General features: G+C 53.8%; 107 protein-coding genes and 2 tRNA genes (1 of these 109 cut by a window edge). 61 read left to right on the top strand and 48 right to left on the bottom strand.

Annotation, left to right across the window (positions count from 1 at the left end; translation table 11 throughout):
* Positions 1-403 carry the beginning of an MDR family MFS transporter gene (locus GY169_RS00530; protein ID WP_167574717.1) on the bottom strand. The gene continues 1,097 nt to the left of window position 1, outside the view, so only the first 403 of its 1,500 coding nucleotides appear in the window; the start codon lies at positions 401-403; its stop codon lies off the left edge, out of view.
* 91 nt (positions 404-494) lie between these two features.
* On the opposite strand from GY169_RS00530, the gene GY169_RS00535 reads away from it, so the two are divergent.
* Positions 495-1,145 carry a TetR/AcrR family transcriptional regulator gene (locus GY169_RS00535; RefSeq protein WP_167574718.1) on the top strand — a complete coding sequence of 217 codons (651 nt, stop codon included), beginning with the start codon at positions 495-497 and terminating at the stop codon, positions 1,143-1,145.
* A gap of 95 nt (positions 1,146-1,240) precedes the next feature.
* Here GY169_RS00535 and GY169_RS00540 read toward each other — a convergent pair whose 3' ends face one another.
* From GY169_RS00540 to GY169_RS00555, 4 genes are all read right to left on the bottom strand, one after another.
* A complete protein-coding gene (locus tag GY169_RS00540; protein WP_167574719.1) occupies positions 1,241-2,638 on the bottom strand; it encodes a glycoside hydrolase family 1 protein in 1,398 nt (465 codons plus the stop codon).
* A gap of 53 nt (positions 2,639-2,691) precedes the next feature.
* Positions 2,692-4,884, bottom strand: a complete 2,193-nt coding sequence (locus tag GY169_RS00545) for a CBM35 domain-containing protein (protein WP_167574720.1) — start codon at positions 4,882-4,884, stop codon at positions 2,692-2,694.
* Positions 4,885-4,895: 11 nt separating this feature from the next.
* Positions 4,896-6,230 (bottom strand): maltoporin, encoded by a 1,335-nt coding sequence (locus tag GY169_RS00550; RefSeq protein ID WP_167574721.1) that lies wholly within the window; start codon positions 6,228-6,230, stop codon positions 4,896-4,898.
* A 246-nt stretch (positions 6,231-6,476) separates the two neighbouring features.
* Positions 6,477-7,736: a PTS sugar transporter subunit IIC gene (locus tag GY169_RS00555; RefSeq protein ID WP_167574722.1), complete on the bottom strand. Its 1,260-nt coding sequence runs from the start codon at positions 7,734-7,736 to the stop codon at positions 6,477-6,479.
* Between the two features lie 176 nt (positions 7,737-7,912).
* Here GY169_RS00555 and GY169_RS00560 point away from each other — a divergent pair, with 176 nt between their 5' ends.
* The 4 genes from GY169_RS00560 (at position 7,913) to GY169_RS00575 (ending at position 10,950) form a co-directional block, all read left to right on the top strand.
* On the top strand, positions 7,913-8,227 hold the full coding sequence (locus GY169_RS00560) for a PTS sugar transporter subunit IIB (protein WP_167574723.1): 315 nt from the start codon (positions 7,913-7,915) through the stop codon (positions 8,225-8,227).
* Between the two features lie 10 nt (positions 8,228-8,237).
* The gene (locus tag GY169_RS00565; RefSeq protein ID WP_167574724.1) at positions 8,238-9,563 is read left to right on the top strand and encodes a PTS sugar transporter subunit IIC; all 1,326 of its coding nucleotides are present in this window, start codon (positions 8,238-8,240) and stop codon (positions 9,561-9,563) included.
* Positions 9,564-9,585: 22 nt separating this feature from the next.
* A complete protein-coding gene (gene chbA, locus GY169_RS00570) occupies positions 9,586-9,891 on the top strand; it encodes a PTS N,N'-diacetylchitobiose transporter subunit IIA (RefSeq protein ID WP_064540875.1) in 306 nt (101 codons plus the stop codon).
* Between the two features lie 96 nt (positions 9,892-9,987).
* A complete protein-coding gene (locus GY169_RS00575; protein WP_167574725.1) occupies positions 9,988-10,950 on the top strand; it encodes a LacI family DNA-binding transcriptional regulator in 963 nt (320 codons plus the stop codon).
* Between the two features lie 101 nt (positions 10,951-11,051).
* Here GY169_RS00575 and GY169_RS00580 read toward each other — a convergent pair whose 3' ends face one another.
* Positions 11,052-11,309: a hypothetical protein gene (locus tag GY169_RS00580; RefSeq protein ID WP_167574726.1), complete on the bottom strand. Its 258-nt coding sequence runs from the start codon at positions 11,307-11,309 to the stop codon at positions 11,052-11,054.
* A gap of 167 nt (positions 11,310-11,476) precedes the next feature.
* On the opposite strand from GY169_RS00580, the gene GY169_RS00585 reads away from it, so the two are divergent.
* A complete protein-coding gene (locus GY169_RS00585) occupies positions 11,477-12,466 on the top strand; it encodes a lysozyme inhibitor LprI family protein (RefSeq protein ID WP_167574727.1) in 990 nt (329 codons plus the stop codon).
* 55 nt (positions 12,467-12,521) lie between these two features.
* Here the strand turns inward: GY169_RS00585 and GY169_RS00590 are convergent, their stop codons facing one another.
* From GY169_RS00590 to GY169_RS00620, 7 genes are read right to left on the bottom strand one after another with little or no spacing between them, the layout of a single operon-like run.
* A complete protein-coding gene (locus GY169_RS00590; protein ID WP_167574728.1) occupies positions 12,522-14,618 on the bottom strand; it encodes a flagellar biosynthesis protein FlhA in 2,097 nt (698 codons plus the stop codon).
* Positions 14,605-15,738, bottom strand: coding sequence for a flagellar biosynthesis protein FlhB (gene flhB, locus GY169_RS00595; protein ID WP_167574729.1), 1,134 nt, complete (start codon positions 15,736-15,738; stop codon positions 14,605-14,607). The genes GY169_RS00590 and flhB overlap by 14 nt, the downstream gene beginning before the upstream one ends.
* Entirely contained in the window at positions 15,738-16,511 is a 774-nt protein-coding gene (gene fliR / locus GY169_RS00600; protein WP_167574730.1) for a flagellar biosynthetic protein FliR, read from the bottom strand. Before fliR ends, flhB begins: the two co-directional genes overlap by 1 nt.
* A gap of 6 nt (positions 16,512-16,517) precedes the next feature.
* Positions 16,518-16,790 (bottom strand): flagellar biosynthesis protein FliQ, encoded by a 273-nt coding sequence (gene fliQ / locus GY169_RS00605; protein ID WP_167574731.1) that lies wholly within the window; start codon positions 16,788-16,790, stop codon positions 16,518-16,520.
* Between the two features lie 2 nt (positions 16,791-16,792).
* Positions 16,793-17,548: a flagellar type III secretion system pore protein FliP gene (gene fliP / locus GY169_RS00610; protein ID WP_167574732.1), complete on the bottom strand. Its 756-nt coding sequence runs from the start codon at positions 17,546-17,548 to the stop codon at positions 16,793-16,795.
* Positions 17,545-17,943, bottom strand: a complete 399-nt coding sequence (gene fliN, locus GY169_RS00615) for a flagellar motor switch protein FliN (protein ID WP_167574733.1) — start codon at positions 17,941-17,943, stop codon at positions 17,545-17,547. Before fliN ends, fliP begins: the two co-directional genes overlap by 4 nt.
* Positions 17,936-18,820: a FliM/FliN family flagellar motor switch protein gene (locus tag GY169_RS00620; RefSeq protein WP_167574734.1), complete on the bottom strand. Its 885-nt coding sequence runs from the start codon at positions 18,818-18,820 to the stop codon at positions 17,936-17,938. The genes fliN and GY169_RS00620 overlap by 8 nt, the downstream gene beginning before the upstream one ends.
* Before the next feature lie 517 nt (positions 18,821-19,337).
* Between GY169_RS00620 and GY169_RS00625 the strand changes: the two genes are divergently transcribed.
* The 12 genes from GY169_RS00625 (at position 19,338) to GY169_RS00680 (ending at position 32,456) form a co-directional block, all read left to right on the top strand.
* Positions 19,338-20,369, top strand: coding sequence for a sigma-54 interaction domain-containing protein (locus GY169_RS00625; RefSeq protein WP_167574735.1), 1,032 nt, complete (start codon positions 19,338-19,340; stop codon positions 20,367-20,369).
* Positions 20,370-20,388: 19 nt separating this feature from the next.
* Complete coding sequence (fliE, locus tag GY169_RS00630) at positions 20,389-20,757, top strand: flagellar hook-basal body complex protein FliE (RefSeq protein ID WP_167574736.1); 369 nt, start codon at positions 20,389-20,391, stop codon at positions 20,755-20,757.
* 10 nt (positions 20,758-20,767) lie between these two features.
* On the top strand, positions 20,768-22,453 hold the full coding sequence (gene fliF / locus GY169_RS00635; RefSeq protein WP_167574737.1) for a flagellar basal-body MS-ring/collar protein FliF: 1,686 nt from the start codon (positions 20,768-20,770) through the stop codon (positions 22,451-22,453).
* Entirely contained in the window at positions 22,425-23,450 is a 1,026-nt protein-coding gene (locus GY169_RS00640; RefSeq protein ID WP_167574738.1) for a flagellar motor switch protein FliG, read from the top strand. Before fliF ends, GY169_RS00640 begins: the two co-directional genes overlap by 29 nt.
* Before the next feature lie 3 nt (positions 23,451-23,453).
* Positions 23,454-24,203 (top strand): flagellar assembly protein FliH, encoded by a 750-nt coding sequence (gene fliH / locus GY169_RS00645; protein ID WP_167574739.1) that lies wholly within the window; start codon positions 23,454-23,456, stop codon positions 24,201-24,203.
* Positions 24,190-25,509 (top strand): flagellar protein export ATPase FliI, encoded by a 1,320-nt coding sequence (fliI, locus tag GY169_RS00650; protein ID WP_167574740.1) that lies wholly within the window; start codon positions 24,190-24,192, stop codon positions 25,507-25,509. The genes fliH and fliI overlap by 14 nt, the downstream gene beginning before the upstream one ends.
* Positions 25,510-25,515: 6 nt before the next feature.
* Entirely contained in the window at positions 25,516-25,962 is a 447-nt protein-coding gene (gene fliJ, locus GY169_RS00655; RefSeq protein WP_167574741.1) for a flagellar export protein FliJ, read from the top strand.
* Positions 25,963-25,967: 5 nt separating this feature from the next.
* Positions 25,968-27,407, top strand: a complete 1,440-nt coding sequence (locus tag GY169_RS00660; RefSeq protein WP_167574742.1) for a glycosyltransferase family 2 protein — start codon at positions 25,968-25,970, stop codon at positions 27,405-27,407.
* Positions 27,394-28,335, top strand: a complete 942-nt coding sequence (locus GY169_RS00665) for a hypothetical protein (protein ID WP_167574743.1) — start codon at positions 27,394-27,396, stop codon at positions 28,333-28,335. Before GY169_RS00660 ends, GY169_RS00665 begins: the two co-directional genes overlap by 14 nt.
* 88 nt (positions 28,336-28,423) lie before the next feature.
* On the top strand, positions 28,424-30,253 hold the full coding sequence (locus GY169_RS00670; RefSeq protein ID WP_167574744.1) for a glycosyltransferase family 25 protein: 1,830 nt from the start codon (positions 28,424-28,426) through the stop codon (positions 30,251-30,253).
* Positions 30,254-30,298: 45 nt separating this feature from the next.
* Complete coding sequence (locus GY169_RS00675) at positions 30,299-31,678, top strand: bifunctional cytidylyltransferase/SDR family oxidoreductase (RefSeq protein WP_167574745.1); 1,380 nt, start codon at positions 30,299-30,301, stop codon at positions 31,676-31,678.
* A gap of 4 nt (positions 31,679-31,682) precedes the next feature.
* Positions 31,683-32,456, top strand: coding sequence for a hypothetical protein (locus GY169_RS00680; RefSeq protein WP_167574746.1), 774 nt, complete (start codon positions 31,683-31,685; stop codon positions 32,454-32,456).
* A 55-nt stretch (positions 32,457-32,511) separates the two neighbouring features.
* Here the strand turns inward: GY169_RS00680 and GY169_RS00685 are convergent, their stop codons facing one another.
* From GY169_RS00685 to flgA, 3 genes are read right to left on the bottom strand one after another with little or no spacing between them, the layout of a single operon-like run.
* Entirely contained in the window at positions 32,512-32,949 is a 438-nt protein-coding gene (locus GY169_RS00685; protein WP_167574747.1) for a flagellar protein FlgN, read from the bottom strand.
* A 3-nt stretch (positions 32,950-32,952) separates the two neighbouring features.
* The gene (gene flgM, locus GY169_RS00690) at positions 32,953-33,321 is read right to left on the bottom strand and encodes a flagellar biosynthesis anti-sigma factor FlgM (RefSeq protein WP_317983360.1); all 369 of its coding nucleotides are present in this window, start codon (positions 33,319-33,321) and stop codon (positions 32,953-32,955) included.
* A gap of 35 nt (positions 33,322-33,356) precedes the next feature.
* On the bottom strand, positions 33,357-34,145 hold the full coding sequence (gene flgA / locus GY169_RS00695) for a flagellar basal body P-ring formation chaperone FlgA (RefSeq protein WP_167574749.1): 789 nt from the start codon (positions 34,143-34,145) through the stop codon (positions 33,357-33,359).
* 78 nt (positions 34,146-34,223) lie between these two features.
* Here flgA and flgB point away from each other — a divergent pair, with 78 nt between their 5' ends.
* From flgB to GY169_RS00755, 12 genes are read left to right on the top strand one after another with little or no spacing between them, the layout of a single operon-like run.
* Complete coding sequence (flgB, locus tag GY169_RS00700; protein ID WP_167574750.1) at positions 34,224-34,574, top strand: flagellar basal body rod protein FlgB; 351 nt, start codon at positions 34,224-34,226, stop codon at positions 34,572-34,574.
* Between the two features lie 23 nt (positions 34,575-34,597).
* The gene (flgC, locus tag GY169_RS00705; RefSeq protein WP_167574751.1) at positions 34,598-35,023 is read left to right on the top strand and encodes a flagellar basal body rod protein FlgC; all 426 of its coding nucleotides are present in this window, start codon (positions 34,598-34,600) and stop codon (positions 35,021-35,023) included.
* A gap of 2 nt (positions 35,024-35,025) precedes the next feature.
* Positions 35,026-35,700, top strand: a complete 675-nt coding sequence (flgD, locus tag GY169_RS00710) for a flagellar hook assembly protein FlgD (protein WP_167574752.1) — start codon at positions 35,026-35,028, stop codon at positions 35,698-35,700.
* Between the two features lie 34 nt (positions 35,701-35,734).
* The gene (gene flgE, locus GY169_RS00715; protein ID WP_167574753.1) at positions 35,735-36,937 is read left to right on the top strand and encodes a flagellar hook protein FlgE; all 1,203 of its coding nucleotides are present in this window, start codon (positions 35,735-35,737) and stop codon (positions 36,935-36,937) included.
* A gap of 3 nt (positions 36,938-36,940) precedes the next feature.
* Positions 36,941-37,672: a flagellar basal body rod protein FlgF gene (locus GY169_RS00720; RefSeq protein WP_167574754.1), complete on the top strand. Its 732-nt coding sequence runs from the start codon at positions 36,941-36,943 to the stop codon at positions 37,670-37,672.
* 21 nt (positions 37,673-37,693) lie between these two features.
* Complete coding sequence (gene flgG, locus GY169_RS00725; protein ID WP_167574755.1) at positions 37,694-38,479, top strand: flagellar basal-body rod protein FlgG; 786 nt, start codon at positions 37,694-37,696, stop codon at positions 38,477-38,479.
* Positions 38,480-38,503: 24 nt separating this feature from the next.
* Positions 38,504-39,169 carry a flagellar basal body L-ring protein FlgH gene (gene flgH / locus GY169_RS00730; RefSeq protein WP_167574756.1) on the top strand — a complete coding sequence of 222 codons (666 nt, stop codon included), beginning with the start codon at positions 38,504-38,506 and terminating at the stop codon, positions 39,167-39,169.
* Positions 39,169-40,272: a flagellar basal body P-ring protein FlgI gene (locus tag GY169_RS00735; protein ID WP_411908135.1), complete on the top strand. Its 1,104-nt coding sequence runs from the start codon at positions 39,169-39,171 to the stop codon at positions 40,270-40,272. The genes flgH and GY169_RS00735 overlap by 1 nt, the downstream gene beginning before the upstream one ends.
* Positions 40,272-40,679, top strand: a complete 408-nt coding sequence (locus GY169_RS00740) for a rod-binding protein (protein WP_167574757.1) — start codon at positions 40,272-40,274, stop codon at positions 40,677-40,679. The genes GY169_RS00735 and GY169_RS00740 overlap by 1 nt, the downstream gene beginning before the upstream one ends.
* Positions 40,666-42,033 (top strand): flagellar hook-associated protein FlgK, encoded by a 1,368-nt coding sequence (gene flgK / locus GY169_RS00745; RefSeq protein ID WP_167574758.1) that lies wholly within the window; start codon positions 40,666-40,668, stop codon positions 42,031-42,033. Before GY169_RS00740 ends, flgK begins: the two co-directional genes overlap by 14 nt.
* A gap of 22 nt (positions 42,034-42,055) precedes the next feature.
* The gene (gene flgL, locus GY169_RS00750; RefSeq protein WP_167574759.1) at positions 42,056-42,967 is read left to right on the top strand and encodes a flagellar hook-associated protein FlgL; all 912 of its coding nucleotides are present in this window, start codon (positions 42,056-42,058) and stop codon (positions 42,965-42,967) included.
* A 6-nt stretch (positions 42,968-42,973) separates the two neighbouring features.
* Positions 42,974-43,984, top strand: a complete 1,011-nt coding sequence (locus GY169_RS00755; RefSeq protein ID WP_167574760.1) for a hypothetical protein — start codon at positions 42,974-42,976, stop codon at positions 43,982-43,984.
* Positions 43,985-44,052: 68 nt separating this feature from the next.
* Here GY169_RS00755 and GY169_RS00760 read toward each other — a convergent pair whose 3' ends face one another.
* Positions 44,053-44,526 (bottom strand): hypothetical protein, encoded by a 474-nt coding sequence (locus GY169_RS00760; protein WP_167574761.1) that lies wholly within the window; start codon positions 44,524-44,526, stop codon positions 44,053-44,055.
* Positions 44,498-45,436 (bottom strand): transcriptional regulator, encoded by a 939-nt coding sequence (locus GY169_RS00765; protein WP_167574762.1) that lies wholly within the window; start codon positions 45,434-45,436, stop codon positions 44,498-44,500. The genes GY169_RS00760 and GY169_RS00765 overlap by 29 nt, the downstream gene beginning before the upstream one ends.
* Positions 45,437-46,304: 868 nt before the next feature.
* Here GY169_RS00765 and GY169_RS00770 point away from each other — a divergent pair.
* The 17 genes from GY169_RS00770 (at position 46,305) to GY169_RS00850 (ending at position 60,495) form a co-directional block, all read left to right on the top strand.
* A complete protein-coding gene (locus tag GY169_RS00770) occupies positions 46,305-47,138 on the top strand; it encodes a flagellin (RefSeq protein ID WP_167574763.1) in 834 nt (277 codons plus the stop codon).
* A gap of 203 nt (positions 47,139-47,341) precedes the next feature.
* On the top strand, positions 47,342-48,670 hold the full coding sequence (fliD, locus tag GY169_RS00775) for a flagellar filament capping protein FliD (protein ID WP_167574764.1): 1,329 nt from the start codon (positions 47,342-47,344) through the stop codon (positions 48,668-48,670).
* 23 nt (positions 48,671-48,693) lie between these two features.
* Positions 48,694-49,086 (top strand): flagellar export chaperone FliS, encoded by a 393-nt coding sequence (fliS, locus tag GY169_RS00780; RefSeq protein ID WP_167574765.1) that lies wholly within the window; start codon positions 48,694-48,696, stop codon positions 49,084-49,086.
* Positions 49,083-49,388, top strand: a complete 306-nt coding sequence (locus GY169_RS00785; RefSeq protein WP_167574766.1) for a hypothetical protein — start codon at positions 49,083-49,085, stop codon at positions 49,386-49,388. The genes fliS and GY169_RS00785 overlap by 4 nt, the downstream gene beginning before the upstream one ends.
* Entirely contained in the window at positions 49,388-50,440 is a 1,053-nt protein-coding gene (locus tag GY169_RS00790; protein WP_167574767.1) for a flagellar hook-length control protein FliK, read from the top strand. Before GY169_RS00785 ends, GY169_RS00790 begins: the two co-directional genes overlap by 1 nt.
* A gap of 13 nt (positions 50,441-50,453) precedes the next feature.
* Positions 50,454-50,924 carry a flagellar basal body-associated FliL family protein gene (locus GY169_RS00795; protein WP_167574768.1) on the top strand — a complete coding sequence of 157 codons (471 nt, stop codon included), beginning with the start codon at positions 50,454-50,456 and terminating at the stop codon, positions 50,922-50,924.
* A 13-nt stretch (positions 50,925-50,937) separates the two neighbouring features.
* Positions 50,938-51,639 carry a FliA/WhiG family RNA polymerase sigma factor gene (locus tag GY169_RS00800; RefSeq protein WP_191091017.1) on the top strand — a complete coding sequence of 234 codons (702 nt, stop codon included), beginning with the start codon at positions 50,938-50,940 and terminating at the stop codon, positions 51,637-51,639.
* 7 nt (positions 51,640-51,646) lie between these two features.
* Positions 51,647-52,510 carry a flagellar motor stator protein MotA gene (gene motA / locus GY169_RS00805; RefSeq protein ID WP_167574770.1) on the top strand — a complete coding sequence of 288 codons (864 nt, stop codon included), beginning with the start codon at positions 51,647-51,649 and terminating at the stop codon, positions 52,508-52,510.
* Positions 52,510-53,439 (top strand): putative lateral flagellar export/assembly protein LafU, encoded by a 930-nt coding sequence (gene lafU / locus GY169_RS00810; protein WP_167574771.1) that lies wholly within the window; start codon positions 52,510-52,512, stop codon positions 53,437-53,439. Before motA ends, lafU begins: the two co-directional genes overlap by 1 nt.
* 13 nt (positions 53,440-53,452) lie before the next feature.
* On the top strand, positions 53,453-54,247 hold the full coding sequence (locus GY169_RS00815; RefSeq protein ID WP_223882135.1) for a C40 family peptidase: 795 nt from the start codon (positions 53,453-53,455) through the stop codon (positions 54,245-54,247).
* A gap of 55 nt (positions 54,248-54,302) precedes the next feature.
* Entirely contained in the window at positions 54,303-55,337 is a 1,035-nt protein-coding gene (parM, locus tag GY169_RS00820) for a plasmid segregation protein ParM domain-containing protein (protein WP_223882184.1), read from the top strand.
* On the top strand, positions 55,330-55,995 hold the full coding sequence (locus GY169_RS00825) for a hypothetical protein (RefSeq protein WP_167574773.1): 666 nt from the start codon (positions 55,330-55,332) through the stop codon (positions 55,993-55,995). The genes parM and GY169_RS00825 overlap by 8 nt, the downstream gene beginning before the upstream one ends.
* A gap of 70 nt (positions 55,996-56,065) precedes the next feature.
* On the top strand, positions 56,066-56,857 hold the full coding sequence (locus tag GY169_RS00830; protein WP_167574774.1) for an EAL domain-containing protein: 792 nt from the start codon (positions 56,066-56,068) through the stop codon (positions 56,855-56,857).
* A 30-nt stretch (positions 56,858-56,887) separates the two neighbouring features.
* Complete coding sequence (locus tag GY169_RS00835; RefSeq protein ID WP_167574775.1) at positions 56,888-58,471, top strand: EAL domain-containing protein; 1,584 nt, start codon at positions 56,888-56,890, stop codon at positions 58,469-58,471.
* Between the two features lie 46 nt (positions 58,472-58,517).
* Positions 58,518-59,033 (top strand): protein disulfide oxidoreductase, encoded by a 516-nt coding sequence (locus GY169_RS00840; protein ID WP_167574776.1) that lies wholly within the window; start codon positions 58,518-58,520, stop codon positions 59,031-59,033.
* A gap of 134 nt (positions 59,034-59,167) precedes the next feature.
* Positions 59,168-59,380 carry a DUF1471 domain-containing protein gene (locus GY169_RS00845; RefSeq protein ID WP_167574777.1) on the top strand — a complete coding sequence of 71 codons (213 nt, stop codon included), beginning with the start codon at positions 59,168-59,170 and terminating at the stop codon, positions 59,378-59,380.
* A 14-nt stretch (positions 59,381-59,394) separates the two neighbouring features.
* Complete coding sequence (locus GY169_RS00850; RefSeq protein WP_167574778.1) at positions 59,395-60,495, top strand: alkene reductase; 1,101 nt, start codon at positions 59,395-59,397, stop codon at positions 60,493-60,495.
* An 18-nt stretch (positions 60,496-60,513) separates the two neighbouring features.
* On the opposite strand, the gene GY169_RS00855 is transcribed toward GY169_RS00850, so the two are convergent.
* The 5 genes from GY169_RS00855 to GY169_RS00875 form a co-directional block, all read right to left on the bottom strand.
* Complete coding sequence (locus tag GY169_RS00855; RefSeq protein WP_167574779.1) at positions 60,514-61,461, bottom strand: spore coat protein U domain-containing protein; 948 nt, start codon at positions 61,459-61,461, stop codon at positions 60,514-60,516.
* An 11-nt stretch (positions 61,462-61,472) separates the two neighbouring features.
* On the bottom strand, positions 61,473-63,746 hold the full coding sequence (locus GY169_RS00860) for a fimbria/pilus outer membrane usher protein (protein WP_223882136.1): 2,274 nt from the start codon (positions 63,744-63,746) through the stop codon (positions 61,473-61,475).
* Between the two features lie 70 nt (positions 63,747-63,816).
* Positions 63,817-64,503, bottom strand: a complete 687-nt coding sequence (locus tag GY169_RS00865; protein ID WP_167574781.1) for a molecular chaperone — start codon at positions 64,501-64,503, stop codon at positions 63,817-63,819.
* A gap of 14 nt (positions 64,504-64,517) precedes the next feature.
* A complete protein-coding gene (locus GY169_RS00870; protein ID WP_167574782.1) occupies positions 64,518-65,015 on the bottom strand; it encodes a spore coat U domain-containing protein in 498 nt (165 codons plus the stop codon).
* Positions 65,016-65,493: 478 nt separating this feature from the next.
* On the bottom strand, positions 65,494-65,784 hold the full coding sequence (locus GY169_RS00875; RefSeq protein ID WP_167574783.1) for a SymE family type I addiction module toxin: 291 nt from the start codon (positions 65,782-65,784) through the stop codon (positions 65,494-65,496).
* A 126-nt stretch (positions 65,785-65,910) separates the two neighbouring features.
* Here GY169_RS00875 and GY169_RS00880 point away from each other — a divergent pair, with 126 nt between their 5' ends.
* Positions 65,911-66,102: a toxin-antitoxin system HicB family antitoxin gene (locus GY169_RS00880; protein WP_046888943.1), complete on the top strand. Its 192-nt coding sequence runs from the start codon at positions 65,911-65,913 to the stop codon at positions 66,100-66,102.
* Between the two features lie 23 nt (positions 66,103-66,125).
* Here GY169_RS00880 and GY169_RS00885 read toward each other — a convergent pair whose 3' ends face one another.
* From GY169_RS00885 to GY169_RS00895, 3 genes are all read right to left on the bottom strand, one after another.
* Positions 66,126-66,353: a hypothetical protein gene (locus GY169_RS00885; RefSeq protein ID WP_167574784.1), complete on the bottom strand. Its 228-nt coding sequence runs from the start codon at positions 66,351-66,353 to the stop codon at positions 66,126-66,128.
* A gap of 118 nt (positions 66,354-66,471) precedes the next feature.
* A tRNA-Sec gene (locus GY169_RS00890) sits at positions 66,472-66,566 on the bottom strand.
* 385 nt (positions 66,567-66,951) lie between these two features.
* A tRNA-Sec gene (locus GY169_RS00895) sits at positions 66,952-67,045 on the bottom strand.
* 290 nt (positions 67,046-67,335) lie between these two features.
* Between GY169_RS00895 and GY169_RS00900 the strand changes: the two genes are divergently transcribed.
* Both GY169_RS00900 and yicI read left to right on the top strand, forming a co-directional pair.
* Positions 67,336-68,730 (top strand): glycoside-pentoside-hexuronide family transporter, encoded by a 1,395-nt coding sequence (locus GY169_RS00900; protein ID WP_167574785.1) that lies wholly within the window; start codon positions 67,336-67,338, stop codon positions 68,728-68,730.
* Positions 68,731-68,741: 11 nt separating this feature from the next.
* Positions 68,742-71,060 (top strand): alpha-xylosidase, encoded by a 2,319-nt coding sequence (gene yicI / locus GY169_RS00905; RefSeq protein WP_167574786.1) that lies wholly within the window; start codon positions 68,742-68,744, stop codon positions 71,058-71,060.
* 178 nt (positions 71,061-71,238) lie between these two features.
* Here yicI and GY169_RS00910 read toward each other — a convergent pair whose 3' ends face one another.
* Positions 71,239-72,915, bottom strand: coding sequence for an AsmA family protein (locus GY169_RS00910; protein ID WP_163446925.1), 1,677 nt, complete (start codon positions 72,913-72,915; stop codon positions 71,239-71,241).
* 123 nt (positions 72,916-73,038) lie between these two features.
* Positions 73,039-74,430, bottom strand: coding sequence for a nucleobase:cation symporter-2 family protein (locus GY169_RS00915; RefSeq protein ID WP_167574787.1), 1,392 nt, complete (start codon positions 74,428-74,430; stop codon positions 73,039-73,041).
* A gap of 283 nt (positions 74,431-74,713) precedes the next feature.
* On the opposite strand from GY169_RS00915, the gene gltS reads away from it, so the two are divergent.
* Positions 74,714-75,916 carry a sodium/glutamate symporter gene (gene gltS, locus GY169_RS00920; protein WP_167574788.1) on the top strand — a complete coding sequence of 401 codons (1,203 nt, stop codon included), beginning with the start codon at positions 74,714-74,716 and terminating at the stop codon, positions 75,914-75,916.
* An 87-nt stretch (positions 75,917-76,003) separates the two neighbouring features.
* On the opposite strand, the gene glpK is transcribed toward gltS, so the two are convergent.
* Together glpK and GY169_RS00930 are read right to left on the bottom strand one after the other, a co-directional pair.
* Positions 76,004-77,512 carry a glycerol kinase GlpK gene (gene glpK / locus GY169_RS00925; protein ID WP_064540909.1) on the bottom strand — a complete coding sequence of 503 codons (1,509 nt, stop codon included), beginning with the start codon at positions 77,510-77,512 and terminating at the stop codon, positions 76,004-76,006.
* Positions 77,513-77,533: 21 nt separating this feature from the next.
* Positions 77,534-78,382: an MIP/aquaporin family protein gene (locus tag GY169_RS00930; RefSeq protein WP_064540911.1), complete on the bottom strand. Its 849-nt coding sequence runs from the start codon at positions 78,380-78,382 to the stop codon at positions 77,534-77,536.
* A 420-nt stretch (positions 78,383-78,802) separates the two neighbouring features.
* On the opposite strand from GY169_RS00930, the gene zapB reads away from it, so the two are divergent.
* The 4 genes from zapB to GY169_RS00950 all read left to right on the top strand — a co-directional run bounded on the left by zapB (position 78,803) and on the right by GY169_RS00950 (position 82,470).
* Positions 78,803-79,048 (top strand): septal ring assembly protein ZapB, encoded by a 246-nt coding sequence (gene zapB / locus GY169_RS00935; protein WP_100249963.1) that lies wholly within the window; start codon positions 78,803-78,805, stop codon positions 79,046-79,048.
* Positions 79,049-79,254: 206 nt separating this feature from the next.
* Positions 79,255-80,244, top strand: coding sequence for a sulfate/thiosulfate ABC transporter substrate-binding protein Sbp (gene sbp, locus GY169_RS00940; RefSeq protein ID WP_064540914.1), 990 nt, complete (start codon positions 79,255-79,257; stop codon positions 80,242-80,244).
* A gap of 92 nt (positions 80,245-80,336) precedes the next feature.
* Positions 80,337-81,092, top strand: a complete 756-nt coding sequence (locus tag GY169_RS00945; protein WP_163446933.1) for a CDP-diacylglycerol diphosphatase — start codon at positions 80,337-80,339, stop codon at positions 81,090-81,092.
* A 73-nt stretch (positions 81,093-81,165) separates the two neighbouring features.
* Positions 81,166-82,470, top strand: coding sequence for an SLC13 family permease (locus GY169_RS00950; RefSeq protein ID WP_167574789.1), 1,305 nt, complete (start codon positions 81,166-81,168; stop codon positions 82,468-82,470).
* Between the two features lie 94 nt (positions 82,471-82,564).
* Here the strand turns inward: GY169_RS00950 and tpiA are convergent, their stop codons facing one another.
* Entirely contained in the window at positions 82,565-83,332 is a 768-nt protein-coding gene (tpiA, locus tag GY169_RS00955) for a triose-phosphate isomerase (protein WP_167574790.1), read from the bottom strand.
* A gap of 108 nt (positions 83,333-83,440) precedes the next feature.
* Positions 83,441-84,037 (bottom strand): DUF1454 family protein, encoded by a 597-nt coding sequence (locus GY169_RS00960; RefSeq protein ID WP_163446937.1) that lies wholly within the window; start codon positions 84,035-84,037, stop codon positions 83,441-83,443.
* 111 nt (positions 84,038-84,148) lie between these two features.
* Here GY169_RS00960 and GY169_RS00965 point away from each other — a divergent pair, with 111 nt between their 5' ends.
* The gene (locus GY169_RS00965) at positions 84,149-84,580 is read left to right on the top strand and encodes a DUF805 domain-containing protein (protein ID WP_064540928.1); all 432 of its coding nucleotides are present in this window, start codon (positions 84,149-84,151) and stop codon (positions 84,578-84,580) included.
* Here GY169_RS00965 and fpr read toward each other — a convergent pair.
* The 7 genes from fpr to gmk form a co-directional block, all read right to left on the bottom strand.
* A complete protein-coding gene (gene fpr, locus GY169_RS00970; RefSeq protein ID WP_065357233.1) occupies positions 84,571-85,317 on the bottom strand; it encodes a ferredoxin--NADP(+) reductase in 747 nt (248 codons plus the stop codon). The genes GY169_RS00965 and fpr overlap by 10 nt on opposite strands.
* A gap of 95 nt (positions 85,318-85,412) precedes the next feature.
* On the bottom strand, positions 85,413-86,423 hold the full coding sequence (gene glpX / locus GY169_RS00975; protein WP_167574791.1) for a class II fructose-bisphosphatase: 1,011 nt from the start codon (positions 86,421-86,423) through the stop codon (positions 85,413-85,415).
* A gap of 68 nt (positions 86,424-86,491) precedes the next feature.
* Positions 86,492-88,573 carry an ATP-dependent DNA helicase RecG gene (gene recG / locus GY169_RS00980; RefSeq protein WP_167574792.1) on the bottom strand — a complete coding sequence of 694 codons (2,082 nt, stop codon included), beginning with the start codon at positions 88,571-88,573 and terminating at the stop codon, positions 86,492-86,494.
* A gap of 5 nt (positions 88,574-88,578) precedes the next feature.
* Positions 88,579-89,268, bottom strand: a complete 690-nt coding sequence (gene trmH, locus GY169_RS00985) for a tRNA (guanosine(18)-2'-O)-methyltransferase TrmH (protein ID WP_167574793.1) — start codon at positions 89,266-89,268, stop codon at positions 88,579-88,581.
* Positions 89,269-89,397: 129 nt separating this feature from the next.
* Positions 89,398-91,512: a bifunctional GTP diphosphokinase/guanosine-3',5'-bis pyrophosphate 3'-pyrophosphohydrolase gene (gene spoT, locus GY169_RS00990; protein WP_064540943.1), complete on the bottom strand. Its 2,115-nt coding sequence runs from the start codon at positions 91,510-91,512 to the stop codon at positions 89,398-89,400.
* 18 nt (positions 91,513-91,530) lie between these two features.
* Positions 91,531-91,806, bottom strand: a complete 276-nt coding sequence (gene rpoZ, locus GY169_RS00995; protein WP_000135058.1) for a DNA-directed RNA polymerase subunit omega — start codon at positions 91,804-91,806, stop codon at positions 91,531-91,533.
* A gap of 53 nt (positions 91,807-91,859) precedes the next feature.
* Positions 91,860-92,483, bottom strand: coding sequence for a guanylate kinase (gene gmk / locus GY169_RS01000; protein WP_163446945.1), 624 nt, complete (start codon positions 92,481-92,483; stop codon positions 91,860-91,862).
* A 257-nt stretch (positions 92,484-92,740) separates the two neighbouring features.
* Here gmk and ligB point away from each other — a divergent pair, with 257 nt between their 5' ends.
* Positions 92,741-94,417 carry an NAD-dependent DNA ligase LigB gene (ligB, locus tag GY169_RS01005; RefSeq protein WP_167574794.1) on the top strand — a complete coding sequence of 559 codons (1,677 nt, stop codon included), beginning with the start codon at positions 92,741-92,743 and terminating at the stop codon, positions 94,415-94,417.
* Here the strand turns inward: ligB and GY169_RS01010 are convergent.
* The 4 genes from GY169_RS01010 to GY169_RS01025 all read right to left on the bottom strand — a co-directional run bounded on the left by GY169_RS01010 (position 94,414) and on the right by GY169_RS01025 (position 98,793).
* Positions 94,414-95,031, bottom strand: coding sequence for a trimeric intracellular cation channel family protein (locus tag GY169_RS01010; RefSeq protein ID WP_163446949.1), 618 nt, complete (start codon positions 95,029-95,031; stop codon positions 94,414-94,416). The genes ligB and GY169_RS01010 overlap by 4 nt on opposite strands.
* A gap of 235 nt (positions 95,032-95,266) precedes the next feature.
* A complete protein-coding gene (locus GY169_RS01015) occupies positions 95,267-97,000 on the bottom strand; it encodes a phosphoethanolamine transferase CptA (RefSeq protein ID WP_167574795.1) in 1,734 nt (577 codons plus the stop codon).
* A gap of 383 nt (positions 97,001-97,383) precedes the next feature.
* Positions 97,384-98,412, bottom strand: coding sequence for a hypothetical protein (locus tag GY169_RS01020; RefSeq protein ID WP_167574796.1), 1,029 nt, complete (start codon positions 98,410-98,412; stop codon positions 97,384-97,386).
* A gap of 150 nt (positions 98,413-98,562) precedes the next feature.
* Positions 98,563-98,793, bottom strand: a complete 231-nt coding sequence (locus tag GY169_RS01025; protein ID WP_071888053.1) for a helix-turn-helix transcriptional regulator — start codon at positions 98,791-98,793, stop codon at positions 98,563-98,565.
* Positions 98,794-99,014: 221 nt separating this feature from the next.
* Here GY169_RS01025 and GY169_RS01030 point away from each other — a divergent pair, with 221 nt between their 5' ends.
* Entirely contained in the window at positions 99,015-99,584 is a 570-nt protein-coding gene (locus tag GY169_RS01030; RefSeq protein WP_167574797.1) for a hypothetical protein, read from the top strand.
* A 40-nt stretch (positions 99,585-99,624) separates the two neighbouring features.
* Here the strand turns inward: GY169_RS01030 and GY169_RS01035 are convergent, their stop codons facing one another.
* Positions 99,625-100,002 (bottom strand): helix-turn-helix domain-containing protein, encoded by a 378-nt coding sequence (locus GY169_RS01035; RefSeq protein ID WP_167574798.1) that lies wholly within the window; start codon positions 100,000-100,002, stop codon positions 99,625-99,627.
* A gap of 262 nt (positions 100,003-100,264) precedes the next feature.
* On the opposite strand from GY169_RS01035, the gene GY169_RS01040 reads away from it, so the two are divergent.
* The 3 genes from GY169_RS01040 to GY169_RS01050 all read left to right on the top strand — a co-directional run bounded on the left by GY169_RS01040 (position 100,265) and on the right by GY169_RS01050 (position 101,802).
* Positions 100,265-100,828, top strand: a complete 564-nt coding sequence (locus GY169_RS01040) for a hypothetical protein (protein ID WP_167574799.1) — start codon at positions 100,265-100,267, stop codon at positions 100,826-100,828.
* Positions 100,829-100,899: 71 nt separating this feature from the next.
* Positions 100,900-101,388 (top strand): hypothetical protein, encoded by a 489-nt coding sequence (locus GY169_RS01045; RefSeq protein ID WP_167574800.1) that lies wholly within the window; start codon positions 100,900-100,902, stop codon positions 101,386-101,388.
* A 54-nt stretch (positions 101,389-101,442) separates the two neighbouring features.
* Positions 101,443-101,802 carry an acyl-CoA dehydrogenase gene (locus tag GY169_RS01050; RefSeq protein ID WP_167574801.1) on the top strand — a complete coding sequence of 120 codons (360 nt, stop codon included), beginning with the start codon at positions 101,443-101,445 and terminating at the stop codon, positions 101,800-101,802.
* Between the two features lie 50 nt (positions 101,803-101,852).
* Here GY169_RS01050 and GY169_RS01055 read toward each other — a convergent pair whose 3' ends face one another.
* The 4 genes from GY169_RS01055 to GY169_RS01070 all read right to left on the bottom strand — a co-directional run bounded on the left by GY169_RS01055 (position 101,853) and on the right by GY169_RS01070 (position 106,396).
* Positions 101,853-103,001, bottom strand: coding sequence for a hypothetical protein (locus GY169_RS01055; protein WP_167574802.1), 1,149 nt, complete (start codon positions 102,999-103,001; stop codon positions 101,853-101,855).
* The gene (locus GY169_RS01060) at positions 102,998-103,942 is read right to left on the bottom strand and encodes a hypothetical protein (RefSeq protein ID WP_167574803.1); all 945 of its coding nucleotides are present in this window, start codon (positions 103,940-103,942) and stop codon (positions 102,998-103,000) included. Before GY169_RS01060 ends, GY169_RS01055 begins: the two co-directional genes overlap by 4 nt.
* Positions 103,942-104,958, bottom strand: a complete 1,017-nt coding sequence (locus tag GY169_RS01065; RefSeq protein WP_167574804.1) for a nucleoid-associated protein — start codon at positions 104,956-104,958, stop codon at positions 103,942-103,944. Before GY169_RS01065 ends, GY169_RS01060 begins: the two co-directional genes overlap by 1 nt.
* Before the next feature lie 166 nt (positions 104,959-105,124).
* On the bottom strand, positions 105,125-106,396 hold the full coding sequence (locus tag GY169_RS01070) for a tyrosine-type recombinase/integrase (RefSeq protein ID WP_167574805.1): 1,272 nt from the start codon (positions 106,394-106,396) through the stop codon (positions 105,125-105,127).
* Positions 106,397-106,676: the final 280 nt, after the last annotated feature.

The following is a 106,676-nucleotide window of genomic DNA, read 5'->3' on the forward strand; positions in this document are numbered from 1 at the left end:
GAGGAATCACATCGGCCACCGCCGCCATGCTGATCACCATCAGCCCGCCGCCGCCAAGCCCTTGCAGCGCCCGCATCAGCACCAGTTGGGTCATATTCTGCGCCAGACCGCACAGCGCTGAGCCGGCGAGGAACAGCAGAATCGAGATTTGCAGTACCCGTTTGCGGCCAAACAGATCGCCGAATTTGCCGTACAGCGGCACCACGATGGTGGAGGTGAGGATATAGGCCGTCACGACCCACGAGAGCTTGTCGAGCCCGCCCAGCTCGCCGACAATGGTCGGTAGCGCGGTCGAGACGATGGTCTGGTCGAGTGCGGAGAGCAGCATCACCAGCAGCAGCGCGCTGAACAGCAGACGAATTGAGGTCACGCCAGCCTGCTGCGGCTGCACGTTTGTCGTCATATCGGACGCCATCATGTCCTCACTTGAAATTAATTAAATGCATAATTAATATTTATTGAAGATCGTTAAGAGGTCAAGGGATCCCGTTTCTATGCCAGCACAAAAAGATAACCTTAAACCGCGTAGACCGGGTCGTCCGCGCGGCAGCAAGCCCGATGCCGACAAGCGTGAACAGCTGATAGATATTGCTTTGCAGCTGTTTTCCCAGCAAGGCGTTGCGCGCACATCACTGAATGCGATCGCCCGCGAAGCGGGGGTCACGCCAGCGATGCTGCACTACTACTTTAATTCACGAGAGCAATTGCTGGATGTGATGATCGAAGAGCGATTTTTACCGCTGCGTGCCGAAATTGGCGGTGTGTTTGGCGATTATCCTGACGAACCGGTGCAAGCGCTGACAGAAATGGTCAAGAAACTGGCGACACTTGCTGCGCAGTACGAGTGGTTCGCCCCGCTGTGGATGCAGGAAGTGATCGGCGAGATGCCGGTGCTGCGCCAGCATCTTCACGCGCGTTTTGGCGATGAGAAGTATCAGGCGACGTTAGCGATGGTGAAACGCTGGCAGGAGGAAGGAAAGGTCAACCCGCATCTTTCGGCGGAGCTGCTGTTTACCACTCTGTTAAGCCTGGTGCTGGTGCCCTTTTCCCGGATGCGTAAAGACGAGCGGCTGGCGATGCTGACGCCGGAGATGATTGTCGGCAACGCGCTGGCGGTGCTGTTGCAGGGGATTGGCCCGGTATAAGCGTAGGCCCGATAAGCGTAGCGCCATCGGGCACGATGCGGCACATTGCCGGATGGCGACGTAAACGCCTTATCCGGCCTACCGGGTAAACGGCGTTATTCGAGGGTAAACTGGTTACTCTCCGCCAGCGCCTTAAACCATAGCCCGTTGCGCTTAATCTGCCGTTCGCCGGTTTCAAGGTCGAGGCGGTAGAACCCGTAGCGGCGTTTAAACGAGTTGAGCCACGACCAGTTGTCGATAAACGTCCACTGATGTACGCCGAAACAGTTTGCGCCGTCGGCGATGGCGCGGTGTAGCTGCACCAGATGCTCTTCCATCAGACCAATACGGAAACCATCGTCAATCACACCATCCGCCTGTACCGGGCCTTCGGATTGCAGATCCATCGCGATGCCAATTTCGGCGAGATACCACTTAATATTGCCGTAATTATCGCGAATATTGCTGGCAATGTCGTAGATAGCCTGCGGATGAATTTCGTTGTTGTCGCGGTACGGGTTAAAGCGGCCGTTCGGGTCAACGTAGTTTTCGAAGTAGTACTCCGGTGTGAAGTAGTCGAGGGTGTACGGCGTTTCGCGCGCCTGCACGCGGCGCGGCACGTAGTAGTTCACGCCGAGGAAGTCGATCCGCGAGTCGGTAATCAGCGAGACCTCTTCTTTGGTAGTTTCCGGCAGACAGTTATGCACCGCCAGCAGCTCGCACAGCTCTTTCGGGAACTGGTGCTTCACCAGCGGGTCGAGGAAGCTGCGGTTAAACAGCAGGTCGGCGTACCAAGCCGCTTTTTTATCTTCCGCTGAGTCGTTGCGGGTATAGGACGGCGTCAGGTTGAGGACAACGCCAATCTCGCCCGCCAGCGTCTGCTCGCGATAGCACTGCACCGCTTTGGCGTGCGCCAGCATGATGTTAAACGCCACCTGCGCCGCCAGCTTGCCGTCTTTTTTGCACGGATAGTGGAAGTCATACAGATAGCCGCCTTCCACCGGCACAATCGGCTCGTTGAAGGTTATCCAGTATTTGATTTTATGGCCGAACAGGCGAAACGCCGTGGCGGCAAAACGGGCGAACAGATCGGTCACGTGTTTTGACTCGAAGCCGCCGTAGCGATTTTGCAAATCTTCCGGCATATCAAAATGGTAGAGGTTAACCATCGGTTCGATGCCGTTAGCGATCATTTCGTCGAAATAGTCGTTGTAGAAGCGGACGGCCTCTGCGTTCGGCTCGCCGGTTTCCAGATCGTCGATCAGCCGCGACCACTGAATAGAGGTACGAAATGAGTTAAAGCCGATGTGCTTCATCAGGGCGACATCTTCTTTGTAACGGTGCAGCGTCTTGCAGACCGTCTCAGGGCCGATTCCCCGGTAAAAGCGCTCCGGCTGCGCGGCGTGCCAGCTGTCCCAGATGGAACGATGAGGTTTACCCTCTGCGCCTTCGGTTTGCGGGCCCGAGGCGGCGGCGCCCCAGAGGAAATGGTTTGGAAACGCGTACGTGGTCATTTAATCTCCTGAATAAAAACAAAAAACTGCGCCGTTAGCGGCGCAGCAAAGCACTACTCTGCATTCACCTGAATGGACTTGATAAAGATATAGCCCCAGTCACCGGCGTATTTCCCCACGCTGATGGTGTTTTCACCCTGCTTGAGATAGACCGGAATCGTCATCCGCTGGCCGTGCTCGTCAGTTTGCGGAAATTCAATCTGGATAGGTTTATCGCCGTTAATCTGCACCGAGTTCTTCTTTCCACCCCACCTGGCATTGAAATCGAGGTGAAGTAGGTAATTGCCGTCCCACGGTGCCGCAATCTTCCAGCTCGCTTTATCGCCATCATTGGCAAACGGTCCCAGGAAACCATCTTCGCCGGTTGCCAGTTCATTGTCCGCGCTCTTGATCACCGTTTTCTGGCTTTGCTCCAGACCCTGTAACTGACTGTCAAAGTGGCAGAAATCGGCGGGTACTTTCGCGGTGGCCTCGGTGACGTTGACGGTCAACGTTTTGCTGCTTTTCAATAGGCCATCGTCGGCAGTGAAGGTCAGCTGGTAGGTACCGGGTGTTGGGAACCAGGCGCGGGTTGAGGCCTTGTTGGCATCGCAAAAATGCGCCTGTTTTTTGCCCGTACTGGTCCACTTTTCGCGCACTTTTCGTGACGGCAGATTGTCGTCCTGCCACCGCGCATTGAGGCTAAGTCCGCTGTGTTGTGCGGCGGTGGCCGTTTCCTCAAGCGTAATGACCGGCGCCTTGTTTTTCTGCGTATGGGTGACGCTGATAACGTTAGACGGTGCCGATTGCCCGGTTTCATTTTTAGCAATGACGCGGTAGAAGTAAGTTTTGCCCAGCGTCAACGACGTGTAGTCGTCGCGGAAGAGATCCATCGTTTCCGGATTCCACTCCTGCACACCGTCGGAAATATTATGTCCTACGACTTGCCACGGGCCGTCTTTCGACTCCGCACGTTCAACGTCGTAACTGCGACCAACAGCGGCACCCATCCAGTTGATGGCGAACGGCGAAGTGGTTTCACGTAGTTTTGGCGCATCCGGTATGGGGAGCGGGGCCATTTGTTCCTGTCCCGCGATCTGCGCAGCCGCTTTGCGAACCAGGTTGACGATCTCCGTTTCCTGATTGGCATCCCCTTCCGGGAAGCCCGGCAGATGGTAGCTGTAGTGGCCGGTGTACTCTTTATGCCAATAGAAACCGCCGTCGTGACGGTGCCCACGGAAACCCCAGATGAACCCCCCTGCGGCTTTTGCGCCGTTAACGTCAGTATGAACGATCGACTGCATGATGCTGTTCAACGCGTTGCTATCAAGCAACCCGAACTCACCCACCAGGTACACTTTCTTACCGCCGATAGCCTCCAGATCCTTTTTCACCTGTTCCGGGTGATTGTTTCCGGCATTGGTGTAGTAATGGTTGCTGACGATATCCACGTTGGGATCGTTCACGGAGAAGTCGTTGATTTTTTTATAGGTACCGTCAACCACCAGTTGGTGTGGAGCCATTTTCTTAATCCACGCCGCCGTCTGCTTCAGGAATTCCGCATTTGTGTCTTCCAGTTCATTACCGGTCTCCCATGCCATAATGGCTTTTTCCTCGGAGTAGGCACGCCCGGTAAGCGTGTTCGTGCGGGTGATCACCTGGCGAATGACATCCAGATACGCTTGGTAGGTTTTACTGCGCGTGTTGTAAAAATCTTCAGGTTTTTCATGGTAAAAAGCCGCAAGTTGTTCGCGACCACCCCACCACCACCAGTGATCGATAAACGGCAGAATCAGGCGCAGGCCCTGTTTATCGGCTTCGGCAATCATGTTGTCGTAAACCACCATCGCCTTTTCGTTCAGACGCGGCATGCCGCCTGGCGTAGCGGGAGCCATGATATGCGTTTCTCGTTCACAGGCTTCGTCGTTCTCCTGTTGCACTGAAAGCACATAGACGCGCTGGGCCCTGGCTCCGGTTTGCACGATGGCTTTAATCCAGTTTTCTTGTTCTTCCGGCGTGGGCCATTTGAAATATTGACCCCATCCGCGCGGATCGGCTTTACAGACGCCGCGCGCATCGTTTTCAATCCGATGCAGTTCAGGGGCGTGGATCCCAGCGAAGCGAAATTCCTGGTTACCGTCCATCAGCTGTGCGCCCTGGCGGGTAATGAAGTTATCGAAGTGAGAAGGTTCCGCCGCGAGCGCACCAGCGCTGGTCAGTGCTGCCAGTACGGCGAGGAACAGGGATTTTTTTGCGACTCGTTTCATGGCTTCTCTCCTTAGAACCAGACTTCTGCCTGTACGCCAAAGTTGACCGTATCGGTGTCACCGCTGCGGCTGTAGCCACCGGCGTCGATGGTGTTGGTGCCCCAGTTGTAGTTGCCGTCGAGGGCATCAGAGACGCCTTTATCCCATTTGGCGTAAGTGACGAAGAAGCGCAGTTGCGGGCGGCTCCAGAAGCCAGAGTCGAAGGTCAGCGTCGGTGCTACGGTGACTTTCGTCAGCCCGCCCTTGCCTTTGCCATTAACCCCTTTGTAGTTATCGTCATCGAGGTATTCGTAGCCCAGCTCATACTGCATGGCGAAGTTTTTGGTGATCTGATGATAAGGACGGATACCCGCAACCCAGCTGGTGCGGCCCCAGCCGTTATTGTCGCTGCTCCACCAACGGTAGTTTTTGTCTTTCTGGAAGTAGGCGAAGGTCGAAATGTCGATATCGCCCATTGAGGCCATGCTGTCGAGCACGATGCGCCAGGACTGAGTATCCTCAAGGTTTGCCCAGCCCCAGCCGTTTTTACCCAGCGAATCGCCAGCCGCAAGGCCGCGGCCATACTGCATGACCAGTTTGGAATAGCCGCCCGTCAGGCCCCAAAAGCCGTCAAAATTATAAACACCGGTCACACCGTAGCCTTTCTCTGCGGAGGTGGGGTGGTTTTCGTTGCGGTTCATGCGATGGCCGATCAGTTCCAGATCCAGCCCGGTACCGGCGATCTTTTTCAACCACAGGTTAAGCGAGTAGTCATCCGGGTAGCCCTGATCGCCTTTGTCGACCGGATAGGCTTTGGTTTCATCAGTGGGGGAGAAGGCGTAAACCCCTGCGTCAAAGCGGGCGAAGCCCAGATCCATGTTATCGAAGCCACCGCCGGTGCCGTTGTACTGAATGTACTCCCAGTCAAACTGGTGGCTGGAGGTGTTGGAACTGCTGTAACGCTTACCGCCCCAGAAGGTCATCTCTGGGGCAAAGTCGAGATTGGTGAGTTCGGCGTAGGCCTCGCGGAACTGTACGTCGTGCCCGTCATCATCTTGACAGTTCCAGTCCGAGGTACATTTGCTTTGGTGGGTGATGTTGGCCTGAATTTTCGCCACAGCGCCGGAATCGGATTTCAGTGTGACGGTAGGAATAAGCTCGATTTTGGTGTCTTCTTCGTTGCCCAGGCGCCATTTACCGTCTGGCATCAACCCGACGGAATCTACGCGGTTGCCGTCCGAGTTCGCCAGGATCCCTGAGCGCATGTAGCCATGGAGCTGGAAGTCATATTTTTCGGCGTGGGCCAGGCCGCTTGTGGCAGCGCTGATAAGTATAGCCAGAGGTATCAATCGGTTAAGTTGTTTCATCTTTCACTTTTCCCTTTTATTTTTTGTACGCAATAGCGCTTTTGTTAATGCGATGGGAAATTTACGGATCAAAAATGGAAAAGTACATCCACATACGGAAAGCGCTTTCCATAATTGCCGGATCAAATCACAGATCCAGAGATTGTTCACTTGAAAGCGTGATGTAGATCGACTTTTTATTCGAAGGAGATAAAAAAACCAGCGCCGGTATGGCGCTGGCAAGAAAAAAACTGTGAAGGGAATCGATTAGCGGGCTTCAGATTCCGCTAATTGCCGCTCGTAGACTTTGAAGAATGGGCGATAGATCATCCAGGCATTGAAGAAGGCGAACAGGCACATGAACATGTTTTTCCAGCTTCCGTTTGCCGTCCATGCAGCACCCAGTGGCGCAGGCATAGACCAGGGGAGCATCGCCACGGCGCGGTCAAGCACGCCGAGGTGTGTGAGATACCATGCAATGCAGGCGTTAATCATGGGAACGGCAATAAAAGGTATTAAGAATAATGGGTTAAGTATAATTGGGAAACCAAAGAGTATCGGTTCGTTGATGTTAAAGAGTGAGGGGATCAGGCCAATTTTGCCCACACTTTTTAGCTGCCGGGACCGGCTACGCAGCGCCATAAAAACCAACGGGAGCGTAGAACCAATCCCTCCGATCAGCAGGTAGAAATCCCAGAATCCTTGCAGGTAAATATGGGGCAGCGGCGTGATGTTGTTTGCTAATGCCTGCTGATTTTCAAAGAGATAGGTCATCCAGAATGGATTCATGATGCCGGTAATAATCAGCGCGCCATGAATGCCAATAAACCAAAGCAAATTGCAGATAAGCAGGGATATCAGTAAGGCCGTTAGCGTATCGGAAGCAATGATAAGCGGCCGCAGCGCTTCGCTGATTAATTCAGGCAGGATCATCCCGGTGTGTAGCTTCAATCCGGCATTGACGACCGTTATCGAAAGCATAATCACCAGCAGCGGCGCCAGCAGCTGAAAGCCGTTACGGGTCATGATCGGTACTTCGTCGGGTAGACGAATACACCAGCCTTTTCGGTAAAAAATTCGGATGATTTCAACAGAATAAAAGCTTGAAACTAAAGCACTAAATATCCCCATCCCGCCAAGGAAAAGATTGCTTCCTCCGTTTTCTTTGAAGCCAATAAACACCAGAAAGGCCAGGCACCCCGTCAGCCCGGAAAGACGTTCGGGTAGCTGATACTGCTTACCTAAGCTGGCGCTGGCGCCGAAGGCGATGATCAGTGCGATGAGGCCGATCGTCAGCTCAAAGGTCGGTAGCAGCATAGGGCGAATTGCCTGATACCAAGCGCCGTTGATGGTAAACGGCGGAAAAATGAACGGCACCATCAGGCTGCCAACGATGACGAACGGCATGGCCAACGCAAAACTGTCGCGCATGGCGGTGATGTGCTGGCTGCGGGTCAGAAGATTAGCAAAAGGCGTAACGCGCTGCTCAATCAGCGTCACAGCAACATTCATAAACTGAATGTTCATGGCGAACCTTATATCGGACGGAGGAGCCTGGATCATCGCCTACATCCCAACAAAGTGAAAGCCTGCAACCGGTGATCGTGCTCACATTTAACGGATTCACATTCGGAAAGCGCTTTCCGTTTTGTTTCCTCCTGATTATAGTCCGCTCATCGTTACTACTCAGTCAGGAGTGTTCCATGAAGAAAATTATGCTGTGTTGTTCCGCTGGGATGTCCACCAGTCTGCTGGTGAAAAAGATGGTGGAAGAGGCGCAAAAGCGCGGTCTGGAGGTTGATATCAAAGCGTTTGGCGTCGCCGAATTTGAACAGCAGGTGGGCCACTATCAGGTGGTGCTGTTGGGGCCGCAGGTCAAATACATGCAGAAAGATTTGCAGCAGAAAGCCAGCGCTTACGGCATCAAGGTCGAGCCGATCAACATGATGGACTACGGCATGCAAAAAGGCGGCGCGGTGTTGGATTTTGCCCTGTCCTTAATTGATAACAATAACTAAGGGATAAAGCATGAGCTCTCTGTACGCTAAATTAATCAGCGTGATAGAACAGAAAATCACGCCAATGGCTGGAGCAATTGGCCAGCAAAAATACGTTACTTCTATTCGCGACGGTTTTATCCTCGCGCTGCCATTTATGATCGTCGGCTCCTTCATGCTGGTGTTTATCTTTCCACCGTTTTCGCCGGATACCAGTTGGAGCTTTGCGCGAGCATGGCTGCAGTTCTCCCTGGACCACCGCGAAAGCCTGATGCTGCCGTTTAACTTCAGTATGGGCATCATGACGTTGTTTATCTCCGTCGGGGTGGCGGCAAGCCTGGCGCGTCATCATGAACTGGACCCGCTGACGTCCGGCATGCTGTCGCTGATGGGCTTTTTGTTGGTGGCCGCGCCGCTGAAGGATGGGCAGATATCTGTCGCTTACTTCTCCGGTCAGGGTATTTTTACCGCGCTGCTAGTGGCGATTTACACCACCGAGCTGTACGCCTTCCTGCGCCGTCACAACATCACCATTCGTCTGCCACCGGAAGTACCTACCGGCGTGGCGCGTTCGTTTGAAATCCTGATCCCCGTTCTGGCGGTAGCGCTGACGCTGCATCCGCTGAATCTGCTTATTGAAGCGCAACTGGGGATGATTATTCCGGAAGCGATTATGTCGCTGGTTAAACCGCTGGTTGCAGCATCTGATACGTTGCCAGCCATTTTGCTGTCAGTCATGGTGTGCCAGATTCTGTGGTTTGCCGGGATTCACGGTGCGCTGATTGTGACCGGCATTATGAACCCGTTCTGGATGGCAAACCTGTCGGTTAACCAGGCCGCAATGGCTGCCGGCACTGCGATTCCCCACATCTACGTTCAGGGATTCTGGGACCACTATTTGTTGATTGGCGGGGTGGGTTCCACGCTTCCGCTGGCGATTTTGCTGATGCGCAGCAAGGCGGTACACCTGCGGACGATTGGTCGTATGGGCGTGGTGCCAGGGCTGTTTAATATCAACGAACCGATCCTGTTCGGTGCGCCAATCATTATGAACCCGCTGTTCTTTATTCCGTTTGTGCTGATACCGATGGTCAATGCCACGCTGGCTTACTTTGCCCTCGACTTCGGCCTCGTTTCCCGCGTGGTGTCGATGACGCCGTGGACCACGCCAGCGCCTATCGGCGCATCGTGGGCGGCAAACTGGTCATTCAGCCCGATCATTATGTGCCTGATCTGTATGGCGACTGCCGCCGTCATGTACTACCCGTTCCTGAAGGCGTACGAGAAACAGCTGCTGTCGCAGGAAACCGGCGACGCTGGGGCCGAAAGCCGCGTTGGGCAATCTGAGACCGCGTAATGTGTTGTATTGAGAGGATGTTATGGATTTAGAAGAGCAAGTGATGGGGATTATTATCAACGCCGGTCAATCGCGTAGCCTGTGCTACGAAGCGTTGAACAGCGCCAAAACCGGCGATTTCGCCGACGCCGATGAGAAGATGGAGCAGGCGCAGCATTATGCGCGTGAAGCGCATCGGGTGCAGACTCAGCTGATTGAAGCCGATGAAGGCGAAGGGAAAACCAAAATGACGCTGGTGATGGTGCACGCTCAGGATCATCTAATGACCTCAATCCTTGCGAAAGAGCTGGTGGGTGAGTTGATTGAGCTTTATCGCACTCGCCACTAAACCCCATACTCCCCGGCGCCTCTGCGGCGGGGAGTTGGCGAATACCTGTACGTATTTATGTTACTATAGGGAGAAAACCGTAATACAGACGACACCATGCCTACTATTGATGATGTTTCAAAGTTAGCCAACGTTTCCCGTGCCACCGTTTCGCGCGTGTTGACGGGGACGCGTGGCGTTCGTGAAGAGAGCCGTGAGGCCGTATTACGTGCGGTAGAAGAGCTAAACTACCGCCCAAGCTTTGCGGCGCAGAATCTGGCGAGCAACACCTCCAGCTACGTCGGTATGGTGCTGCCCGCGTATGAAGCGGAGTTTAGCGCGACGCTATTGCCGCAGCTGTCGCAGGCGGTTAAATCGTTGAATAAATCGCTAATGATTCAGTACGTCAACGACGCCGCTGAACAGCAGGCTGCGGTGGAAAGCCTGCAACATCAGTGTGTTGCCGTGGTAACGTTGGGCCGTAACAGCGGTGATGTGGCCAGCAATGTCATCGCATTTGATGAGTTCTCCGCAAAAGGCAGCGCCAGCCAGGGCTATAACTACGCCTTTGCCACCGAAAGCGCCTGTCGCTACGTGCTGGGTAAAGGGCACCGTAATATTGCGCTGTTGTTAGACAATGAAAACGACGTTGCGAGTAAGCAGATGCTCGACGGCTACCGTAGCGTGCTGCAAAATTTCTCCCTGCCGTTTAATCGGCAACTGCTGGTGATGGCCAATAATAATATTGAACAGGCACTGCTGACGCTGATCAATAGCTTCACGAAATACACGGCGATTATCGCCAAGCGTGATTGCTACGCCGCTGAAGCGATGCGCCTGTTGCGTGAATTCAATATTGCGATCCCGCAGGAAGTGTCGCTGGTTAGTCTGGAAGACTCTCCGCTGGCATCGCTGGTCTATCCGCCGCTGACCTGCATTTCCTATCCCGTCGAACAACTGTTGGATCATTGCGTGCAGCGTATTCGCGCGTTAATTGACGGCCATTCCCTGTTTATGCCCGAAGGGCGCGTATTCACCGGGCGTCTGGTGGCACGGTCCTCGGTTGCCGATATTAGTTAATATGATCGATACGCGGTGGAGGGCTTATTTTCACCGCGTAAAGAATATTGAGTTACAGAAATAAAGCTAAAATATTTAATAAGTGAAACGTTAGTTAAATATTAGTTCTCCGTCAGTTCCGTTACATCATATTCAATTAATGCCCATGCTACCGATTTACCCTGGTAATAGGGCATAACGTCGCCTCTACGTAGGCTGACGACGGCGGAAAGCGTAGGGTCGGAAAGTTTCCAGTTGCCTGCTTGTGGGCTGTACTGCCCGCTGTGACGCAGGATACCCAGCGGTTTGCGTTCGGTGTTTTCCGTTGAAGAGTAAGAAGAAAGTACCGAGAGCGTGTAATTACTACTGTCTATCTTCATAACGTGATAATCCAAAAAAGAACACACGTAATAAACAAGCGACAGCTTATTGCTACAACTTAAGCATGGATTAATTATTTGAACGGTGAATAATTCGTGCTGTTTTATTGCAATAAAAGTTTGTTTTCGCCAGAATAAGCGCTCTCTCTGGTTAAAAAGTATCCTAAATGATTAAGCGCCTGATTAATTTACTCATTCTTATTACGGCATGTTCCGCCTCCAGCGCTTTTGCGGTGAACTGCCAGCGCGCTTCAACGCCGCTGGAAAATACCATCTGTAATAACGATAACCTGAGCTGGCTGGATAACACGATGTCGAGCGTTTACCGCGCGATGCTGGTGTATCGTGATGCGCGTCAGGTGCATCAGGAGTATGAGGCCTGGGAGAAATCTCTGGAAAGCTGTGCATCGGACAGCTGTATTGAGCGCGCTTACTATTCCGGGATCAGCAAAATTGCCGAAGCGCAGCCGGGCTTTGCGTGGGAAGGCCGTTGGTGGAACACCAGCGCGGCGAATATGAGCGGCGGGGTGATCCAATTCAGCCATAGCGCGGACTGGTCAATTACCGCCGATATTCGTATCTGGGCCGGACAGAATAAGGATGAATTTACCGCTGAAGCCCGCAAGATTAACGGCATGGTGCTGATCGACGATATGGTCGATAGCAAAAAGTGCAAAGTGTTGTTTATCCCGCGTAAAAGCGGGGCGATTCAGGCCTACAGCAATGCCGACTGGGGCTGCCGCCTGTCAATGCCTAACGGCGCGTTTATCGATGGGCGCTACCTGAAGTCAGAGCAGGATCCGCGGCCAAAGGCGACGCTGCTTTCGCTGGAGATTTTCACCGATCCTAAAATGGATGAACGCTTCCGCACGTTGGTTGGCGACGACTATCAAAAGTTCGTCGATACAGCGAATATCTATATCTATCATGAAGATATAGATAATATCGGCGCTACAGCAGTGTCGATGTGGGTGCGCGGTGCGGCCAATACCCGTACGGCTATTATCATGTACACGGCCAGCAATATTTGGGCGGCGCGGGTTGAGCCGGATGATAAAGGGAAGCTGGCGTTCTCGTACTTCAGCACCCAGGGTAACAATCTGGCCAAAATGCCGCGCACGATAGCGGAATGGAAGCTGCGCTACCTCGATCAGTAAGTTTCGGTCCGTTCCCTCTCCCGTAAAAAGGGAGAGGGGCATCTCAGGCGGCAGGTTACGCCAGCGTTCCCACCACGTTCAGGTCGGCGTCGTCCGGCACTTCATTGTACGACAGCACGTGCAGCCCGCTGGCAAACAGGCGGCCATAACGTGAAATTACCGGGCGCAGCTGCGGCGTGACCAGAAGCAGCGGCGGCAAACTCTTCGCTTTCATCTGCTCGTAAATCATCGGCATCGTATTTTGCAGCTGGGTCAGAATGTTCGGGTCAACCGGGAAGCTGTCCAGCGCCACCTTGCCAGCCTGCTGTGCCTGATTCAGCGCGCCGAGCAGCATATTCTCCAGCTGATTATCCATGGTGTAGGCAGCCAGCTGCGGGCGATCGCCGTTAATGTTATGCACGATGGCACGTCGCAGGGCGTAGCGTACATCCGCGGTGAGCAGCACCGGATCTTTGGTTACCGCCGCGCTTTCGAGCAACGTTGAAGCGATGGTGACGATATCTTTCAGCGACACCTGTTCCAGCAACAGCTGGCGATAAATGCGCAGCAGCTGGCTGTAGTTGAGCGCGGCGTTTAAATCCTCCGCCAGTTTCGGCGCCTGCTGCGCCAGACGGGCGTGCAGATGGGTGATATCGTCGTAGTTAAACAGCTCCGGCAGATGCTCGCGGGCGACTTTGTTGACATGCGTCGCCACCACGCTGGCGCAGTCGACGACCTGATAGCCGAGGTTCAGCGCTTTGGCTTTCTGTTCCGGGTCAATCCACACTATCGCCATGCCGTAGGCCGGGTCGGTATCCAGCACGCCGTCGATTTCGCCGTACAGTTCGGTGCCGGGTATGGCCATCAGCTTCTCGGCGTTCACTTCGCCCAGCGCGGTGCGGATACCGTTGATGTGAATGGCGTACTGCGCGGGCTTGAGGCGGAAGTTCTCACGAATGCGAATCTCCGGCAGCAGCACGCCGCACAGTTCAGAGATCACCTGCCGCACCCCACGCACGCGGAGCGACAGCGGGCTGCCCTTCGACTCATCCACCATCGTCACCAGCTTGTAGCCAAGGTTCAGGCCAATCGGCTCGACCAGCGGAATGCTGTCCCAGGTAATCGCCGGGTTGGTATCGGGGGCCAACGCTTCACTGATGGCCTCCATGTCCGTCTCTTGTGGCGCGGGCTGCACCACCTTGCTCTGCCGCCAGGCGGCGAACACCAGCAGGGCGGTAAAGCTCAGGAAGGCGATGTGCGGCATACCCGGCACAACGGCCAGAATGAACATCACGAATGCCGCGGTGTACAGCACCTTTGGCTTGGAGAGCAGCTGGGTTTTGATTTCGTCGCTGACGTCGTTACCTTCGCTGACGCGGGTCACGATGATCGCCGCGGCGGTCGCCAGCAGCAGGGACGGAATCTGGGCGACCAGACCGTCACCGATGGTCAGCAGAACGTACTGACGGAACGCGTGGCTGGCATCAAGATCGTATTTGAAGATACCGATACAGATACCGCCGATCACGTTGATGATCAGTACCATAATCCCGGCAACGGCATCGCCGCGCACAAACTTGGACGCCCCGTCCATCGCGCCATAGAAGTCGGCTTCTTTCGCCACTTCCTGACGGCGGCTTCGCGCCTGCTGCTGGTTGATAAGCCCGGCATTCAGGTCGGCGTCGATCGCCATCTGTTTACCCGGCAGCGCATCCAGCGTAAAGCGTGCGGAAACCTCGGAGATACGCTCGGCACCCTTGGTGACGACCACAAAGTTGATGATCATCAGGATGATAAACACCACGAAGCCGACGACGAAGTCGCCGCCAATCACCACCTGGCCAAAGGCTTCAATCACCTTACCGGCAGCGCCTTCCCCCTGATGGCCATTCAGCAACACCACGCGGGTCGACGCCACGTTCAGCGTCAGACGCATCAACGTGGTGATTAACAGCAGCGTCGGGAAGATAGCAAAGTCCAGCGGACGCTGCATATTCACCGCGACCAGCAGTACGATGACCGCCAGCACAATGTTGAATGTAAACAGGATATCCAGCATCAGCGGTGACAGCGGTAGGATGACCATCGCCAGTACGCAGAGAAGCAGGATAGGCACGGCAATCTGCGCCTTGCGGAGCATGCCGAACATGTTTTGCATCTTACTGTTCGCCATTGGCTTTTAATACCTCTTGAGGAATGTCTATGTGCCTGTTCAGGCGGGGTTTTTGCTCAGCACGACCTTCGCGCCATGACTTCAGCTGCATCACATAGGTCAGCACGTGAGCGATGGCGCGGAACAGCTGCGCCGGAATCTGTTGGTTAACGCGAGTGGTGTAGTACACCGCGCGCGCCAGCGGTGGAAACTCCACCACTTCTACCTTATGAGTGGCGCCCACTTCACGTATCCACAGCGCCACGTCGTCAATGCCTTTGGCAACGATGTACGGCGCTTCCGCTTTCTGCGGGTCGTATTTCAGCGCCACGGCGTAGTGGGTTGGGTTAGTGATAATCACGTCCGCTTCGGGCACGGTGCGCGAGATTTGCCCCATCGCCATCTGGCGCTGCAGTTGGCGGATGCGACCCTTGATCTGCGGGTTACCGTCGTTGTTTTTGTACTCTTCCTTCACTTCCTGCTTGGTCATGCGCATCTTTTTGGTGAACATGAATTTGCTCAACGGCACATCAAGTAAGGCAAAAATAACGATAACGGCAATGAAATAGCTGACAACGTGATGAAAAATGCCAAAACCCTGGCCGATAGCCTGATACAGATACAGCCGTTGGAGATGCAGCAGGCTATCCATCTGGTCATGCACCATGGTGTAGACAACGGCGAGGATCGTCGCGCATTTCAACATCATTTTGCCCACTTCCGTGTAGTGGCTGGCGGAAAACATACGTTTAACGCCGCTGATAGGGCTGAGCTTTTTAAAATCGGGTTTGAGCTTCGACGGGGTAAAAATCCAGCCGCCCGGCACCAGGCTGGCGATGATGCAGGCCAGCGGGATGGGGATCAGCGTGGCGATAAAACGCAGCAGCACCCACAGATTCAGCAGCAGAAACTGGTTGAGGACGTTCGGGTTATCGAGGTCCTTCGCCATGGTGCCGACGGCGGCAAACGACTCGCCGATCAACAACCGATAGTACGGCAGGAAGGTCGCCAGGGTGAAGAACGAGGCCAGCAGGCCTACCGCCATGGTTAAATCTTTTGAACGGGGAATATCCCCTTTTTGCCGCGCCTTGCGCAGCTTCCCGGCTGTGGGTTTTTCGCTTTTATCTCCGCTGGAGGCCATTACTGCACCCTTATGGCGTCGAGTTTCGCCAGAATTTCGTTAGTCAGGTTGAGATAGTGGTCAGGAATGTTGGTGACCAGCATCGAAATACACAGCAGGCCAAACAGCATGCTGATGGGGAAGCCAAGCGAAAACAGGTTTAGCGTCGGCGAAACGCGGTTGAGCAGGCCGAAGCCGCCCTGCACAATCAGCATGACGAAGGTCGTCGGAAGCGCAATCAGCGTCGCCGAGGCCATAATCCAGCCTAACCCCTGAGCGATAAGCGTCAGCGTCGGCTGGTTGATGGCCTGACCGATGGGCCAGTAGCTGAAGCCTTTAAACAGGATGGTCACCAGCAGCAGATGGCCGTCCATAATGAAAAACAGCAGGGCGCAGAAAACGTAGATAATCTGTGAAATCACCGTGGTAGAGCTGCCGTTAACCGGGTCGTTCATCATCGCCATCCCCAGCCCCATATTCATCGACAGAATATGCCCCGCCGTTTGTAGCGCGACAAACACCAGCTGCAGCGCCATGCCGAAGAAGAATCCCCACAGCAGCTGTTCGCCAATAAGCAGGATGGCGCGCAGTGAAACCAGTTCGTGAAGCACCACGTTGTTGGGCAGCATCGGGGTGATGATGATGGTCAACGCCAGCGCGGTGCCGATTTTGATGCGCCGTGAGAAGACGCGGTTATCGATCACCGGAGCGAACTGTAAAAAGGCGAGGATGCGAAAGAAGGGCAGCACCAGGGCCATGATTGGCGTCCACAGCGCCTGAATATCGATTCCCATAATGGTTTAACCCACCAGCGCCGCCGCCTGATGGAAAATCTGGACGGTAAAATCGACCAGCTGCGTCAGCATCCACTTCCCGGCGAAAATCAGTACCCCGAGCGTGACGACCAGACGCGGCAGGAAGCTGAGGGTCTGTTCGTTAATCTGGGTGGTAGCCTGGAAAATACTCACGCACAGGCCGACCAGCAGGCTGGGGACAATCGCCACGGCGGAAATCAGCAGGACGAGGTGAATGCCGGAGGCCATGATGTCACCGGCGGTGTCCATGTTCATCATCGCTACAGTCCTTGCACGCTGGCGGTTAGGGTGCCGACAATCAGCGTCCAGCCGTCGCACAGCACGAACAGCATCAGCTTAAACGGCAGCGAGACGATCAGCGGCGACAGCATCATCATCCCCATTGCCATCAAAATGCTGGCGACAATCAGGTCGATGACCAGGAACGGGATGTAAATCATAAAGCCTATCTGGAAGGCGGTTTTCAGCTCGCTCAGCAGATACGCCGGGGTGACGATGGTCAGATCCTGCTCGCGGGCGTCGCCTTCAATGCCGGCGATGGTCATGATTTGCGCCATCGCTTTATTGTTGGTCTGCGCCAGCATGTATTTTTTCAGCGGCGCTTCAGCATTCACCAGCGCCTGCTTGAGGGTGATCTGGTCGTTCTGGAAGGGCTCAATCGCGTCGTTATACACGGTGGTCCATACCGGTCGCATCACCAGCAGAGTGAGCGCCAGCGCGATGCCGGTGAGGATTTTGTTTGGCGGACTCTGCTGTAACCCAAGCGCCTGGCGCAGAATCGCCAGCACGATGATAAAGCGGGTAAAGCAGGTCATCATCAGCACCATGATCGGCAGCAGGCCGAGCAGGGTCATCAGGATCAGGATTTCAATTTTGACGTTGTAATCCTGGCCCGCGCCGTTAGCGGTCGTGCTAAAGAGCGTGATGTCGCCGTTCGCCGCCAGAACGGGCTGGGCGAACAGCAAACCAATGAGTAGCAGCAGCGGGACGCAGCCACGGTATAACGCGCGGTTCATCGGGTCAGCTCACCCAGTTCTTTGGCATTAAATTCGATGATGCGCAGGCCATATTTATCATTAAGCACCACGACTTCGGCCTTGCCGAACGCGATACCATTGACCTTAATATCCAGCGGTTCACCCGCCATTTTGTCCAGCTCAATCACCGAGTCGCAGTTCACTGCCATCAGTTCAGCCAGCGAGATGTTCACCGAGGACACTTCCAGCGTCAGGGTCACCGGAATACGGCTGAACAGCGCCATGCGGCGCACGTCGGTCAGTGGCGCATTACGCGTCTCCGGCTGTAAATCGAGGCGGATATTCCCCTCAATGGTTTCATCATGGGTCATGTCGCTGAGGTTCAGGTCGTCCAGATCCAGAGACTGGCTCAGCTCTTGTTGTAAATCACTCATAAGGCTTCTCGGTTGTCTTGTCGTGGATATCGCATAAGAAAAGCTTGCTGCGATCTTCGGCAATAGTGGCTTCAAAAATCTGTTCTTTACCGATAAACACCGGTAAAGGGTCATTGATCGCGATCGGGATGATGTCGCCTGGTTTGATGTCAGCGATTTGAGCGACGGTCAGGTTCAGGCTGGCCAGACGGCCATCCAGCTTCAGCGGCAGACTATCGAACAGGCGTTCGATCTGCGCGGGGCTCAGGCTGACGCTCTTTTCCACGCCGCTGGTGCTGTGATCCGGAGAGCGTAGCGCCGCCAGCATCTGGTCAATGTGTGGATTGTCCAGCAGGATGGTAAAGCTACCGTGGCTGTAACCTTCCAGGGTGAAAGTGATGCACCATGCCCATTGGTTAATGACCGTGGAATAATCGACTTTAATTTCCAGGTCTTCGCCAAATGTCTCTTTGCAAATAACCAGCGAGGTCAGTTCCTGACCCAGTTTGCTTTTGAGGCGTTCTTCCGTTTTGGTGATCGGGAGTGACTCATCCGGTTCAATATGGCTGCTGTCTTTACTCAGCCCGTAATAATCATGGAGGATGTTTAGTAATAATATACGATCGATCACAAACGCAATATTCCCATAACGTGTTGAGAATATTTGCGCATTTTTATAATTCTGGTCGATCGCGAAAGTCATCGATTCTAACGCGGCATTAACCCGAAGCTTCTTCAGAAAATAAATACTCAGGCGCGCGTCAAGAATGTCAAAGCTATCGTTCATTACCTTAGGTAGCTTATGCCATGGGCGACCGAGTTTGCTGACATCCAGTTTTACCAGTTCAGGAAGATTATCCTGCTGATGGATTCTGATTCGCTGTGAAGCAGGGTACATGATTATTCCGGTTTGATAACGTGTCCTGGTGAGACAATAAGGCGCCGTTAACGATTATCGATAACGGTCGCGAAAATTTTTCCTGGAAGCATTTGAGTTTTTAAGATGTTGTGACGCTTTAGGTCAACATCGAAGGTTCGTCGTCAGACGATGACTCAACTGCCTTTTATTCAGGGTGCAAATTAGACCTTTCTGAATCATTTATTGCAAGTGGATAGCGGTTATTAATCCATTATTTTTCCGCATGTTGCTTGATTAATAACTTCTGTAAGTGCATGAAAAAAATAGATTAATGTTTTAATATTCATTAAAAATAAGACAATTCCTACACCATGCGTATACTAGGCAGCATATTTTCACGGAAGGATTCTTTCCCCATGAAAATACCGCAGTCTTTAATCTTTATTAACATTATAAAAACGCTTTTAATCTTCTATGTAGCAAGGTGATTGCAGCGCACGTTTAATAAAGGTTTAGCGCATTATCCTTATTTGTTCTTTTTTACTGGTAATCCAAAATGAGCATTATCATTGAACGTGAAGACCGTCACGGAGAAGGTTTTGTTGCCGTTTCTCCTGCCAGCGTGGGCGTAATCTCATTAGCTCGCCGCGTTGCTAAATATAATGTATCAGTCCTGGTGACTGGTGAGACAGGAACGGGCAAGGAGTGTGTCGCTAAATATATCCACGAGCATGCCTGCGGCAGTGAAGCCCCGTACGTCGGGGTTAACTGCGCCGCTATTCCAGAAAGTATGCTGGAAGCGATTTTATTTGGTTATGAGAAAGGTGCATTTACCGGCGCGGTGGCGAGTGTAGCCGGTAAATTTGAGCAGGCAAACGGCGGTACGCTGCTGCTGGATGAAATTGGCGATATGCCGCTGTCATTACAGGCGAAATTATTACGGGTATTACAGGAGCAGGAAGTTGAACGCCTGGGTAGCCATAAACGTATTCCGCTGGATATTCGACTGATTGCCTCTACCAATAAAGACTTACAACAGGAAATTGCCGAAGGCCGTTTCCGTCAGGATCTGTTTTACCGTATTTCCGTGGTGCCTATTCACATCACACCGCTGCGCGAGCGCAAGCAGGACATCCTGCCGCTGGTGCAGCGCTTTATTGCCAAATACCGCGCCTTCCACAAAGGCGACGTGCGCCTGAGCGACGATGCGCGCAACGCGCTGCTCGGCTATGACTGGCCGGGCAATGTGCGTGAGCTGGAGAACGTTATCCAGCGCGGCATGATTCTGGGCAACGGCGATGAAATTAAAGCCGCCGACTTTGGTCTGGTGGCGCGCGTGCCGCTGCCGGAAACCCCGTCGGTGGGCGTCATGCCTGCTTACCGCGAGCAGGATACCGGCAGTTCTGCCATCCGCGACGTGAAGCTGCACGGACGTCTGGCGGAGTACCAGTACATTATCGATCTGCTCAAACGCCATAAAGGCAATAAATCCAAGACCGCGGAGTTTTTAGGCATTACCCCACGCGCTCTGCGTTACCGCCTTGCGTCAATGCGCGACGAAGGCATTGATATTGAATGTTATTCCTGAGGCCAGGAAGGAAGAAATAATGGACAAGATTGCCGCCGCAGGTATTAACACCGCGCACCAGGCGCTGCTGGACCGTATGCAGCAAACGGCCATGCTGGCTTCCGCCGGCTCGGTCAACACCGCACAGACGATTGCCCCGGCGAACAGCGCGTTTGCCAGCACCGACTCGGTCTCTTTTTCCCGCGTGTTAAATAACGCCATCGACAACGTGGACGCGCTACAGCACAGCGCCAGCGCCAAACAGACCGCAATTGATATGGGTCAGAGCGACGACTTAGCCGGCGCGATGATTGAGAGCCAGAAAGCCAGCGTGGCCTTCTCGGCGATGATGCAGGTGCGCAACAAGCTCAACAGCGCGCTCGACGAAGTGATGAATATTTCGCTGTAAGGTCTGTACCGTGTTAAACAAAATCAAAGATCGTCTCCCTGCCGTCTCCCTCCCCGCTGGCATCAACAATCCGAAACTGCTGGTGATTGCCGGTGGCGTGGTGCTGGCGATCGCCATCATTGCGTCGCTGTGGAATCACAATCAGGGCTACGTCGCGCTGTACGGCGCGCAGGAGCAGGTGCCGGTCGCGCAGGTCGTGGACGTACTGGGCGCGGAAAACATTGCCTACCGCATTAATCCGGATAACGGCCAGGTGCTGGTGACCGAAAACAAACTGTCCCAGGCGCGTATGGCGCTGGCGGCCAAAGGCATCAGCGCGGCAACGCCGGACGGCTATGAGCTGATGGATAAAGAAGAGATGCTCGGTAGCAGTCAGTTTATCCAGAACGTGCGCTACAAGCGCAGCCTGGAAGGCGAGCTGGCGAAAAGCATCATGGCGCTGGACCCGGTAGAAACCGCGCGCGTTCATCTTGGGCTGAGCGAGTCCAGCTCGTTTGTGCTGACCAATAAGCCGAACAGCAGCGCCTCGGTTGTAGTGCAACTGCGCTATGGCCGACAGCTGGATGAACAGCAGGTGGCCTCGATTGTGCAACTGGTGTCCGGTTCCGTACCGGGTATGTCCGCCGAGAGCGTACGCGTGGTCGATCAGGCGGGCAATCTGCTGTCTGATGGCGTGGCCGGGCCGGACGGCAGCATCGCCGGTAAACGCCTGGGCGACGATGTCATGCAGCGTATCCGCGAAGATACCAGCAAGAATATCGCCAGCCTGCTGACCTCCCTGGTGGGCGCGGGCAACTACCGCATCAGCGTTGCGCCGACCGTGGACTTAAGCCGTGTGGAAGAGACTCAGGAACGTCTGGGCAAAGATCCGCGCGTCAGCGATGAGCAGCTAAGCCAGGAGAACACCACCAACGAAATGGCGTTCGGGATTCCCGGCTCGCTAAGCAACCGCCCGGTGAACCAGAACCCGCAGGCTGCTGCCGCACAGGCGGCGGGCGATGCGGCTCCGGCGGCTAACACCGCTGCTAACAACACCAGCGACCCGCGTTCCCTCTCCAGCCGTAGCCAGGAGCAGCGTAAATACGCGTTCGATCGCGACATCCGCCATATCCGCCATCCCGGCTACAAGCTGGAGAAATTGAGCGTCGCCGTGGCGTTGAACCAGTCCGCGCCTGCGCTGGCCAATATTACCCCCACGCAGCTGACGTCGATCACCCGTCTGGTGGAGAGCGCCGCCGGTATTGATAAAGAACGTGGCGACGCGCTGACGTTGGACGTGCTTGCCTTCACCGCGCCGGCAACCGACAGCATGCTGAACCAGAAATGGTGGAAAGACCCGGATATGCAGTACTGGGGGCAAAATGGCGGGATTGGCCTGCTGGCCTTGCTCACGCTGCTGTTTGGCGTCCGTCCGCTGGCCCAGCGTCTGGGACGTCGCGAGCGTCTGGTGAACGAGGTTGAACAGAACGAACGCGGCCTGTTGACCGATGAGTCCGAAGCTCAGGATGACAATCTCACCGCGCTGCCGAGCACCGCTTTTAACAACAACGACGATCTGCTGCCGCCGCAAAGTTCCGGCCTGGAAACCAAGGTGGAGTATCTCCAGGTTCTGGCCCAGAGCGAGACGGAGCGCGTAGCGGAAGTACTGAAACAGTGGATTAACAGCAATGACCGAAGCAACAGCAAATCGGAATAGTAATTCAGGTAGCCGCAGCCGTCTGGAACAGGCGGCCATCCTGCTGATGAGCGTGGGAGAAGAAGCCGCGGCGCAGGTGATGCAGAAGTTGAACCGTGAAGAGGTTGTGCTGCTGAGCGAAACCATGGCGCGTCTGCATGATGTGAAGGTTAACCACGCGCGTCAGGCGATGAACAACTTCTTCTCCGACTACCGTGAGCAGAGTGGTATCAACGGCGCATCGCGTTATTACCTGCGGAGCATTCTGGAAAAAGCGCTGGGCGGCGAAATTGCCCGCAGCGTGATTAACGGCATCTACGGTGATGAGATTCGCTATCGCATGGCGCGCCTGCAATGGGTGGATATTCCGCAGCTGGCGGCGCTGATTGAGCAAGAGCACCTGCAATTGCAGGCGGTGTTCCTCGCCTTCCTGCCGCCGGATATTGCAGCCAGCGTACTGAGCGTGCTGCCGAGTGAACGTCAGGACGAAATCATCTACCGCATTGCGCGTCTGGATGACGTTAACCGCGACGTGATCGACGAGTTGGATCGTCTGATTGACCGTGGCATCGCGGTGCTCTCCGAGCACGGCTCGAAGGTCGCCGGTATCAAGCACGCCGCGAATATCGTCAACCGTATCCCCAGCAACCAGCAGGAGCTGCTGGAGCAGCTGCGCGAACGTGACGAGAGCGTGGTCGACGATCTGCAGGATGAGATGTATGAGTTCTACATCCTCAGCCGCCAGACCCCGATGACCCTGCAACGCCTGATGGATGAAGTGCCGATCGATGAATGGGCCGTGGCGCTGAAGGGCACCGAACCGGTGCTGCGCCAGGCGATCTTCAACGTCATGCCGAAGCGCCAGGTGACCCTGCTGCAAAGCACCACCACACGCCTGGGGCCGGTGCCGGTCAGCCGTATCGAGCAGGTGCGTAAAGAGATTATGCAGACCCTGCGCCAGCTGGTGGAAGAGGGTGAGATTCAGGTACAGCTGTTCGCAGAACAGACGGTGGAATAAACCATGTTCAAAAAACGCAGCTTATCGCTGAGCGCCAACCGCCATGCCACCGCGAAACCGCAGCTGCATAAATTCCCGCCGTTGCGTAAACGCTGGGCGACGCCTGACGCGCCGATGGACGACCAGTCGGTTGCCGCGCCGGATCCGGCTGCGTATCAGCAGCAGCTGGAGGAAGGTTTCCGCGAGGGCGTGAATCAGGGCTTCGCGCAGGGGATGGCAGAAGGCAAAGAGGAAGGCTATCAGGAAGGCATGCGTCTGGGCTTTGATGACGGGATGCGTAAAGGGCTCGCCGAAGGTAAACAGCAGGCTCGCCAGCAGTTCCTGGACGCGGCGGCGCCGTTTGAGCGCATCACCGCCGACGTCCAGCGTTTCCTTGACGGTTATGAACAGCGTCGTCGCGAAGAGCTGCTACAGCTGGTGGAGAAAGTCACCCGTCAGGTGATTCGCTGCGAGCTGGCATTGCACCCGACGCAGCTGCTGGCGCTGGTGGAAGAGGCGGTGACCAGCCTGCCGCAGCCGCCGGAGCAAATTCGCGTGATGCTCAATGCTGAAGAATTCCGCCGCATCAGCGAAGCGGAGCCGGAAAAGACCCGCGAGTGGGGGCTGGTTGCCGATCCGGCGCTGGAGCTGGGCGAATGCCGTGTGATTACCGATACCACCGAGATGGACGTTGGCTGTCAGCACCGCCTCGACCAGTGCGTGTCGGTGCTGAAGGACAACCTGTTGCCGGAAGCCGCGCATGAGCAGTCTTGATTTCGAACAGGCGCTGCGCTCCATTGAACAGATCGATCTGGCGCGTGTCGCCGGACGTCTGGTCCGCGTCAACGGTATTTTGCTGGAGTGCGTTGGCTGTCGTCTGGCGATTGGCCAGCTGTGCCACGTCGAAAGCATCGAGCACGAGATGATGGAAGCGCAGGTGGTGGGCTTTGACCGCGAAGTCACCTACCTGATGCCGTTCAAGCAGCCTTCCGGCCTGATTGCCGGCGCGCGCGTGTTTCCCGCCGGAAAAAGCGAAGGCGTGATGATTGGCGACCAGTGGCTGGGGCGGGTGGTTAACGGCCTTGGCGAACCGCTGGATGACAAAGGCAAACTCGGCGGCGACACGCTGCTGCCGCAGCAGCTACCGCAAGTTCACCCGCTGAAACGCCAGCCGGTGGAGGCGCCGCTGGACGTTGGCGTCCGCGCCATTAACGGCCTGCTGACCATCGGCAAAGGCCAGCGCGTGGGGCTGATGGCGGGCAGCGGCGTGGGCAAAAGCGTGCTGCTCGGCATGATTACCCGCTACACCCAGGCCGAAGTGGTGGTGGTGGGGCTGATCGGCGAACGTGGCCGTGAGGTGAAAGAGTTTATCGAGAACTCGCTACAGGCCGAAGGGCTGGCGAAGTCGGTGATTGTCGCCGCCCCGGCGGACGAATCGCCGCTGATGCGTATCAAGGCCACCGAGCTGTGTCACACCATCGCCAGCTATTACCGCGATAAAGGCAAAGACGTGCTACTGCTGGTCGACTCGCTGACCCGCTACGCCATGGCGCAGCGTGAGATTGCGCTATCACTCGGCGAACCTCCCGCCACCAAAGGCTATCCGCCGTCGGCGTTCAGTATGATCCCCCGTCTGGTGGAGAGCGCCGGCAACAGCGAAAGCTGCGGATCGATGACCGCGATCTACACCGTGCTGGCGGAGGGCGACGATCAGCAGGATCCGATCGTCGACTGCGCGCGTGCGGTGCTTGACGGCCATATCGTGCTGTCGCGCCATCTGGCGGAAGCAGGACACTATCCGGCCATCGATATCGGTCAGTCGATCAGCCGTTGCATGAGCCAGGTTACCGCCCGCGAACATCAGCTCGCCGCGCGCACGCTTAAGCAGCTGTATGCCGAATACCAGAGCATTAAGCCGTTAATTCCGCTGGGGGGGTACGTTGCTGGCGCAGACCCACTGGCTGATAGAGCCGTCCGTCTCTCCCCGGCCATCACGCAGTTCTTACAACAGGAAGTTCAGGACGCGGCGTTAATGGATTCGACCGTTAACGATCTGCGTACGCTGGCGCAAGCAGGGTAATGCACGATGAATAAACTGATTTCTACGCTGGAACAGCTTCATCTGATGCGCACGCGCGCGGTTGATGATCTCAGTTCGAAGCTGGCCTCGCAAAAGCAGGTCTGCCAGCGCTTTGAGAAGAATATTGATGCGCTGACCTCGCTGGCCTCCGGGCTGGCGGAGCAGAGCGTCAATAGCGCCGTGATGATGATTAACCAGTCGAAATATAAGCACAATATTCAACGTGTTATCGACTGGCAGAAGCAAGAGCAGGCGCTGGCTAACCTCGAAGCGCAAAAAATTCAGGGCAATCTACTGGCTGAGGCGAAGCGCGAAAAGAGCCTCGAGCTGGTACTGGACGCCAAACGCAGCGACCAACGCATGGAAATGAGCCGTCGGGAGCAAAAAATGACTGATTCTGTTTCTACCCAGTGCTGGCTGCGTCAGCAGCTGGCCGCCGCGCGCCAACGATAATTGTGATGAAGACCGCCAATAAACCAAACCTGATGTCCGCGCTGCTCGCTCGCCAGCAGCGCCCGCAGCCGCAAACAACGCCATTTGTCAGTGTCGTCTGCCCGACCTATAACCGCCGCGAGTTTCTGCCCTATCTGCTCTATATCTGGCAGTACCAGGACTACCCGGCGGACAAGCGCGAGCTGATTATTCTCGACGATTCTCCGACCAGTAACGCCGATCTTATCGAGATGATGAGCGACCCGGCGACGCCGAACGTACGCTATATCCATAGCCCGGAGCGATTGGTGCTGGGCCATAAACGCAACCGGCTTAACGCGCTGGCGAAGGGCGAGTACATCCTCTGTTTTGATGATGACGACTATTATCCGCCGAATAAAATTTCCCATCAGGTGACGCAGATGCAGAGTCATCACGCGCTGTTCTCCGGTTGCGACCAGATCTACATCTGGTACAGCCACCTGGACAAAATCTACCTGACGCACCCTTTCGGCGCGCACCATGCGCTGAACGGTACTTTTGGCTATCACCGTAATCTGCTGAAGAAAAACCGTTATGACGATGATGCTACCCGGGCAGAAGAGTATGCCTTCCTGAACCGTTTTACGACGCCGGTGCAGCAGATTGACCCGAAGCAGAGCATTCTTTGCATTTCGCACAGCAGTAATACCTTCGATAAAGACTACATCATGGACAGCTCCACAGCGGTGGATCTGACGCTTGAAGATTTCGTCCACGACCCCAACCTGCTGGCGCATTACCGTCGCCTGAGCACCGCGCCGCTCAACACGCTGGTGAACTGGTCGGTGTTTGAGAAGGTTGCCGTGATTTACGAAACGCAGCAGGAGGAGATGCTTCCCGAACGCTGTGAGGCGCTGCTGGCGCTTGGCGTCCAGGCCGATCAAATCTGGCCGGTGGCGAAAGTGCAGGCCGAGTCGAGCGATGTCGCCGCGCGGCAGACCCACTACCAGATTGTGGCGCACGCTAAACAGCAGGGCTGGAAGAACGTGGTGCTGCTGGATGCCGAACTGCGGTTTGTGAAAAAAGAAAACGCGGTGAACAACATCAACAAACTGCTCAACGGCCTGGAACTGCTGGATTGGCAGGTGCTGCTGCTGGGCGGGCGCTATGAACGCTTCGTGCCCACGCGGACCATGCAGGGCGTGGCGCGAATTTACAAAGCGGGCTGCGCGTGCGCCTATGCCGTGAATGCCAACTATTACGACACGCTGCTGGAGACCTACCAGCAAGCGCTCAGTCTGGATCACTGTTGGCAAAATCTGCAGCAGCAGACGCCGCTGTGGCTGGGCTTTAGCCCGAGCTTTGCTTTCTTGCAGCATCATCCAGACCCGAAAACGGGTGAGCTGATCGACTGTACGCACTGGTTTTTCCGTAAACATCGTGAAGCCGAGACGACCAAAGAGAACACACATGGAACTGATTGAACATTACCAACCTGAATTCGTTGCACGCTTCGATGCGCGGGAGACGTCGTGTGCCTGTCCGGCGTGCCAGAATGCCGAACAGGCGTGGCCGCACATCAGCGTAAAGCTGAAAAACCAGCAGCGTGAAACGCTGGATATTGGCTGTGAAACGGCGGCAAAAGAGATGCTGTTCAACCCGGAGGCCTTCGTGCTGCATACCTCAAAGGCCGCGCCGCAGAGTGAAGAGTTACTTTCGGCGTGGAGCGAAGCGCTTAACCAGCAGTGTATCAACCTGGCGGTGCATCCGGCGCTGACGCTGGAAGAGAGCCTGTATGCCATCGGCATACTGCTTAGCAAAGCACAGCAGCATCTGGATAACGGCGAAAGCGATCCGGCGCTACTGGTCGACATGGGGGCGCAGTTGGCCACGCTGGCGGAACAGGGTGTACTGGCGCAGCAGTTTGCTATGTTGCCGCCCATCATTGAGAACCGTGCGGCGGAACTTAAAGAGATGGGGGCGATGCGCCTGAACCTGAATCTGCCGATGGTGGAGAAAATGGGAATGTCGCTGAAGCTGAGCGAACTGGCGATTATGCAGCCCGCACGTCTGGCAGAGCGTCAGCAGGCGCTGGATTCGGCATGGCCCACGATCGCGCTGTTTGACGAACAGCCGCATACGCTGCGCAATATCCTCATTTATCAGCTGTATAGCGATATTTTCCCCGGCGTAGGCTGCACCAATTACGGCGAAGCGCTGCTCGGCCTCGCGCGGCAGTTTTTCCACATCAAAATGCTGTGCGTCATTCGCGCCGAGCAGAAGGAACTGACCCAGGACGATGTCGCGCTGCTGGTAAGTGCGCTGCGCGGCTGGCAGCAGAAAAATCCGTTTGTCGCCGAAGCGGGGAATACGGCGGATTATAGTTTGCTGTGCGGGCTGTCGCTGCTGTAATTGTGAATGCAGCTGACCTGAAGATACCGCTTATATCAGCGGTATTTTTTCATCCTGTTTTTTTGATTATTATTTTTCATAAAATACTATGACCACTATTGATTGGAATATCATTGATAAAGTTATTTTTATCAATCTAGACAGGCGGAAAGATCGTCGGGTACGAATTGTAAAACATCTCAAAAAAATAGGTGTGCCTAAGGATAAGGTTTTCCGATTAGATGCGGTTGAGCATAGCCCTGGATATATTGGTTGCTCACTTTCGCACATTGCCGCTTTAGAAATGGCACAGCAAAACAAATGGCAAAGAGTGCTAATTCTTGAAGATGACTTCTCCTTCTCTGAGACGGAGGAAAATTTCGAAAATGTGAATCGTTATTTTAAAACACTTAATAATATTAGTTGGCATGTGGCTTTTTTAGCTGCTAATTATCAACAGGTGACACCATTAAAGAGTGTAGATTATCTTGTTAGAGTGGATAAAGCCTGGTGTGCATGTGCTTATATTGTCAACGCTTCTTATTATGACAAGTTGATTCATAATTATCGTTCAGGCGTTTTCGCATTACTACAGGGTGGAAGTAAGCAAGAATACGCTCTTGATGTGAACTGGCATTCCTGCATGCAAGAAGATTTATGGTTAGGTATATTTCCTAATAGTGGTTACCAGTTACCTGATAAAAGTGATATTGAAGAGGTTGAGGTTGATTATCAATCGCTGTTTAATAAACCGCTCCATCAGATAACAACTCCAGAACAATTCAATAACCCGACGACCGGGCCTATAAAAGTTGATTTTTATTTCCAGTGGCCATCGGGTTGGACTAATTTTGAGTCAGTCATTCAGGCTATGCTTAATAATCCAGCATTTGATTGTCAGGTAATTGTTGTTCCTTATCTTAATTGGCATGCGACAGATATCAATGGTGATATTCAACGAAAGATACTCAAAGATAGGTGTATAAAGTATGTTGGTTTTGAAGATTACTTATTAGAAAACCGCAGACCTGATGTCGTTTTTCTTCAGAATCCATACGATGAAGCCCGTCCTGAAGCCTTCCGAAGTGATTATCTTTATCGGCGTGGGGTGAAAATTGCTTATATTCCCTATGCACTAGATACTGGTATTGGCGAAGAAAGTATGATCTATCAGTACAATCTCTTATGCCAAAATATTGCAACTTGGGTATTTGCTCGCTCTCAGCGCCATAAAGATGAGTTCGCCGTTCAATGTCAGGCTGGTAATAAACACGTTTATGTTACAGGCCACCCTAAATTTGACTATTACGAGAGTCGTTATCAGTCAGTTGCGCGCATGGGAGAAAAAAATCAGGTGAAAACTTTTCTGTGGACAACTCATTTTGTCCTGCCTGGTGATGTTAAAATGTATACTACATTTAATATCTATTGTAATGTTTTTATTGAGTTGATGATGCGGGATGATATTCATCTCATTATTCGACCACATCCTTTATTCAAACAGTGGATTCATGAAGCCAGTCAGATTGCTCGCGACAATTACGAGCGATTGGTCAGAATTTCTGCGACCAGAAATAATGTAACTTGGGACTTTAGCCCAACTTATCAGGAATCGTTTGCTAAATCGGATGCACTTATTGCAGATGCGGGTTCCTTTTTACTTGAATATCTCCCGTCGAAAAAACCGATACTTTATTTAACTCACGAAAATTGTCACGGTTTGAATAAAACGGCTGATTTTATATATAAAAACTATGATGTTGCATGGCAGGAAGAAGATATCCATCGTTTTGTAAATAATGTGGTCAATAACCTGGATCCGATGAAATCAGCACGTGAGGTTATTTTACGTGAAGAGCTTTGTATTGATGATACAACAGCGGGAGAAAAAATTGCCAATATTATTCATAATTCATTACGTGGTGAAGGAAGTGTATGAATATTGTGGTTTCAGGATGATTATAATAATGGAAGGTCTCATTTAATGAAAAATATTGCCATAATTCTTTCTGGTGGTGTCGGTACCCGTTTCGGTCAAATTCAACCGAAACAGTTTTCTAAGTTGGCTGGAAAAGCGATTATCGAATATACGATTGATTGCTTTGAAAAATCGTCACATATTCATGAAATTATCGTTGTTTCACAAAGTGACTATAGCGAACTGATCTGGAATTACGTCCGGAAAAACAATTGGCAGAAAGTTAGCAAAGTTGTGCATGGGGGAAATGAAAGATTTTATTCTTCATACTCTGCTTTGCAATCAATTATAGATTATGATGAGGAATGTAAGGTATTATTTCATGATGCAGTTAGACCGTTGGTTGATGAGTCTATTATTCAGAAATGCATACAGGCATTAAATAATTTTAAGGCTGTTGATGTGGTTATTAATTCTGCCGACACTCTTGTCGAAGTACAGGATGACGGTTGCATTTCTAACATTCCTAATCGTTCCGTAATGCGTCGAGGGCAAACACCACAGGCATTTCATCTGGCAACGATACGTCAGGCTTATGAGAAAGCCATGATATCAGGTAAAGTTAATTTTACCTGCGATTGTAGCGTGCTTCGTGCAATGCTTCCTGCGATACGTGTAATGACTGTTGATGGGCATGAAGACAATATAAAAATCACACACCCTATTGATTTGTTTCTAGCAGAAAAATTATTACAGGAAAGAAGTCAGTCCTCTGCCAGTTCTCCGACAGATCTCAGTTTTTTACGGCATAAGAATATTGTGATCTTCGGTGGTTCGAGTGGCATTGGTCAAGAAATGATGAACATCGCAACTTTATATGGAGCTAAAGTTTATATTGCAAGTCGCTCTCATAATAATGTTGATGTGACTAATTTAAGTTGTGTAAAAAGTTATTTGAAAGATATCGTAGATGAGCATGGTGATATTGATTATGTTATCAATACTTCCGGTGTGCTCATTAAAAAACCGCTTGATAAATTAACAATGGAAGAAGTTTCCCTATTAGTTAATGTTAATTACCTCGGTGTTGTTAATGTCGCAATAGCGGCAAAAGACACGCTTGCTCGTAAAAATGGTATGTTACTTAATTTTGCTTCTAGTTCATATACGCGTGGAAGAGCTTTTTACGCTTTATATTCCTCAGCAAAAGCAGCTGTCGTGAATTTAACGCAAGCATTATCGGAAGAATGGATTCAGGAGAGTGTACGTGTCAATTGTATAAATCCAGAGCGCACCGCAACTCCAATGCGGAAATCAAATTTTGGCCTGGAGCCAATTGATACACTATTGACACCAAGAGATGTCGCCTCAAAAAGTCTTGCTGTTTTAGCAATGCAAAGCACAGGTGTGGTTATTGATATCAAAAAAGATGGCTTGAAAGGTTAATTTCATGATTCATGATCGCATTTTTCTACCAAACGATAATTTTCCGGTGCATTATCGCTTTAAAACGGCAGAACGGGATTGTAAGCATTTATTAATCGTTATGTCGGGATTCAATGTACCGGATCCGACAGTCTATGACTTTGAAAATGTATTATTACATTGCGATTCTCATATTTTATGGATTAAAGATGATTTTGATAAGTTACCTGCTTACTATCTTTGTAATAATATGTCCTTTGATATTGAGGAGAACGTTAGTAGTCTGATTTTAGGGGTGATAGATTTTCTTAAATGCACAAGCTCGTCGATTATTGGTGCTTCAAAAGGCGGTAGTATGGCGATGTATTACGGCATTAAGCATAATATTAATAATATTATTTCTATAGTGCCCCAATTTAACATTGGGAGCTATGTTTGTGAGGGGGGTTATTGGGAGGATATTGGTAAAGTCATGATGGGGGAATTCCGTAGTGAACACATTGATATTCTTAACAATAAATTGTCTGGAATAATTCGCAGTGCCAAAAAAAAGGATGGGAATATATACTTATTTTCATCCCCTGACGACCATCAGTATCCGGTTGAAATACTCCAAAATTTAGATGGGTTTAAAGATTATAAGAACTTTAATTTCATTTTAAGTAAATCAAAAATGATTACTCAGCATAATGAAGTTGCCAATTATAACATAAAGTTAATATTGTCATTAATATACCAATTTGAACATGGCATTGCACCGCTATGGGGTATTATACATAATGGTGAAGCTTGGAGTTAATCATGAAAATATTATACCTGGCAAGTTATTTGCCAGGATGAAATGTTTGTTAACCCTACCCCTGCTGATACAACCAATTCTCCGGCTCACTGGTATTCAGCAAATTACCCAGAATATCTTGCTGCATACTCATCAACGCCCCGTTGTAGTCGTTGGCGATCCGGCAATCAGCAGCCTGCTGCTGAAGGCTTTGCCAGAGGGCGGAAACAGAAGGCTGATGGGCGGCGGGCAGGCGGGCGATCAGCGTTTTCAGGCCTTCGGTGCTCGGGTCAATCCCTAACTGGCCGAGAATCTGGTAGCGCTGCTGGCTGCTTTGCGACAGCTGCTGGTACAGCGCCATAATCTGCTCGTTGATGACGTCGAGCGACGCGGCGTCGCGGGCAACAATGTGGTGGCGCTGCTTTTCAAGTAGTGCGGTCAGGGCATGATAGCGTTTACGGTCTTCGGTCATGTCCTGAATCAGTGCTTTAACGCGTTGGGCTGCGTTAGTCATAAATTACCTCTGAAAATACTTCTGCATCGCATCGGTCAGCGAATCAATATTGACGCTGATTTTGCCGCTGCTGATGGCTTCTTTCATTTCGGCGACGCGCGCCATGTCGACTTCTGGCAGCGTGCTCAGCTGCGTTTGCGCATCGCCCAGAACCGGATCAATCGCGGCGCTGCGCGTCACGCTGGTGCCTTCCTGAGCCACGGTGCGGGTCTGCTCCGCGCTGCTGGCTTTATTGATTGCGGTGGTCAGGTTGTACTGTGGTGCGGTTACTTTCATCGCTGCGCCCTCGTTCTCATTGTTTATGGTGGTGGCGTATGAACCTTGCCCTGCGGAAGTCGGACTTCCTGTGCCGTTGTCAGTAAAGAGCGGCAGTTAAGGAAGATAACTTAAACGTTGCGGGAAGTTTTTTAATTCCCGCTGGCGTACACCATGTTTACCACGCCGATGTCGGCGACAATGGCGCTGACCACGCGACCGCTACTCTCGTTTTTCACCTTAATAATCTCGCCCTTACGCCCCTTTTTCATGGCTTCGCCCATGGTACGGGCCTCGACGCCATTTTGTTCAGCCACCATCAGCACTCGCTGGCCACGTTCAACCAGCAGCGGTGACTCCAGTTGGTTGAGCGTAATCGGCTGGCGGTCGCGCACGCGGCGCTTCACGGTCAGGCCGATAACCTCTGCCGGATCGGTCAGGTAGTCGCCACGCGTGTTGCTGATGTTGAGTTTTTTAATGGTGAGGTTGTCGGCGGAAATCTGCTGGCCGCGTTCGAGGGTGCTGTCGGCCACGACGACCGGCAGATAGATATCCGGTTTGACGGTGACCGCGATATCCCAGCCGTTGGCATCCGCACAGCGCACATCAAAACGTAGACGGTTGAGATCGAGACGGTCGCCGCCGGGGATCGACACGGCAGGTTCCTGGCTGCAGGTCGCGTACTGCGAGGCTTCGGAGGGAATAAACAGGTTCATTTTCGCCTGATATTCCGGCCACCGGCGGCGTTTCGCTTCCTGGCGAACAATATCAGCCGCGTGGAGCTGGACGGCGACATAGATTTGCTTACGGGCGCTGGTCGGGCGCTCAGCGGCGGACGCGGGAATCGCGGCGGAGATAGCGAGCAGGAAAAGGCCGGTGAGGAAGCGGAAATCCCGTTTCACACTGGCGCGAAAAAAATGAACAAAAACATTATAAATCATGTAATTAAAACCTTGGCATGAATATTGCTATACGAGTGAGCAGATCATGCAGGTTTTAGCATCACGAGGGTGTGAATTGTGAGTATTACTTTTGACAAAGCATTGGGCGTTCATCCACAGGCTGTAGCACTTCGACTTTCCCGAGCAGAGCTGCTTTCAGCCAATCTGGCAAACGTTGATACCCCCAACTTCCAGGCTAAAGATATTGATTTTGCCTCCGAGATGCAACGCTCACGGTCGAGTTTTTCCACGCAGACGTCAGCGCAGGAGATGTATCGCGTGCCCTATCAACCCTCTTCAGACGGCAACACCGTCTCGTTGAACGTTGAGCAGGCCGAGTTTGCGAAAAACACCCAGGACTACCAAATGAGCCTGGCCTTTTTAAACATGAAGTTCACTGGTCTCAAGCAGGCCATTGAAGGCAAGTAATCCAACGCAGGTAACCACGCAATATGGCTTTTTCGGATATCTATCGCGTTTCGGGGTCGGCGATGACGGCGCAAACCGTTCGTCTTAACACCATCGCCAGTAACCTCGCCAACGCGGAAACCGCCTCCGCCACCGAAGACGGCACCTATAAAGCGCGTCGTCCGGTGTTTGCTGCGGTTTATCAAAACGATGAGTTGATGCACAGCCGCGCGCTCACCGGCGCGCGCGTGCAGGTGATGGACGTCATTGAAACGGGCAACGCGGTGCAGCGCTACGAGCCGCACAACCCGATGGCAAGCGACGACGGCTACGTCTACTACCCGGACGTCAACGTGGTGGAAGAGATGGCGGACATGATGTCAGCGTCACGTGGGTTTGAAACCAACGTCGACGTACTTAACAGCGTAAAAAGCATGCAGCAAAGCCTGCTGCGACTTGGGGAAGTATAAGCATGAACGTTGATAACTCTTACGCCAATAGCCGGGCTTCCAGCTCCACGGATGGTATTACCAGCAACAGCACCGCCTCCGGCATGAACACCATGTTTATGCAGCTGTTGGTGGCGCAGATCCAGAACCAGGATCCGCTCAACCCAACCGACGGGACCGAGTACGTCAGCCAGCTGGCGCAGCTGACCCAGGTGCAGTCGATGGAAACCATGTCGCAGCTGATGGCCAACAGCTCTGTGCTGATGGACAACCTGCAAACCCTCACCACCGGCAACCTGGTCGGGCAGCACGTGATGGTACAGACCAGTTCAATCGAGAGCGACGGTGAAACCGTGCTCGATGGTCGTCTGACGCTGGAGCACGCGGCCAACGTGGTGACGGTGATTGTCAAAGATTCCGCTGGCGTCGAGCACAAAATCGAGCTGGGCAAACAGGAAGCCGGACAGGTGGATTTCAACATCGATCCGGAAGAACTCGGCCTGAGCGAAGGGAAATATACCCTGAGCGTGGTGACCGATACCGGCGAAGAGAACGTGCCGGTTGAAATCGGCGGCGTGGTGAACAACGTGCGTATCCCGCTCGACGGCAGCTCGACCGTACTGAACATCAACGGTCTGGGTGAAATCGCCTACAACAATATTACCCAGTTTGGTAACACCTCTAAGAACAAAGCCTGAAGTGAATCAGGCAGTTAATTAAACAGGAACGATTATGAGCTTTAGTATTGCAACTTCCGGTCTGAATGCCGTTACCGAACAGCTGAACGCTATCTCGAACAACATTGCCAACTCCGGCACCGTGGGCTTCAAGTCTGGCCGCGCTGAGTTCTCCGCGCTGTATGCGGAAAGCCAGCCGCTGGGCGTCGGCGTTTCAGCGGTAACCCAGAGCATTACCAAAGGGGGAAGCATCTCTTCCACCGGCACCGCGCTGGATCTGGCGATTAACGGCAACGGTTTCTTTATGGTTCGCGATAGCGCGGGTACCACTGCTTACACCCGTGCGGGTTACTTCGGCACCGATAGCGCCGGTAACCTGGTCAATAACCTGGGCATGTACCTGCAAGGGTATCCGGTTGATGCCAACGGTACGCTACAGGTGGGGACCATCAGCAACCTGACCATCAGCAGCGGTTCTATTCCGGCGAAAGCGACCGAGAGCATCGACTTTACCGCGAACCTGGATGCGCGCGCGGAAGTCCCGGCGACCTCGCCGTTCGACCCGAAAGACAACACCTCTTACAACAACTCCTACACGACTCAGGTTTATGACTCTCTGGGCCGCGAACACACGCTGAACCAGTATTTTGTGAAGACCGGTGAAAATGAGTGGGAAGTGCATTACTACATGGACGATAAGCCGGTGACCAATGGCGGCGTCGATCAGGTGCAGAAGCTGACCTTCAATAGCCAGGGCATCCTCACCAATCCAAGTGGTTCCGTTCCGCTGACAGCAGACATCGCGGGCGCTGAATCCATCACTATCGACATGAGCTACAACGGCACCTCCCAGTACGGCTCCGATTTCTCCGTCAGCAAAAACAAAGGCGACGGCTACGCCTCCGGTGAACGTACCGGCCAGGCGATCGATGAAGACGGCAGCGTGTACGCCACCTTCTCCAACGGTGAACGCCTGCTGCAGGGCCAGCTGGTACTGGCGAACTTCACCAACCCGAACGGTCTGCAGTCGCAGGACGGCACCACCTGGGCGCAAACCGCCAGCTCCGGCGCGCCGCTGACCGGTACGCCGGGTTCCGGCCTGCTGGGTTCTATCGTTTCCGGTGCACTGGAGTCGTCCAACGTCGATCTGACCTCCGAGCTGGTGGGCCTGATGACCGCGCAGCGTAACTACCAGGCGAACACCAAAGTTATCAGCACCAACGACAGCATGATGAGCGCGCTGTTCCAGGCGGTGTAATCGATGGATCGCTTACTTTTCACCGCGGTGAGCGGCGCGTCGCGCAGCCTGTCGCAGCAGGAGATCCACGCGAACAACCTGGCCAACGTCAACACTCAGGGCTTCCGCAGCGATCTCGACAACGCGTTGACCCAACAGGTGAGCGGCGAGGGCTATGCCACCCGCTACCTGGCGCAGCCCACTCAGGGCGGCGTCGATTTAGCGCCAGGCGCGGTACGGGAAACCGGCCGCGATCTGGACATTGCCGTAAAAGGCGATGGGTTGATTGCGCTGCGCAGCGGCAACCGTGAGGTCTATACCCGCAACGGCCAGATTGATATCAATGCCGAAGGGGAGCTGTCGATCAACGGGCTGCCGCTGGAAGGCGATAACGGCCCTATCGTGCTGCCGCCGTACTCGTCGGTCTCCATCGCTGAAGATGGGGTGATCACCATCGTGCCGGATGACGGCGACATTGCCGCGCCGATGGATATCGACCGCGTGAAACTGGTGAACATTCCTGCCAGTGCGCTGAGCAAAAACGACGCGGGTTTCCTGGTAAGCAACGCAGCGTTTACCCCACGCGATGAAGACGTGACGGTGGCCGCTGGGCATCTGGAAGCGGCCAACGTGTCGGCCATCGGCGAAATGGTCTCCAGTATTGCGCTCAACCGTCAGTTTGAAGCGCAGATCAAGATGATGAAAGCCGCAGAAGATCTCGCCACCGCAGGCAACCGCCTGATTCGCGGCACTTAAGAATACGATTAAGGAATACCAATGAATCCTGCTTTATGGATCAGCAAAACGGGGTTAGCGGCGCAAGACGCCCGCATGACCACCATTTCGAACAACCTGGCGAACGTTAACACCACCAGTTTTAAACGCGACCGCGCGATGTTTGCCGATCTGTTCTATCAGAATCAGCGCACGCCGGGCGGCCAGCTGGATCAGAACAACGTATCTCCGACCGGCATCCAGTACGGGACCGGCGTTAAGGTCGTTGGAACGCAGAAAGAGTTCACCGTCGGCAGCATCCAGAATACCGGGCAGAGCCTTGATGTGGCGATCTCCGGTCAGGGTTTCTTCCAGGTCGAAACCGCCAATGGTGATATCGCCTACACCCGCGCCGGCAACCTGCAGAAAACGCCGGAAGGCGTGCTGACCAATGCCCAGGGCCTGCCGCTGATCCCGCAGATTGAGCTGCCGGACAACGTCAAAGACCTGCAGATTGGTAAAGACGGCACGATTACCGCCACCGTGGCGGGCGAGGCCGATCCGGTTGAGCTGGGTCAGTTGACGCTGGTGAACTTCGTCAATCCGGCCGGTCTGGAAGCCATCGGCGGCAACCTGTACCTCGAAACCGCGGCCAGCGGCCAGGCGGTAGAAGGCGTACCGGGTGAAGAGGCGTTTGGCCAGCTGGAACAAGGGTCGCTCGAAGGCTCTAACGTACAGGTCGTTGAGGAAATGGTCGATATGATCACCGTTCAGCGCGCCTATGAAATGAACGCCAAAATGGTCTCTGCCGCCGACGACATGCTGAAGTTTGTCACGCAGTCGATGTAACGGTAGGGCAGTGAAGTGAAAGAGATGAAAAAGCAGGTAGCAGTCGTTTTGCTGGCGCTGATGCTGTCGGGCTGTGAAAGCCCGGCGCTGCTGGTGCAAAAAGACGACGCGGCGTATGCGCCGCCGGAAGATTTCGCCATGCCGGAAACCCCGGTACGCGGCGGTGGAGTGTACAACAGCGGCTATAACTGGTCGCTGATTCAGGACCGTCGCGCCTACCGCGTGGGCGATATTCTGACCGTCAAGCTGGATGAATCCACGCAGGCCAGCAAGCAGGCGCGGACCAATTTCGGCAAGAAGAACGATGTCTCGCTGGGCATCCCAGAGGCCTTCGGTCATTCGGTGGATAAGCTGTCCGGCTCGGTTGACGGCAGCCGTAACTTCAACGGCAGCGCCACGTCGCAACAGCAAAACAGCCTGCGCGGGGCAATCACCGTCGCGGTATTTAAGGTGCTGCCTAACGGCGTGCTGGCGATTCGCGGCGAGAAATGGCTCACCCTCAACCAGGGCGATGAGTATATGCGCGTGACCGGGCTGGTGCGTGCCGATGATATCGAGCGCGATAACTCCGTATCGTCACAGCGTATTGCCAACGCCCGCATCTCTTACGCCGGGCGCGGCGCGCTCAGCGATTCGAACGCCGCGGGCTGGCTGGTTCGCTTCTTTAACCACCCGCTGTTCCCGATGTGATGGAGGCCATGATGCTTAAACGGATACTGTTTTTCCTGTGCCTCTTCAGCGTGTCTGCCGTGGCCCAGCCGCTGCGTGACGTGGTGGATATTCAGGGGGTGCGTGGTAACCAACTGATTGGCTACAGCCTGGTGGTTGGCCTTGACGGCACCGGCGATAAAAACCAGGTGAAGTTCACCAGCCAATCGGTCACCAATATGCTGCGCCAGTTTGGCGTGCAGCTGCCGGCCAAAATCGACCCGAAGGTTAAAAACGTGGCGGCGGTGGCGATCAGCGCCACGCTGCCGCCGGGCTACTCGCTGGGTCAGAGCATTGATGTCACCGTTTCGTCCATTGGCGATGCCAAAAGCCTGCGTGGCGGTACGCTGCTGCTGACCCAGCTGCGCGGTGCTGACGGTGAAGTCTATGCGCTGGCGCAGGGCAACGTAGTGGTTGGCGGCGTTAAGGCCGAAGGCAACAGCGGCTCAAGCGTGACCATCAACACGCCGACCGTGGGTCGTGTGCCGAACGGCGGCTCCGTTGAACGCGAGATCGCCAGCGACTTCCAGCAGGAACCGATGGTGATGCTTAACCTCAAACGGCCAAGCTTTAAAACCGCCAACACCGTTGCCGTGGCGCTGAACAACGCTTTTGGCGCGGGGACGGCGACTGCGCAGAGCGCCACCAATGTGGCGGTGCGAGCGCCAATGGGCGCCGGCGCGCGCGTGGCCTTTATGTCGGCGCTGGAAGACGTGCAGATTAACGCCGGCAAGCAGCCGCCGCGCGTGGTGTTTAACGCGCGCACCGGCACCGTAGTGATTGGCGACGGCGTGATTGTGCGCGCCGCGGCGGTCTCCCACGGCAATCTGACCGTGACTATCCGCGAGTCGTCCAACGTCAGCCAGCCAAACGCCTTTGGTCGCGGCCAGACGGTAGTGACGCCGGAGAGCGACGTCAGCGTGAACCGCGGTCGCGGCCAGATGGTGACGATCGCCGCGGGCACCAGCCTGCGCAGCATCGTGAACACCCTGAACAGTCTGGGCGCCGCGCCGGACGATACCATGGCCATTCTTCAGGCGCTGCACGAAGCAGGCGCGCTGGATGCTGAACTGGTGGTGATGTAATGCTGGATGCGATTAACCGACAAACCGCGATTCTGCCCGGCGATATGACCGGGCAGGTCAAGCCGCAGAATCTGGAACAGGCTGCCGAGCAGTTTGAAGCGCTGATGCTGAAATCGATGCTGTCGCAGATGCGCAAAGCGTCGGATGTGCTGGGGGAAGATAACCCGTTCAACAGCAAGCAGCAGCGAATGATGCGTGATTTTTATGATGACAAGATGGCGTCCGAGCTGGCTTCACAGCGCAGCACCGGCATCGCGCAGATGATCATCAACCAGCTGTCGCCTCAGACGACGGCGTCGCTTAAGAATGGGGCGGAAGCGGCCGCTTTACATGGACAACCGCAAGAACTTAAAACGCCCGTCGTTCCCGTAACCCGAAGGGCAGGAGTAAGCCATGAGTATGATTAATATCGCCTTCAGTGGTCTGCAGGCAGCCCAGCTGGGCATGAACGTCACGTCGATGAATACGGCCAACTACCTGACCTCCGGCTACAGCCGTCAGGGGATCATCCAGAGCGCCGTTGGCCCGATGGGCGAAGCCGGGATTTCGCCGGGCAGCGGCGTGCAGGTGGATAGCATCCGCCGTATCTCCAGTCAGTATCTGGTGAATCAGGTGTGGCAGACCAACACCAAGTCCAACTACTACAGCATGGGCAACCAGTACATCAGCGCACTGGAGAAGGTGATCGGCACCGACTCAACCAGCATCGGTACCGGGCTTGATGATTTTGTCAGCGCCCTGAGCGAGTTGACCCAGGAGCCAGAATCACAGGCGCGGCGTCAGCAGCTGCTGAACCAGGCCAACACGCTGGCTACCCGCTTCAATAGCATGAACAACTTTGTCACCAGCCAGAAAGAGTCCATTACGACTCAGCGCGGGGCGATGGTTGATCAGATCAACACCCTGAGCGGCGGCATTGCCGACTACAACAAGAAAATTGTTGAGATGGACGCCACCGGTGGCAACAGCAGCACGCTCCGCGACGCGCGCGACGAGCTGGTAAAGCAGCTCAGTTCGCTGGCAGAGGTCAAGGTTAGCGATGACAGCAGCGGCTATACCGTTTCGCTGAGCAACGGCCAGCCGCTAGTCAGCGGTAAAACCGCCGGGCAACTGAGCGTGGGCACGGACGGCAACGGGAATTCGACGTTAACCCTGAAGTTCTCCACCAGTGAGTTTTCGCTCAACCCGTCCGCCGGCGGTCAGCTGGGCGCGCTGTACGATTATGAAGTGGGGACGCTCAAGCAGATGGGCGACGCTATTCAGGGCATGGCGCAGGCGGTGGCGGACATGTTCAACGATCAGCTGGCGAAAGGCTATGACCTGAACGGCGATGCGGGAAAACCGCTGTTCACCTTCGATCCGTCCAACCCGGCGGGCATATTGCAGGTTAACGATCTCGAGCCGGAAGAGCTGGCCCTGTCCAGCGATCCCGACGAACCGGGCAACGGCGATAACCTGAACCTGCTGATCGAGCTGAAAAACCAGAAAACCAATATCCCTGGCCTCGGCAACATGAGCCTCAACGAAGGGGCGGCGGCGATTATCTCCACGATTGGTATTGCCAGTAAACAGAGTAAAACCGAAATGGACGCGGCGGTGTCCGTCAGCGAGCAGGCGCAAGAGCAGCGGGATAACCTGAGCGCGGTTAACCAGGACGAAGAGGCGATTAACCTGCAAATTTACATGCAGTCCTATCAGGCGAACATGAAAGTGATTGCTGCTGGAAACCAGGTCTTCAGCGATTTGCTGGGCATTTTTTAAGCGTCATCAGGAGTATTAAGCTATGCGTATTAGTGGTCTTCATAACTCAAACGCGATGCTGGCGCAGCTTGGCGCCAACAGCAGCCGCGTCTCCAAGCTGATGGAACAGCTGTCGACGCAAAAGCGTGTTAACGTGCCGTCGGACGATCCGGTAACGGCCAGCCGCCTGGTGCAGCTGAACCGTGAACAGTCGGCAATTAAACAGTACCAAAGCAACATCACCAGCCTGAGCGGTAAGCTGTCGGTGCAGGAATCGCATATTACGGCGATGAGCAACCAGGTGCTGGCGGTGAGCGATAAGCTTAAGCTGGCCAACAACAGCACCCTGAGCCAGAAAGATTTGGCGAGCTACGGCGCGGAGCTGGGGTCGATGCTGGACTCGCTGGTCGCCTCGATGAACAGTAAGAACGAGAGCGGCAGCTATCTGTTCTCTGGCACTAAGACCAACACCAAAGCGGTCGAACTGGTGGACGGTCAGTACGTGTATGGCGGTAACGATAACTCGCGTGAAACCATCGTAGCCAACGGCGTGTCGATTACCGAAAACACCAATGTCGCGCAGGCGTTCTCTGGTTCGGGCAACGATCTTGATATGCTGAACAAGCTGAAAGAACTCAGCGAGAAGATGCAGGATCCGAATCTGAGCTATGCGGATTATCAGGACGACATCTCCGCGATGATCGACATGACCCAGACCACCAGCGATAGCCTGGGCGCACTGTTTACCGATCTCGGTGGCCGTCAGAATCGCCTGACGCTGATTGACGATGCGCACACTGACGTGAGCCTGTCGAACTCGCTGGTCGAAACCGACCTCAACTCGGCAGACTCCGCGACCACCACCATCAATTTACAGCTGTACATGACCTCAATGCAGATCACCAATAAGGCCTACAGTATGGTCAGTCAGCTCAATCTCTTCAGTATGTTGTAATTGGTTATGCAAGTTGGTTTAAAAACAGGCTCTCTGACCACCTCCGCCCCGGCAAATGCCGGGCGCGGTTCCATTGGCGCTCCTCAGACCGTGGGGCGCGTTAACGCCCCTGATACGGTCACCAACCGCAGCGCGTTTCCGGAAGCGGCGCTGCTTTCGCGGCGCCCGATGCGCTATAACGTGCAGCTCAATCAGCAGCTGACCGCGGTGCAGCAGGCCGACAGCTACCTGGCGAAGACGGAAACGCAGCTGTTGCAGCTGCGTCAGTCCGCCACTCGCGGCGGTGATGCCAGCGCCCAAACTCAGGCGCTGCAAAAGCATCTCGCGCGCCGCACGCAGCTCTCCGGCGGGACGGTCGATCGTCATCTGACGGCGTCGCTGGAACAAAAAAGTACGGTGAATTTTACCCTGCCGGGCAGCGAGAAATTGCTGAGCCAGCCTGGGGGCGAAACGCTGGTCTTCTCGTTGGGCGGTCGTCAGCGTGAGATGGCGGCCGTGGTGTTACCGGAAGAGGCGACGCCGCGTCAGACGCTACTCAAGCTGAACGTCGGCTTAGGGCGTTTAGGGATTCACGCCGCGCAGGCGGGCGGTGGAAAGCTGATCTTTAGCGTCGACGAAAGCCGCTGGGATCGTGTGAGCCAACAGCTTACCGTACGCGGTGAAGGCCAGCATTATCCCGCTGACGCTTTCACGCTACTGGCACCGCAGGCGGAAAGCGCCAGCAGTGATGAAGTGCTGGCGCTGTCGACGCGTCGGGAACGAGAAGGGCAGATGAAGCTGCAAACCACTCTCGATCACATCACCAGCCAGCGCAGCAGGCTGCGTCAGCAGCAGGAGCGAGTCAGTTCGCGTATCAACGATATGGCGACAGTCTATAGTCCACAGCAGGCGCTGGAGACTTCGCGCGGTTTGAGCGAAGCGCTGGCACGCAGCGGCAGCAGCTATAGCGCGCTCTCACAGGCGCTGGGGACCCAGGCCAATGTGCATCTGAGCACGGTGAAAAACCTGCTGGGCTAATGAATGTAAAGGCCTACAATCGTAATGAACGTAGGCCTGATAAGCGCAGCGCCATCAGGCAGATGGCGCTATTTCGGCATTGGATACAGGAAAATCGAACCATTCTGCCCGACAACCAGCGATTGGTTGCTCAATGAGATCGGCTCCATCCAGTAGTTGGAGTACATCAACTGATCCACAAGCCCTTCAATCATCAACCCTCTTTGCTCTGAGCTGTAGTAGATGGGCGTCAGGTTAAAGTAAATCCGTCCCTGCTTTTTCTGCGTAGGGGTAAACTTCCCTTTCAGCACAAAGCGGTTGTCGTCAGGGTTGGTGATGTTTGCCATCAGAACGTTGCGCACGGTGTGCAGGTTGACGTTGTAAATCTCTTTACGCTGCGACATCAGATCGTAAAAACCCATCTGAAAGCCGCCCGTCACCGGGCCAGTTGGCAACGCCGATTCTGACGGCATCAGCTTCGCCGCCAGCAGCCCGCCCAACAGCGCCAGTATGACGACCAGCGCGATCAGCAGATTAATTGGCTTTGCATGTCGCCAGTTCATTGAGCTTTCTCCGGGTCTCTCGCAGGATTACGTTATTCAGCTGTACCGTATCGGTACGCCAGTGGTAAATCGCCATCGCCAGCTGCTTCTTGTCGCACTGGTTGCTCAGCATAAAGCTGTAGTTCAACGACGAGTTGTTGGTGTGGAAGTACACGTTCATCGTGGCAGACTGCATTTTGATTTGCTGGTTCAGCGCATACAGCGAGTCTTTTAACTTGCCGTAAAGATTGGCGGACATATACGCCGGATCCCCCATCGCTTCTACCGTGTAGAGGCGGATATTGCTGTAGACGCCGGGCTGGACCTCACGCGCAACCAGATGCTCTGCGCGCCCGCCGAATAAATACCAGCAGACACCTGCAGTGGCGGTAGCGGTCAATAAGATGACCAGCATAAACGCGAGCATGCCTGAGCGGCGCTGTTTTGGCGCGGCGACCACCGCAGCTTCCGCTACGGGTTGAATGTCGGCCGCTTTTTCGGCCACTTCAACGATGGCGTCAGTCTCTGGCTGCGGTGAGAGCAGATAGTCTTCCTGGACGTCACGCTCTTCTTCCGGGTCGCTGACCTCATCCTCGTCTTTTTCCACCACGCAGCAGTATTCGGCCTCCAGCAGGTAGCCTTTGCGCGGGATGGTTTTAATAATTCTCTGGTTTTTGCCGTCATCTTCCAGCGCGGTACGCAGCGCGTGGATAGCGTTTGGCAGGCTGTTATTGCCGATCACCCGGCGTTCCCACACCAGGTTGGTCAACTCTTCGCGGGTGAAGATTTTTCCCGCGTCCTGCACCAGGATATCCAGCAGCTTGAGCTGATACTCCCCGAGGCGTTTTCGTTCCCCGGTGGTGAGATGGAGAATGGATCCTGAGGTGACGTCAACCAGCCAGTTGTTTACGGAGCAATAGCGTTTATTCATTTATGCGTTATGGATTCAACCACCCCAGTAATATCGTGACAACCGCGCGGATACCCGAAAATCTCAGCGATTATCTGATTGAGTTGATAACTCCATTTAGAATTCTTAATGAATGCCGCGTGCCTGCGGGAAATTAAAAAGCGGACGTTATGTTCTTCTGTAAGAGGCGTGAGTTTGTTGAAACAACGGAAACGTTTTTGTCTGTAATACACCTCAACAGGAAGGAATCATTTTTTCCTGCGCCCTTTTTACGCGATAAAAGTGTGATGCGCAACAGGCTTTTTAGCAATAGTGGCGGCTAAAAGGGGGCTGATTTTGCTGAAAGTTAACAGCCATCGTTAAATAAAACTTATGTTAATTAAGTGATCTCTTGGTGAATTAAATGTGTTATTGGTGTGATCTAAATGCTGGTGAGTATTATTTGCGGGATGTGAGGTGGAAGGAGAAAAAATGGATTTAATTTTTTATTTTATTGTGTCGCTTTAAATCAGATTTGTTTTTATATGGCGGAAATACGAATGATGGTTTAGATATAATATGCCAGGGATTAATGTTACTAATTAAATATGGTGAGTGTAAAGAAAAGTCAGGGCTGAAAATAAAATTGGGATATTTTCAAAAATAGGCTACAGGTGCGCAAAAAACGAACTTGAATATGGGTTTAGTCTGGTAGTTGCGCAACAGATAAGGGATGAATGGAAGAGTTATCTCATTTTTTTGATTTTTTAATGGCTATGAAATCAATTAGTTATGATTTGTTTTGGTGAAAAAGCGAGCGATTGATATTTATCGATTTAATCTTTGTTCCCGCCGTGTCGTCTTGAGTTATTACAACATCTGAATCACCAGGACGAAAAAAGGAATCATTATGTCTCTTTCTATCTTTACTAGCGCTTCTTCCATGGCATCCACCAATGCTCTGAACAAATCCAACAACCTGCTGTCCACCGCGATGGAACGTCTGGGCACCGGTAAACGCATTAACTCCGCGGCTGACGATGCGGCTGGTCTGCAGATTGCTACCCGTCTGCAGGGCCAGACCAACGGTATGACCGTTGCACAGCGTAACATCTCTGACGCGACTGCGATGCTGCAGACTGCGGAAGGCGCGTTTGATGAAGTAAGCAACATTATGTACCGCATGAAAGACCTGGCAACCCAGGCAGCGAACGACACCAACAGCGCTGACGATCGTACGGCGATCGGTGCGGAAATGACTGAGCTGAAAAGCGAACTCAACAACATTATGAACAACACCAAATATGCGGGTGACAACCTGTTTGGTGCAAGCGGCAAACTGGCTGACACCATGAACTTCCAGATCGGTTCTTCCACCGATGAGAAACTGGCGGTCGACGTTTCCGGCGAGCTGGCTAAAATCGACGTATCTGGCGGTCTGTCAATCGACGTAAGTGATTTCGATAAGTCCCAGGCAACCATCTCTGGTCTGGAAGCGGCTATCGCTAACGTCGGTTCCATGCGTTCCGCTCTGGGTGCGAACATCAACCGTCTGGGCCACACTGCGGCTAACCTGGCGAACATGAAGGACAACACCGACCTGGCGCTGAGCAACATCCAGGATGCTGACTACGCGACCGAAGCGTCTACCATGACCCGTAACCAGCTGCTGGTACAGACCAGTATGTCCATGCTGAAAACCTCCAACAGCATGTCCAGCATGGTGACCTCTCTGCTGGGTTAATCCTTCACGGATTATTGCAGGAAAAAACACCGCTGTATGGCGGTGTTTTTGTATCCGACCCCTCCTTTCCCCTGCCGGAAAATGCGGAAATACCTGTTCCTGCCATTATTTAATTCATTGATAAATAACAACTTAAAAGTTGGCACGATAGTTGCTAAATCAATTGCATATCGATCGTGGCTTGCGTGCCTGGAGAACCTACTATGTCTGATTTTGACCCGAATACACTGGCCACCCAGCTGGCAGGCTATGACATTCTTGCGCTGCAAAACTCGATCACCAAGCAGACCACTACGTTACAGGCGCAGACTAAAGCGCTGGATTCGCTGCGCACGGCGCTAACCACCTTCCGCACCTCCATCACGGCGTTGAACTCCAGTTCCGCCAGCGTGTTGAAGAATGTCGCGACCATGAACCAGGAAGGTATCGCCACCATCACCGCCAGCGCCAGCGCGCGTAAAGGGACCTACAGCCTGAACGTCACCCAGCTGGCGACCGCCCAGCAGAAGACGTTTGAGGGAATGACAGACCAGTCCGTTAAAGACGCTACCGGTACGCTCAAAATCACCCTGGATGGCGAAGAGATCGAGATCGACATGGATGGCCTCAACAGCCTCTCTGATTTCGCCGCAGCGGTGAACAAGGCTGATTTCCCCAGCGCGTCCAGCTCCACCACCGCCACCACCGGCCAGAATGGTATTACCGCCTCGCTGATGCGCGTCAACGGGGAAGTGACGCTGATTTTTAACAGCGATCAGAGCGGCGCGAAGTACGACATCCAAATGGATACCAGCGGGATGACCAGCGGTGCGGAGATGTTCGACAAGCCGGAAATTATTACCGACGGCAAAGATGCCATCTTTACTCTGGGTGACTCCGATAAAAAATACTACAGCAGCTCCAACACCCTCGATGACCTGGTCGACGGCGTCTCCATCAAACTGACCAGCACCACCGAAACGGGTAAGCCACTGGTTATCTCTATTGATACCGACGTCACCGAAACCAAGAACCAGGTCCAGGCGTTCCTCGATGCCTACAACACCCTGCGCGACACCATTTCTGGCCTGACCGCGACCGGCAGTTCCAGCACTGACCGCGGCGCTTTTGCCGGCGATGCCAGTATTTCGACGTTAGGCACCGAACTCAGCAGCATGCTGCGCGGCACCTTTGGCGATCAGAACATGAGCAAGTTCGGCATCACCGCCGACAAAGACGGCAAATTCTCCTTCGATGCCGACAAGCTGGAAGAGCAGCTGAAAAACGACCCGCAGACCGTGGCGCAGTTCTTTAACGGCAATGACGGCCTGATTAAAGCGATGGATAAAACGCTGGATAAATATCTCAGCTCCACTACCGGCCTGCTGAAAGGGCGTCAGGATACCCTCGACCGTCAGCAGACTGATATCGACAACAAAACCGCAAAAATGGAAACGCGCTATGAGTCTTCGTACAACCGCTACCTCAAGCAGTTTACGCAGTTGCAGTCGCTCATGACGCAAATGAATAACACCACGAGTTTGTTTAGCTAATTTTCTAAGGGAACCCATCCTCAATGTACGGTAATGAGCAGGAAGGCTACGGCCTGTATCAACAATCCGATCTGGCGATTCAGGCGGCGGCAGCCAACCCGCACCAGCTGGTGCTGATGCTGTTCCGCGGCATGATGGATGAGCTGGTACGCGCCAAAAGCCACATTGCGGCGCGTCGCTATGAGCGTAAGGCACAGAGCATCAACAAGTGCATCGATATCCTCAATGCGCTGACCAGCTCGCTTGATTTTGACAAAGGCGGCGAGCTGGCGCTGAGCCTGGCGAATCTTTACGACTACTGCGTTTATCGTCTGTACGACGCCAGCAATAACCTCTCCATCGAGCAGATCGAAGAAGTGGAAGCGATCCTCGGCAACCTGCAGGACGGCTGGGAAAAAATGGGTCAGGCGGCATGAGTATGTTACATGCGATTCAGACGCTGACTCAGGCGCTACGTCAGGCGACGGAAGACCACAACTGGCCTTCCGTCGTCAATGTCGATGCCAAAATCGCCGAACTGCTGGCGGCTATCCAGGGAAAAAACCTGGCGGTGGCTGAGCGCCAGGCGCTGGATAACCTGAAAAAGGTGCACCAGCAGGCGCGCGATTACTGCCAGGGCCAGAGCGATATGCTGGCCGCCAAAATGAGCCTGGTGGCGCGTAACCGCGAAGGCGCAACAGCTTACGCCCAGTTTATGGACGATGAGGGGATGCGCTGATGGATATTCTGAACCTTTCACAGGGCGCGTTGAGCGGATCCGGCCTGCCGATGCAGGCCGAATCTATCGCCGGGCAGATGGGGCAAAACGGCGCCGCGCAAACACCAACCGCTTTCAGCGACGCATTGCTTAACGTCATTGACTCGATGATGACCGGGCAAACGCTCCCGAGCTCGCTGGCCGTGAGCGCGCATCCGGTCTCCATCGATGACAAAGACGACGATGCTGATCCGCAGCAGTTGAGCGGCGCGTTGTTGAAAGACGACTCTCAGCAGCAATTGCTCGAAACGCTGTTGATGACCAGTCAGATGCCGGTGCAGACCGCCAGCTATGTCAACGTGGCACAGCCCGTCGACGATGCGCTGATGGCGAATGCGCAGACATTGATGGCGCCGCAGGCGTTGACGATGGGTCTTGCGCCATCGCTGCAACAGCAGACGATGGCTGCGCCGAATCTTGCCGCTACGGAGACGGCGAGCAGCGTTCTGCCGAGCGCTCAGCCGGTTTCCCCGATGCTGATGACGGCGATGACGCCGGTCGCCGCGATGCCTGGGCAACCGTTAGACAGCAGCCACAGCGTCTCTCCGACGACCGTTACCACCGCTTCGCCGGTCACCACCACGCTGAAGATGGATCCTGAGCCTTCCCGCTGGAGCGAGCAGTTGCAAAGCGCACTTGGCGATCGTTTGCAGGTGCAGGTGAAGCAGCAGATCCAGCACGCCACTATCCGTCTCGATCCGCCGGATATGGGCAAAATCGATATCTCGATGCAGGTCGACAATGGCCGCGTACAGGTACAGATCAACGCCAGCCACGCCGAAGTTTATCGTGCGCTACAGCAGACCAGTAACGACCTTCGCCAGAGCCTGACAGAGCAAAACTTCGTGCAGGTGAACGTGCAGGTGTCTTCCCAATCCGGGGGACAGCAGCAGGGCAGAGGTCAACATTTCGCCGAGCAGCACAACGCCATTCAGGCGGGCGCGGAGCTGGCTGCCAACGTATCGGCTACCCAGGATTCCCGCAGCGATGACTCGGTACTCATGACGGTTTAAGACAAAGAAAAATATGAACGCAAAAACTCTCTCTTTCGGTCTCATTATCGCGCTCGTCACCGCCATGCTGGCGGCAGGTATGACGGTAGTTGGCACGCATTTGCTGCGCATGGATGAAGCCACTGGCAGCAGCTTCCTGTCGGGTATGTTCTCCAGCTCTGATAAAGGGTCCGTGGAGTTCGTGGAAATTAAAAACGTGGTGATCACCCTGAAAGGCAAAGGGCAATCCGAGCGCTATCTGCTGCTGGAGCTGAACCTGGCGACCAACGGCCCGGAAAATACCCGTAAAGCGCAGGACATGATCCCGGCGGTGCGCGGTGCGACGGTGAGTCTGCTCTCCGATCTGGACTATGACGAAGTGCGCGGCATGAGCGTTAACGTCCTGCACGACAAGCTGCAGGCCGCTTACGCGGCGCGCTTTAGCAGCCTGAAGATGGACGTGCCGTTTGACGACGTCATCATCAGCAAAATGGTCTTCCAGTGATAGATACGCCGCAATGGAAATGATGGACTTTATTGCGAGTGACACCCTGACGCCGGCAGACGAGGCGCGCTATGTCAGCGCGTATCTGCCGCTGGTTAATCGGGTGGTTAAACAGCTCTCATACCAGACCAGCAGCGTCATCGACCGCGAAGATATGGAGCAGATTGCCCTGATGGGTCTGCTCACCTCGCTGCGCCGCTACGGGCACCCGGACGAGCAGTTTGCCGCCTACGCCGTACAGCGTATTCGCGGCGCGGTGCTGGACGAACTGCGCTTACTGGACTGGCGTCCTCGCCGCCTGCGGCAGAAGACCCACAAACTGAATGACGGTATCCGCGAAATTGCGCGCCAACTCGGGCGGACGCCCAGCTTCGAGGATATTAACCGCCACCTGTCGATCACGGCGGAAGAGTACCAGGAATATTTATTGCTGGATTGCGCCAAAACGATAGAGAGCCTGGATGAGCTGTTAGGGAATGACGTTCACGCCGGGGCGCTGGATAGCCGACCGCTGGAAGACGAAGTCGTCGTCAGCCGGACGCTACGCAGCGCGCTGGCAGCGCTTGATGAGCGTGAACAGCTGATCCTGACGCTTTATTACCAGCATGAAATGAGTCTGAAAGAGATTGCCCTCGTCCTTGATTTAACCGAGGCCAGGGTCTGCCAGCTCAATAAAAAAATCGCCCAAAAAATTCAGTCTTTTTTCCAGAAGTGAAAGGTTTATGCAGAAATTCTTCGGTATCGTAATCATCATGGGATGCGTGGTTGGCGGCTTTCTTATGTCCGGCGGTCACCTCGCGTCGTTCTGGCAACCGGGTGAAATTATCATCATTCTGGGCGCCGGTATGGGGGCTATGGTCCTCGCTAACCCTCGCGCCGTCCTGTCTGAAATGTACCGCCAGTTCCGCGGCATTATGCGCAAAAACGAATACACCAACGAGTATCAACGCCAGCTGCTGATGCTGCTGTACGAACTGCTGGAACTGGTGCAGGACGGCGGTCTGAAGGTGCTGGATGAGCACATTGAAGCGCCGGAAAACAGCCCGCTGTTCCAGAAATACCCGCTGATGCTGCGTGACAAAGCGCTGGTGACGTTTATCTCCGATAACTTCCGCCTGATGGCGATGGGTAAGATCAACGAACACGAGCTGGAAGGCATCCTCGAGCAGGAGCTGGTGGCGATGGAAGAGAACCTGCTGCAGCCGTCACGTTCGTTGCAGCGTACCGCAGAAGCGATGCCGGGCTTCGGGATCTGTGCGGCGGTACTGGGGATCATCATCACCATGCAGTCGATCGACGGCTCTATCGCGGTGATCGGCGTGAAGGTTGCCGCCGCGCTGGTCGGTACCTTCCTCGGCGTCTTCTTCTGTTACTGCTTAATGGATCCGGTGGCGAACGCCATGGAACAGCGCACCAAAAAACAGCTGGCGGTGCTGGAGTGCGTACGTACGGTGCTGGTCAACCACGTTGCCGGTAAGCCGACGCTGCTGGCGGTGGATGCGGGCCGTAAGATGCTGCCGATGGACACCAAGCCGACCTTCGCCACGCTCGACGGTTGGGTTAACCAGATGATTGGTGAAGCCTGATGCGCGGGCGCAACAAAGAACATACCACCATCATCAAACGCTCCTCGCGCAAAAGCCATGATGCCTTTCATGGCGGCGCGTGGAAGGTCGCATTCGCTGACTTTACGCTGGCGATGATGGCGCTGTTTATGGTGCTGTGGATTATGGGCGCGGTGACGGAAGAAGAGCGTAAAGAAATCGTCTCGCTGCTCAACGGCGAGTCCATTTTTGAGGGCAACAATATCACGCCGGTGACGCAAAAAGAGGGTAACGGCGGACAGATCGCGCTGCTCGATAGCCGTCACGCGAAGCAAAAAGAGCTGCTCAAAGAGCAGGCGAAGAAAGACGCCGAGTTGGCGAAGCAGCTTAAGGGCACTGAAAGCCTCGGTGACGTGAACGCGCGTTCCAAAAATGAGATTGAAGATCTCGCGCGCATCATTATGAAAATCACCTCGGCCTACGACGCGCAGGCCAACCTGAAGATGGAGATTGTGCCGCAGGGGCTGCGCATCCTGGTGACTGACGATCAGAAGCGCGAAATGTTCCAGCGCAGCAGCGCCATCCTGACGCCGTTCTTTAAACGCCTGCTGACCGAATTTGCCCCCGAGCTGAACAAGATTGACAACAAAATCATTATTACCGGGCATACCGACGCCACCCGTTTCCGCGACCAGGTGCTCTACAACAACTGGAACCTCTCCGGCGAACGAGCGATGCAGGCGCGATCGGTACTGACCCGCAGCGGCCTTGAACCCGGCAAAATTTTGCAGGTAAGCGGCATGGCCGACCAGATGCTGTTGGACCCGGAACATCCGCTCAGTTCGGCTAACCGCCGCATCGAAATCATGGTGCTGACGCACTCGGCCAGTGAATCGCTGTATCAATTCTTTGGTCAGCACGGCGAGAAGGTGATCAAGCCGTTAGCCGACAAGCTCACTCAAAACCCATAGCCTGATTAACGTTGTGAAGAGTTTTATTTTTACCATCCCTTTTGTACCTGTTCGGGCCGCCTTTGCCCGTCAGGTACTCTTTTTTTTCCTCTTTTTGATGCTGCTGATGTCCGCAGGGTTCGTCAGCGCAAAGCCGCAGCCGGTGAAAGCGCCAGCGGCCAAAACCGACAGTGAAGCGCAAAAGCGCAAACAGAACCGCGCCCGCCTAATGGCGAAAGCGAAGAAACGCGCCGTTGTGGTTCCGCCCACGCCGGAGCAAAAACGCCGCGAACTGGCAAATCAGCAGGCCGAACGGGCGAAAAACCGTGAAATTCTGGCGATGCACACCCGCTGGCAGCCTGGAACGCTGGGCGGTTCAGAAGCGCTGTGGGATGAAGTCCAGGACGGGGCGGTCGCGGCGAAACGTCGGGCACCGAAGAACACCGCGAAGCTGCGTACGGTGATCCATCGGCTGGAAAGCCAACTCGGGAAGCCTTACCTGTGGGGCGGCAACAGCCCGACCGACGGCTTCGACTGTAGCGGACTAGTGTTCTACGCCTTCAATCATGTGCTGGACCGCAAGCTACCGCGCACCGCCAACGGCATGTATCGGGATAACGGCCTGAAGTCGATTCGCCAGAACAGCCTGAAGCAGGGCGACCTGGTCTTTTTCAACATTAACCAGCGTCCCGGCGCGGATCACGTTGGCGTATACCTGGGCGATGGGCGCTTTATTGAAGCCCCGCGTACTGGGTTAAAGATTCGTATCAGCCGGTTATCCGATGATTTCTGGCAATCACATTACCTTGGCGCACGCCGCGTCCTGTAGGGCGGCGTGACGCTGTTAAAACACCTTTAGTATTGAGAACGTGACCATGACCCGTATGAAATTCGCCATTGATGATGGCTCGACCAACGTAAAAATTAGCTGGATTGAGAACGGCACGCTGAAGACCGTGGTCTCGCCGAACTCCTTCCGTAAGGACTGGAAAAGCGCGGCGCTGCTGCGCGGACAGTCGGTGTACAACTACACCATCGGCACCACCAAATACACCTACGATGCGACCTCAGACAAAGCGTTATCCACCACGCACATCGACTATCAGTATGACGATCTCAATCTGCTGGCGGTGCATCACGCGCTGCTGCAGACCGGCATGACGCCGTGCGATGTTGAAGTGATCGTGACGCTGCCAATCACCCAGTACTACAACCCGGACGACTGCCAGCGTAACGAAAGCCGTATCGAAGCGAAGCGTCGCAATCTGATGCGCGATATCACCCTCAACAAGGGCGAGCTGTTCCGTATTGTGGATGTCCAGGTGATGCCGGAAAGCCTGCCGGCGGCGCTGTCTCATCTGCTGAACTCCAACGTCACCGAGTTCACCAAATCGCTGGTGGTCGACTGCGGCGGTACCACGCTGGACATGGGGGTGATCGTCGGTGAATTTGATGATGTCTCCGCGATTTATGGCAACAACGAAATCGGGGTGGCGATGGTCACTGACGCCACCCGTAAGCTGCTGGCGGCGGCTGACAGCGACTCCAGCTACCTGGTGGCGAACGAGCTTATCAAGCGCCGTCACGATATGGAGTTTGTGAAAAGCGTCATTAACGACGAATCGCGCATTGCGGAAATCCTTGAGCGTATTGAGATTAAAATTCAGGAACTCGGTGACCAGGTGGCCTACGAAGCGAAGAAATTCGCCAAAAACCCCAACCGCGTTTACCTGGTTGGCGGCGGCGCGCACCTGATTGAGAAAGCGGTACGTGAAACCTACGCCACGCTGGGCGACCGCGTGATTACCATCGATAACCCACAGAGCGCGCTGTCGCGCGAAATCTGCCTGTACCATGCGGACTCCAGCGTCGAAACCGTCGCCGCGCCGCATATGGCCGAGGTGGGTGACGATGAGTAACAGGCACATTCGCCGCGTTAATCTCTCGCTGCATTTGTCGCCGGAACACTCGCGCGCGGACCTGCGCGCGATGCTGCAACTTAAGAAGTGGCATCAGGAGCTGAGCCAGGCGGGCAGCAACTCTGGCGATGCCAATATGGAAATGCGCCGCTTCCACCGCAACGTTTACCTGGCCGGGCTGCAACTTCAGTTGCTGAACCCGCAGTTGTGTAGCCATGTTGCCGAGTCAATGGGCCGGGAAAAGCTGACGCTGGATGCGCTGTGCTGCGAGCTATCCGCGGCTTCGCTGCTGCCCGTGTCAGCCAGCCCGACTGCGGCGCCTGCGGCCGAGCAAGTTGCGCCAAGCGCGGATTTTAGCAAGCAACAGTTGCGCCAGATGCGCGCGCTGATGTCCGAAGCGCTCCAGCGCCAACCCGCGCCCGCCGCGCCGGACGACGGTGCACGCGAGGAACTGAGCCAGCTGCGCAGCGAAGTCGCGCAGTTGAAAACCTTGCTTAATCAGCAAAACCTGCTGCTGCAACAATTAAGGCTGTCTGGCCGCGCTGCTTCGCCTGCTGCCGAAGGCAGTAAAAACGGTGCGGCGGAAGAGGTCGACCTGAGCACCCTTGGCGCACCCGCGCAAAAAATGAAGCAAATCCGCCAGAAAGGCATTTTTTAAATGACGGGCGGTTTAAGTTGCCGCCGCTGCACGTCGCTTTTTCCGCACAATAATGAGAGATGAGGCTGGTATGGACAAAAGTGCGCATTATGTTGTTCGTTGCGTAGAGAACGCTAAATTCGATGTAGGTATCGATTTCGTTATTCAGCCTATCTTCGATTTATCCCGTTTTGCCTGTATTGGCGGTGAAGTGCTGGTGCGAGGCACCCATCGGCGTAACGTTGTCCCGCCGGTCGAGTTTATCCAGCACCTTGAAGAGAATGGCACCATCGTGGATATGGGCTACTACGTGATGGAAAAATCGCTGTCGTTTATTGCGCAAAAGCGGGCCGATGACCAGGAAGAATTCATGTACACGCTGAATATTTCCGCCGTGCAGCTGAACGATCCGGAGTTTGCCTACCATGCGCTGGGGATTGTGGAGACGCGGCATCTGCGGACGGCGCAGTTGGTATTTGAAATTACCTCCGGACAGGTTGCGCTCACTGAAGTCGCTCGGCAGAACCTCCAGACGTTACAGGATGACGGCATCAATATCGCCTGGGATGGTATCGGCACGCTGGCGGCGCTACAGGAGCGGCTGGCCTACTGGATTCCGGATTACATCAAGCTCGATCGCAGCTGTCTCGCGTGCGGCCAGCAGGACGAAACCGAGCAGATCCTCCAGCTGATTGCCCAGCATGACATCGATGTCATCATTGAAGGTGTTGAAAACTATACGCAAACTTCCAATATGCTGAAACAGGGCGTGAAGTTCGGGCAGGGCTATCTGTTTTCCCGACCGATCAGCAAAGAGAGTTTCCAGCGTGAATACATGCAGCACCAACAGGCGCAAACGCGAGCGTCTCACGCGCATCGGTAAGTGCGCCCTGCCAGATGGAATGAATGAGCAATGTACAAAAAATACGCCAGTAAAGCCGATCGCAAAAACTATGCGCTGGTCGGTCTGGTTTTTTTAGGTTCGGTCGTGCTGGCGCTCTGGCTCACGTTCTACATTGCGCAGCGACAGCTGAATGTTCAGCTGGCTCATCAGGCGATACCCATTCGCAATGCGGTGGAAAACCTGCTGGAAGAGACGCGGCGCGTCGCACGCGAAGCGCAGGGCTGGGTGGGCAAAACCTGTAACCGCCAGTTGGAAAGCCGCCTGAACGCGTTGCCGACGCGCGAAATGCGCATGCTGGTCATTAACCTGCTGGATGGCGATCGCATCACCTGCTCCTCACTGCTGGCCAATCAGGGCGCGCGGGTCGATCTGAGCGGCTTTAGCGCGCAGGGCGTGAAAATTGATGATTCCGTGGTGTCGGCGGGCATTCCGGTCTTTTCTCTCTACCAGCGCCTGGCCAACGGCGGCATCGTGGTGTCGGCTGACCTGCGCTACCTGTGGGGCATTATGGGCAACAGCAACCGCGATGAACGTTTCGCGCTGCTGGTAAATAACAAACTGCTGACACAGAACGGCATTCTGGTCGGTGAGCAGGCGAAACGTGGCGCGCAAGACTACCCGCAACGTCAGCCTGGCGGGCTGTATACGCTGGCCTGGCGCTCGCCGGATACCGCTGATATCTGGCAGGAGATTCTGGGCTCCTGGCTCTATATCCTGGTTATCCTTGTCCCGCCGCTGCTGCTAACGACGCTGGCCTGGTCATTGCTGACGCGTCGTCGCTCGCTCTATCAACATCTGGTGAATGCGGTGCATCAGGACCGTATTACGCCCTACTATCAGCCGATTATTTGCGCCCACAGCAACCGGGTGATCGGCGCGGAAATCCTCGCCCGCTGGGAACATCCGGAGATTGGTTTCGTGCCGCCGGATATTTTTATCCCGGTGGCGGAGAAAACGAACACCATTGGCCTGATGACGGAGAACCTGCTCAAACGGGTGCTTGCCGACTGCCAGCGGCCGGACTGTGTGCTACCGGACGGCTTTACCTTCAACGTCAACATCAGCCACGCGCACCTGGTTGCGGAAGATTTCAACGCCTTTACCAGCGAATTCGCCGCTCGGTTTAAACGGTTGCGTCAGCGCCTGACCTTCGAATTTACCGAGAACGAACAGATCAACTTCAATGATGATATTCTCAATAAAATCAAGGTGATTCGTGATAGCGGCATCGCCATTTCGTTAGATGATTTTGGCACCGGCTTCTCCAACCTGTCGTGGATAGCCAGCCTGAGCCCGGACAGCATTAAGATTGATCGTATGTTCATCAATCAGATTTCCCCTGATGCCTCCACGCCGCTCATTAACTGCGTCATCGACATGGCGAGGCAGATGGGTATTCAGACGGTCGCCGAGGGGGTTGAACATGACTATCAGGTGGCCTGGCTACAGGAAAACGAAATTGACTGTTTTCAGGGTTACTTCTATTCAAAACCCCTCACTTTTAGTGCATTTATCGACTATTTTCGTCACGATGTCATGACGCAGCACCTGAAAATGCCGCCGCTGCCGAAAGACACTTCTTTACAGCACTAGTCCAGGCGTCCCGCTAAGATAAACCACGTATTTTTACGAGGTGATCATGAGCGAATTTTTCCAACGCCGCCGCGTGTACCGCTGGCTACGCGAGATAGTCGTCCTGCTGGTGCTGGCCGCGGTACTGATGTGGGGCGTTGACCGCTTTCGCAGCCCGACGCTTCCGGACTCCTTTTCCGGCATGGCCGTACAGACCCTGGATGGACAAAACATCGACCTGGCCGCGCTTAGCGACACGCGGCCATTGCTGATCTACGTCTGGGCGACCTGGTGCAGCGTGTGCCGTTACACCACGCCATCGGTAGAGAAACTGGCGGCGCAGGGGGAAAACGTGGTGAGCATCGCGCTGCGTTCCGGCGATGATACCCGGCTGGCGCAGTGGATGCAGAAAAAGCAGCTCACCATGCCGGTGGTCAACGACGCGCGCGGCGAGCTGGCGCAGCGCTGGCAGGTGAGCGTCACGCCGACGATCATTATCGTCTCTCAAGGGCAGCCGGTCTCGGTCACCACCGGCTGGACCAGCTACTGGGGCATGAAAGCGCGCCTGTGGGCAAGCCGATAAACGAGTCCGGGTATTATTGCTTTATTGATAATAGTCTATTGCGATTTATACCATTTATGTAATGAGTCTGCGGTCGTATCCTTCTTCGCATCACGTTACCGAGCGTAACGCCTTAAACCGAACAGGATACGACCATGAAAAACCTTACCGCGATTTTTGCTGCTTCCCTTCTCTCTGTTGCTGCCTTTAGCGCCACGGCGCAAAGCGTGACGGCGACCGGGTCGACGCTGGACACCGCCGAAGCGGCGATTGCCCAGAAGGCCAAAGAGATGAACGCCTCTGACTACAAAATCACCAGCGCACGCATGGGCAACACCGTGACCATGAGCGCCGAACTGTACAAATAAGAGGGGGAAACAGAATGTTATTCGATCAATACACTCTGAACGGGCTGTCGCTGACCAACCGTATCGTGATGCCGCCGATGACGCGCTCTCGCGCCGGTGCCGGTGACGTCGCTACCGATATGATGGCTGAGTACTATGCACAACGGGCCAGCGCCGGGCTGATCATCAGCGAAGGCACCCAGATCAGCCAGCAGGGGCAAGGTTACGCCTGGACGCCAGGCATGTATTCCGAGGCGCAGATTGCAGGCTGGAAAAAAGTGACCTCCGCGGTGCATCAGGCGGGCGGTAAAATCTTCGCCCAGCTATGGCACGTGGGCCGCGTTTCCCACACGGTATTGCAGCCGAACGGCGCGCAGCCGGTCTCCTCTTCCGCCATTCAGGCCGAAGGCGTGAAGGTGTTTGTGGACGTGGAAGGCCGCGGCCCGGAGAGCGGCGTTGGCGCTATGGTGCAGCATGATATGCCGCGAGCGCTGCGCACCGATGAGATCCCGGCTATCGTTAACGACTATGCCCAGGCCGCGCGCAACGCCATTGCCGCCGGTTTCGACGGTATTGAGCTGCACGGCGCCAACGGCTATCTGATCAACCAGTTTATTGATTCACAGGCCAACCTGCGCGACGACGAATACGGCGGCTCGCTGCAAAATCGCCTGCGCTTTATGAAAGAGGTGGTGACTGCGGTGTCTGAGGCGATTGGGAAAGAGCGTGTCGGGATTCGTCTGGCGCCGCTGACCACGCTGATGGGTTCGCGTGATGACACGCCGGAAGCCACCTATCTGGCTGCGGCCAGCGTGCTGAATGAACTGGGTATCGCCTATATCCATATCGCTGAAGCCGACTGGGAAGATGCGCCGGTGATGCCTGCGGCCTTTAAAGAAGCGCTGCGTATTATCTTCCACGGCACGCTGATTTACTCCGGTAAATACACCAAAGCGCGTGCGGAAGAGGCGCTGACTAAAGGCTGGGCGGATTTGATTGGTTTTGGCCGTCCGTTTATCGCTAACCCGGATCTGCCGCATCGTCTGGAACATGATTTGCCGCTGAATGCGCCGGTGAAAGAGCAGTTCTTTGGCGGCGGTAAGGCGGGGTATGTGGATTATCCGACGGCGGGGTGACCCGAACGGCTTCAGGTATCAGTAGGTCACGTTGATCGTGACCGTGTCGTTATACGTCGCAGGACGGTAATTCGCGCTGGGAACGACGACATAGACGTACCGGTCGACCGCCTGACCGGTACCGGTGCCCGCCACCGTATTGGGGGCTAAACTCCCCCACGGCGTGCCGCTCACTCCCACGGTTGAATTTAGCTGGTATGGCACCTGATCGGGGCTGGTGGCGCTTTTCATCACGCCGCTGCCGGCGCTGTTGCCGTTGGACGGCGAAAGCCCTACGGTGTATGGCGTGGTGTTGGTGCAGGTCATCGTAAAGAAATTATTGCCGGTGATATTGGTTCGCGTGTGGGGTACCGAATCGAGCGTAATATTATTGGTGGCGTTGATTTTGCACTGTTTATTCACGCTGGCCGTGACGTTGAATGCCATGTTGCCGACCACCGTTGTGCCACAGGAAGAGTCCGTAACGAGCGGATCGGATTTCGCCGTAATGGTGGTGTTCGTCGTGGTGAAAGCATCCAGATAGCTGCCGGGTGCCGTTGTCGCCTGCCCTGCGGGAACAGCGGCGTAGAACGGAATCGTATGTGCCACGCCGAGATCAAGCAACCCCAACGAGTACTTCAGCACCGAATTGCTCGAGACGCCCTGATTGCCCCATACGTTTGTCCGTCCAGCGTCCGTATACAGCTGGTAGCTGAGCTGGTTGCTTCCTGAGGCCATTTTACGGGCATCGACGGGGGCCCCCGAACTGGTGGGATAAAGGTTAAAGCAGACGGTGGCGGCGTTGAGTACCTCCGTCAGGCCCTTGGTGCAGGTAAAGCGCAGCGTGCCGCTGGTGGTGCTGGCGCTGGCAAAGGGGTCGACCGTACCGAACGCCACGGTGGTGACCGTCGCCGTGCAGCTCAGCGCATGGCTTTTCATCGGGAAAAGACACAGCCCGGCAAGCAGTATCATCACTTTTAACCACATGGTTTCGCTCCTTATCGGCAGGTGATGGGCCCGATTTGCGGGATATCCCGCGCCGCTTGCGGGTAATCGAATTGGGCCTCGCACGCGCCTGCGTGGGTAGAAACGCGCAGCGTATTGTGTTCTTCCAACGTCTCGAAATAGACCATGCCATCAAAGCCCACTATCGCGTTCTGCCTGCGGTTGCCGTTCAGTACCGCCGATGACCCCTCCGGGATCACGCTTCCCTGGCTGTCTTTCAGCACGATAAGCGCCGAGCGAACGGGTTTAACGGTAAAGTTCACCAGCGTGCCGGAACGATCGGCGGGGATCGCCACGGCGTTGACCGGATCGACCCGCATGTTGGCGGGCAGATCCAGCGGATTAATGCTGATCTCATTTTTCTGATAGCTATTGAGGTTGGTCACCAGCAGCCTGCCGTGGCTGTCGCTGGTACCGATAGGGTTGTTTTGCAGAATAATCGGCACATCCGGGATGCCGTCGGTGGAGACCACCGCGAAGCCATTGTTGATGGTCTGTGCGGCAAACAACCCGCCGCCCATCAGCACGAGCGAGCCGTCGGCACCGGCATACGCGGATTGCTGACCGGACAACCGACTGTAGCCGCCATAAACGTTGCCATAACGTCCCAGATAGCCCAGCTCGCCCTGCGCATTTTGCTGGGAATCCAGCCGGTTAAGTGCCAGGTTCCAGCCCCAGCCGCCATCAGATGGCTGGGTCTGGCTGGCGTTGAGCGTATAGCTCATCTGGTCGTTGCTGCGCTGGACGGTGCTGCTGGCGCTGATGTTGTTTTCAAACGACACGCTGAGCATCAGATACAGGCTGCGATCGCGGCTGTTATCAATATTCTGATTGAGCCCAGCGTTAAGATAAACCCGTTCCGTCAATGACTTATACCAGTTAGCATTGGTGTAGCGCTGGGTTGATTCGCCGGGTGAGCGGAACTGCAAATAGCCGAGACTAAAGTTACCCAGCATATCGGTGTTATAGCCCACCACGGTGCTCTGGTTCAGCGAAGGCGGCGCTTCGCCGTAGCGGGTGGCGACGTCGTGATAGTCATTTACCGTCGCGATGGTGGCGGTGCTGAAGCTGAAACGTTCGTTGTTCCAGCGATAGCCGATGCTGTAGAGAAACCCCTGCTTTCCTGCGTCGGCGCTGACCGCCAGCGCGGTGGAAAGCGTGCCGCCGTGGCCACCGGGGATCCAGTCGCTGCTGAAGCCGACGTTCACCAGGTTTTCCGTGGCTTCGCCATGCGCGCCAGCGGTAAAGCTATTGCTAAAGCCGCGCCGCCAGGTGCCGCTAAACGCCGGGGTGCTGGCGTAGTCAAACGAGGTATAGCCGTAATTGTTGCGTACCACGCCCACTTCCGCCGACCATTCGGTCAACCCGCTACGCAAAAGCGATTGATCGTTATAGAAGGAGAAGCTCTGCACCGTGGTTTTGCCCAGCGCGTCGGTCATCGTCACCTGCGCGTTGCCCGCGCCGTTGATGGTCGGCAGGGTGTTGATCTCAAAGTTGCCCGACGGCACCTCCCCGTTGTAGTACTTCACGCCGTTCATATACAGCTCAACGCTGGAAGGCAGCGTCGCGGAGCCAAAAAAAGACGGCAGCGGCGTGGTTGGCGTGTAGGGCTGGAGGTTGTAATCGGTACCAATCTGTAGTCCGGCGATGCGGGTAGGGCGCGACCAGTTCAGCGAGCTGGTCAGCGTATCGCCAACGGTTACTGCCAGCACGTTTTCCGGAAACGATGAACGCCAGCTGGTATCCAGTCGGGTGATTCCATTATTCAGGCTATAGCCGCTGTTATCGCTGATATAGCGCGCAATTTGCGTGGAGCTGAGTACGCCCAGCGCGCTGAAGGCACGCAGTTCGGTATAGGCGCTGGCGTTGTTGTTTGACTCCTGTGAGGCATAAAGATCGTAGTTCAGCAGCAGCCCGCGCGCGGTGCTCGCTGTTGGGTTGGTGGCGCTTTGCTGGTTAAGCTGGGTGGTGCCCCTATCCAGCAGCGCGAGCGGTGCCGTCAGTGTCAGGCTTTGCAGCGCGGCGTTGTAGTGAACCTCCAGCTGTGGGATATCGCTCAGGCTGACCGGATCCGGTGTTTGCGGCGGCAGGCGAATGCCGATTCTGCGCAGGCTATCGGCGCTGGCATAGAGCTTATTGTGGTCATAGCCAAAGCGTGCCAGGCCAATCGGATTCTGGTTTAGGGTGACATCCAGATACAGTTCGATCCCGGCCAGCGGCTTATCATCGGCAATGACGTCATCCTGCGGGGCATTGGGGTCTTTCATTTCCGCAGAGGCACCCCTTGCTATAAATAACACATTGAAAAATATTAAAATTAATACACGGAGTGGCACGCTATAGCGTTTGTACCGTTTTTTTGCCATTGACCATGACTTCTAGCTTTTCTCCCTGACTCGCCCCCGCAGGCAGCGGCCAGCGCATGGTGGCCCCGGGTAAGACATAACCTAATAGCCCAGGGGTAATATTTTTGCGGCTGCCCGTTGCCGTAATCAGGCTCACTTCCGACAGCTGGGCGTGGCCATCACCCTGGTTATTCACCTCCAGCCACGTCCGGCCATCGCTATGCTGGATTTGCCATTGCAGCCTGGCGTAGGTTTCATCGACGCCAGGCGGCTGGATAAAGACCGGCACGGAGTAGTGGAGTACAAACTGCAGGTTATTTTTTTTCGCCGTCGTCTGCGGCAGCTCGTTGATCGACAGCCGATACGCATCCTCTGTCTTCGTGGGCGAGCCGGTGCGGATCACGCGTATAAGCTGCTTGCCGCCGGGCGGAATGGTGAGCATTGGCGGGCTGATCACCAGCCCCTGCGAGGCGGCAAGCTGATCGCTGTAGCCGCTCTGGCTCCAGCGGAACACGCGAACCTGGGCGTTGATTGGGCTATCGCCCGAGTTACTTAGCCAGATGCCTTCCGCACGCTGGCTCTGTTCGAGCGTCAGGGTAATTGGCGTAACCTGCAATCCGCTGGCCGCAGCGTAACCGCTGAAAAAAAGACAGGCGAGGGCGCATTGTTTCCAGTTCATACGTCATCCTTGAATTAATAGGTGACGGTCACGGTGACCGTGTCGCTATACACATCCGGCGTAAAGTTAGCGTTAGAGACAATCGCGTAAACCGTGAACGGCTGAGCGGCACCGTTTCCCGATCCCGATACCACGTTGCTGGTCCCGCCGCTGGTGACGTTGCCCCAGATGGCGCCCGCAGTATCTTTCGCCAGCTGATACGGCACTTTGTCGGTATTACCGCTAGCGGTACCGGACATCAGCCCCGAGCCGAGCGTGTTGCTGTTCGACGGCGCAAGGCCGACGGTATACGGCGTTAACTGCGAACAGTTAACGGAAATCGTGGTATTCCTCGTCACGCTGGGTGAACTGGCCGCCACCGATCCAAAGTTAATGGGCGAACCGGAGGTCACGCTGCACGATTTAGTAATCGTAATCTGTACCTGAAAAGTACTAGTGGCGGTATCCGCATGCGCGCCAGAAATAAATGCCGATACCAGACTGAATAAAATGAACTTAATTGGCGTGTTCATAGTATTGATCTCTATGCAGGTATTATTTTTCCCTGGTAAAACAATAACGTATGAAGATTTAATCCCTGATATAACTGTAGGATAGGTAGCAAAATTCTGCCAATTTGCCTTAAGACTATTTTATTAAAAATAGATCTCGCATCACCTTATTCGGCGAAAAATAGGAATGTAATATATATGATATATTTAAAAGTTAAGTGATTATTGGAAATGGAATAAAAGATATTAACGCAGAAGATAAGACGACTTTTATTTATTGAAAATGAAATTATGTTTAGTATTAATTAAATATAATGCTGAATTCAACCCGCAATTTTTCGGATCTTTCCCCAAAAATAGTAGGGCTCATGTACCGCTCTATTGCCGGGTGGCGCGTTGCTTACCCGGCCTACGACGGGCGCCGTGCCCGTAGGCCCGATAAGCGTAACGCCATCGGGCAATGCCCGTCATGAGCACGGTGCGGATATTCCTGAGAGCCTTAATGCACCGCTGATACCGCCGCTTCAATTCCTTTCAGCTTCAGCTGCGTCTCCTTCAACTCCGCCAGCAGCTTCTGCTCCTGTTCGCCATAGGCCATCAGGACTATGCAGCCGTCCATCACCTTTACGCTAACCTGTTGCCCGGTTTCGAACCCGGCCTCGCGCAGCCACTTCCCGGAAAGGGTAAGGCTAGGCGTGTTTTTGTTTGCACCCTGCGGGCGATATCCCACAATTAACGTGCGCTCGGTTTTTGCTGCGGGTAAGTCTGGGGTAGAATGCGGGTTAGCCATAATCAACTCCTTGATAGTTGGTGAGGTTAGACGCTCCGTTTGTGTTCCCGCACAGCGGAGCGTTGTCTAACTGAGGAGGTTTAGGTGGCCTCCTATATGTGTAAGAGTAGATGGATAGGTGGCCCCATGTCAATCATATCGCGCGAAAAAAAACCAAAGGGTGGTGGGCAATCACCGCAGTTTAAAATGCGTATTGATCCGGCATTGAAGGAGCAGTTGGATGCTGTTGCGGCGGAGGAAGGGGTGAGTCTCGCCAGTTGGTTGAAGGAGTTGGCGAGAGAGGCATTGAGGAGAAAGGGCCAGGAGCCAAAAGGATAAATTATTTTCTACTGTTGGGTACGTTATCTTATTTTTGCTGCGTAATTAGCACGGACGTAACGGTTAATATAGCTATTTAAACCTTCACCTGAGTGAGCAAGTTGTGTCATTTCTGCGACCATTTGTACACCAGGTGCACTTGCATTATATAAATATGCGGAACCATCTGAAAAATAAACAGTAATTGAGTTTGTGCCTGTCTCGAATTGTGTGATTCCTGAATCATGACCTCTATTTTGATAAACAGTCATTCTTTACCTCTATCTTATTAATAAACTAATTAATTGGAGGCTTTATTATGAGCGTAAGGTATGAGCATGTTAATTCGGTAAAAAGGCCAGATATTTATAGGTGGGATGAATGTAATTTTGGCGGAAGATCACAGGAGTCGAACCTGCCCGGGACCGCTGGCGGCCCCAACTGGATTTGAAGTCCAGCCGCCTCACCGGAGACGACGATCTTCCGCGCCAACATTGCTACATGGAGGCGGGGCGCATTATAGCTACTTTCAATCATTTACCACATCCCCCCTGGGCACATTTTTCGCCCCGTCGCCCCGGCATTTTCGGGCTCCTCAGATAAAACCCTGCTTTTTCTTAGGGTTACATTTTCCATCTCTCACGCCGCATATTATTTACCGCACTTCTTGCGTGATGAATGGCGCAAAAACCAGCGGTGTACGCGAAGAGTTGGCCGTTTTCCGGCCAGTTAGCCTCGCGTTTATGCATCTTTGGCCGCCCGGGCGTACGGCGTAAACGAACCGGGACAGTATCAGGGCAATCGCAAGCGCTACTAAGGGAAGTACGGGAAAAACAGGGAATGGCTTTAGCGGAAAAAGTGAGCGGATTTTGGCGGAGATCGCAGGAGTCGAACCTGCCGGGAGCCGCAGGCGGCTGCCACTGGAAATGAAGTCCAATCGTCTCACCGGAGACGACGATCTTCCGCGCCTGCATTGCTACATGGAGGCGGGGCGCATTATAGCCACTTTCAATCCGTTGCCACATCTTTACTTACATTTTTCAGCACTTTTTTTACTTCCTTCGCACGGCATGAGTGGAAATGTATTAAAAATCCGTCATTTACACTTAGTCACACTCTGCTCGCCAATCCAGATCACATAAATCAAGAAACGTAATTTGATAACGAGATATCGCAATACACCTTATCAGACTAATGGTTTACAAATCATGTAACCGGTACCACTTTGGCTTCGGCGCGAAAAGGGTTTGAAAGATGAAGAGTGAAGTATTGTCTGTCAAAGAGAAGATTGGTTATGGCATGGGCGATGCTGCCAGCCATATCATTTTCGATAACGTCATGCTGTACATGATGTTCTTCTATACCGATATCTTCGGTATACCCGCAGGTTTTGTTGGCACCATGTTCCTTCTGGCGCGCGCGCTGGACGCCATCTCCGACCCGTGCATGGGGCTGCTGGCGGACCGTACCCGCAGCCGCTGGGGCAAGTTCCGACCGTGGGTGCTGTTTGGCGCGCTGCCGTTCGGTGTGGTCTGCGTGCTGGCCTACAGCACCCCGGACTTCAGCCATAACGGCAAACTGATTTATGCGGCGATCACCTACACGCTGCTGACCCTGTTCTACACGGTGGTCAATATTCCTTACTGCGCGCTGGGCGGGGTGATCACCAATAACCCCACGCAGCGTATCTCGCTGCAATCCTGGCGCTTCGTGCTGGCGACGGCGGGCGGCATGCTCTCTACCGTGCTGATGATGCCGCTGGTGAATTTGATTGGCGGCGACAACAAAGCGCTGGGCTTCCAGGGCGGTATCGCGGTGCTCTCGGTGGTGGCGTTCCTGATGCTGGCGTTCTGTTTCTTTACCACCAAAGAGCGCGTGGAAGCGCCGCCAACGCAAACATCAATGCGTGAAGACCTGCGCGACATCTGGCACAACGACCAGTGGCGCATCGTCGGCCTGCTGACCATTCTCAACATTATGGCGGTCTGCGTTCGCGGCGGTGCGATGATGTACTACGTCACCTGGATCATGGGGTCTCCGGCGCTGTTTACCGCCTTCCTCACCACCTACTGCGTGGGCAACCTGATTGGCTCGGCGCTGGCTAAACCACTGACCGACTGGAAATGCAAAGTCAGCGTCTTCTGGTGGACCAACGCCATTCTGGCGGTGCTGAGCCTGGCGATGTTCTTCGTGCCGATGAACGCCAGCGTCGTGATGTTCGCCTTTATCTTCGTGATTGGCGTGCTGCACCAGCTGGTAACCCCGATTCAGTGGGTGATGATGTCCGACACCGTGGATTACGGCGAATGGCGCAACGGGAAACGTCTCACCGGCATTAGCTTCGCGGGCACGCTGTTCGTGCTGAAGCTCGGCCTGGCGTTGGGCGGCGCGATGATTGGCTGGATGCTGGCCGGTGGCGGTTACGACGCCGCAGCGAAAGTGCAGAACCCCACCACCATCAGCATCATTATTGCCCTGTTCACTATCGTGCCGGCGATTTGCTACCTGTTGAGCGCCATTGTGGCGAAGCGCTTCTACACCCTGAAAACGCCGTTCCTGGTCAAGATGATGGCCGAACTGGCGAGCGGCGCGCACCGCACTCAGCAGGATTTTGAAAACGTATCTATGAAACAATCTCTTGAGAATTAAAAGGACGAGCTATGAAGATCAGTGATGGAAACTGGATGACCCAACCGGGTCTCAACTTAATTCATCCTGTCCAGGTGTTTGATGTTGAACAGCATGGGAATGAGCTAGTGGTGTACGTGGCACCGCGCGATGTACGGGAACGTACGTGGCAGCTGGATACGCCGATGTTCACTATTCGCTTTTTCTCTCCTCAGGAAGGCGTGGTCGGCGTGCGTATTGAGCACTTCCAGGGTGCGCTGGAAAAAGGCCCGCACTACCCGCTGAACGTGCTGAAAGACGTGAAAGTCCACATCCAGAACACCGCCGAGTTTGCCGAGCTGAAAAGCGGCAACCTGAGCGTGCGCGTCACCAAAGGCGAATTCTGGTCGCTGGACTTCCTGCGCAACGGCGTACGCATTACCGGTAGCCAGTTGAAAAACAATGGCTACGTGCAGGATAGCAACGACAACCGCAACTACATGTTTGAGCGTCTGGACCTCGGCGTGGGTGAAACCGTGTACGGCCTGGGCGAGCGCTTTACCGCGCTGGTGCGCAATGGCCAGAATGTCGAAACCTGGAACCGCGACGGCGGCACCAGCACCGAGCAGTCTTACAAGAACATTCCGTTCTACCTGACCAACCGCGGCTACGGCGTGCTGGTCAATCACCCGCAAAACGTCTCCTTCGAGATTGGCTCGGAGAAAGTCTCTAAGGTGCAGTTCAGTGTTGAAGGCGAGCATCTGGAATATTTCGTTATCGATGGCCCAACCCCGAAAGAGGTGCTGAACCGCTATACCCAGTTCACCGGGCGTCCGGCGCTGCCGCCGGCCTGGTCTTTCGGCCTGTGGCTGACCACCTCATTTACCACCAACTACGACGAAGCGACCGTTAACAGCTTTATCGACGGTATGGCCGAGCGCAATCTGCCGCTGCACGTCTTCCACTTCGACTGTTTCTGGATGAAAGCCTTCCAGTGGTGTGACTTCGAGTGGGACCCGGTAACCTTCCCGGACCCGAAAGGCATGATCCAGCGCCTGAAAGACAAAGGGCTGAAGGTCTGCGTGTGGATTAACCCGTACATCGGTCAGAAATCGCCTGTTTTCAAAGAGCTGAAAGAGAAAGGTTACCTGCTGAAGCGCCCGGACGGTTCTGTCTGGCAGTGGGATAAATGGCAGCCGGGGTTGGCGATTTACGACTTCACCAACCCGGAAGCCTGCCAGTGGTACGCCGACAAGCTGAAAGGCCTGGTAGAGATGGGCGTCGACTGCTTCAAAACCGACTTCGGCGAGCGTATCCCGACCGACGTGCGCTGGTTCGACGATGCCGACCCGCAGAAAATGCACAACCACTACGCCTATATCTATAACGAGCTGGTGTGGAACGTGCTGAAAGAGACCGTCGGCGTGGAAGAAGCGGTGCTGTTTGCCCGTTCCGCCTCCGTGGGTGCACAACAGTTCCCGGTGCACTGGGGCGGCGACTGCTACGCCAACTATGAATCGATGGCGGAAAGCCTGCGCGGCGGCCTGTCGATTGGTCTGTCCGGGTTTGGTTTCTGGAGCCACGATATCGGCGGCTTCGAAAACACCGCGCCGGCGGATGTCTACAAGCGCTGGTGCGCCTTTGGCCTGTTCTCCAGCCACAGCCGCCTGCATGGCAGCAAATCCTATCGCGTGCCATGGGCGTATGACGAAGAGTCCTGCGACGTGGTGCGTTACTTCACCGAAATGAAGTGCCGCATGATGCCGTACCTGTACCGTCAGGCGGCGCTGGCGAACGAGCAGGGCACGCCGATGCTGCGCGCCATGATGCTGGAGTTCCCGGACGACCCGGCGTGCGACTACCTCGACCGTCAGTACATGCTTGGCGATTCCCTGGCGGTGGCGCCGGTGTTCACCGAAGCGGGCGATGTGCAGTTCTACCTGCCGGAAGGTCGCTGGACGCATCTCTGGCACAACGACGAGGTGCAGGGCAGCCGCTGGCATAAGCAGCAGCACGACTTTATGAGCCTGCCGGTGTACGTGCGCGACAACACCCTGCTGGCTCTGGGCAACAATAACCAGCTGCCGAACTACGCCTGGCATGAAGGCACCGCGTTCCAGCTGTTCCATCTGGAAGAGGGCCGTCAGGCAGTCTGTGAGGTGCCGACGCAGGACGGCTCCGTTATCTATACGCTGACCGCAAAACGTCAGGGCAACGTGATTACCGTGACGGGCAACGGCAAAGCCAGCGGCTGGACGCTGTGCCTGCGCAATATCCAGCAGATTGCAGGCGTGCAGGGCGGGGCGCAGGCGGGGAGCGAGCTCGGCGTGGTGGTGACGGCGCAGGGTAATGAGCTGGTGATTACACTTTAGTATTGAGGATACCCCCTCACCCTAACCCTCTCCCCGCGGGGGAGAGGGGACCGATAGTGCAGGTTGTGCGTTTGGTTTTCCCCTTACCAGGGAGGCGCTGGTCATACAGCGAGCACTTTGGATTTTCCCCCTCGCCCCTTTGGGGAGAGGGCCGGGGTGAGGGGGGAAACCCGCGCGACTACCTTATCTCGCCCCCCAGCATCTGCTGGGTCACTTCCTGTTTCTCCATATTCACCGCATGCAACTGTCCATTCACCGTCGGTTTTAGCGGTGCCTCTGCTTGTACATTTCCGCTTGCTGTAAGCTGAATATTCCCGTCGCCAGTAATCGGCAATGCCGGCCAGCCCCACTGCTGAAGCACGTTCAGCGGCACGCCGCGGCCATTAAGCGTGACGTTGGTCTGGCGCTGCGGCTGCTGCGACACGGTAGCGGTGGCTTCCAGAATCCCTTTTTCGGTAAAGGCGCTCAGTTCGCTGATGTTGACCTGAGAAGCGTCTGCATTCAGCGTCATGGAGGGGCGACGAACGTCGACGCGGTTAAAGGTCGCCGCCGCGCCGTTCAGCGTGGCGCTGCCACCCCATACGCCCCACTGGCGATTTTTGACCAGTTGCAGGTTGGCGCCGTAACCGTCCAGCGCGGTGATCTGCCACGGGAAGGCCGGGTCGATATCGATAATCAGGTTACGGCTGGCGCCGAATTTCTTCAGCGTGACGCTTTGTAGCCATGGCGGCAGTTGCTCCATCCACAGCGTTTTCCAGTTTTCCGGCAGCGTATACTCCAGCCCGGCGAAGACCGCGTCGTCCAGCACCAGGGCGTTAGCGTCGCGCAACCAGTTGCCGGAGCTGCGCACCATCCCGCCTTCCCAGCGCGAGGTGAACTGGCGTAGCGCAATGCCCTGCGGCGAGAATTCCGCGTTGAGAATCGGGTCGAGCAAATGCAGCGAGCCGTAGATAAACTCGCTGGCGTTGAGCGACAATTTCCCGTCGCTGCTCTGCCAGCCGCCCTGGCTGAGCGTCAGGTTGCGCAAGTTCAGGTCCAGATCGGTGACCGCCCAGTCCGGCCCCTGCAAACGCGCATCGGTCACGTCGAGCCGGCCAATCTGCAACGACGGTACGGTGGTCAGCGGGGCAAGGAAGTCGAGCAGCGATTTATCGCTTTGCATGCGGATATCGTTGAGGCGCAGATTATCAACCACCCAACTGCCGTCCGCGTTGCGGCGGGCATTGCCCGTCAGCGAGCCACGCGCCATATCCGCGCCGACGGTGGTCAGGGTGACTTCATCGTTGTTGATATCGCCTTCAATCAGCACGTTGGTGGCCGGTACGCCGTTCAGCGCCAGCGAGCCTGCGCTCATTTGAATTCGCGCTTTTTTGCCCAGCACGTTACCGGCTTCCGGCGCCCACGGCATCACGCCGCCGGAGACACGCTGCGCGCTCAGTTCCCAGCCGGTTTCCGGGCTGTTGAGCGCCATATTGCTCAGCTGTAGGCGGTCAGCGACAAACGGCAGCGGCGCGGTGGACGGCGACAGGTTGAGGGTTCCGTCCTGTAAAAGAATGGTATCAACATGCAGCGGATCGGTAATTTGTCGCGAGCTTAGACCAATATCCACCGTTTTCGCGACCAGCGTCGCGGGCTTGCCATCGCGGCCAAAGGTGACGTTTTGCAGCAGGATATGCGACGGGGACGAGAAACGGTGATCCATCGCATCGAACTTCACCTGCCAGCTGGTGTTATCGCTGAGCCACTGGCTGATGTGGCGCGCGCCCCAGCGCGTTTGCAGTAGAAAGTAAAAGGCCAGAATCACCAGCAGCAGGGCGATCAGCAGCCAGATAATGAGCTTTCCAAGAAATTTCATGATCTTCCGTCCTGAGAAGGGCACATAAACCTGTTATGCATGATTTATGGGCAATCCTCAAGGCAGGAATCGTATTATTCGATGTCGGCGGCAGTGGCTAAGGTGCCACCGCCGCGAAGTGAATTACTCTTTCTCTGGCGGGAAAACCAGGTTCAGAATGATGGCGGTGATGCCACCTGCGGCGATGCCGGAAGAGAGCAGGTTTTTCAGCCAGTCCGGCGCGAACTGCAGAATCTGCGGCTGCTGGGACACGCCCAGGCCAACGGCCAGCGACAGCGCGATAATCAAAATGGCGCGGCGGTTCAGCGGCTCGCGGGAAACGATGCGCACGCCGGAGGCGGCGATGGTGCCGAACATCACCAGCGTTGCGCCGCCGAGGACCGGTTCCGGAATGTGCTGCACGAAACCGCTGACCGCCGGGAACAGGCCCAGCACGATCAGCATCAGCGCCACCACAAAGCCAACGTAGCGGCTGGCGACGCCGGTCAGCTGAATAACGCCGTTGTTCTGGCCAAAGCAGGAGTTCGGGAAGGTGTTGAACACCGCGGAAACGCAGGAGTTGAGGCCGTTTGCCAGCACGCCGCCCTTCAGGCGCTTCATATACACCGGGCCGGAGACCGGCTGCTCGGAAACGTCAGAAGTGGCGGTAATGTCGCCGATGGTTTCCAGCGAGGTGATCATAAACACCAGCATCAGCGGCAGCAGCAGGTTCCAGTCGATACCGAGGCCGTAGTACAGCGGCGTGGGGATCATAATCAGGCTGCTGTTGGTCGGCGCCGTGTTTTCCGGCAGCATGCCGAGGAACCAGGCAATCAGGTAACCCGCCGCCATGGCGATCACCAGCGACGCAATGCGCAGGTACGGGTTACGCTGACGGTTGAGCAGGATAATAATGGCCAGCACTACGCCTGCCAGCAGCAGGTTTTTCGGCGCGCCGAAGGTATTGTCGGCCATGGCCGCGTAGCCGCCGCCGATGGAAGTCAGGCCGACCTGAATCAGCGACAGGCCGATAATCATCACTACCACACCGGAGACCAGCGGCGTAATCACGCGGCGCGCCAGGTGCAGCACGCGAGATAAGACCATCTCGGTGCAGCTTGCCAGCATCAGGGTGCCAAACAGCGCCGCCATCATCGTCGGCACGTCCGCGCCGCCGGTTTTCAACGCCGTGCCGCCCATAATCAGCGGCGCCACGAAGTTAAAGCTGGTGCCCTGAATCGACAGCAGGCCAGAGCCTACCGGGCCCCAGGCTTTAATCTGAATGATCGATGCCACACCGGAAGCGAATAACGACATGCTGATAATGTGCTGAGTATCCTCAGCCGGCAGGCCAAGGGCCTGGCAGATCAGCAGCGCGGGGGTGATCACCGCGACAAACATCGCCAGCAGGTGCTGGAGTGCGGCGAAGAGGGTCTGCGGAAGCGGCGGACGGTCTTCCAGGCGGTAAATCAATTCGCTGGTTTGCTTATGCGCAATCGGTTGCGCATTGGCTTGTTCGAGTGTGTTAGAGGACATCTCAGAGGCAATCCCGTGGTGGAAAAGTGGCGATTTTAGCGGACTGGTTGGTAAAAGCAAACGGTTGCTTTCGTATGCGGCAAATTATTGCGGAAAATACCCCTGTGAAATGCATGTGTTTAACCGCGTGCGTTAACGAAAATGCTGACAAATAATACCTTTTTCTATCACTTTAGCGCTTTTCATGATTACACTTTGGGCCGATGCCTCACGAAGAGGCGATCTCGACATCGGAAAATTGTCGCGTGTGAATGGATCATGCGTTTAGTCAGGAGCTGTAATTATGTTTCATCTCGATACCTTATCGACGCTCGTTGCCGCAACGCTCGTATTGCTGCTGGGACGAAAGCTGGTCCAGAGCGTTTCCCTTCTCAAGAAATACACCATTCCCGAGCCCGTTGCGGGCGGCCTGCTGGTGGCGCTTGCGCTGCTGGTGCTGAAAAAGAGCCTGGGCTGGGAAATCGACTTTGATATGAGCCTGAAAGACCCGCTGATGCTGGCCTTCTTCGCGACCATAGGTTTGAACGCGAATATTGCCAGCCTGCGCGCGGGCGGAAAGGTGGTGGGCACGTTCCTGATTGTTGTCGTCGGCCTGCTGCTGCTGCAAAACTCGCTGGGCATTGGGATGGCGAAGCTGCTGGGGCTTGACCCGATTATGGGGCTGCTGGCCGGGTCGATCACGCTGTCGGGCGGCCACGGTACCGGCGCGGCGTGGAGCAAGCTGTTTATCGAACGCTATGGCTTTACCCACGCAACGGAAGTTGCCATGGCCTGCGCAACCTTTGGCCTTGTGCTCGGCGGCCTGATTGGCGGGCCGGTCGCGCGCTATCTGGTGAAGCATTCATCGTCGCCGAACGGTACGCCGGACGATCAGGAAGTGCCTACCGCGTTTGAAAAGCCGGATGTTGGGCGCATGATCACGTCGCTGGTGCTGATTGAAACCATCGCCATGATCGCTATCTGTCTGACGGTGGGCAAAGTGATTGCGCAACTGTTGGCGGGAACGGTACTGGAGCTGCCAACGTTTGTTTGCGTGCTGTTTGTTGGCGTTATTCTCAGTAACGGTATGGCGCTGCTTGGTTTTTACCGGGTATTCGACCGCGCGGTGTCGGTATTGGGTAACGTGTGCTTATCGTTATTCCTGGCGATGGCGTTGATGAGCCTGAAACTCTGGGAGCTTGCGGACCTGGCGCTGCCGATGATCGCGATTCTGGTTGTACAAACCGTGGCGATGGCGCTGTATGCGATTTTCGTCACCTACCGTCTGATGGGGAAAAATTACGACGCGGCGGTGCTGGCGGCGGGTCACTGTGGCTTCGGTCTCGGCGCGACGCCGACGGCGATTGCCAACATGCAGGCGATTACCGAGCGTTTCGGGCCATCGCATATGGCGTTCCTGGTGGTACCGATGGTGGGGGCGTTCTTTATTGATATCGTCAACGCGCTGGTGATTAAGCTGTTCCTGCTGCTGCCGATGTTTGGTTGAAATAAAAATGCCGGAGCTTATCTCCGGCATTTTTTTGCCTGATGGCGCTACGCTATCAGGCCTACAAACGGCGTCTCCGCTCGGTGCTTACTCGTCGTGCTCTTCCCACGCTAACGCGCGTTTCACCGCTTTCTTCCAGCCGCTGTAGCGGAAGTTACGCTCGGTGGTTTCAATCCCCGGACGGAACTCGCGCTCAATGACCGCTTTCTCCTGCAGCTCATCCAGGTTCTGCCAGAAGCCAACCGCCAGACCGGCGAGGTAGGCCGCGCCGAGCGCCGTCACTTCGCGTACTTCCGGGCGCTCTACGCGAGTGCCAAGAATGTCGGACTGGAACTGCATCAGGAAGTTGTTGGCCACCGCGCCGCCGTCTACGCGCAGGGCGTGCAGACGAATGCCGGAGTCTGCCTGCATCGCTTCCAGTACATCACGGGTCTGGTAGGCGATGGATTCCAGGGTGGCGCGAATAATGTGGTTCGAGTTCACACCGCGCGTCAGGCCGAAAATAGCGCCGCGTGCATACGGATCCCAGTACGGCGCGCCCAGGCCGGTAAAGGCGGGCACCACGTACACGCCGTTGGTGTCTTTCACTTTGGTGGCGAAGTATTCTGAGTCGAACGCGTCGCTAATCAGCTTCATTTCGTCACGCAGCCACTGAATGGACGCGCCTGCCATAAACACCGCGCCTTCCAGCGCGTAGTTCACCTCGCCGCGCGGGCCGCAGGCGATGGTGGTCAGCAGCCCGTGGCTCGAAGCCACCGCTTTTTCCCCGGTGTTCATCAGCATAAAGCAGCCGGTACCGTAGGTGTTTTTCGCCATCCCTTCCTTCACGCACAGTTGGCCGAACAGCGCCGCCTGCTGGTCGCCGGCGATACCGGCGATAGGAATACGGGTGCCGCCTTTGCCGCCAATGTTGGTCTGGCCGTAGACTTCGGAAGACTTACGCACTTCCGGCAGCATGGCGCGCGGGATATCCAGCGCATCCAGCATCTTGTCATCCCATTCCAGGGTGTTGATGTTGAACAGCATGGTGCGCGAGGCGTTGGTGTAGTCGGTGACGTGCACGCGACCCTGGGTCATTTTCCAGATAAGCCAGGTGTCGACGGTACCGAACAGCAGTTCGCCGCGCTTCGCACGCTCGCGGGAGCCTTCCACGTGGTCGAGGATCCACTTCACCTTGGTGCCGGAGAAGTACGGGTCGACCACCAGACCGGTGGCTTTGCGCACGTACTCTTCCATCCCGTCGCGCTTGAGCTGCTCGCAGATATCCGCCGTACGACGACACTGCCAGACGATGGCGTTATAAATCGGTTTACCGGTTTCACGCTCCCACACCACGGTGGTTTCGCGCTGGTTGGTGATACCGATAGCGGCAATCTGATCGGAGTTAATGTCGGCCTTCGCCAGCACTTCTACCAGCGTGGAGCTTTGGGTCGCCCAAATTTCCATTGGGTCGTGCTCTACCCAGCCTGGCTTCGGATAAATTTGTTCAAACTCACGCTGCGACACGCTGATGATGTTGGCGTCATGATCCATAACGACGGCGCGGGAGCTGGTAGTGCCCTGGTCGAGCGCAACGATGTATTTTTTGTCAGTCATAATGAACGTTCCGTAGTCAGATTACAGCGAAGCATTGTGTTGATTTTGGCTGGAGACCGCTTTCGGCTCTTCAACCTCGCAGGTGTCGCAGGGCAGATGGCGACCGATCAGCTTGCGGTAGCTGAACGCACCCAGTGCTGCACCGACGATTGGCGCGCACAGCGGCACCAGGAAATACGGGATATCTTTGCCGCCGGTGAAGGCCACGTCGCCCCAGCCTGCCAGCCAGGCGAAGGCTTTCGGGCCGATATCACGCGCCGGGTTCATCGCAAACCCGGTCAGCGGGCCCATTGAGGCGCCGATAACGGCGATCAGCAGGCCAATCAGCAACGGCGCCAGCGGCCCGCGCGGAATGCCGTTACCATCGTCGGTCAGCGCCAGAATCACGCCCATCAGGATAGCGGTAATCACCATTTCTACCGCGAATGCCTGCACAAAATTGATATGCGGGTTAGGATAAGTTGAGAAAATACCCGCCAGTTCAAGACTTTCGACGCTGCCGCGCACCATATTGTGCGTGTGTTCGAAGTCGATGAACAGGTTGTAGTAAAGTCCGTAGACCAGCGCGGCGGCGCAGAACGCCCCGGCAAACTGCGCAACGATGAACGGGATGACCTTACGGCCATCAAAGCAGGCAAACAGCCACAGCGCGATGGTGACTGCAGGGTTAAGGTGCGCGCCGGAAACCCCGGCGGTCAGATAGATGGCCATCGCCACCCCCAGACCCCAGATGATGCTGATTTCCCACTGGCCGAAGCTCGCACCCGCGACTTTCAGCGCCGCAACACACCCCACGCCGAAAAATATCAACAACCCGGTACCGAGAAACTCTGCGATGCACTGGCCTTTTAACGTTGATGACTGGCTCATAATCGGAATCCTGAAGACTAATTGATGATTATTGTGTTCATGAGCATTCGCGACGCTCATGTTACCTTGTAGGTATAGTGTTAATTTATCGTTAACGAGCGTAAACGAGAAATATCGAAATCAAAATGTGTGTGGCTCGTCAAGAAATGAGCGTTTTCGCGCCAAAAAGCGAACGATTTCGCCGCAAAAAATGTGAGGAGAGAAACATTCCGCATGCTAAAGCGTTAACAATTTATTGCATATTGACGCTAACGCTCCAGGTCTATGCCGAAAATTGCGGAGAACCGCAATCTACAGGCTCTGGCGCTGGACAGGGGCGGCGGGGCTTCATACAATCGACCACAAGCCGTGCGCTTATTTACGTTAAGGCGTCACCGGGGTTCCGGGACGATATCAACGCCTTGCAAGATCAGGAGAGGTATGACGATGTCATTAGAAGTGTTTGAGAAACTGGAAGCGAAAGTTCAGCAGGCGATTGATACCATCACGCTGTTGCAGATGGAAATCGAAGAGCTGAAAGAAAAGAACAACACGCTGGCGCAGGATGTACAGTCTGCACAGCAGAGCCGTGAAGAGCTGGAGCGTGAAAACAACCAGCTGAAAGAACAGCAGAGCGGCTGGCAGGATCGTCTGCAGGCGCTGCTGGGCCGCATGGAAGAAGTCTGATTCCACCTCTCCCCGGGCAATCATTATCGCCTGGGGAAGTTTTCCCTCCCCGCTGATTTTCCCTGCTGAGTGAATTCGCGCATCAGCGCATTGTCCGTTTTCGTATATTTCAAAACGGCATAATCAATCTTTTTTTATTCTTTAATCATCGTTTCGATTTCTGGCAGGCTAGCCTCATTACAACACAACAGATAAGAGAGCGGGCGATGAACAAGTGGGGCGTAGGGTTAACTCTTTTGCTGGCTTCCACCAGCGTACTGGCTAAGGATATCCAATTACTGAACGTGTCTTACGATCCGACGCGTGAACTGTACGAACAATACAACAAGGCGTTCAGCGCGCACTGGAAAAAAGAGACCGGTGATAACGTGGTGATTCGTCAGTCTCACGGCGGCTCTGGCAAACAGGCCACTTCCGTGATCAACGGTATTGAAGCTGACGTCGTGACCCTGGCGCTGGCCTATGACGTTGATGCGATTGCCGAGCGTGGCCGCATCGACAAAAACTGGATTAAACGCCTGCCGGATAACTCCGCGCCGTACACTTCCACCATCGTGTTCCTGGTCCGCAAAGGCAACCCGAAACAGATTAAAGACTGGAACGATCTCGTGAAACCGGGCGTTTCCGTCATTACCCCGAACCCGAAAAGCTCCGGCGGCGCACGCTGGAACTACCTGGCAGCCTGGGGCTACGCGCTGCACCACAACAACAACGATCAGGCCAAAGCGCAAGATTTCGTGAAAGCGCTGTATAAAAACGTCGAAGTTCTGGACTCCGGCGCTCGTGGCTCCACTAACACCTTCGTAGAACGCGGTATCGGCGATGTGCTGATTGCGTGGGAAAACGAAGCGCTGCTGGCGGCGAACGAACTGGGGAAAGACAAGTTTGAAATCGTCACCCCGAGCGAATCTATTCTCGCCGAGCCGACCGTCTCCGTGGTTGACAAAGTGGCTGAGAAAAAAGGCACCACCGCGGTAGCGGAAGCCTACCTGAAGTACCTCTACTCGCCGGAAGGCCAGGAAATCGCGGCGAAGAACTTCTATCGCCCGCGTGACCCGGATGTAGCGAAGAAGTATGAAAATGCGTTCCCGAAACTGAAGCTGTTCACCATTGATGATGAGTTCGGCGGCTGGACAAAAGCCCAGAAAGAACACTTCTCTAACGGTGGTACGTTCGACCAGATTAGTAAGCGTTAATCTCCCTCTGACGCCCGGCAAATTTGTCGGGCGTTTTCTTTTAGTCATCAAAGTACGCTACTCTTCCCCCTGGTTTTTTCTGGGGAGACAACATGAAAAGGTTAAAATACCTGCTGATCGCGCTGCTGGTGATGGTGATAGCAGCAGGTGCTGGCGGTTGGTACTGGCTGCATTCCGGCAACTCGAATGCGCTGCGTCAGATTGTGTTACAGCAGTGTGTGCCGAACCAATTGCAGCATCGGACCCCTGCGCCGTGCGCAGACGTGAACCCGAAAGGCGGCTATGTGCTGTTTAAGGACCGCAACGGCCCATTGCAATACTTGCTGATGCCAACCTACCGTATCAATGGGACTGAAAGCCCGCTGTTATTAGACCCACTGACGCCAAACTTCTTCTGGCAGGCGTGGCAGCGTCGCATGATCATGAGCGACAAACGGGGTTCAGAGGTGCCGGATAGCGCCATCTCCCTGACCATCAACTCCCGTACCGGGCGGACACAGAACCACTTCCACATCCATATTTCCTGCCTGCGCAAAGATGTACGCGCGCAACTGGATGGCGATCTTGCGGCGATTAGCAGCCGCTGGCTACCGCTGCCTGGTGGGTTGATGGGACATGAATATCTGGCGCGTCGCGTCACTGAAAATGAGCTGGCGCAGCGTAGCCCGTTCCTGATGCTGGCGGAAGAAGTGCCGGAAGCGCGCGAGCATATGGGGCGCTTTGCGCTGGCGCTGGTGAAGCAAAGTGATGACTCGCTGTTGCTGCTGGCGACCGAGCGAAACCTGCTGACGCTGAACCGAGCTTCTGCCGAGGAAATTCAGGATCATCGCTGCGAGATTCTGCAATAACCCTACCTAATCTGGCGTTTACCTGTCTGGCCTGTCGTCGTATTCTTGCTGAAAAAAACGACAGGAGACAGGTATGTCGCTCTGGTTTTCTCATCCTCTGTTCCTTCCCTCACTCATTGTTGGCGTCACTATCCTGCTATGGGCCACCTCGTTGCTACCGGAGTTCATTACCGCGCTGCTGTTCTTTGCGGCGGCGATGACGGCGAAAATCGCGCCGCCGGATGTTATTTTCGGTGGTTTTGCCTCCTCGGCGTTCTGGCTGGTATTCAGCGGTTTTGTGCTCGGGGTTGCTATTCGCAAGACGGGGCTGGCCGATCGTGCCGCGCGAGCGCTGTCGGCAAGGCTGACGGACTCCTGGCCGTTGATGGTCGCCAGCGTGGTGCTACTGAGCTATGCACTGGCGTTCGTGATGCCCTCGAACATGGGGCGTATTGCGCTGCTGATGCCGATTGTGGCGGCAATGGCGAAACGCGCGGGCATTGAGGACGGCACCCGCGGATGGTACGGGCTGGCACTGGCGGTGGGTTTTGGCACCTTCCAGCTTTCCGCCACCATTTTGCCCGCCAACGTGCCCAATCTGGTGATGAGCGGAGCAGCGGAAGGGGCTTACGGCATTCATCTGAATTATGTCCCGTATCTGCTGCTGCACACACCGGTGCTGGGTTGGCTGAAGGGCGCAGCGCTGATTGTGCTTATCTGCTGGCTGTTCCCTGGCAAACCGCATCCGCCGCGCGAACTTGAGCCATTGCCGCCGATGAGCAGTGATGAGAAGCGCCTGGCGTGGCTGCTGGCGGTAGTGCTCACGCTGTGGGTGACCGAGAGCTGGCACGGTATAGGGCCGGCCTGGACGGGGCTGGTCGCCGCGGTCGTCACGCTGCTGCCGCGCGTTGGGTTTATTACCGGTGAAGAGTTTGCCAGCGGGGTGAATATTCGCACCTGTATCTACGTTGCCGGAATTCTCGGGCTGGCGATTACCGTCACTCAGACGGGCATAGGCGCGGTGGTGGGCAACGCGCTGTTGCACATCATGCCGCTGAATGAAGATGCGCCGTTTACCAGCTTCCTCGCCTTAACCGGCATTACCAGCGCGTTGAACTTCATTATGACCGCCAACGGCGTTCCGGCGCTGTACACCACCTTTGCCCAGAGCTTCTCGGATGCAACTGGTTTCCCACTGCTGAGCGTGATTATGATCCAGGTGCTGGGCTATTCCACGCCGCTGCTGCCCTATCAGGCCTCACCGATCGTGGTGGCGATGGCGTTAGGAAAGGTGCCTGCGCGCGCGGGGATGCTGCTGTGTCTGGCGCTGGCGGCGGTGAGCTATCTGCTGCTGTTGCCGTTGGACTATGCGTGGTATCAGGTGCTGGGGAAATTATGAGTTGTCTCTAAAACAACAAACCGGCCATAGGGCCGGTTATCACACGTACGCCGTCATTCGGCGAAAACCTGGCACGATGGCCAGGTTCAATGTCTTACGCGTTTTTAGCTGCTTCTGCTGCTTTAACGATTACCGCGAAAGCGTCAGCTTTCAGGGATGCGCCGCCAACCAGCGCGCCGTCGATGTCCGGCTGGGTGAACAGCTCTGCTGCGTTGCCTGCGTTTACGGAACCGCCGTACTGGATGATAACCTGTTCAGCGATTTTCGCGTCAGCTTTAGCAATGTGGTCACGGATGAACTTGTGAACCGCCTGAGCCTGCGCTGGAGTTGCAGATTTGCCGGTACCGATCGCCCATACTGGTTCGTAAGCGATAACCGCGCCTTCGAAGGCTGCCGCGCCCTGAGTTTTCAGAACGGCGTCGATCTGACGTGCACACACTTCTTCAGTTTTGCCCGCTTCGTTTTCTGCTTCGGTTTCACCGATGCACAGAACCGGAATCAGACCCTGCTCTTTCAGCACGGCGAATTTTTTGGCGATCAGCTCGTCAGATTCTTTGTGGTAGGTACGACGCTCGGAGTGGCCGATGATGATGTAGGTTGCGCCAACATCTTTCAGCATTTCAGCGGAGGTTTCACCGGTGAATGCGCCAGACAGGTTCAGGTCAACGTTCTGCGCGCCCAGGTTGATGTGGCTGCCCGCCGCGGCGTGTTTAGCCATATCGATATACATTTCCGGCGGAGCGATAGCCACGCCGCAGCCTGCCACGCCAGCCAGCTCTTTACGCAGGTTAGCAATCAGCTCGTTTACCATGTGGCGGCTGCCGTTCAGTTTCCAGTTACCCATCACTAAAGGATGTCGCATTTCGATTCTCCACGCTTGTCAGCGAATTAAGGAATATGGCCACCCGTCAGGGCAGCATGGTCTGTGAAACAGTATAGAGATTGAAAGGCATGAAGGCTTTGCTTTTTATCATTTATTCTCCCCTTCAAGATTTTCAGATAGCGCCAGCTTAATCGGTTCAACGGCGAAGGTCAGCCCTTTTTCGCCGTTATCTGCGACAACATAGCGCACCGCGCCTTCGGTACTGGCGAAGTAATGTTTGCCTTTTCCTTGTGTCAGCAGCTTTTGTAATTTCTGCTGGCTTTGCGGTTTGGTCAGCGTGGGAATCACCGCACGCATCAGGGCGCTCATGTACTCCTGCGCCTTGGCTTTTGCCGCTTTCTGCTCCGGCCCTTGAATCGGCAGCCAGGTAATTTGAATCGACTTAATCTTCAGCGTGCCGCGCTCCAGCGCCGTCGAGGCGTAAAGGTTTTCGTTTATCTTGCTGGCGGCACGGGTAATGGTGAGCTGATCGCGGCTGGAGGTAATCGAGCGGAACTCGCCGAGCGGCAGGCTGGGATTTTCAGTATTGAACTTTTCCCTAAACTGGCTGATGGAGAGATCAAACGCTGGGGCGCCAGTGAGCAGGTATGGGGCAACGGCTGCAGGCGTTTCCGCTGACAGTACGGTCTGACTAAAACTCAGCGAGATGAGCCCTGCCAGACAGAGCGTTATCCATTGTTTCATACCAATCGTCCTCCTCTTTTCAGATGACGATTAAAACGGGAACGGCCCCGGTTGTCAAAATGTGCCCACTTCAGGGTAAACTACGCGGCACAACGACAAAGGAAAGAGTACATGACTCTACAGCAATGGTTATTTTCCATTAAAGGGCGTATTGGACGCCGTGACTTCTGGATCTGGATTGCCATCTGGGCCGTGACGATGGTCGCGCTGTTCAGCCTTGCGGGCGGCGGGCTCGTCGACTTACAAACCGCGGCGTTTATGTTGGTGTGTCTGCTATGGCCAACGGCGGCAGTGACCATAAAACGTCTGCATGACCGGGGGAAATCAGGCCTCTGGGCGCTGCTGATGGTGCTGGCGTGGATGCTGCTGGCGGGCAACTGGTCCATGCTACCCGGCGTATGGCAGTGGGGCGTTGGGCGCTTTGTTCCGACGCTGATTATCGTCATGATGCTGATCGATCTGGGCGCGTTTGTCGGCACCCAGGGCGAAAATAAATACGGTAAAGATACCCAGGCCGTGAAGTATCGCGCCGATCACCAGTAGTGTTCGGCGGTCATGTGGCCCGGACGACGGCGCAGGTGTTTGGTCATCTGCCGGGTCTCTTTCAGCAACTGTTGGGTATCGCGCACCATCTGCGGGTTGCCACACAGCATGATATGGCTGGTTTCCGCGTTGAGCGGTAACCCTACCGAGGCTTCCAGCGCGCCGCCTTCAATCAGTGGCGGAATGCGCCCATTCAGCATCCCCGGCACGTTTTCCCGGCTGACAACGGTCTGAATACGCAGTTTGCCGTTATAACGCGCGGCTAATGATTGCATTTGCGGCAGATAGCTTAAATCGGCGGCGTAACGCGCGGCATGCACCAGCACCAGATTTTTAAAGCGATCGAGGTCTTTGCCTTCTTCCAGAATCGACAGGTACGGACCAATCGCCGTGCCGGTTGCCACCATCCACAGGGTTTCGCAGTCGGGGATTTCATCCAGCACAAAGAAGCCGGCTGCCTCGCTGACGATTTGCACTTCATCACCCGGTTTTAGGGCCGCGAGCCGTGGGCTGAGTTTGCCCTCCGGAACGGTGACCAGATAGAACTCGAGGTCAGGATTGCTGGGGGCGTTAACGTAAGAGTAGGCGCGCTGTACTCGCTCGCCGTCGATATCCAGCCCCAGCTTGGCGAACTGCCCGGCGGTAAACGGATGAACCGGCGCGTGGACGGTAAGGCTAAACAGTGCGTCAGTCCAGTTCTGCACTTTAACGACTTTGCCTGTAACCCAGTCTGCCATGGCGTATCTCCTCTCATTCGCGTTATCTTATCTTCACCGCGACGAGAAAAGATTTCCAGCCCGAAAGGGCTGGAAAGCTCGATTGATCAAATGATTTAAAGAATGTGACGCTGGATTTCAGCGTCTTTGCGATCGAGATAGTGAATCGACTGAATGCGGCGAATGGTGCGCGATTTACCGCGGATCAGCAGCGTCTCGGTGGTGGCGATATTGCCCTTGCGGGTAATGCCGTCGAGCAGATCGCCCTTGGTGATGCCGGTGGCGGAGAAGATAACGTTATCGCTGCGCGCCATGTTGTCGAGCGTCAGCACGACACCCGCTTCAATGCCCATCGCCTTGCAGCGTTCCAGCTCATTTTCACCGATACGACGGTTCTCTTCGCTATCGCCCTTCACGTGATGACGGGCCAACAGGCGGCCATGCATATCGCCATCCAGCGCGCGAATCACCGCTGCGGAGACCACCCCTTCCGGCGCGCCGCCGATGCCGTACATCACGTCGACTTCGCTATCCGGCATGCAGGTCAGGATAGAGGCGGCAACGTCGCCGTCGGGAATCGCGAATACGCGCACACCCAGCTTTTGCAGCTCGACAATCACCTGGTCGTGACGCGGCTTGGCAAGAATGGTAACGGTTAACTCGGAAAGCGGCTTGTCCAGCGCACGGGCGACGTTGCGCAGGTTTTCTTCCAGCGGTTTGTTCAGATCGATGGCGCCTTTTGCGCCAGGGCCGACAATCAGCTTTTCCATGTACATGTCAGGGGCGTTGAGGAAGCAGCCTTTATCGCCAACGGCCAGCACTGCCAGGGCGTTGGCCTGGCCCATCGCCGTCATGCGGGTGCCTTCAATCGGATCGACGGCGATATCCACCGCGTCGCCGTTGCCGGTGCCGACGGACTCGCCGATGTAGAGCATTGGCGCTTCATCGATTTCGCCTTCGCCAATGACGATGGTGCCGTCAATGTTGACCTTGTTGAGCATAATACGCATGGCATTGACCGCTGCGCCGTCGGCGGTGTTCTTGTCGCCACGGCCCAGCCATTTGTAGCCTGCCAGCGCCGCCGCTTCGGTGACGCGCGAAAATTCGATTGCCAGTTCTCGTCTCATTACAAACTCGTCCAGGGAAGTAAAATTGTGCGAAGTTTAGCACAGCCCTTTTCGGGCTGTGGGTATGGCTACGCGTTGGAATAACGTTCGGTTTCCGGCATCCAGCGCTCAATCAGCGCATTGGCCTGCTGCGGATAACGGTCATGAATATGCCGCGCCAGGCGCTGAACTTCGGGGATCATGGCCTGATCGCGCAGCAGGTCGGCAACTTTAAATTCGGCGTTGCCAGTCTGACGGGTGCCGAGCAGTTCGCCGGGGCCGCGAATCTCGAGATCTTTCTGAGCAATCACGAAGCCGTCGTTGCTGTCGCGCAGTACCTGCAGGCGCATCTGCGCGGTTTTTGACAGCGGCGCTTTGTACAGCAGCACGCAGTGGGAGGCCACCGCGCCACGGCCTACGCGGCCTCTGAGCTGGTGCAACTGCGCCAGCCCCAGACGCTCCGGATTTTCGATAATCATCAGGCTGGCATTGGGCACATCGACGCCGACTTCAATCACCGTGGTGGCAATCAGCAAATGCAATTCGCCCTGTTTGAACGCCTGCATGACGGCCTGCTTCTCGGCGGGTTTCATTCGCCCGTGGACGAGGCCGATATTCAACTCCGGCAGCGCCAGCTTCAGCTCTTCGCAGGTGGCTTCCGCCGCCTGGGCCTCCAGCAGGTCAGACTCTTCAATCAGCGTGCACACCCAGTAGGCCTGACGGCCTTCGGTGGTGCAGGCGTTGCGTACGCGGTCGATAATATCGTGGCGGCGAGTATCGGGGATCGCGACGGTGGTGACCGGCGTGCGTCCCGGCGGCAGTTCGTCAATCACCGAGGTATCCAGATCGGCATAGGCGGTCATCGCCAGAGTGCGGGGAATTGGGGTCGCGGTCATGATCAGCTGATGTGGGTGGAAGCCCTGCTGTTGGCCTTTTTCCCACAACGCCAGACGCTGATGGACGCCAAAGCGGTGCTGTTCATCGATGATCACCAACGCCAGTCCGTTAAACTGCACCTGTTCCTGGAAGATGGCGTGGGTGCCGACAATCATCTGCACCTGACCGCTGGCAATGGCCTCCTGCTGTGCCTGACGCGCTTTACCTTTCTGTTTACCCGCCAGCCAGCCCACTTCAACGCCCAGCGGCGCAAACCAGCTGCGGAAGTTGTTGGCGTGCTGTTCGGCGAGCAGTTCGGTCGGCGCCATCAGCGCTACCTGCTTGCCGTGGGCGATGGCGCGTAGCGCGGCCAGTGCGGCAACCAGCGTTTTCCCGGAGCCGACGTCGCCCTGTACCAGGCGCATCATCGGCACATCCAGCGCCATGTCGTGTTCAATTTCCGCGGTGACGCGCGCCTGTGCCCCGGTAGGCTTAAACGGCAGCGCCGCCAGCAGCTTATCTTTCAGCGCATCGTTGGCGCTGAGCGGCTGAGCGTGGAAACGCTGCGCGCCCGCGCGCAAGGCCAGCATACTCAGGTTGTGCGCCAGTAGCTCTTCGAGGATTAGGCGTTGCTGCGCCGGGTGTTTACCGGTTTCTAAATCAGCAAGCTGGAGCGTCGGCGGTGGGCGATGCAGCGTACGCAGCGCTTCCGGCAGGCTCATCATGCCCTGTGCCAGTTCCGGCGGCAGCAGTTCGCTGATGGCGCAGGTATCCAGCAGATCCAGCGCCTGGTCGGTGAGTTTACGCAGCGTCGCCTGTTTGATGCCTTCGGTCGTGGGGTAGACCGGCGTTAAGGTCTCCTGCAAATCCGGTGTGCTGAGGTCACCCTGTACGCGGTATTCCGGGTGGATCATCTCCGCGCCGTACTTGCCGCGTTTGGCTTCACCATAGGCTAGCACCCGCCGCCCGGTGGCGAGGCTGTTTTTCATCGCCGCGTTGAAGTTGAAAAAGCGCATGGTCAGGATGCCGGTGCCGTCGCTAATCTGGCAGGTCATCATCCGGCGGCCGCCGAAGGTGATATTGCAGTTCAGGACTTCGCCTTCCACGGTCACGTAGATGCCGGGAAGCAGTTCACCGATAGGATAAAGTTGGGTGCGGTCTTCGTAGCGCAGCGGCAGGTGCAGGAGCAGATCCTGAATCGTGTGCAGACCAATTTTTGCCAGCCGGCTGCTCTGCGCGGCGCCAACGCCGGTCAACGTGTTGAGCGGAACGGCATCCAGCAGACGGCTTTGCATAACAGTTACTCCGAGGCCTGCATAGTGGACCACCACGTGGCATCGGCTTCAATTTCGCCTTGCTCGTTGACGTGGGGATAAGGGAGTCCTTTGCGTTTAGCGACGTTTGCCAGCACCGGGTAGCCGCCTTCAAACAACAGGCGCTGCTGTTCTTCGTCCGGTAGCATACTGTTTTCCCGGCGGTACATGCCGGCGTTCTGCCGCTGGCGCTGCGCTTCGTAGAGAATCAAGGCTGAAGCGACGGAGACGTTGAGCGACTGCACCATGCCGATCATCGGGATGATGATGTCCCGATCTGCGAGGGCTAATGCTTCCTGGGTGATACCGGTTTTTTCCTGACCCATCAGAATACAGGTCGGGCGGGTATAATCGATTTCACGGAAGTCGACCGCTTTATCGGACAGATGTGTCGCCAGAATCTGCATGCCCTGGCTTTTCAAATGCCCCACCGCATCGCCAATGGTGCGATGGGTCTTTACCTGCACCCAACTGTTGCTGCCCGCTGCTGCCGAGGCCATCGTGCGCATGCGGTTACCCGGCCAAACGGCGTGAACTTCGTGAACGCCTACAGCATCGGCGGTGCGAACGATCGCCGAGACATTATGAGGTTTGTGGACCTCCTCCATGCAGACCGTCAGGTCAGGCTGACGCCTGGCGAGCATCTCACGGATACGCGCATAACGCTGTAAGTTCATTTACACTTCATCCTTCAAATTGCCTCGGCGTTGGCCGCACTCATTCACCCCAGTCACGTACTGTTGTACGCTCCTGGGGACTCATTCGCTTGCCTCCTTGATGCAATTCGAATGATTTTGTGTAACAAGCTAGTTTCGGTTACGGGTGACTTTGATGACGTCCGGCATCACGCGGATTTTGCGCATGATATTCGCCAGATGCACGCGGTCGCGGGCAGTCAGGCGGATAAAGGCGCTGTATACGCGGCCGTCTTTCTCTTCCGTATTCAGGCTTTGAATGTTGGACGTCGCGGTATTGATGGCTGCCGTCAGGTTGGCCAGCGCCCCCTGATGGTTGAACATATCAACCTTAATCTCGGTGATAAATTCCTGCGCCGTCTCTTTGTCCCACTCAACCGCCATGAATTTCTCAGGTTCTTTCTGATAGCCGCGAATGTTGCGACAGGATTCATGGTGAATAACCAGCCCTTTACCCGGGCTGACGTGGGCGATGATCGGGTCGCCAGGGATCGGACGACAGCATTTCGCGAAGGTGATCAGTACGCCGTCTGCGCCTTTAATCGGCAGATGGGTATGCCCGGAGGCACCCGGTGCAGAAGGGATTGCTTCACCCTGCTGGAGGTTTTTCGCCACCACTACGCTCATGGCGTTGCCAAGGCCAATTTCGGCCAGCAGATCGTCAAGAGTGGCAAGACGCATACGGTCAAGTTCACGCTGAACATGATCCGGCGGGATTTCCGCGAGCTTGCGGCTACCGCCCAGCGCGTGGTTCAGCAGACGGCGACCCAGGCTGACGGAGTCGTCGCGCTTGAGGTTTTTCAGCATCTGGCGAATTTTGGCGCGCGCTTTCGAGCTGACGACAAAGTTGAGCCATGCCGCATTCGGACGTGCGCCCGGCGCGGTGATGATTTCGACCGTCTGGCCGCTGGAGAGCGGTTGCGACAGCGGGTAAGGCTGCCGGTCGACGCGCGCGCCCACGCAGGCATGACCGATATCGGTATGTACGGCGTAGGCGAAGTCCACCGGCGTCGCGCCAGCGGGCAGTTCGACAATGCGGCCTTCCGGGGTGAAAACGTAAATCTCATCCGGGAAGAGATCGGATTTAACGCTCTCGATAAATTCAAACGAGCTACCGGCGCTCTGCTGCAGTTCCAGCAGGCTTTGCATCCAGCGCTGGGCGCGAATTTGTGCGGTAGTACTGCTTTCGCCACCGTGCTCTTTATAAGCCCAGTGCGCGGCAACACCCATTTCTGCCATTTGATCCATGTCTTCGGTACGGATCTGGACTTCGACCGGGACACCGTGTGGCCCAATCATCGAGGTGTGCAGGGACTGATATCCGTTGGCCTTTGGAATCGCGATGTAGTCTTTTACGCGACCTGGGCGCGGCTTGTACAGGCTGTGCATCTGGCCCAGTACGCGATAGCAGGTATCCAGATCGTGGACGATAACGCGGAAGGCGTAGATATCCATGATCGAGTGAAAACGCTGCTCTTTCAGCACCATTTTGCAGTAGATAGAGTACAGATGCTTCTCGCGACCGCTAACGCGACACGGAATTCCCGCTTCCTGCAAACGCCCTTCAATTTCAGAAAGGATCTTCTGAATCATCTCTTTACGGTTACCGCGCGCGGCTTTCACCACCTCTTTAATGACGCGATAACGGTTGGGATACAGCGCTTCAAAGCCCAGCTCTTCGAGCTCGGTCTTGATGTGATGGATACCTAAACGGTGTGCCAGCGGGCTGTAAATTTCGAGGGTTTCACGGGCGATGCGGCGACGTTTGTCCGGGCGTAATGAGCCCAGCGTGCGCATGTTATGGGTACGGTCGGCAAGTTTGATGAGGATGACGCGGATATCCTGCACCATCGCCATAATCATTTTGCGAAAGTTTTCGGCCTGCGCCTCTTTCTTATCGCGGAACTTGAGTTTATCAAGTTTAGAGACCCCCTCTACCAGTTCAGCAACGCTTTTGCCAAACAGCTGCTCCATGTCCTGGTAGGTGGCAGGGGTATCTTCAATCACGTCGTGCAGCAGGGCGGCCATCAGCGTTTCATAGTCGAGCTTCATCTCGGCCAGAATGCAGGCTACCGCTACCGGGTGCGTGATATAGGGTTCACCGCTTGAACGTGTTTGCCCCTCGTGAGCGTCACGTGCAACGAGATAGGCCTGCCGAAGACGTTTAATCTGGTCTTCCGGCAGGTAATTTTGAATCAGCTGATTCAGGCTCTCAAACAGATACAAGGGCGACCCGCTATCTAATTAACGACGACCTTCAGCAATAGCGGTAACAGCTTGTAATTCAGCGGCTTCCTGCTCTTGCTGTTCCTGGCGCTCGCGCACGTCGAGGATCTGGTTGTTGATCAGACCTTCTTCGATTTCGCGCAGTGCGATCACGGTGGTTTTATCGTTTTCTTCCGGTACCAGCGGATCCTTGCCGCCTACCTGCATCTGACGAGCGCGACGCGCGGCGACCAGTACCAGGTCAAAACGGTTACCAATTTTCTCTACAGCGTCCTGAACAGTTACGCGTGCCATACTTTAATGCTCCACAGGTGAAGAAATGACTGGGCATGATACTGAAAGTGGGTTCAGTCTGCCAATAATTTGCTGATTAAAGCGTCATGTCGCTGCTTTTGGCGGCTCATACGCAGACGTTCAGCGCGGAGGATGGTCTTTAAATCACTCAGCGCGGTATCGAAATCATCATTGACGATGAGGTAATCATATTCCGCGTAATGACTCATTTCTGCAACTGCCTGAGCCATTCGTTTTGCGATGACTTCCTCGCTGTCCTGGCCACGGCCACGCAGGCGGCGGTCCAGTTCAATTTTAGACGGCGGCAGAATGAAGATGCTGCGCGCGCCCGGCATGCTTTTACGGATTTGCTGTGCGCCTTGCCAGTCGATATCCAGGAAGACATCAACGCCGGTCGCCAGGACCTGCTCGATAGCCTGACGCGAGGTGCCGTAATAGTTGCCAAAGACTTCTGCGTGTTCCAGAAACGCACCTTCGCCAATCATCGAACGGAATTCGTCGTGATTCACGAAGAAATAGTGTTCACCGTGCACTTCACCCGGACGCGGCGAGCGCGTGGTATGTGAAACAGAGACCTGGGAGTCATACAACGGTTGGGTTTTTAATAAAGCCTGAATCAGGCTGGATTTACCCGCGCCGCTAGGGGCGGAAACAATATAAAGCGTGCCTTGAGCCATGAGTGTCTTTTGTATGTGATGATCGAAAGAGAACTTACATACGAGCCTATTATACACGGCGGCGCTGCGCGACGTAGCCTTTGTCACACTTTTTGCGCCAGTTTCTTTCATTTTGCGAGTCGTTTTCCTGAATTATCCCCATGTTGCTGCAACGAATGCATTTTCCCTGAAGCCTGCTCGGGAAACGATACGCTCGTGCTCGCGTCCAGAAAACGGCTGCATTACAAACAGAGCCAGCGTACTGACGGGGAAAGCATATGAAGGCATGGATGATGGGCCTGGGGTGGCTGCTGGTTATGCAGGTGCAAGCCAGCTGTCCAGTCTGGTCTGCCGCGCGGGCCGAGCAAGAGATTGCGCAGCTACAGGGGCAAATAGCAAAGTGGAACGCCGATTACTGGCGGCAAGGCGCCAGCGGGGTGAGCGACGGCGTCTATGACCAGCTTACGGCTCGGCTCGCGCAGTGGCAGCATTGCTTTGGTGCGAAACCCGTAGAGAGCACGAGTTTGCCGCCATTACACGACGCGCTTAAGCATCCTGTCGCCCATACCGGAGTGCGAAAACTGGCGGATGCACGGGCTGTAGAGCAGTGGATGCAAGATAAAGCGGAACTGTGGGTGCAGCCAAAAGTTGATGGCGTTGCGGTAACGCTGGTTTATCGCCATGGGCAGCTTTACCAGGCGATTAGTCGGGGTGATGGTCTGGTGGGGGAAGACTGGACGGATAAGGTCAGACAGATACCGTCGTTGCCGAAAACGGTTCAGGGGGCTCTGGCAAACAGCGTTTTACAAGGCGAGATCTTTTTACGCGCCGAGGGGCACGTGCAGCGCAAAATGGGCGGCATGAACGCCCGTGCTAAGGTGGCGGGTATGTTAATGCGACAAGGCAAACGTGAGCCACTGTCGGCATTATCGCTGTTTATCTGGGCATGGCCGGATGGTCCGGCGGCGATGTCTGAACGGCTGGCGCAGCTGTCTGCGTCTGGATTTGAACTTGCCCAGCGCTACTCTCATCGTGTTTCTCGTGTTCAGGAGGTGGCGAACTGGCGCGAGCATTGGTTAACCACGCCGTTACCCTTTGCGACTGATGGCATTGTGATCCGGCAGGCTAAAGAGCCCGCGGGCGCGTACTGGCAGCCCACACAGGGAACCTGGGTGGCAGCATGGAAATACGAGCCGGTGACGCAGGTGGCGCAGGTGAACGGTATTCACTTTTCGATAGGGCGTAGCGGCAAGGTCTCGGTTGTCGCAGAGCTTGAACCGGTAAAGCTGGATGACAAGCTGGTGAGGCGGGTGAATGTGGGCTCCGTTGCACGCTGGCGACGTCTGGATTTCACCGTGGGCGATCAACTGCTGGTGAGCCTGGCAGGTCAGGGGATTCCCCGGCTGGATAGCGTGGTCTGGCGTGGGCAGGATCGAACAAAACCTAATCCTCCGCAGGGGGAATACCATTCGCTAACCTGTTATTTCCTCACGGATGGCTGTCGGGCACAGTTTCTGGCTCGCCTGAACTGGTTGTCTTCACCACAGGTTTTTAATCTGGAAGGTTTGGGAGAAGCTGGCTGGAGCAGGGTGATGATGGCGTTACCGTTCGACCATCTTTTTTCCTGGCTTGAATGGCAGGCGGCCCAACTAAAAGCGATACCGGGGATAGCGCCAGAACGCGGCGAACAGCTATGGCACCGTTTTGATATGACGCGGCGTCAGCCTTTTCGACTGTGGGTTAAGGCGTTGGGCGCGCCATTGCCCGAGACGGCGCTGCAGGCATCCGGCGATACTTCGTGGCAGCAAATTTCAGCGCGCGATGAGCTGGCCTGGCAAAAGCTACCGGGCATTGGGCGAGAGAGGGCCCGCCGCCTGGTGACCTTTTTCCACCACCCCACGATCGTTGCGCTTGCCGACAAGCTACATATGCTGGGCGTGGTGGGATTTGATTAGTGAGTTTCGTGGCGGTAGTGAAATACCGGCAGACCGAGCCGCAATCTCAGCGCCAGCATGCGGGCGGTAAAGCCGAACAGCAGCGTTGAAATCACCACCACATCGTGATTGCTGACGTAGTGCTGTAGCGCGACGTAAAGCACGGCGGCGGCAAAGGAGATGCCTGCGTAAAGTTCTTTCTGGAATACCAGCGGAATGCGTTTACAGAACATGTCGCGCAACACGCCGCCAAAGACCCCGGTAATGACTGCGGCAATCACGGCGATAATCGGGCCTTCACCCATATCCAGGGCGATTTGTGCACCGATGATAGAGAAAACGATAAGCCCCACGGCGTCCAGCACCAGAAACAGGCGACGCAGGTGCGGCATCACCGGCGCGACAATGGTCGTCAGCACAGCCGCAACGGCGACGGTGATGATGTATTCCGGATGCTGCACCCAGCCTAGCGGATAGTGACCCAGCAACATATCGCGTACGGAACCGCCGCCCAGCGCGGTGGCGGTGGCGATAATAATCACACCAAAGGTGTCCATACGGCGACGTCCGGCGGCCAGCGCGCCAGTCATGGCTTCAGCGGTGATACCAATCAGGTAGAGGATGTGCAGTAACATGTTTGCTCCTGGAATGAATGGCAGAAGGGTAGCGATTTGTGCGTGAGATCACGATTGAGATTTTCTAAGGAGAGTGAATTTTAATTACTAAAACTAATTTTAATTGATGTTCTTATCGCAGTGGTGTTGGGACATGTCGATTTTTATGATGAATTAATGCATTAAAAAATCTAATTAAAAACTTGCGCTGTCAACCGAAAACGGCCACTTCATGATGAAGTGGCCGGAAGATCGTTTACTGATTACCCGTTAGCTCGCCGTACGGCAGCGTATCGTAATCTTTCAGTGATTTTTTGTCGTACGGGTTGCCAATCCAGCGCGTACTTTCCTCAAACTGAGGGTTGGTTAGCGCACGCGTTGGGTCGAAACCGTCATAGCTCAGGCCTGCCAAATCTGACCAGGTGTGGATGAGCTCGGAGCTGCTGTATTTGCGGTTCACGTCCTGCGAGAAATCACGCGGATGCGCCTCATGCCACTTCTCCGATGTCCACAGCAGGAACGGAATGGTGTACATGTGGCGGGTCGGTTCTTTCTCATTACGCCCCTGAGTCTGATGCGGCGGCGTGTCATAGACCTCTTCCCCATGGTCAGAGAAGTACAGCAAGAAGCCATTAGGATCCGTCGCCTTGTAGTCTTTAATCAGCGTGGAAACGATATAGTCGTTATACAGGTTGGCGTTGTCATAGTTGTTGTACGTGTCCTGCTGATCCTGGCTTAAACCAGCCGGCATAGTGTCGGTTTTACCGGAGAATTTGTTCCAGTTTTCAGGGTAGCGGTACTCGTAGTTAATATGCGTACCCAGCAGGTGAACGATAATGAACTTTTTCGGCGCCGGGTCGGCCAGCACCTGCTTAAACGGCGCCAGCACGTTGGCATCGTATTCGCGGGCGCTTTGGGTGCGCTGCTGGTTCATATAGAACTGCTGGTCGGTCTGTTTCGAGAACACCGTCAACATGGTGTTGCGCGACGTCATCGTCTGCTGGTTGGTTATCCAGAAGGTTTTATAACCCGCCTGCTTCATCAGGTTCATCAGCGAGGGTTTGGTCAGATACAGGTCCGGGTTCTGCTCATTCGCGAAGGTCAGCGCCTGTTGCAGAATCTCAATTGTGTAGGGACGAGATGTGACCACATCGTTGAACACGGTAAAGTTGGGATCGGACTTACGTAGCGCGTCCAGTTCCGGCGTGGTTTCACGTGGATAGCCGTACAGGCTCATATGCCCACGCTGCGTTGACTCGCCGATCACCAGCACCAGCGTACGCGGCGCATCGCCGGTGCTGTCTTTTAAGTTCGCCAGCGGCGGCAGGGCGTGGTTGTCGTTGAGCAGTCGCGTCAGGCTATTGAGCTGGTGGTGATACTGGTAGTAACCGGTAATGAACTGCCATGGTGCGGCAGGAGCAAGGCGGGTTGATACGCCATCCAGCACATCGGCAACCGGTTTGTCCTTCATCACGACCCCAGTCACGAGCGGATGCAGGATCAGCCCGTACAGCAAGGCGAACGACACCAGCCAGCGCCATGGTGTTGGGATGTAAACCGGACGTAGACGTGTCCACAGGAAGATAGCGATCGCCGTATAGACCAACGCGACCAACACAATTTTGAGGCTAAAGTACTGGCTTAAGAATTCGCCCGCTTCGTTGGTGTTGGTTTCGAACATCACGAATAGAACGCTTTGCGAGAACTCTTGCCCGTAAATAACGTAATAGCTAATTGCCGCCAGCGAGGCAGCCCAGAGAATGATGCCAATCAGGGCGCCGATAATGCGGGTTTTTCGGGGAAAGAGGAATACAGGCACCAGCCATAACAAGCTAAAGAGAATGGAATCCCTTAGGCCAGTCGAGCCGCTATAACCTGTGGCGTAGATGACAATCTGCAATGCTGTTGAAAAGAAGCAAAAATACAATACGGCCCAGCCAAGGGCTTTCCAGCTGAAGGCTGGCGTACTCTGAGTAGTCGTGAATTGCATATGATTAACTTTATTTACGGTGAAGGCGGCCAGTCTAGCCACCAATGCTTAAGATATAATTAGATCGATATCAGGGCGTAAAAACAGATAGGCCTATTATCTGAAGGGATAAAGAGGTGGCGTGAATTATCTGAGTAATCACGTTCTGAAATACCGTATCTCTTCCATAATCACCCTTTCATGAAGGGGTGGCTCATCATGCAGCGGTGTACAAAAAAAAGAAACTACCTGAAATGAAAATGCCCACAATATTGCGGGCATTGATGTTTTGTATACTTTGGCGGGTTATTCTGGATCTGAATGTTGAGTAATGCTGTATATGCTTTGATTTATAAGAGTTTTGACTAATCGGTCTTTCGATTAGCTACACCCTTAAGTACACCTTAAGCAGATGCTATGTTGTATATGCTGCTTAATTGCTCAACGCAGCGTGGCCACTGATTCCAGAGCTCGCACTCATCGAATAGCACTGTTCTGTGTCGGGTTAGTAAGGCAGTCAAGCGCGAACGCCCTAGCTGTTGTCTGAGACTGGCTTTCAGCGCTATTACGCTGGGTTCTTTTGGGAGGGTAGCAAGATACCCGCTAGTAAGTAACTCCTTTCCTAAGCTGCTAGAGTAGACTTGAAATCGTTTGAACGGATTCTTCATCTCCAGGAGTTGGGAAAGCCCCAAGGCATTCTTTTTCTTACTAGTTGGTTTAGCGCCAGGCTTGTATCGAGCTTCGACACGCAAAAAGCGCTTATGCTCATCCAGATTGATATTAATAAGTTTGGCACGATCCTTCAGAATAAGTTTTCTGTCACGGCGTGCATTAACTTTTTCATAACAATGAATATGTAGAAGAGAGCGATTGCTGCCTATTCTTACTCCAGGTAATCCATTTTCAGTATCGTAATACGTGCTCTTCCCTGCATTTTTTAATCCCCATAGGTAATCATCTAGCTTGCAGTTATATATATCAAGAGCTACATCAATTCTTGTAACCCAAGCTCGAACCAGTAGCCGATAAAATATCTCACCTAAGTTGCCATTTATCCATGATACTAATTCATCTATTTTTACTTTCGTCATGTGTTGGGGATTAAAATCCAAACGTAGCCCTCCTGTATTAGGATGCTTCGGAACATAATCAATGTGCAATAGAACTGGAGAGTTCTTCTTTCTATTGTAAATATTTAGTGATTTGCGATAAGGTTTTTCCTTTTTGTTTTTAATGTATTCAACTCGATATGTCTTTTCACTCCGCTGATTCATTTTTTCCAGTTTACTATACACTTCCCTTTTATCCTCTTCAGGAAGAAAATCACTAACTACAGTTAACTTATCAATTCTTATTTTTAGGTTATGCCCGTCATTATCGCTACCGATATTTAAAGATTGGCATATATCTATATTGCTTCTGTGTAATAACATAACTATTCCTTCTCAGAATAGTGAGAGTTACAGCCCATATGAGGCCATAATCAGCATATGAATCAATATCAGTTATTACTCTCACTATTCATATCTATGTACATATAACGTGCTATTAGAGGGATGGGATTTTCTGATCCATAAACATCATCAAATTTTGGTTTCTGCTAACGGCACTTTTTGACGATTGGCAATCCATTGCAGTATTTCCTCTTCTCGCCATGCAACTGCACGCGAGGATTCGTTTGTGCTGGCTATTCCACCTGTAAGGCGTACAGGCTCAGGGAAGTGGCCTGCTTTTATCTGGCGATAGAGTGTTGCTCGTGAGAAGGCACAGTATTCAAGGACAGTTTTGAGTTTAATCAAACGTGAGGTGTGCATCGTAAAAGCCTGTTTGGTTTACGCATCCAGTTGATGCGGCCAGTCTTTACAGATTTTTGCGGGTGTAATTTTTTCATATAAATATCAACTAGTTGATGAGTACTCATTTGAGCGCAGACCAAATTTCCTTGATCTTCAAATCTGATGATCAGATTTTTGAGGGATGTTGTGTTAATCTGATGATCAGATCTAAAGGTGGTTTGATTCAGATAGGAAAAATCATGGTTAAGAAAAATGAAATTCGAGAAGAAGCAGAATTGGCTTATCGGCGTGAGAAGTACATTGAATATCAAAACAGACGCAAGGAAAAATTGGATAAGCTTGGAGATAAAAAGTTATCAATAAGACTCGATGACTTTCACTATGATAAGCTAATCGAATTATGTGAGACTCTAGGTTATCGTCGCCCAGAGAAAGGAAAATATAACCTTATAGAAACATACTCGGGAGTTATGAAGTATCTATTGAGAATTTCAGATTCTATAACAAAGTACATACCGAAAACAGAAGGCTCTCAGGAATTACTGCACTTACATCTACTTGTTAGTCATTTGAAATATGGACTAAATTTAAGCTATGAAGATATATTGAAAGAATTAAAAAACAAAGGGATTAAAACACCACTTTCATCGCTCGAAAATACAGTGAAATCAGTGAGGCGTGATGAACTTAGATCTTTAGATAACAAAACTATTAGACGTGATATATACAAGTTTGTTGAGGATATTTTAAACCTGGAAAAGGTCGTTCAGGAAATGATGGAATTAGATAAAAATGCCCCTCATTGCTGATTTACAAAAATTTGGTTGAAATAGCCATCAATTATTACTGCTATTTGGTGTATTTATCAAGAAACATAATCAATATGCGCCTTTGCTCATGTGTTAAGCGAGGCCATATATTATCAAGTCGACTCTTCAAGTCTGCATCTTTTACAGGAGCGAAATCCTGTTGTTTCTGGACATCATTTTCAAACGTCGCGAAGCAATCAATGAAAAACCAGCTAATCGGTGTGTTGAGCTTAACCGCGATGTTCACGAGGTGCGCTACGTTGATCTTGTTTGTTCCACGTTCATAACGAGAAAGCTGTTGGTGGGATATATCAACAAGCTCCGCTAAGTGCTGGGCTGTCATCCCCAGCTCTTTACGACGCATTTGAATGCGTTGGCCTACCTGTTTGTCTGCACTATCTGAGGGTAACTGGGCCATATACAGCTCTTCACTTCCTTAAAATGTCTATAGATGGAAGTTTGTGGCCTTTTTTCTCTTGTATGAACATCATCTATGGATTATAAATGAATTTTGCGCATCTATAGTCATTGTGGTGAAGGGAAGGAAGGAGAAGGGAGCAAGAGAGTGGATACCTCGTAATCTAACACTTTTGCGGTAACCAACTCCTTGAACTGAAGATGGGATCTTTTTGGTATGTCTATAACAAACTCATAAACGAATATCTTGTTTGGCGTGGCTGATGAAAAAACAGGAAGTATTGATTATTGAATCACGTAGTGATCAGGATATTTATGATGGCAGAGGTGAAGGAGAAACATTAAAGCGTATACTTCAATTACAGGGTATCAACGCCAAAAGCATTGAGGCTATTAATGAGAAAATGCTCATTAAAGCGTTAAAAGTCGCTCAAAGAGAAAACATAAAATATGTCCATATTAGTGCTCATGGATATAATGGCGGTTTTGCTCTAACAGATGACGCTATTATTACATGGCGAGATTTAGATCGACTTGCATGGCCGATATTAAAAGGGAAATGTATTTGTTTCTCAAGTTGCTCTGTTGGTAATGGCGCAGAAGAGTTATTTACCCTACACAAATCGTTCTGTAATGCGATTGTTGCCCCAACAAGAGATATTACCTGGGGGGAGGGCTTGGTGGCATACTCTGCATTTTACCATCGAGCGCAACTACGTGAAAAATCATCTATCCAGAATGTAAAAGTAATGAACCATGTTGTTGGGGCGGGGACGTTCAGGGTTATTGAGTCTCCCTATGTATCCCATATATATACAATTGGTTGATTAAATCATATGAAGTGTAAGTAAATCTAAGTTGTTTGACATAGATAATGTGAGTTAATTTGGGAGGAAACATGAATAATGAGCAAGATGAAATTAAGCATGAAGCGAACATTCATTCATGGCTATATGGTGTGGGGATAACTGGAGCTATTTCATTTATAGGGTATATCTTCACACCTATGGAAATACCGATTCGTTTAATCGTCAGTGTGTTAATTTTTTCACTGCTTTTATTTCCTATTGTGAAGGTGGTTTTTTATTTTATTTCGAGTGGCCTTAGATGTAAGGGTTGTAATGCTTCATATAGTATTAAACTAATAGATACTAAAAGAGAATTTTTATCAGCCATACCTAGGAGCAAAACTCAAAGCCTGGGCGTGGTTGGTGGGGATACAAGAGGCCCTCATTGTGGAAAGCAGGCAATTATAAAATCAACTTGGACAGAAGAACGATATAATATTACTAATGTTTATTCGTGTATTAAATGTGGCAATACCTACGATACTCAACGAATGGAAACACGAAAGCAAGGATATTCCAGTATAAAAATATATCGGTGATGATTTTTTGGGGAAATATTTTTTTAATTTTTAACAATATATAAAGGAGTAATAATGAAAAAGATTGTTCTAACTTTACTATTAGCCAGTAGTTTTTCCATGGCACATGCAGGTGAATACACTAAGCAAAATGGTGCTTTATCTTTGTCGACGGGGAATGGTACTGCTGAATTTAATATTAATGCCTCTCACGGTAATGCTTCTGGTGTTTGTAATATGGAGGGCGTTGCTAAATCTGTTGGTGTAGGTGCAGGGCAGCGAAATCGTTGGGTTTACAGCGACTCAACGAGTGCATGTGTGGCAGTGATTAGTGAATTGAAAGATGGTTCTGTCAATGTTATGACCCGTAGCTGCGAAAGCTATTGCGGTGTTTCTGCTGTTGGCTCAATGGATGGGCAGTACCAATATAATTAATCAATTAGGCAAGCATCATAAATTGTGATGATGCTTGCCCTTGCCATAGTTTAAGCGGCAGTTTTATCAGTAATCCGCTCTGCTACAATTTTCTCAAATTCAGTTTCTATAAGAAGACGTACTTGCTTACCAATTTCTGTACTTAGTTCTCTTTTTGCATCTGAGTTTACTTTGTGATCATGAGTGATCTTTAGAATTTCGAAAGTAAGTTCAGCATCATTTTTTGCTAAGTCACCTCTTGAAGGAGTACTAAAAAATAAACTGGCTTTAAATTCACCAGAATTTGCTGCGGAAGCAAAGCCGAACGTAACGTCCATTCTCTGTACATGATAATAATCATAATATTTTTCATCAGATATTAGGAAGATATCATTAAGTTTTTCGCCATCTATCTTCAGTCGTTTTACTGTATGCTTCATCCATGAAATTTGTGGATCGTCTGGAAGTGAAGGGCCTGAGGTATCCCGATTTATTTCCATATCGCTCACACTGCCCTTTTTAATAAATCTCCCGTGACCGCCTGTTAACCTTTTAAAGAAACGAACACGTTCAATATTTGTAAAACTGTCAAATGTAATTCTCCGCTCTTTTTCATTTTGAGTCACCCCTGATTCTTTAAGAGTTTTGGTTATTTGAGCGGTCATTCTTCTATTAACAATCTCTGTCTCTTTCGATGAATGTGTTGACGAAAAATCGAGCTTAAGATTGCCTCCTAGACGTTCAATAGCAACCTCGCCATCAAATCTTAGTTCCCTCTGAGTCCAGTCTTTACTAAAATCCTTACGAACTATTGAGAATGGAATTCGTACTTTATTTTTCCCATCAACAATGACGCCTGGACTATCTAAAACCTCAACGTTTTCGATGTTAGCGAATGGATTGAATTCACTTTCAAATAATTGCTTTAGCGGAGTTACCCAATCTGAAGCTGAATCAACCAAATCGAGTGAGGAAACTTTAACTTTAGGTTTTGAATCTCTATCAACTGATGCTTCAATTAAAGCTGAATAACCTGAGGGAGTTAGTAATGTAGCTGACAAAAGTGGAACTGTTATCGATTTATCATTACTCCCAGAAAAAATCCCTTTTGCCTTTAATGCTAAATGGATTTCACCGTATGAAATATGTTCGCTGTTGAGTAGTACACGAAGTTCAGATCCCAATGGGATAGTATAATTAGATTCCAGAATTTGCTTCATTGGGATTCCTCTTGGAGAAGATCAAGAATGGAGCGATTAAATGAAAATGGTATAATTTCTTCAGGGCGATTATGGAATGCGAGTCGAGCTTTTTGTACAGCTTCTTCATCGCGTGCCGGGTTGTAATCCGGCATGCCAATCTTTATATTAGTGATTAGTCCGGACGAAAAACTTAATCCATATGCCATTAAGTTTTTATAAGAGGTTGAATCGAAACTTTCGTTTGCATAAATAATTAGCTCTTTAATACCATCTTTATCCAATACAGCTGGAATTATATCTGAAGCTAAGAGTTCAAGTGGAAGTTCTTTACCTGTCCTCATTTCATCAACAGTTATCGATGTACCAATCCGAGGATAAAAGAACTGATAGTCTCCACCAGTTGAACGTTTACGTAAGTCATCAACTACCCTTAAAAGGAAAGTAGCTCTGCCATTGTCAATTACATAAAATGGAATATCTGTATCCAAATCCAGACGGGCTGGGGCAAGATCTGCTAAAATACTTTTCTCAATATTATCGTGATCATTATGGAACCAAATAAGAAGACCTGCGTGATATCTGTTCCTCTTTGCTTTGAAGTTAGTACCGATTTCTCGTAACGTGGAGTTGTATTTTGCACATTCAATGGTTTGATTAAGTTCTTTTATGTGGCTTTTAAACTGTGACCTTAATGTCCCTTCTTTTGGATAACTTCCAAGGGTGTTTTTATTTGAGACATGAACAAAATCAGTTCGATCATCATGGAAGGGATTATTGTAGAGATAGACTTGATCTTCTCCGTGGCTTTGACGTGCATTTCCCTCATCGTTTAGATGAGTTGGAGTATTACAACTGATGGCAATATTGTGAATTAAATGTTGCCAACCAATACGGTTTAGGAGCGCTTTGGCTAATGCTTCCCCAATTTCCCCTGATTTTTTTGACTTTTCACCAGCCATTACTTTGCCTCCTTCATTTGAATATCTACAACCGCACGATATCCGTTCTTAACGGGCTTTACGTCTATTGAATGGATCTTTGCATCTGGATTTGAAACGAGTAGACTGACTCCTTCTGCAATTCGTGCCTTCGTGACAATTTCTTTTGCAAATTTGGCAAGACGTTTGCTTTCAATTGGTATGCTGTCATCAAGTGAAACACCATATTTAAGACGAGTTCCATTCAGCAATTCATCAACTTCTTCATTGTTCAAATAGTTATTTGAAATTTTGCGAATGTCGGATAGAGATAGAGCATCCGTCTCGGTAAGTAATTCTTCTACTTGATGCGTGAATTCCAGTGCATTGCTCGGTGTTTCAACTCTATTAGATATCGCTTTAAGTAATGCACCAGCTATTTGTGCGGATTTTTGAGGTGTTTGGCTTGGTGCTACTTTAAGAAAGTTTTCTATCCAATACTTTGTTTTTTGTCCTAAGTTATCGATCGCAAATACTTTCAGGCCATTAGAGATAATGACAGCACCTTTCTGGACTTTACTAAGAGATATTCCAACCCTCTCAATTACTTGGATCTCTCCTTTCTCTTCCCCAACATCTAGGTAATCATCCTTTCCTTCAACTTTGTATAGACCAAGGGCTTGTAGTGATTGATCTTCAGACCTAATACCGTCAAATAAAATCACAAGGAATTCACCGCCACCAATATTCTGATGGCCTGAGCAACTATATAGGTGTTTTGCTATCGCATCACTGCTTTCTTTGAATGCATTTGAAGTTTTGAAAACGTTATCGGCATAATGATTGATAGTGTTCAAGGAAACATCTGATTCATGTGTCAAGCTGTACTCTTGACCTTTTCTGACTACAGGAGCAAGGAAATCCCTTATCAGTAGTTCGTCGAGTGTGCTTGAACGGTGACACTCTGCCTGTGATAGATGAAATCCCTCGTCTCTGAGTTTATTCCCAACACGGTGGACAATGACTTTAGCTACTTTAGCTGAACTAATATCTATCATTTACTCTCCCTGAATTTAAATGTATCAGTTCATAACTGATTGATAGTAAACACTTATCTCAAGTCGGATATTGTTAATACAACGTTGGATTACTGGCTTGTAATCCAGAAAAGCAGTTGAAGCCAGAACCAGCTTGAAGGTTTGCAAGTTAATTTGCATCCAACATTTATGATGATAATGAGCTACTTTTCTTCAAGGGTGTTACGTTGTAGTCATTACCTTTCTCCAACGAAACTAGCATGTTAGCCCACAAATCCAAAGCTCGCTTCCTCTCATCGAAATACTCATAGCGGTTGTATATCCCCTCAACACCTTTAATTCTGTGATTTAGGCAACGTTCTGCAACTACTGGATCGACTCCCAGCGCAGCCAAGTGCGATCGTGCGGTACGTCGAAAATCATGAATAGTAAAATTAGGCACATCAGGTAGATTGCCCCTTACCTTGCTCAACGCAACGGGCAATGTGCTTTCTTGTATGTGAGGGATCATTCGGTGCTGCATCTTTCTTGCTGGAAGAACCCACTGACTATTGCAGGACATCTGATGCAGTTCTTTCAACCATTCAAGCGCAGGTGCAGGGATAGGAATGTCGATCGCATCACCATTCTTAACTCGTTCTGCGGGTAAGTGCCAGACCGCTTCATCAAGATCGAACTCCTCCCAACGCGCACCGCAAAGCTCCATTTTGCGGCAGCAAAAAACCAGCAGAAGCTTCATTGTCAGCTCGTTTTGACGTGAGAAACCTTTTGTCATGGGCATAGCCTGAAAGAGCTTCATCAATTCCTCACGGCTCAGCCAGCGTTCTCTGCTTTGCTCCTGCCCACCAGCATCCGAGATTTCAAAAGAACTAGTAGGGTTGTTTTCAAGCATATGTCGCTTGATACCGAAATCAAAAATACGGCGAGTCCAGCGAAGAACGTCATTAGCAACTGTCGGCGCACCACGTTGGACGATTTTTTGCAGCATATCGTCGATATGCCAAGCTTTAACATCTTCGATTCTGAAATGCCCGATATTAGGGTTGATGTCTTTGTCTATGCGACGACGCAGAATGTCAGGGTGCTTCCACCGGTTGAGGATCTGACGCTCAAAGTATTCCGCAGCTAGTTCTGAAACACGGAGCGCATGTTTCTCTTCTTCCATCTTCTTTAACGCTTCAGCTTTACGTTCCTGCTTCTCTCCTGCTACGTCATGCCCCAGAGCGACACGGGCAGAAAGCTCTTTAGCAATTTCCCGAGCTTTCGAGAGCGAAATGCTGGAGTAATAGCCAATCAGCATAACTCTGGCTTTGCCAGCCATTTTGTAGCGAAATCGCCAGAATGGGGCGCTATAAGTCACTGGAAAACAGATGTATAGCCCATTCCCGTCAGAGCGACCCGCAAAGTGCTCATTGTTTCTAATCCATGTACGGATTTGTATGTCTGTCAGTTTTCCCATATGTCTCTCATCATCAGAGGGGGTGTACTTAAGCGTGTGTACTTAAATCTGAATAAGTACACCTTTAAGTACACGCAGAACACGCGCTGTAGTGATACGATATGAGACTATATAAAACAAAAAAGGCCATGATTTACAATGGCCTTTTCATCCTGACGTGACTTAGTGAGACTACGCGAGATCGCGTGAAACGTTACTCGATGTTCTGGATCTGCTCGCGCATTTGCTCGATCAGCACTTTCAGCTCGATAGCTGAATTTGTGACATCGGCATTAATTGA

Source organism: Kluyvera genomosp. 3 (assembly GCF_011765685.1).
Taxonomy (GTDB): Bacteria; Pseudomonadota; Gammaproteobacteria; order Enterobacterales; family Enterobacteriaceae; genus Kluyvera; species Kluyvera georgiana_A.

Excerpts from the sequence above, each read along its gene's own strand:
- GY169_RS00535 (WP_167574718.1), top strand. The coding sequence starts at position 495 with ATGCCAGCACAAAAAGATAACCTTAAACCGCGTAGACCGGGTCGTCCG.
- GY169_RS00540 (WP_167574719.1), bottom strand. The coding sequence starts at position 2,638 with ATGACCACGTACGCGTTTCCAAACCATTTCCTCTGGGGCGCCGCCGCC.
- GY169_RS00545 (WP_167574720.1), bottom strand. The coding sequence starts at position 4,884 with ATGAAACGAGTCGCAAAAAAATCCCTGTTCCTCGCCGTACTGGCAGCA.
- GY169_RS00550 (WP_167574721.1), bottom strand. The coding sequence starts at position 6,230 with ATGAAACAACTTAACCGATTGATACCTCTGGCTATACTTATCAGCGCT.
- GY169_RS00555 (WP_167574722.1), bottom strand. The coding sequence starts at position 7,736 with ATGAACATTCAGTTTATGAATGTTGCTGTGACGCTGATTGAGCAGCGC.
- GY169_RS00560 (WP_167574723.1), top strand. The coding sequence starts at position 7,913 with ATGAAGAAAATTATGCTGTGTTGTTCCGCTGGGATGTCCACCAGTCTG.
- GY169_RS00565 (WP_167574724.1), top strand. The coding sequence starts at position 8,238 with ATGAGCTCTCTGTACGCTAAATTAATCAGCGTGATAGAACAGAAAATC.
- chbA (WP_064540875.1), top strand. The coding sequence starts at position 9,586 with ATGGATTTAGAAGAGCAAGTGATGGGGATTATTATCAACGCCGGTCAA.
- GY169_RS00575 (WP_167574725.1), top strand. The coding sequence starts at position 9,988 with ATGCCTACTATTGATGATGTTTCAAAGTTAGCCAACGTTTCCCGTGCC.
- GY169_RS00580 (WP_167574726.1), bottom strand. The coding sequence starts at position 11,309 with ATGAAGATAGACAGTAGTAATTACACGCTCTCGGTACTTTCTTCTTAC.
- GY169_RS00585 (WP_167574727.1), top strand. The coding sequence starts at position 11,477 with ATGATTAAGCGCCTGATTAATTTACTCATTCTTATTACGGCATGTTCC.
- GY169_RS00590 (WP_167574728.1), bottom strand. The coding sequence starts at position 14,618 with ATGGCGAACAGTAAGATGCAAAACATGTTCGGCATGCTCCGCAAGGCG.
- flhB (WP_167574729.1), bottom strand. The coding sequence starts at position 15,738 with ATGGCCTCCAGCGGAGATAAAAGCGAAAAACCCACAGCCGGGAAGCTG.
- fliR (WP_167574730.1), bottom strand. The coding sequence starts at position 16,511 with ATGGGAATCGATATTCAGGCGCTGTGGACGCCAATCATGGCCCTGGTG.
- fliQ (WP_167574731.1), bottom strand. The coding sequence starts at position 16,790 with ATGATGAACATGGACACCGCCGGTGACATCATGGCCTCCGGCATTCAC.
- fliP (WP_167574732.1), bottom strand. The coding sequence starts at position 17,548 with ATGAACCGCGCGTTATACCGTGGCTGCGTCCCGCTGCTGCTACTCATT.
- fliN (WP_167574733.1), bottom strand. The coding sequence starts at position 17,943 with ATGAGTGATTTACAACAAGAGCTGAGCCAGTCTCTGGATCTGGACGAC.
- GY169_RS00620 (WP_167574734.1), bottom strand. The coding sequence starts at position 18,820 with ATGTACCCTGCTTCACAGCGAATCAGAATCCATCAGCAGGATAATCTT.
- GY169_RS00625 (WP_167574735.1), top strand. The coding sequence starts at position 19,338 with ATGAGCATTATCATTGAACGTGAAGACCGTCACGGAGAAGGTTTTGTT.
- fliE (WP_167574736.1), top strand. The coding sequence starts at position 20,389 with ATGGACAAGATTGCCGCCGCAGGTATTAACACCGCGCACCAGGCGCTG.
- GY169_RS00640 (WP_167574738.1), top strand. The coding sequence starts at position 22,425 with ATGACCGAAGCAACAGCAAATCGGAATAGTAATTCAGGTAGCCGCAGC.
- fliH (WP_167574739.1), top strand. The coding sequence starts at position 23,454 with ATGTTCAAAAAACGCAGCTTATCGCTGAGCGCCAACCGCCATGCCACC.
- fliI (WP_167574740.1), top strand. The coding sequence starts at position 24,190 with ATGAGCAGTCTTGATTTCGAACAGGCGCTGCGCTCCATTGAACAGATC.
- fliJ (WP_167574741.1), top strand. The coding sequence starts at position 25,516 with ATGAATAAACTGATTTCTACGCTGGAACAGCTTCATCTGATGCGCACG.
- GY169_RS00660 (WP_167574742.1), top strand. The coding sequence starts at position 25,968 with ATGAAGACCGCCAATAAACCAAACCTGATGTCCGCGCTGCTCGCTCGC.
- GY169_RS00665 (WP_167574743.1), top strand. The coding sequence starts at position 27,394 with ATGGAACTGATTGAACATTACCAACCTGAATTCGTTGCACGCTTCGAT.
- GY169_RS00670 (WP_167574744.1), top strand. The coding sequence starts at position 28,424 with ATGACCACTATTGATTGGAATATCATTGATAAAGTTATTTTTATCAAT.
- GY169_RS00675 (WP_167574745.1), top strand. The coding sequence starts at position 30,299 with ATGAAAAATATTGCCATAATTCTTTCTGGTGGTGTCGGTACCCGTTTC.
- GY169_RS00680 (WP_167574746.1), top strand. The coding sequence starts at position 31,683 with ATGATTCATGATCGCATTTTTCTACCAAACGATAATTTTCCGGTGCAT.
- GY169_RS00685 (WP_167574747.1), bottom strand. The coding sequence starts at position 32,949 with ATGACTAACGCAGCCCAACGCGTTAAAGCACTGATTCAGGACATGACC.
- flgA (WP_167574749.1), bottom strand. The coding sequence starts at position 34,145 with ATGATTTATAATGTTTTTGTTCATTTTTTTCGCGCCAGTGTGAAACGG.
- flgC (WP_167574751.1), top strand. The coding sequence starts at position 34,598 with ATGGCTTTTTCGGATATCTATCGCGTTTCGGGGTCGGCGATGACGGCG.
- flgD (WP_167574752.1), top strand. The coding sequence starts at position 35,026 with ATGAACGTTGATAACTCTTACGCCAATAGCCGGGCTTCCAGCTCCACG.
- flgE (WP_167574753.1), top strand. The coding sequence starts at position 35,735 with ATGAGCTTTAGTATTGCAACTTCCGGTCTGAATGCCGTTACCGAACAG.
- GY169_RS00720 (WP_167574754.1), top strand. The coding sequence starts at position 36,941 with ATGGATCGCTTACTTTTCACCGCGGTGAGCGGCGCGTCGCGCAGCCTG.
- flgG (WP_167574755.1), top strand. The coding sequence starts at position 37,694 with ATGAATCCTGCTTTATGGATCAGCAAAACGGGGTTAGCGGCGCAAGAC.
- flgH (WP_167574756.1), top strand. The coding sequence starts at position 38,504 with ATGAAAAAGCAGGTAGCAGTCGTTTTGCTGGCGCTGATGCTGTCGGGC.
- GY169_RS00735 (WP_411908135.1), top strand. The coding sequence starts at position 39,169 with ATGGAGGCCATGATGCTTAAACGGATACTGTTTTTCCTGTGCCTCTTC.
- GY169_RS00740 (WP_167574757.1), top strand. The coding sequence starts at position 40,272 with ATGCTGGATGCGATTAACCGACAAACCGCGATTCTGCCCGGCGATATG.
- flgK (WP_167574758.1), top strand. The coding sequence starts at position 40,666 with ATGAGTATGATTAATATCGCCTTCAGTGGTCTGCAGGCAGCCCAGCTG.
- flgL (WP_167574759.1), top strand. The coding sequence starts at position 42,056 with ATGCGTATTAGTGGTCTTCATAACTCAAACGCGATGCTGGCGCAGCTT.
- GY169_RS00755 (WP_167574760.1), top strand. The coding sequence starts at position 42,974 with ATGCAAGTTGGTTTAAAAACAGGCTCTCTGACCACCTCCGCCCCGGCA.
- GY169_RS00760 (WP_167574761.1), bottom strand. The coding sequence starts at position 44,526 with ATGAACTGGCGACATGCAAAGCCAATTAATCTGCTGATCGCGCTGGTC.
- GY169_RS00765 (WP_167574762.1), bottom strand. The coding sequence starts at position 45,436 with ATGAATAAACGCTATTGCTCCGTAAACAACTGGCTGGTTGACGTCACC.
- GY169_RS00770 (WP_167574763.1), top strand. The coding sequence starts at position 46,305 with ATGTCTCTTTCTATCTTTACTAGCGCTTCTTCCATGGCATCCACCAAT.
- fliD (WP_167574764.1), top strand. The coding sequence starts at position 47,342 with ATGTCTGATTTTGACCCGAATACACTGGCCACCCAGCTGGCAGGCTAT.
- fliS (WP_167574765.1), top strand. The coding sequence starts at position 48,694 with ATGTACGGTAATGAGCAGGAAGGCTACGGCCTGTATCAACAATCCGAT.
- GY169_RS00785 (WP_167574766.1), top strand. The coding sequence starts at position 49,083 with ATGAGTATGTTACATGCGATTCAGACGCTGACTCAGGCGCTACGTCAG.
- GY169_RS00790 (WP_167574767.1), top strand. The coding sequence starts at position 49,388 with ATGGATATTCTGAACCTTTCACAGGGCGCGTTGAGCGGATCCGGCCTG.
- GY169_RS00795 (WP_167574768.1), top strand. The coding sequence starts at position 50,454 with ATGAACGCAAAAACTCTCTCTTTCGGTCTCATTATCGCGCTCGTCACC.
- GY169_RS00800 (WP_191091017.1), top strand. The coding sequence starts at position 50,938 with ATGGAAATGATGGACTTTATTGCGAGTGACACCCTGACGCCGGCAGAC.
- motA (WP_167574770.1), top strand. The coding sequence starts at position 51,647 with ATGCAGAAATTCTTCGGTATCGTAATCATCATGGGATGCGTGGTTGGC.
- lafU (WP_167574771.1), top strand. The coding sequence starts at position 52,510 with ATGCGCGGGCGCAACAAAGAACATACCACCATCATCAAACGCTCCTCG.
- parM (WP_223882184.1), top strand. The coding sequence starts at position 54,303 with ATGAAATTCGCCATTGATGATGGCTCGACCAACGTAAAAATTAGCTGG.
- GY169_RS00825 (WP_167574773.1), top strand. The coding sequence starts at position 55,330 with ATGAGTAACAGGCACATTCGCCGCGTTAATCTCTCGCTGCATTTGTCG.
- GY169_RS00830 (WP_167574774.1), top strand. The coding sequence starts at position 56,066 with ATGGACAAAAGTGCGCATTATGTTGTTCGTTGCGTAGAGAACGCTAAA.
- GY169_RS00835 (WP_167574775.1), top strand. The coding sequence starts at position 56,888 with ATGTACAAAAAATACGCCAGTAAAGCCGATCGCAAAAACTATGCGCTG.
- GY169_RS00840 (WP_167574776.1), top strand. The coding sequence starts at position 58,518 with ATGAGCGAATTTTTCCAACGCCGCCGCGTGTACCGCTGGCTACGCGAG.
- GY169_RS00845 (WP_167574777.1), top strand. The coding sequence starts at position 59,168 with ATGAAAAACCTTACCGCGATTTTTGCTGCTTCCCTTCTCTCTGTTGCT.
- GY169_RS00850 (WP_167574778.1), top strand. The coding sequence starts at position 59,395 with ATGTTATTCGATCAATACACTCTGAACGGGCTGTCGCTGACCAACCGT.
- GY169_RS00855 (WP_167574779.1), bottom strand. The coding sequence starts at position 61,461 with ATGTGGTTAAAAGTGATGATACTGCTTGCCGGGCTGTGTCTTTTCCCG.
- GY169_RS00860 (WP_223882136.1), bottom strand. The coding sequence starts at position 63,746 with ATGAAAGACCCCAATGCCCCGCAGGATGACGTCATTGCCGATGATAAG.
- GY169_RS00865 (WP_167574781.1), bottom strand. The coding sequence starts at position 64,503 with ATGAACTGGAAACAATGCGCCCTCGCCTGTCTTTTTTTCAGCGGTTAC.
- GY169_RS00870 (WP_167574782.1), bottom strand. The coding sequence starts at position 65,015 with ATGAACACGCCAATTAAGTTCATTTTATTCAGTCTGGTATCGGCATTT.
- GY169_RS00875 (WP_167574783.1), bottom strand. The coding sequence starts at position 65,784 with ATGGCTAACCCGCATTCTACCCCAGACTTACCCGCAGCAAAAACCGAG.
- GY169_RS00880 (WP_046888943.1), top strand. The coding sequence starts at position 65,911 with ATGTCAATCATATCGCGCGAAAAAAAACCAAAGGGTGGTGGGCAATCA.
- GY169_RS00885 (WP_167574784.1), bottom strand. The coding sequence starts at position 66,353 with ATGACTGTTTATCAAAATAGAGGTCATGATTCAGGAATCACACAATTC.
- GY169_RS00900 (WP_167574785.1), top strand. The coding sequence starts at position 67,336 with ATGAAGAGTGAAGTATTGTCTGTCAAAGAGAAGATTGGTTATGGCATG.
- yicI (WP_167574786.1), top strand. The coding sequence starts at position 68,742 with ATGAAGATCAGTGATGGAAACTGGATGACCCAACCGGGTCTCAACTTA.
- GY169_RS00910 (WP_163446925.1), bottom strand. The coding sequence starts at position 72,915 with ATGAAATTTCTTGGAAAGCTCATTATCTGGCTGCTGATCGCCCTGCTG.
- GY169_RS00915 (WP_167574787.1), bottom strand. The coding sequence starts at position 74,430 with ATGTCCTCTAACACACTCGAACAAGCCAATGCGCAACCGATTGCGCAT.
- gltS (WP_167574788.1), top strand. The coding sequence starts at position 74,714 with ATGTTTCATCTCGATACCTTATCGACGCTCGTTGCCGCAACGCTCGTA.
- glpK (WP_064540909.1), bottom strand. The coding sequence starts at position 77,512 with ATGACTGACAAAAAATACATCGTTGCGCTCGACCAGGGCACTACCAGC.
- GY169_RS00930 (WP_064540911.1), bottom strand. The coding sequence starts at position 78,382 with ATGAGCCAGTCATCAACGTTAAAAGGCCAGTGCATCGCAGAGTTTCTC.
- zapB (WP_100249963.1), top strand. The coding sequence starts at position 78,803 with ATGACGATGTCATTAGAAGTGTTTGAGAAACTGGAAGCGAAAGTTCAG.
- sbp (WP_064540914.1), top strand. The coding sequence starts at position 79,255 with ATGAACAAGTGGGGCGTAGGGTTAACTCTTTTGCTGGCTTCCACCAGC.
- GY169_RS00945 (WP_163446933.1), top strand. The coding sequence starts at position 80,337 with ATGAAAAGGTTAAAATACCTGCTGATCGCGCTGCTGGTGATGGTGATA.
- GY169_RS00950 (WP_167574789.1), top strand. The coding sequence starts at position 81,166 with ATGTCGCTCTGGTTTTCTCATCCTCTGTTCCTTCCCTCACTCATTGTT.
- tpiA (WP_167574790.1), bottom strand. The coding sequence starts at position 83,332 with ATGCGACATCCTTTAGTGATGGGTAACTGGAAACTGAACGGCAGCCGC.
- GY169_RS00960 (WP_163446937.1), bottom strand. The coding sequence starts at position 84,037 with ATGAAACAATGGATAACGCTCTGTCTGGCAGGGCTCATCTCGCTGAGT.
- GY169_RS00965 (WP_064540928.1), top strand. The coding sequence starts at position 84,149 with ATGACTCTACAGCAATGGTTATTTTCCATTAAAGGGCGTATTGGACGC.
- fpr (WP_065357233.1), bottom strand. The coding sequence starts at position 85,317 with ATGGCAGACTGGGTTACAGGCAAAGTCGTTAAAGTGCAGAACTGGACT.
- glpX (WP_167574791.1), bottom strand. The coding sequence starts at position 86,423 with ATGAGACGAGAACTGGCAATCGAATTTTCGCGCGTCACCGAAGCGGCG.
- recG (WP_167574792.1), bottom strand. The coding sequence starts at position 88,573 with ATGCAAAGCCGTCTGCTGGATGCCGTTCCGCTCAACACGTTGACCGGC.
- trmH (WP_167574793.1), bottom strand. The coding sequence starts at position 89,268 with ATGAACTTACAGCGTTATGCGCGTATCCGTGAGATGCTCGCCAGGCGT.
- rpoZ (WP_000135058.1), bottom strand. The coding sequence starts at position 91,806 with ATGGCACGCGTAACTGTTCAGGACGCTGTAGAGAAAATTGGTAACCGT.
- gmk (WP_163446945.1), bottom strand. The coding sequence starts at position 92,483 with ATGGCTCAAGGCACGCTTTATATTGTTTCCGCCCCTAGCGGCGCGGGT.
- ligB (WP_167574794.1), top strand. The coding sequence starts at position 92,741 with ATGAAGGCATGGATGATGGGCCTGGGGTGGCTGCTGGTTATGCAGGTG.
- GY169_RS01010 (WP_163446949.1), bottom strand. The coding sequence starts at position 95,031 with ATGTTACTGCACATCCTCTACCTGATTGGTATCACCGCTGAAGCCATG.
- GY169_RS01015 (WP_167574795.1), bottom strand. The coding sequence starts at position 97,000 with ATGCAATTCACGACTACTCAGAGTACGCCAGCCTTCAGCTGGAAAGCC.
- GY169_RS01020 (WP_167574796.1), bottom strand. The coding sequence starts at position 98,412 with ATGTTATTACACAGAAGCAATATAGATATATGCCAATCTTTAAATATC.
- GY169_RS01025 (WP_071888053.1), bottom strand. The coding sequence starts at position 98,793 with ATGCACACCTCACGTTTGATTAAACTCAAAACTGTCCTTGAATACTGT.
- GY169_RS01030 (WP_167574797.1), top strand. The coding sequence starts at position 99,015 with ATGGTTAAGAAAAATGAAATTCGAGAAGAAGCAGAATTGGCTTATCGG.
- GY169_RS01035 (WP_167574798.1), bottom strand. The coding sequence starts at position 100,002 with ATGGCCCAGTTACCCTCAGATAGTGCAGACAAACAGGTAGGCCAACGC.
- GY169_RS01040 (WP_167574799.1), top strand. The coding sequence starts at position 100,265 with ATGAAAAAACAGGAAGTATTGATTATTGAATCACGTAGTGATCAGGAT.
- GY169_RS01045 (WP_167574800.1), top strand. The coding sequence starts at position 100,900 with ATGAATAATGAGCAAGATGAAATTAAGCATGAAGCGAACATTCATTCA.
- GY169_RS01050 (WP_167574801.1), top strand. The coding sequence starts at position 101,443 with ATGAAAAAGATTGTTCTAACTTTACTATTAGCCAGTAGTTTTTCCATG.
- GY169_RS01055 (WP_167574802.1), bottom strand. The coding sequence starts at position 103,001 with ATGAAGCAAATTCTGGAATCTAATTATACTATCCCATTGGGATCTGAA.
- GY169_RS01060 (WP_167574803.1), bottom strand. The coding sequence starts at position 103,942 with ATGGCTGGTGAAAAGTCAAAAAAATCAGGGGAAATTGGGGAAGCATTA.
- GY169_RS01065 (WP_167574804.1), bottom strand. The coding sequence starts at position 104,958 with ATGATAGATATTAGTTCAGCTAAAGTAGCTAAAGTCATTGTCCACCGT.
- GY169_RS01070 (WP_167574805.1), bottom strand. The coding sequence starts at position 106,396 with ATGGGAAAACTGACAGACATACAAATCCGTACATGGATTAGAAACAAT.